The 111767-nt window shown below is 61.5% G+C and carries 112 protein-coding genes (2 of these 112 cut by a window edge); 70 read left to right on the forward strand and 42 right to left on the reverse strand.

All coding sequences use genetic code 11. From position 1 onward, the window contains the following. Positions 1–246, forward strand: the 3' end of a protein-coding gene (locus HY17_RS01765) for an aminotransferase class IV (protein WP_051599522.1). It extends 639 nt beyond the left edge of the window; 246 of the gene's 885 nt are visible here — the last part of the coding sequence; its start codon lies off the left edge, out of view; it ends in the stop codon at positions 244–246. 22 nt (positions 247–268) lie between these two features. Here the strand turns inward: HY17_RS01765 and HY17_RS01770 are convergent, their stop codons facing one another. Further along, complete coding sequence (locus HY17_RS01770) at positions 269–778, reverse strand: hypothetical protein (RefSeq protein WP_139068830.1); 510 nt, start codon at positions 776–778, stop codon at positions 269–271. A gap of 171 nt (positions 779–949) precedes the next feature. On the opposite strand from HY17_RS01770, the gene HY17_RS01775 reads away from it, so the two are divergent. Then, positions 950–2944 (forward strand): protein meaA, encoded by a 1995-nt coding sequence (locus HY17_RS01775; protein ID WP_034761579.1) that lies wholly within the window; start codon positions 950–952, stop codon positions 2942–2944. Positions 2945–2950: 6 nt separating this feature from the next. On the opposite strand, the gene HY17_RS20130 is transcribed toward HY17_RS01775, so the two are convergent. Further along, the gene (locus HY17_RS20130) at positions 2951–3538 is read right to left on the reverse strand and encodes a hypothetical protein (protein ID WP_139068829.1); all 588 of its coding nucleotides are present in this window, start codon (positions 3536–3538) and stop codon (positions 2951–2953) included. On the opposite strand from HY17_RS20130, the gene rimK reads away from it, so the two are divergent. Next, complete coding sequence (rimK, locus tag HY17_RS01785) at positions 3537–4955, forward strand: 30S ribosomal protein S6--L-glutamate ligase (protein ID WP_034761583.1); 1419 nt, start codon at positions 3537–3539, stop codon at positions 4953–4955. The two genes, HY17_RS20130 and rimK, sit on opposite strands and share 2 nt — an antisense overlap. Here the strand turns inward: rimK and HY17_RS01790 are convergent. Both HY17_RS01790 and HY17_RS01795 read right to left on the reverse strand, forming a co-directional pair. Beyond that, positions 4942–6201, reverse strand: coding sequence for a multidrug effflux MFS transporter (locus tag HY17_RS01790; protein ID WP_233348573.1), 1260 nt, complete (start codon positions 6199–6201; stop codon positions 4942–4944). The genes rimK and HY17_RS01790 overlap by 14 nt on opposite strands. 164 nt (positions 6202–6365) lie before the next feature. After that, on the reverse strand, positions 6366–6947 hold the full coding sequence (locus HY17_RS01795; RefSeq protein WP_034761587.1) for a hypothetical protein: 582 nt from the start codon (positions 6945–6947) through the stop codon (positions 6366–6368). 185 nt (positions 6948–7132) lie between these two features. Between HY17_RS01795 and HY17_RS01800 the strand changes: the two genes are divergently transcribed. Then, on the forward strand, positions 7133–8668 hold the full coding sequence (locus tag HY17_RS01800) for a PQQ-dependent sugar dehydrogenase (protein WP_175354443.1): 1536 nt from the start codon (positions 7133–7135) through the stop codon (positions 8666–8668). A gap of 80 nt (positions 8669–8748) precedes the next feature. On the opposite strand, the gene HY17_RS01805 is transcribed toward HY17_RS01800, so the two are convergent. Both HY17_RS01805 and HY17_RS01810 read right to left on the reverse strand, forming a co-directional pair. Continuing rightward, positions 8749–10179, reverse strand: a complete 1431-nt coding sequence (locus HY17_RS01805; protein ID WP_034761589.1) for an aldehyde dehydrogenase family protein — start codon at positions 10177–10179, stop codon at positions 8749–8751. A gap of 106 nt (positions 10180–10285) precedes the next feature. After that, positions 10286–12559: an NADP-dependent malic enzyme gene (locus HY17_RS01810; RefSeq protein WP_034761592.1), complete on the reverse strand. Its 2274-nt coding sequence runs from the start codon at positions 12557–12559 to the stop codon at positions 10286–10288. A gap of 167 nt (positions 12560–12726) precedes the next feature. On the opposite strand from HY17_RS01810, the gene mutS reads away from it, so the two are divergent. After that, positions 12727–15438 (forward strand): DNA mismatch repair protein MutS, encoded by a 2712-nt coding sequence (gene mutS, locus HY17_RS01815; RefSeq protein ID WP_034761595.1) that lies wholly within the window; start codon positions 12727–12729, stop codon positions 15436–15438. Positions 15439–15551: 113 nt separating this feature from the next. Here mutS and HY17_RS01820 read toward each other — a convergent pair whose 3' ends face one another. The 4 genes from HY17_RS01820 to HY17_RS01835 all read right to left on the reverse strand — a co-directional run bounded on the left by HY17_RS01820 (position 15552) and on the right by HY17_RS01835 (position 17995). Then, on the reverse strand, positions 15552–15812 hold the full coding sequence (locus HY17_RS01820) for a helix-turn-helix domain-containing protein (protein ID WP_051599524.1): 261 nt from the start codon (positions 15810–15812) through the stop codon (positions 15552–15554). A gap of 129 nt (positions 15813–15941) precedes the next feature. Continuing rightward, on the reverse strand, positions 15942–16289 hold the full coding sequence (locus HY17_RS01825; protein WP_139068858.1) for a hypothetical protein: 348 nt from the start codon (positions 16287–16289) through the stop codon (positions 15942–15944). A 28-nt stretch (positions 16290–16317) separates the two neighbouring features. Continuing rightward, positions 16318–17268, reverse strand: a complete 951-nt coding sequence (gshB, locus tag HY17_RS01830; protein WP_034761599.1) for a glutathione synthase — start codon at positions 17266–17268, stop codon at positions 16318–16320. 40 nt (positions 17269–17308) lie between these two features. Then, positions 17309–17995, reverse strand: coding sequence for a BON domain-containing protein (locus HY17_RS01835; RefSeq protein WP_034761601.1), 687 nt, complete (start codon positions 17993–17995; stop codon positions 17309–17311). Between the two features lie 184 nt (positions 17996–18179). Here HY17_RS01835 and rsfS point away from each other — a divergent pair, with 184 nt between their 5' ends. From rsfS to HY17_RS01850, 3 genes are all read left to right on the forward strand, one after another. After that, positions 18180–18587, forward strand: a complete 408-nt coding sequence (gene rsfS, locus HY17_RS01840; protein ID WP_081812917.1) for a ribosome silencing factor — start codon at positions 18180–18182, stop codon at positions 18585–18587. A 5-nt stretch (positions 18588–18592) separates the two neighbouring features. After that, a complete protein-coding gene (locus HY17_RS01845) occupies positions 18593–19057 on the forward strand; it encodes a 23S rRNA (pseudouridine(1915)-N(3))-methyltransferase RlmH (RefSeq protein ID WP_034761603.1) in 465 nt (154 codons plus the stop codon). Between the two features lie 346 nt (positions 19058–19403). Further along, positions 19404–20711 (forward strand): TAXI family TRAP transporter solute-binding subunit, encoded by a 1308-nt coding sequence (locus HY17_RS01850; RefSeq protein ID WP_051599525.1) that lies wholly within the window; start codon positions 19404–19406, stop codon positions 20709–20711. Between the two features lie 3 nt (positions 20712–20714). Here the strand turns inward: HY17_RS01850 and HY17_RS01855 are convergent, their stop codons facing one another. Beyond that, positions 20715–21446: an SDR family NAD(P)-dependent oxidoreductase gene (locus tag HY17_RS01855; RefSeq protein ID WP_034761605.1), complete on the reverse strand. Its 732-nt coding sequence runs from the start codon at positions 21444–21446 to the stop codon at positions 20715–20717. A gap of 93 nt (positions 21447–21539) precedes the next feature. Further along, the gene (gene mutM, locus HY17_RS01860) at positions 21540–22385 is read right to left on the reverse strand and encodes a bifunctional DNA-formamidopyrimidine glycosylase/DNA-(apurinic or apyrimidinic site) lyase (protein WP_034761608.1); all 846 of its coding nucleotides are present in this window, start codon (positions 22383–22385) and stop codon (positions 21540–21542) included. A 48-nt stretch (positions 22386–22433) separates the two neighbouring features. Between mutM and HY17_RS01865 the strand changes: the two genes are divergently transcribed. The 8 genes from HY17_RS01865 (at position 22434) to HY17_RS01900 (ending at position 28201) form a co-directional block, all read left to right on the forward strand. Beyond that, positions 22434–23237 (forward strand): class I SAM-dependent methyltransferase, encoded by an 804-nt coding sequence (locus tag HY17_RS01865; RefSeq protein ID WP_034762414.1) that lies wholly within the window; start codon positions 22434–22436, stop codon positions 23235–23237. Between the two features lie 8 nt (positions 23238–23245). Further along, positions 23246–24760, forward strand: a complete 1515-nt coding sequence (gene ubiB / locus HY17_RS01870; RefSeq protein ID WP_233348575.1) for a 2-polyprenylphenol 6-hydroxylase — start codon at positions 23246–23248, stop codon at positions 24758–24760. 12 nt (positions 24761–24772) lie between these two features. Further along, positions 24773–25210: a GFA family protein gene (locus HY17_RS01875; RefSeq protein WP_034761613.1), complete on the forward strand. Its 438-nt coding sequence runs from the start codon at positions 24773–24775 to the stop codon at positions 25208–25210. A gap of 66 nt (positions 25211–25276) precedes the next feature. After that, the gene (locus tag HY17_RS01880; protein WP_139068963.1) at positions 25277–25759 is read left to right on the forward strand and encodes a hypothetical protein; all 483 of its coding nucleotides are present in this window, start codon (positions 25277–25279) and stop codon (positions 25757–25759) included. An 85-nt stretch (positions 25760–25844) separates the two neighbouring features. Next, positions 25845–27089 (forward strand): bifunctional phosphopantothenoylcysteine decarboxylase/phosphopantothenate--cysteine ligase CoaBC, encoded by a 1245-nt coding sequence (coaBC, locus tag HY17_RS01885; protein WP_034761617.1) that lies wholly within the window; start codon positions 25845–25847, stop codon positions 27087–27089. Positions 27090–27141: 52 nt separating this feature from the next. Continuing rightward, positions 27142–27597, forward strand: coding sequence for a dUTP diphosphatase (dut, locus tag HY17_RS01890; RefSeq protein ID WP_034761618.1), 456 nt, complete (start codon positions 27142–27144; stop codon positions 27595–27597). A 133-nt stretch (positions 27598–27730) separates the two neighbouring features. Continuing rightward, positions 27731–27961 carry a hypothetical protein gene (locus tag HY17_RS01895; protein ID WP_034761622.1) on the forward strand — a complete coding sequence of 77 codons (231 nt, stop codon included), beginning with the start codon at positions 27731–27733 and terminating at the stop codon, positions 27959–27961. Positions 27962–28006: 45 nt separating this feature from the next. Further along, complete coding sequence (locus tag HY17_RS01900) at positions 28007–28201, forward strand: hypothetical protein (RefSeq protein WP_034761624.1); 195 nt, start codon at positions 28007–28009, stop codon at positions 28199–28201. 6 nt (positions 28202–28207) lie between these two features. On the opposite strand, the gene HY17_RS01905 is transcribed toward HY17_RS01900, so the two are convergent. Continuing rightward, entirely contained in the window at positions 28208–29095 is an 888-nt protein-coding gene (locus tag HY17_RS01905; protein WP_051599526.1) for an alpha/beta fold hydrolase, read from the reverse strand. Positions 29096–29247: 152 nt separating this feature from the next. On the opposite strand from HY17_RS01905, the gene HY17_RS19105 reads away from it, so the two are divergent. Next, on the forward strand, positions 29248–29931 hold the full coding sequence (locus HY17_RS19105; protein WP_051599527.1) for an RDD family protein: 684 nt from the start codon (positions 29248–29250) through the stop codon (positions 29929–29931). A gap of 20 nt (positions 29932–29951) precedes the next feature. Here the strand turns inward: HY17_RS19105 and HY17_RS01915 are convergent, their stop codons facing one another. Both HY17_RS01915 and HY17_RS01920 read right to left on the reverse strand, forming a co-directional pair. Continuing rightward, positions 29952–31298, reverse strand: a complete 1347-nt coding sequence (locus HY17_RS01915; protein WP_034761626.1) for an ATP-dependent RecD-like DNA helicase — start codon at positions 31296–31298, stop codon at positions 29952–29954. Between the two features lie 51 nt (positions 31299–31349). Further along, on the reverse strand, positions 31350–32123 hold the full coding sequence (locus HY17_RS01920) for a PhyR family response regulator anti-anti-sigma factor (protein ID WP_034761628.1): 774 nt from the start codon (positions 32121–32123) through the stop codon (positions 31350–31352). 75 nt (positions 32124–32198) lie between these two features. On the opposite strand from HY17_RS01920, the gene HY17_RS20135 reads away from it, so the two are divergent. Beyond that, positions 32199–32363 (forward strand): hypothetical protein, encoded by a 165-nt coding sequence (locus HY17_RS20135; protein WP_155843502.1) that lies wholly within the window; start codon positions 32199–32201, stop codon positions 32361–32363. Here HY17_RS20135 and HY17_RS01925 read toward each other — a convergent pair. Together HY17_RS01925 and HY17_RS01930 are read right to left on the reverse strand one after the other, a co-directional pair. Beyond that, positions 32347–32751: a Fur family transcriptional regulator gene (locus HY17_RS01925; protein ID WP_034761630.1), complete on the reverse strand. Its 405-nt coding sequence runs from the start codon at positions 32749–32751 to the stop codon at positions 32347–32349. The genes HY17_RS20135 and HY17_RS01925 overlap by 17 nt on opposite strands. Positions 32752–32861: 110 nt before the next feature. After that, on the reverse strand, positions 32862–33395 hold the full coding sequence (locus tag HY17_RS01930; RefSeq protein WP_034761632.1) for a GcrA family cell cycle regulator: 534 nt from the start codon (positions 33393–33395) through the stop codon (positions 32862–32864). 283 nt (positions 33396–33678) lie between these two features. Here HY17_RS01930 and HY17_RS01935 point away from each other — a divergent pair, with 283 nt between their 5' ends. Both HY17_RS01935 and HY17_RS01940 read left to right on the forward strand, forming a co-directional pair. Next, positions 33679–34542, forward strand: a complete 864-nt coding sequence (locus HY17_RS01935; RefSeq protein ID WP_051599528.1) for an ABC transporter permease — start codon at positions 33679–33681, stop codon at positions 34540–34542. A gap of 85 nt (positions 34543–34627) precedes the next feature. After that, positions 34628–35224 (forward strand): hypothetical protein, encoded by a 597-nt coding sequence (locus HY17_RS01940; RefSeq protein WP_034761634.1) that lies wholly within the window; start codon positions 34628–34630, stop codon positions 35222–35224. An 82-nt stretch (positions 35225–35306) separates the two neighbouring features. Here HY17_RS01940 and HY17_RS01945 read toward each other — a convergent pair whose 3' ends face one another. Then, on the reverse strand, positions 35307–37586 hold the full coding sequence (locus tag HY17_RS01945) for a caspase family protein (RefSeq protein WP_034761636.1): 2280 nt from the start codon (positions 37584–37586) through the stop codon (positions 35307–35309). Positions 37587–37813: 227 nt separating this feature from the next. Between HY17_RS01945 and HY17_RS01950 the strand changes: the two genes are divergently transcribed. Continuing rightward, a complete protein-coding gene (locus tag HY17_RS01950; RefSeq protein WP_233348599.1) occupies positions 37814–39154 on the forward strand; it encodes a Na+/H+ antiporter NhaC family protein in 1341 nt (446 codons plus the stop codon). A gap of 830 nt (positions 39155–39984) precedes the next feature. Then, the gene (locus HY17_RS01955; protein WP_034761642.1) at positions 39985–40599 is read left to right on the forward strand and encodes a hypothetical protein; all 615 of its coding nucleotides are present in this window, start codon (positions 39985–39987) and stop codon (positions 40597–40599) included. A gap of 408 nt (positions 40600–41007) precedes the next feature. Here HY17_RS01955 and HY17_RS01960 read toward each other — a convergent pair whose 3' ends face one another. The 3 genes from HY17_RS01960 to HY17_RS01970 form a co-directional block, all read right to left on the reverse strand. Then, positions 41008–41517 (reverse strand): hypothetical protein, encoded by a 510-nt coding sequence (locus tag HY17_RS01960; protein ID WP_034761644.1) that lies wholly within the window; start codon positions 41515–41517, stop codon positions 41008–41010. Next, a complete protein-coding gene (locus HY17_RS01965; protein WP_034761648.1) occupies positions 41514–41771 on the reverse strand; it encodes a hypothetical protein in 258 nt (85 codons plus the stop codon). The genes HY17_RS01960 and HY17_RS01965 overlap by 4 nt, the downstream gene beginning before the upstream one ends. A gap of 181 nt (positions 41772–41952) precedes the next feature. Further along, complete coding sequence (locus HY17_RS01970; protein ID WP_233348581.1) at positions 41953–42273, reverse strand: DUF6471 domain-containing protein; 321 nt, start codon at positions 42271–42273, stop codon at positions 41953–41955. Between the two features lie 56 nt (positions 42274–42329). Here HY17_RS01970 and HY17_RS01975 point away from each other — a divergent pair, with 56 nt between their 5' ends. Beyond that, positions 42330–43292 (forward strand): IS1595 family transposase, encoded by a 963-nt coding sequence (locus HY17_RS01975; protein WP_034761650.1) that lies wholly within the window; start codon positions 42330–42332, stop codon positions 43290–43292. Between the two features lie 696 nt (positions 43293–43988). After that, positions 43989–44705, forward strand: coding sequence for a hypothetical protein (locus tag HY17_RS01980; RefSeq protein WP_034761653.1), 717 nt, complete (start codon positions 43989–43991; stop codon positions 44703–44705). Here HY17_RS01980 and HY17_RS01985 read toward each other — a convergent pair. The 3 genes from HY17_RS01985 to uvrB all read right to left on the reverse strand — a co-directional run bounded on the left by HY17_RS01985 (position 44695) and on the right by uvrB (position 48684). Continuing rightward, positions 44695–45162 carry a hypothetical protein gene (locus tag HY17_RS01985; RefSeq protein ID WP_034761656.1) on the reverse strand — a complete coding sequence of 156 codons (468 nt, stop codon included), beginning with the start codon at positions 45160–45162 and terminating at the stop codon, positions 44695–44697. The genes HY17_RS01980 and HY17_RS01985 overlap by 11 nt on opposite strands. A gap of 224 nt (positions 45163–45386) precedes the next feature. Beyond that, positions 45387–46421, reverse strand: coding sequence for a hypothetical protein (locus tag HY17_RS01990; RefSeq protein ID WP_034761658.1), 1035 nt, complete (start codon positions 46419–46421; stop codon positions 45387–45389). A gap of 55 nt (positions 46422–46476) precedes the next feature. Next, positions 46477–48684 (reverse strand): excinuclease ABC subunit UvrB, encoded by a 2208-nt coding sequence (uvrB, locus tag HY17_RS01995; RefSeq protein ID WP_034761661.1) that lies wholly within the window; start codon positions 48682–48684, stop codon positions 46477–46479. Positions 48685–48824: 140 nt separating this feature from the next. Here uvrB and HY17_RS02000 point away from each other — a divergent pair, with 140 nt between their 5' ends. Both HY17_RS02000 and HY17_RS02005 read left to right on the forward strand, forming a co-directional pair. Then, positions 48825–50699, forward strand: coding sequence for a hypothetical protein (locus HY17_RS02000; RefSeq protein WP_139068865.1), 1875 nt, complete (start codon positions 48825–48827; stop codon positions 50697–50699). A gap of 108 nt (positions 50700–50807) precedes the next feature. After that, the gene (locus HY17_RS02005; protein ID WP_034761667.1) at positions 50808–51245 is read left to right on the forward strand and encodes an ester cyclase; all 438 of its coding nucleotides are present in this window, start codon (positions 50808–50810) and stop codon (positions 51243–51245) included. 20 nt (positions 51246–51265) lie between these two features. Here HY17_RS02005 and HY17_RS02010 read toward each other — a convergent pair whose 3' ends face one another. The 3 genes from HY17_RS02010 to HY17_RS20350 all read right to left on the reverse strand — a co-directional run bounded on the left by HY17_RS02010 (position 51266) and on the right by HY17_RS20350 (position 53503). After that, entirely contained in the window at positions 51266–52786 is a 1521-nt protein-coding gene (locus tag HY17_RS02010; protein WP_034761671.1) for an inorganic phosphate transporter, read from the reverse strand. A gap of 108 nt (positions 52787–52894) precedes the next feature. Beyond that, positions 52895–53329 carry a group III truncated hemoglobin gene (locus HY17_RS02015; protein WP_034761673.1) on the reverse strand — a complete coding sequence of 145 codons (435 nt, stop codon included), beginning with the start codon at positions 53327–53329 and terminating at the stop codon, positions 52895–52897. 21 nt (positions 53330–53350) lie between these two features. Continuing rightward, positions 53351–53503 (reverse strand): hypothetical protein, encoded by a 153-nt coding sequence (locus HY17_RS20350; protein WP_175354463.1) that lies wholly within the window; start codon positions 53501–53503, stop codon positions 53351–53353. Positions 53504–53648: 145 nt separating this feature from the next. On the opposite strand from HY17_RS20350, the gene HY17_RS02020 reads away from it, so the two are divergent. Beyond that, positions 53649–54854 carry an NAD(P)/FAD-dependent oxidoreductase gene (locus tag HY17_RS02020; RefSeq protein ID WP_034761675.1) on the forward strand — a complete coding sequence of 402 codons (1206 nt, stop codon included), beginning with the start codon at positions 53649–53651 and terminating at the stop codon, positions 54852–54854. On the opposite strand, the gene HY17_RS02025 is transcribed toward HY17_RS02020, so the two are convergent. After that, entirely contained in the window at positions 54847–56157 is a 1311-nt protein-coding gene (locus tag HY17_RS02025) for a cytochrome P450 (protein WP_051599530.1), read from the reverse strand. The two genes, HY17_RS02020 and HY17_RS02025, sit on opposite strands and share 8 nt — an antisense overlap. Before the next feature lie 215 nt (positions 56158–56372). Here HY17_RS02025 and HY17_RS02030 point away from each other — a divergent pair, with 215 nt between their 5' ends. From HY17_RS02030 to HY17_RS02050, 5 genes are all read left to right on the forward strand, one after another. Beyond that, positions 56373–56828 (forward strand): helix-turn-helix domain-containing protein, encoded by a 456-nt coding sequence (locus HY17_RS02030; protein ID WP_034761678.1) that lies wholly within the window; start codon positions 56373–56375, stop codon positions 56826–56828. Positions 56829–56947: 119 nt separating this feature from the next. Next, a complete protein-coding gene (locus HY17_RS02035) occupies positions 56948–57688 on the forward strand; it encodes a TVP38/TMEM64 family protein (RefSeq protein ID WP_197020209.1) in 741 nt (246 codons plus the stop codon). Between the two features lie 151 nt (positions 57689–57839). Further along, positions 57840–59375 (forward strand): 2-isopropylmalate synthase, encoded by a 1536-nt coding sequence (locus tag HY17_RS02040; protein ID WP_034761681.1) that lies wholly within the window; start codon positions 57840–57842, stop codon positions 59373–59375. Between the two features lie 79 nt (positions 59376–59454). After that, entirely contained in the window at positions 59455–60351 is an 897-nt protein-coding gene (locus tag HY17_RS02045; RefSeq protein WP_034761684.1) for a DMT family transporter, read from the forward strand. Between the two features lie 32 nt (positions 60352–60383). Then, the gene (locus HY17_RS02050) at positions 60384–61466 is read left to right on the forward strand and encodes a PLP-dependent cysteine synthase family protein (protein WP_034761687.1); all 1083 of its coding nucleotides are present in this window, start codon (positions 60384–60386) and stop codon (positions 61464–61466) included. A gap of 114 nt (positions 61467–61580) precedes the next feature. Here the strand turns inward: HY17_RS02050 and HY17_RS02055 are convergent, their stop codons facing one another. Beyond that, on the reverse strand, positions 61581–61790 hold the full coding sequence (locus HY17_RS02055) for a hypothetical protein (protein WP_034761690.1): 210 nt from the start codon (positions 61788–61790) through the stop codon (positions 61581–61583). A 719-nt stretch (positions 61791–62509) separates the two neighbouring features. On the opposite strand from HY17_RS02055, the gene HY17_RS02065 reads away from it, so the two are divergent. Both HY17_RS02065 and HY17_RS02070 read left to right on the forward strand, forming a co-directional pair. Then, entirely contained in the window at positions 62510–63976 is a 1467-nt protein-coding gene (locus HY17_RS02065; RefSeq protein WP_034761695.1) for a sigma-54 dependent transcriptional regulator, read from the forward strand. Between the two features lie 19 nt (positions 63977–63995). Beyond that, positions 63996–64559, forward strand: coding sequence for a hypothetical protein (locus HY17_RS02070; RefSeq protein ID WP_034761698.1), 564 nt, complete (start codon positions 63996–63998; stop codon positions 64557–64559). Here the strand turns inward: HY17_RS02070 and HY17_RS02075 are convergent. The 3 genes from HY17_RS02075 to HY17_RS02085 all read right to left on the reverse strand — a co-directional run bounded on the left by HY17_RS02075 (position 64546) and on the right by HY17_RS02085 (position 67865). Beyond that, positions 64546–65532 carry a GNAT family N-acetyltransferase gene (locus HY17_RS02075; RefSeq protein ID WP_034761702.1) on the reverse strand — a complete coding sequence of 329 codons (987 nt, stop codon included), beginning with the start codon at positions 65530–65532 and terminating at the stop codon, positions 64546–64548. The genes HY17_RS02070 and HY17_RS02075 overlap by 14 nt on opposite strands. An 80-nt stretch (positions 65533–65612) precedes the next feature. After that, positions 65613–66815, reverse strand: coding sequence for an MFS transporter (locus HY17_RS02080; RefSeq protein WP_034761706.1), 1203 nt, complete (start codon positions 66813–66815; stop codon positions 65613–65615). A gap of 141 nt (positions 66816–66956) precedes the next feature. After that, complete coding sequence (locus tag HY17_RS02085) at positions 66957–67865, reverse strand: hydrogen peroxide-inducible genes activator (RefSeq protein WP_034761711.1); 909 nt, start codon at positions 67863–67865, stop codon at positions 66957–66959. An 808-nt stretch (positions 67866–68673) separates the two neighbouring features. On the opposite strand from HY17_RS02085, the gene HY17_RS02090 reads away from it, so the two are divergent. The 12 genes from HY17_RS02090 (at position 68674) to HY17_RS02145 (ending at position 83039) form a co-directional block, all read left to right on the forward strand. Beyond that, positions 68674–69225, forward strand: coding sequence for a division/cell wall cluster transcriptional repressor MraZ (locus tag HY17_RS02090; protein ID WP_081812920.1), 552 nt, complete (start codon positions 68674–68676; stop codon positions 69223–69225). Next, positions 69225–70250, forward strand: coding sequence for a 16S rRNA (cytosine(1402)-N(4))-methyltransferase RsmH (gene rsmH, locus HY17_RS02095; protein ID WP_034762443.1), 1026 nt, complete (start codon positions 69225–69227; stop codon positions 70248–70250). The genes HY17_RS02090 and rsmH overlap by 1 nt, the downstream gene beginning before the upstream one ends. After that, on the forward strand, positions 70247–70576 hold the full coding sequence (locus tag HY17_RS02100) for a septum formation initiator family protein (protein WP_081812921.1): 330 nt from the start codon (positions 70247–70249) through the stop codon (positions 70574–70576). Before rsmH ends, HY17_RS02100 begins: the two co-directional genes overlap by 4 nt. Further along, positions 70573–72195, forward strand: a complete 1623-nt coding sequence (locus tag HY17_RS02105; protein WP_051599534.1) for a penicillin-binding protein 2 — start codon at positions 70573–70575, stop codon at positions 72193–72195. The genes HY17_RS02100 and HY17_RS02105 overlap by 4 nt, the downstream gene beginning before the upstream one ends. Then, positions 72192–73634 (forward strand): UDP-N-acetylmuramoyl-L-alanyl-D-glutamate--2,6-diaminopimelate ligase, encoded by a 1443-nt coding sequence (locus HY17_RS02110; RefSeq protein ID WP_051599535.1) that lies wholly within the window; start codon positions 72192–72194, stop codon positions 73632–73634. The genes HY17_RS02105 and HY17_RS02110 overlap by 4 nt, the downstream gene beginning before the upstream one ends. Continuing rightward, the gene (gene murF / locus HY17_RS02115) at positions 73631–75067 is read left to right on the forward strand and encodes a UDP-N-acetylmuramoyl-tripeptide--D-alanyl-D-alanine ligase (protein WP_034761714.1); all 1437 of its coding nucleotides are present in this window, start codon (positions 73631–73633) and stop codon (positions 75065–75067) included. The genes HY17_RS02110 and murF overlap by 4 nt, the downstream gene beginning before the upstream one ends. Further along, positions 75067–76260 (forward strand): phospho-N-acetylmuramoyl-pentapeptide-transferase, encoded by a 1194-nt coding sequence (mraY, locus tag HY17_RS02120; protein ID WP_034761717.1) that lies wholly within the window; start codon positions 75067–75069, stop codon positions 76258–76260. Before murF ends, mraY begins: the two co-directional genes overlap by 1 nt. A gap of 10 nt (positions 76261–76270) precedes the next feature. Further along, positions 76271–77686, forward strand: coding sequence for a UDP-N-acetylmuramoyl-L-alanine--D-glutamate ligase (gene murD, locus HY17_RS02125; protein WP_034761720.1), 1416 nt, complete (start codon positions 76271–76273; stop codon positions 77684–77686). Next, positions 77683–78837: a putative peptidoglycan glycosyltransferase FtsW gene (locus tag HY17_RS02130; RefSeq protein ID WP_034761723.1), complete on the forward strand. Its 1155-nt coding sequence runs from the start codon at positions 77683–77685 to the stop codon at positions 78835–78837. The genes murD and HY17_RS02130 overlap by 4 nt, the downstream gene beginning before the upstream one ends. Next, positions 78830–79942 (forward strand): undecaprenyldiphospho-muramoylpentapeptide beta-N-acetylglucosaminyltransferase, encoded by a 1113-nt coding sequence (murG, locus tag HY17_RS02135; RefSeq protein WP_034761727.1) that lies wholly within the window; start codon positions 78830–78832, stop codon positions 79940–79942. The genes HY17_RS02130 and murG overlap by 8 nt, the downstream gene beginning before the upstream one ends. A gap of 64 nt (positions 79943–80006) precedes the next feature. Then, positions 80007–81437: a UDP-N-acetylmuramate--L-alanine ligase gene (gene murC / locus HY17_RS02140; protein ID WP_034761730.1), complete on the forward strand. Its 1431-nt coding sequence runs from the start codon at positions 80007–80009 to the stop codon at positions 81435–81437. A 108-nt stretch (positions 81438–81545) separates the two neighbouring features. Then, a complete protein-coding gene (locus HY17_RS02145; protein ID WP_051599536.1) occupies positions 81546–83039 on the forward strand; it encodes an MFS transporter in 1494 nt (497 codons plus the stop codon). Positions 83040–83108: 69 nt separating this feature from the next. On the opposite strand, the gene HY17_RS02150 is transcribed toward HY17_RS02145, so the two are convergent. From HY17_RS02150 to HY17_RS02160, 3 genes are all read right to left on the reverse strand, one after another. Further along, positions 83109–83720, reverse strand: a complete 612-nt coding sequence (locus HY17_RS02150; protein ID WP_051599537.1) for a TadE/TadG family type IV pilus assembly protein — start codon at positions 83718–83720, stop codon at positions 83109–83111. A gap of 3 nt (positions 83721–83723) precedes the next feature. Then, on the reverse strand, positions 83724–84284 hold the full coding sequence (locus HY17_RS02155; protein WP_051599538.1) for a TadE/TadG family type IV pilus assembly protein: 561 nt from the start codon (positions 84282–84284) through the stop codon (positions 83724–83726). A gap of 141 nt (positions 84285–84425) precedes the next feature. Beyond that, complete coding sequence (locus HY17_RS02160) at positions 84426–84869, reverse strand: pilus assembly protein N-terminal domain-containing protein (protein WP_034761733.1); 444 nt, start codon at positions 84867–84869, stop codon at positions 84426–84428. Positions 84870–85162: 293 nt separating this feature from the next. Here HY17_RS02160 and HY17_RS02165 point away from each other — a divergent pair, with 293 nt between their 5' ends. The 9 genes from HY17_RS02165 to HY17_RS02205 all read left to right on the forward strand — a co-directional run bounded on the left by HY17_RS02165 (position 85163) and on the right by HY17_RS02205 (position 94301). Then, complete coding sequence (locus HY17_RS02165; RefSeq protein ID WP_034761736.1) at positions 85163–85318, forward strand: Flp family type IVb pilin; 156 nt, start codon at positions 85163–85165, stop codon at positions 85316–85318. Positions 85319–85473: 155 nt separating this feature from the next. Then, positions 85474–85989 carry a prepilin peptidase gene (locus tag HY17_RS02170; protein ID WP_034762462.1) on the forward strand — a complete coding sequence of 172 codons (516 nt, stop codon included), beginning with the start codon at positions 85474–85476 and terminating at the stop codon, positions 85987–85989. Between the two features lie 99 nt (positions 85990–86088). Continuing rightward, positions 86089–86931, forward strand: coding sequence for a Flp pilus assembly protein CpaB (gene cpaB / locus HY17_RS02175; protein WP_051599540.1), 843 nt, complete (start codon positions 86089–86091; stop codon positions 86929–86931). A 2-nt stretch (positions 86932–86933) separates the two neighbouring features. Then, positions 86934–88499, forward strand: coding sequence for a type II and III secretion system protein family protein (locus HY17_RS02180; protein WP_034761739.1), 1566 nt, complete (start codon positions 86934–86936; stop codon positions 88497–88499). Positions 88500–88510: 11 nt separating this feature from the next. Beyond that, complete coding sequence (locus tag HY17_RS02185; RefSeq protein ID WP_139068780.1) at positions 88511–89224, forward strand: CpaD family pilus assembly lipoprotein; 714 nt, start codon at positions 88511–88513, stop codon at positions 89222–89224. Between the two features lie 26 nt (positions 89225–89250). Beyond that, a complete protein-coding gene (locus HY17_RS02190; RefSeq protein ID WP_034761741.1) occupies positions 89251–90654 on the forward strand; it encodes an AAA family ATPase in 1404 nt (467 codons plus the stop codon). A 24-nt stretch (positions 90655–90678) separates the two neighbouring features. Next, on the forward strand, positions 90679–92175 hold the full coding sequence (locus HY17_RS02195; protein WP_034761742.1) for a CpaF family protein: 1497 nt from the start codon (positions 90679–90681) through the stop codon (positions 92173–92175). Between the two features lie 2 nt (positions 92176–92177). Then, complete coding sequence (locus HY17_RS02200) at positions 92178–93212, forward strand: type II secretion system F family protein (RefSeq protein WP_233348583.1); 1035 nt, start codon at positions 92178–92180, stop codon at positions 93210–93212. A gap of 18 nt (positions 93213–93230) precedes the next feature. Then, on the forward strand, positions 93231–94301 hold the full coding sequence (locus HY17_RS02205; RefSeq protein WP_369802162.1) for a type II secretion system F family protein: 1071 nt from the start codon (positions 93231–93233) through the stop codon (positions 94299–94301). A 29-nt stretch (positions 94302–94330) separates the two neighbouring features. Here HY17_RS02205 and HY17_RS02210 read toward each other — a convergent pair whose 3' ends face one another. Then, positions 94331–95224, reverse strand: coding sequence for a tetratricopeptide repeat protein (locus tag HY17_RS02210; protein WP_065382760.1), 894 nt, complete (start codon positions 95222–95224; stop codon positions 94331–94333). A 118-nt stretch (positions 95225–95342) separates the two neighbouring features. On the opposite strand from HY17_RS02210, the gene HY17_RS02215 reads away from it, so the two are divergent. The 5 genes from HY17_RS02215 (at position 95343) to arsC (ending at position 99080) form a co-directional block, all read left to right on the forward strand. Next, positions 95343–96704 carry a M17 family metallopeptidase gene (locus HY17_RS02215; RefSeq protein ID WP_034761747.1) on the forward strand — a complete coding sequence of 454 codons (1362 nt, stop codon included), beginning with the start codon at positions 95343–95345 and terminating at the stop codon, positions 96702–96704. 65 nt (positions 96705–96769) lie between these two features. Then, positions 96770–97105, forward strand: a complete 336-nt coding sequence (locus HY17_RS02220) for a helix-turn-helix transcriptional regulator (protein WP_034761750.1) — start codon at positions 96770–96772, stop codon at positions 97103–97105. A gap of 23 nt (positions 97106–97128) precedes the next feature. Further along, positions 97129–97614, forward strand: a complete 486-nt coding sequence (locus HY17_RS02225; protein WP_034761752.1) for an ArsI/CadI family heavy metal resistance metalloenzyme — start codon at positions 97129–97131, stop codon at positions 97612–97614. Positions 97615–97620: 6 nt separating this feature from the next. After that, on the forward strand, positions 97621–98664 hold the full coding sequence (gene arsB, locus HY17_RS02230; protein WP_034761753.1) for an ACR3 family arsenite efflux transporter: 1044 nt from the start codon (positions 97621–97623) through the stop codon (positions 98662–98664). Beyond that, a complete protein-coding gene (gene arsC, locus HY17_RS02235; protein ID WP_034761755.1) occupies positions 98661–99080 on the forward strand; it encodes an arsenate reductase (glutaredoxin) in 420 nt (139 codons plus the stop codon). The genes arsB and arsC overlap by 4 nt, the downstream gene beginning before the upstream one ends. A 3-nt stretch (positions 99081–99083) precedes the next feature. On the opposite strand, the gene HY17_RS02240 is transcribed toward arsC, so the two are convergent. Beyond that, positions 99084–99773 (reverse strand): tetratricopeptide repeat protein, encoded by a 690-nt coding sequence (locus HY17_RS02240; RefSeq protein ID WP_051599541.1) that lies wholly within the window; start codon positions 99771–99773, stop codon positions 99084–99086. Between the two features lie 61 nt (positions 99774–99834). Here HY17_RS02240 and HY17_RS02245 point away from each other — a divergent pair, with 61 nt between their 5' ends. Beyond that, positions 99835–100710, forward strand: coding sequence for an epimerase (locus HY17_RS02245; RefSeq protein WP_034761757.1), 876 nt, complete (start codon positions 99835–99837; stop codon positions 100708–100710). Positions 100711–100714: 4 nt separating this feature from the next. On the opposite strand, the gene HY17_RS02250 is transcribed toward HY17_RS02245, so the two are convergent. Both HY17_RS02250 and HY17_RS02255 read right to left on the reverse strand, forming a co-directional pair. After that, positions 100715–101059 carry an antibiotic biosynthesis monooxygenase gene (locus tag HY17_RS02250; RefSeq protein ID WP_034761759.1) on the reverse strand — a complete coding sequence of 115 codons (345 nt, stop codon included), beginning with the start codon at positions 101057–101059 and terminating at the stop codon, positions 100715–100717. Further along, on the reverse strand, positions 101056–101385 hold the full coding sequence (locus tag HY17_RS02255; protein WP_034762474.1) for an NIPSNAP family protein: 330 nt from the start codon (positions 101383–101385) through the stop codon (positions 101056–101058). Before HY17_RS02255 ends, HY17_RS02250 begins: the two co-directional genes overlap by 4 nt. A gap of 71 nt (positions 101386–101456) precedes the next feature. Here HY17_RS02255 and HY17_RS02260 point away from each other — a divergent pair, with 71 nt between their 5' ends. From HY17_RS02260 to HY17_RS02270, 3 genes are all read left to right on the forward strand, one after another. Beyond that, positions 101457–102146, forward strand: coding sequence for a helix-turn-helix transcriptional regulator (locus HY17_RS02260; protein WP_034761761.1), 690 nt, complete (start codon positions 101457–101459; stop codon positions 102144–102146). 118 nt (positions 102147–102264) lie between these two features. After that, positions 102265–102633, forward strand: coding sequence for a limonene-1,2-epoxide hydrolase family protein (locus tag HY17_RS02265; RefSeq protein ID WP_034761763.1), 369 nt, complete (start codon positions 102265–102267; stop codon positions 102631–102633). A 155-nt stretch (positions 102634–102788) separates the two neighbouring features. Continuing rightward, a complete protein-coding gene (locus HY17_RS02270; protein WP_175354415.1) occupies positions 102789–105041 on the forward strand; it encodes a TonB-dependent receptor domain-containing protein in 2253 nt (750 codons plus the stop codon). Between the two features lie 10 nt (positions 105042–105051). Here HY17_RS02270 and HY17_RS02275 read toward each other — a convergent pair whose 3' ends face one another. Then, complete coding sequence (locus HY17_RS02275; RefSeq protein WP_034762479.1) at positions 105052–105537, reverse strand: flavodoxin family protein; 486 nt, start codon at positions 105535–105537, stop codon at positions 105052–105054. 73 nt (positions 105538–105610) lie between these two features. On the opposite strand from HY17_RS02275, the gene HY17_RS02280 reads away from it, so the two are divergent. After that, entirely contained in the window at positions 105611–105817 is a 207-nt protein-coding gene (locus tag HY17_RS02280) for a hypothetical protein (RefSeq protein WP_034761765.1), read from the forward strand. A 72-nt stretch (positions 105818–105889) separates the two neighbouring features. Next, positions 105890–107005 carry an aromatic ring-hydroxylating dioxygenase subunit alpha gene (locus HY17_RS19110; RefSeq protein WP_051599543.1) on the forward strand — a complete coding sequence of 372 codons (1116 nt, stop codon included), beginning with the start codon at positions 105890–105892 and terminating at the stop codon, positions 107003–107005. A gap of 11 nt (positions 107006–107016) precedes the next feature. Here HY17_RS19110 and HY17_RS02290 read toward each other — a convergent pair whose 3' ends face one another. Continuing rightward, on the reverse strand, positions 107017–107595 hold the full coding sequence (locus tag HY17_RS02290; RefSeq protein WP_034761766.1) for an EF-hand domain-containing protein: 579 nt from the start codon (positions 107593–107595) through the stop codon (positions 107017–107019). A 67-nt stretch (positions 107596–107662) separates the two neighbouring features. Beyond that, positions 107663–108421 (reverse strand): carboxylesterase, encoded by a 759-nt coding sequence (locus HY17_RS02295; RefSeq protein WP_034761768.1) that lies wholly within the window; start codon positions 108419–108421, stop codon positions 107663–107665. Positions 108422–108494: 73 nt separating this feature from the next. Between HY17_RS02295 and HY17_RS02300 the strand changes: the two genes are divergently transcribed. The 4 genes from HY17_RS02300 to rpmI all read left to right on the forward strand — a co-directional run. Then, the gene (locus tag HY17_RS02300) at positions 108495–109637 is read left to right on the forward strand and encodes a glycosyltransferase family 4 protein (RefSeq protein WP_034761770.1); all 1143 of its coding nucleotides are present in this window, start codon (positions 108495–108497) and stop codon (positions 109635–109637) included. Between the two features lie 18 nt (positions 109638–109655). After that, positions 109656–110690 (forward strand): glycosyltransferase family 9 protein, encoded by a 1035-nt coding sequence (locus tag HY17_RS02305; protein WP_051599544.1) that lies wholly within the window; start codon positions 109656–109658, stop codon positions 110688–110690. A gap of 113 nt (positions 110691–110803) precedes the next feature. Continuing rightward, a complete protein-coding gene (infC, locus tag HY17_RS02310; RefSeq protein WP_034761771.1) occupies positions 110804–111328 on the forward strand; it encodes a translation initiation factor IF-3 in 525 nt (174 codons plus the stop codon). 261 nt (positions 111329–111589) lie between these two features. Further along, on the forward strand, positions 111590–111767 hold the 5' portion of the coding sequence (gene rpmI / locus HY17_RS02315; protein WP_034762490.1) for a 50S ribosomal protein L35. It continues 23 nt past the right edge of the window; the window shows 178 of its 201 coding nt (coding positions 1–178); the start codon lies at positions 111590–111592; its stop codon lies off the right edge, out of view.

Here is a 111767-nt window from a genome sequence, read left to right on the forward strand (position 1 = left end):
GTTGTTTCCCTGCTCGAAGGCGAAGGGTTGAAGATCGTGGAGCGCGCTTTCACGCCGGAAGAGGCCGCCGCGGCGAAGGAAGTGTTCACCACATCCTCCGGCGCAATCGTTGCGCCGGTCATCTCGCTTGACGGCAAACCGGTCGGTGATGGGAAGCCTGGCCCGGTTACACGGAGGGTCCAGCGTCTCTATTTTGAGGCAATGGGGGCCGATGTCGCCGCTGTGGCGCCATGGACGCTCGGCTGAGCCCGATCGTTCGCGCCGGGCTTTAGCGTTCGTCCGGCGAGGTAAATTCGCCTTCGATGATATCTTCTGGGCCCCCGCTGGGGCGGCCTCCCGAGTGGAACGAGGCGTTCAGCTGCGTCGAGATGATGTTCGCCTGGTCTGCGGCGAGCCGGGCGCTGGCGAGGTTCATCAGGTAAACCGCGCCGGTCGTACCCCCTGCGATCAGCAGGTCCGGCCAGCCGAACCCCCGGGCGAGCGAGGTGTCCCGGAAAAGCGCCAGGATGCCGAGCGTTATGATGAAGATACCCAGCAACAGGCCGGTACGTGCTGCGAAACCGGGCCAGAAGGCGCCGGGATCCGGCATTCTTGTTTCGCCGGCCGCGCGCAGGAAACGGATTCGCTCGATCCAGGAAACCAGCATCATTCCGCCGGCCAGCAGGAGCAGCACAAGGAAGCTTCTCTGCATGACGGCGGCGAGGGCGGCTGCGGCAGGAAATGCAACCAGTGCGGCGAGGCGGAGGCGCAGCGCCAGCTGCAGGGAGCCGGCCGACAATCCTTCTGTCGGGCCCCCTGTCGGACCGCCGGATGAAACGTGTATCATGTGATATATGTGGCCCTGCCCGCCTGCGGCCGCAAGACGCTCCATCCGGTGTCTTGTCAGTCCGGTTTCCGGAGGGCATGTTGCGCCGCAACATAAAATCCTGCGTTGGGAGGCGCATGCCCCATGGCTGACACTCAGACTTCATTCCAGCACAATCCCGACCGGCCGTGGATCTTCCGCACCTATGCCGGCCATTCGACCGCCAAGAAGTCGAATGAGCTGTACCGGATGAATCTGGGCAAGGGTCAGACGGGCCTCTCCATCGCTTTCGACCTGCCCACGCAGACGGCCTATGACGCCGACCACATCCTGGCGCGCGGCGAAGTCGGCAAGGTCGGCGTGCCGGTCAAACATCTCGGCGACATGCGCGAGCTGATGGCGGAACTGCCGCTGGAGCAGATGAACACGTCGATGACGATCAATGCACCGGCGTCCTGGATGCTGGCGCTCTATGTCGCTCTTGCCGATGAGCGCGGCGACGACCGCAAGAAGCTGCGCGGCACGACCCAGAACGACATCGTCAAGGAATACCTCTCGCGCGGCACTTATGTGTTCCCGCCCGAGCCGTCGATGAAGCTGATCTCGGACATGGTCACCTGGTGCTACACCGAGGTGCCGAAGTGGAATCCGATGAATGTCTGCTCCTACCATTTGCAGGAAGCGGGCGCGACGCCGGAACAGGAGCTCGCCTACGCGCTTGCCACGGCCATTGCCGTGCTCGATACGGTAAAAGCTGGTGGCAAAGTTCCAGAAGAAGACTTTGAAATTGTTTTCGGGCGGATCTCATTCTTCGTGAACGCAGGTGTGCGTTTCGTTACGGAACTTTGTAAAATGCGTGCCTTTGTGGAACTCTGGGAGGAGATCGGCCGGGAGCGTTATGGCGTGACCGATCCGAAAGCCCTGCTGTTCCGCTATGGCGTTCAGGTGAACTCCCTTGGTCTGACCGAGCCGCAGCCCGAGAACAATGTCTATCGTATCCTTATCGAGGCGTTGGCCGTGACGCTGTCCAAGAAGGCCCGCTGCCGCGCGCTGCAGCTGCCCGCCTGGAACGAGGCGCTTGGCCTGCCACGCCCATGGGACCAGCAATGGTCTCTGCGCCTGCAGCAGATTCTCGCTTACGAAACAGACCTCCTGGAATATGAAGACCTGTTCGACGGCAGTCATGTGATCGAAGGCAAGACGGACGAACTGAAAGAGCTCGCCCGAACGACGCTCGCGGAAATCGATGCGCGCGGCGGCGCGACGAACTCCATCGACTTCATGAAGGAAAGTCTCGTCGGCGCACATATCGAGCGCGTGAAGGCAATTGAATCCGGCGCCCTGACCGTCGTTGGCGTCAACCGCTATACCGAAACGGAAGAAAGCCCGCTCGGCGGCGGCGACGGGGCGATCCAGACGGTCGATCCGGCCGAAGAGATGATGCAGGTCCGTGAACTGACGGCCTGGCGTGCGAACCGCGACAACGCCGCTGCTGAAGCCGCACTCGCCAGCCTCAAGGCTGCTGCGCAAGAGGGGACCAATATCATGGAGCCCTCCATCACCTGCGCCAAGGCCGGTGTCACCACTGGTGAGTGGGGTGAGGCGATGCGTGAAGTGTTCGGCGAATATCGCGGGCCCACCGGCGTGGCGGTCGTCATCAATTCCGACAGCAATGAAGACACCGAAGCCGTCCGCAAGGAAGTCGACCGGGTGTCCGATGCGCTCGGCCGCCGCCTGACCTATGTGCTCGGCAAGCCGGGCCTCGACGGCCACTCCAACGGCGCCGAACAGATCGCGGCGCGTGGCCGCGAGGTCGGCATGGATGTCGTCTATGAAGGCATCCGCTTCGCGCCCAATGAAATTGCCGCGCAGGCCAAGGAAGCCAATGCCCATGTGGTCGGCCTGTCCATCCTGTCGGGCAGCCATCTTGATCTCGTCCGCGAGACGCTGGCAGAACTTCGCAAGGTCGGTCTCGACAATGTGCCGGTTGTGGTCGGCGGCATCATCCCGCCGGAAGATGCCCAGGCTCTGCGCCAGATGGGGGTTGCCCGCATCTACACGCCGAAGGACTTCAAGATCACCGGCATCATGGGCGACGTCGTCGGCATCGTTGAAAAGGCCTGGCTTGTGAAAGGCTGAGCGCTATCAGGTTCTGGTTGCTTCCAGAAAAGCCAGAGATAGCCCGACAAAGCCAATCAGGAAAAAGAGAGGGAGCGCCTCAAGGAAGAACACCTTGTGGCGAGGCCAACCGGCGGTCTGTTTGAGGACCAATGTCAGCAGACGCCCAAGTGCCAGACACATGAATAGCCAGAGCGCCATGTCAAAAAAGACAAGGCTTAATGCATCGCCGGCTCCGTGGTCGCACGCTACGCAGCGCATGAATTTCCGAAGTTCTAGGTTGAGGAGCCACAAGATGGTTCCTGCTAAGCCCGTCAGCACAAGGTAGGAGCGCCAGCTCCAGGTAAAGCATGGCGCAATCACCCAGAGAGGGAGCAGCCTTCCCATTACCTGGATGAGATCTTCCATGAAACTTCCGGCAGTTGAAGGGACGTTCGGGATGTTACTTAAGATGGAAATTTTAGGCGACAATTTGTTGAACTTCGACATTTTTCTCGACGGTCGTTCCCGGCTTTCTATCTGGTTAGAGGTGAGCCCTGTCATGTTCTTGCCGCTTGTGCTTGTCTTCAGGCAGGCATAAGCGGCGGAAAATTCTGACAGAGGCGCACTGACCATGCCCCACTCCAACCCGTTCGAGCTCGGCTGGGAAGAATGGCTGGCACTGCCAGACCTCGGCTTGCCGGCGATCAAGGCGAAGATCGACACGGGCGCGAAGACGTCCGCGCTGCATGCCAGCGTTATCGAGCCGTTTGGTCCGGTGACCAATCCGCAAGTACGGTTCCTGATCCAGCCCGACCCGAACGATCCAGCCCTGGAAGTGACCTGTTCCGCGCCCGTGGTTGACCGGCGCGAGGTAACGAGTTCCAACGGCGAGACCGAGCTGCGTTATGTGATCGAAACGGAAGTCCAGATGGGCGCCCGGCGCTGGCCCATCCAGCTGACTCTGACCAACCGCGAGAACATGATGTACCGCATGCTGTTCGGCCGCGGCGCCATGCAGCCGGACATGGTGGTCGACCCGAACGAATCCTTCCGCATGCCGGAACTCTCCTACAAGCTGTACAAGGGCCTGCCGAAGAGGAAGCCGGTGAAGCGCCCGCTTCGCATTGCGCTGCTGACGCGGGAGCCCAACAATTATTCCAGCCGCCGTCTTGTTGAGGCAGCGCGTGAACGTGGCCATGTGATCGAAATGATCGACACGGCCCGCTGCTACATGCAGATCGGCACGCTGGATCCGCAGGTGCATTACGACGGCAAGGCGCTGCCGCGATACGACGCTGTGATCCCGCGCATCGGTGCCAAGATTACCGACTATGGCATGGCCGTGCTGCGCCAGTTCTCGAACACAGGTGCGGTTTGCCTCAACGGGGCAGGGTCGATCGGCCGGTCACGCGACAAGCTTCTGGCCCAGCAGCTGCTCGCCCGGGCGAAGATCGCCATGCCGGTGACAGCCTTTGCGCATAGCCCGAAGGATACGAAAGACCTGATCGGCCTCGTGGATGGGGCACCGGTCGTGTTGAAACTGCTGACCTCAACACAAGGACGCGGCGTGGTTCTGGCCGAAACGCGCAAGGCGGCCGAGAGCCTCGTGGATGCATTCCGCGGGCTTGATGCGGACTTCCTGGTTCAGGAATTCGTGGAAGAGGCCGCCGGGGCGGATGTGCGCGCCTTCGTGATCGGTAACAAGGTCGTCGGCGCCATGAAACGTCAGGCACAGAAGGGGGAGTTCCGCTCCAACCTGCACCGCGGTGGAACGGCATCCAGCATTCGTCTGACGGCGGAGGAACGGGAAACCGCTCGCGCAGCAGCGAAAGTGCTGGGGCTGAGCGTGGCGGGCGTCGACCTGCTGCAGACCAAGGACGGGCCGAAAGTGCTGGAGGTCAATTCCTCTCCCGGCCTCGAAGGTATCGAGAATGCCACCGGCAAGGACATTGCCGACAAGATCATCGAACACCTGGAGCGTCAGGTGCGTCCTCTGTCCAGCGACCGGGAAAACGTCACGCGCAGCAACCGCCGGATCAACGTGAACTGAACAGCTTGCCCTTCTCGGTGATCAGGATGATCGTGAGGGAAGAGAGGCCGAGGCAGACAAAGCCGAGCATCAACGGGATCGTGGAGCCATTGTACTGGCTGCCGATCAGCATGCCGATCAGGCTGGAGACGGTCGTCGTGGCAAATCCATATGCAGCGGACGCCGTCCCGGCGATGGAGCCCAGCGGTTCCATGGCGAGCGCCGAGAAGTTCGAGCCCAGCAGGCCGAAGCAGGCGAATGTCAGGATGAACAGCGGATAGAACCAGAGAAGGTTCTCGCCCATGAAAAAGGTGATCGCTGCAGACAGGGCCGACAGCCCGGTGAACAGGAACAGGGCTGAATGGCTAATCCGGCGCATGCCGATCTTCTCGACCAGTCTCGAGTTGGCGAAGTTGGCCACGGCCAGCATGGCGGCGATTCCAGAGAACCAGACAACGAAGTCCTGACCGCGGCCAAAGACTTCCCGGAAGACCTGTTCAGACGTTGCGATGAAAGAGAAGAGCGCGCCGAACACGATACCGGACGCGCACATGTATCCGAATGTGACCGGCGTGCGGATCACTTGTGCATAGGCACCGAGTGCATTGCCAAGGTTCAGCGGCCGGCGGTTTTCAGTCGGCAGCGTTTCCGGCAGGCGGGCCCATGTCCAGCCAAGCATGCCAAGTCCGAACACGACCAACGCGCCGAAGATCCACTCCCAAGGCGCTACCAGGAGAATGGCTTGTCCGACGGCCGGGGCGATGATCGGGATGATCATGAAAATGGTCATCACCAGCGACATGAAACGGGCCATCTGCCGTCCGGCGAAAAGGTCACGGACGATAGAGACAGCCACCAGCCGGGCACCGGACGAGAACACGCCCTGCACAAAGCGTGCGGCCAACAGGGCATGGAACTCCCGCAGTGTGATGCACAGCGATGCCATGACGATGTAGCCGATGAGGCTGACAAAGAGCGGGCCGCGGCGCCCGAACCGGTCGGTGATCGGCCCCCAAAGGATTTGGGGCGCTCCAAAACCGAGGATGTAGGAGAAGATGATGAGTTGCTGGCGGTTGTCGCTCTCGACGCCTTCAGCCGTCAGGCCGACGGCATGCGCGATCTCGTTCAGGGCCGGCAGCATGATGTCGATGGCCAGCGCGTTCAGCGCCATCAGTCCGGCGACCATGACAACCATTTCCATCTGCCCCGGAACTTTCCGGTCGGGCAGTGTTTCGGGCGTCGGTGCCATTGTTTCAGTATCGGGCACCGCGTGCGCCTTTCGAGCCAGTGAGTTTCTGGGAAAGGCTATCTGGACCCGTCAGGCCATCATTACCAGAGCTGCCGGCGGAAAACTGTCAGACGGGCCTGCGCCTGCTCCGAATGGCGGGGCGGGTTACCCGAATTCTGACGGTGTGAAATCCAGAGACCAGATCAGGGTTGCGGGCGCACGATGCTGCCGGAAAGGTTCATGATAACCTGGTCTGCATCGAAATAGGCCGCGTCATCAGGCTTTGGCCCTTTGCCCATCAGGATCTCCGCCGAAGCAATGTAGCGCGTCGACTCCCTGTATTCAGCCGAGCCCCAATAAGGGTCGTAATAGCCCCAGCGCGGCCAGAACGGATCCGGATAATAGGGCCGGGCGCGGTAGTAGGCCGCGCTCGGCCCGTAATAATAATAGTCGAGATAAAAGTGATCATAGAACGGCGAGTAGGGTCCGCCGCCTGTCGGCACCAGCCGGCTTTTCGCGTCCGTATCCCGGTGCACGACCCGGAAATGATCATACCCGTTCAGTTTGGTCAGCTCTGCTGCGCGGTAGAGCAGGTAGGTTTCCACCGTCTTGCGGTCTGTCAGGCTGTTGCCGGCAAACTGGACGCGGAACCGGTTGTTCTCGATCTGCTGTTCGGAATAGCCGCGGCTGGAGGAGTCGATGGCCGCCTGGTAGGGCGTCGCGGTCGCGCAGGCACCAAGCAGGGCAAGTGCTGCAATCGCAGCAGGAAGAACAAGTTTCCGCATCTGGGAGTACCTCCGGCGCACAGTCGTTTGAGTGTATTATATGGATCGTTGTAGCTGAACGCCAGTTGAACCATGTCGCAGCCGGCCGCTGACGGCATGAAGATATTGTTATGTTTGACCTCTTGTCTGGTCTGCCGGGCCTGCTCGTATACGCTTCGCGAATTACGCGGAGGCGCTGTATGCGGTTGAGTGATGCAGTCACAAAATGGATCACCGGGACATGTCTTCTCGGCCTGGCTGCTTGTGGAGGCGGTGGCAGCAGCAATGGTACCGCGCCTCCGGTCAACCAGCCGCCGGTCTTTTCGAGCGCGACAAGCGTCAGTGTCGCCGAAAACACGAGCGGGACATTTTACACCGTCAGTGCGTCTGATCCGGATGGTGGCGCGGTGACGCTGAGCGTCGTGTCTGGCGGGGATGAGGGGGCATTCACCATCGACTTGGAGGCGCGGACGATCGCTTTCGCCTCTCCCCCCGATTTCGAAGCGCCACTCGATGCGAATCTGGACAACACTTATGGACTGACCCTGGAAGCACGCGACGCGGGCGGGTTGACCGCACGGCTCAGTCTAACCGTGACGGTGACGGATCTGACGGAAGGACTTGCCCTGCAGCGCACCGGATCCGGTTTTTCTGCCCCGCTGTTCGTTATCCAGTTGCCCGGCACCGAGCAGCTTGTCGTGCTGGAAAAGGGCGGACTGGCGCGCCTGCTCAATCGGCAGAACGGCACAATTAGGAGCGTACCATTTCTGGATGTGTCCGGATCGATATCCACCGATGGAGAGCGGGGCCTTCTGGGACTGACATTCTCGCCGGATTTCGCGACTGACCGGACTTTCTACGTGAATGTCACCAACCCGGCGGGAGATACGGAAATCCGCCGTTACCAGACTTATACAACCTCACCAGGGCAGGCGGATCCAACGACAGAAGAATTGGTCCTGACAATTCCGCAGGAAGGGAACAACCACAATGGTGGTTGGCTGGATTTCGGCCCGGACGGCCTGCTCTATGTTGCCATGGGCGATGGTGGAGGAGCAGGCGATCCGCTTGAGCGGGCGCAGGACCCTGACTTCCTGCTCGGAAAGCTGCTGCGGATTGATGTGACCTCGGATGATTTTCCAGCCGATCCCGACCGCAATTACGCAATACCTGCCGGGAATGCGTATCCGGGCGGAGCGGGCGGGCGGCCTGAAATCTACGCGCTTGGCCTGCGCAATCCCTTCCGATGCAGTTTCGATGCGGCGTCCGGAGACCTGTTCATCGCCGATGTCGGCCAGGGCGTCGTCGAGGAGATCGACCGGATCGGCACGAACGAAGCCGGCGTCAATTTCGGCTGGGACAATCTCGAAGGAACGGAGATCTACGAAGGCCCGGACGATCCGTCCTTCCGAGACCCTGTCGCTCAATACTTCCATGGATCTGCTGCGAACCAGGGCAATTCGATCACGGGTGGATATGTCTATCGCGGAAGCATCGCGGCCATTCGGGATCACTATGTCTTCGCAGATTTCGTCAACAGCAATGTCTGGTCGATCCCGGAAGCAGATCTTGTGAATGGCTCAACAGTCGCCGTGACAGCCGGGATGCGCCTCAATGACCAGCTGGTTCCGGATCAGGGAAGCCTCTCAAATGTGTCGAGTTTCGGAGAGGATGCGGACGGTAATCTTTATATTGTCTCGTACGGGAGTGGAGACATCTTCCGATTTGTCAGTATGCCCTGATAATCGATGACGATGAAATCAGCACATAATAAAAGGGCGGCCCCGCGAGGCCGCCCTTTCGAATTCAGGAGCTGGCTGGATCAGGCGGCCTTGTAGCCGATCACTGCCTTGACCTCGAGGAATTCCTCAAAGCCTTCCTCGCCCCACTCGCGGCCATTGCCGGACTGGCCGTAGCCACCGAACGGCGCCGTGAAATCAGGGCGTGCGCCATTGACCTGGATCTGGCCAGCGCGGATGCGATTGGCGACCTTGTTGGCTTCATCTTCAGGGCCCTGCACATAACCAGCCAGGCCATAGACCGTGTCGTTCGCCATTTCGATGGCGTCTTCAACGTCCTCGTAGGGCAGGATGCAGAGCACCGGTCCGAAGATTTCCTCGCGAGCGATCGTCATGTCGTTAGTGACGTTGGCGAAGACGGTCGGGCGGGCGAAGTAGCCCTTGTTGAAGCCTTCCGGACGTCCCGGGCCACCGGCGACCAGCGTTGCGCCTTCTTCGATGCCCTTCTGAATGAGGTCCTGTACCTTCTGGTACTGGTTGCCATTCGAGATCGGGCCGATGGCACCAGGAGTTGCTTCCGCCGGCATCATAACCTTCACGGACTCAGCGGTCGCTTTGGCGATTGCGATCGCTTCGTCCTGCTGGTCCTTCTGGACGAACATCCGGGACGGGGCGTTACAGGACTGACCGGAATTGGTCATCATCTGGATGACACCGCCGGAGACAGCCTTCTGCAGGTCTGCGCTCGGCAGGACGATGTTCGGGCTCTTGCCGCCCAGTTCCTGCGCAACGCGCTTCACGGTCGGTGCTGCGGCCTGTGCCACGAGCACGCCCGCGCGGGTGGAGCCGGTGAAGGACATCATGTCGACATCCGGATGCGCGGACAGCGTTGCGCCGACGCCCGGGCCGTCACCGTTCACGAGATTGAACACGCCTTTCGGCACGCCGGCCTCATGGATGATTTCAGTCAGGATCATGGCGTCGATCGGGGCGATTTCAGACGGCTTCAGCACCATGGTGCAGCCTGCGGCGATGGCCGGGGCCACTTTGCAGGCGATCTGATTGATCGGCCAGTTCCACGGCGTGATGAAGCCGCAAACACCGATGGGTTCTTTGCGCAAAAGGGTCGTGCCCTTCACTTCTTCCCATTTGTAGTTCCGCAGGATCGCGGCGGTCGTTGCGAAGTGACCCATGCCGGACGGCACCTGGGCTGCATTGGCCAGCCACATCGGCGCGCCCATTTCGGTGGAAACGGCTTCAGCCAATTCCGGCAGACGGGCCTGAATGCCTGCTGCGATCTTGTCGAGCAGCTCGGCGCGGTATTCCACGGTCGTCTGCGAGAAGGCCGGGAAGGCTGCCTTGGCGGCGGCCACGGCCTTGTCGACGTCTGCCTTCGAGCCGAGCGAAATGACGGCAAAGTTTTCCTCGGTTGCCGGGTTCTCGACTTCGAGCGTCTTCGGTGTCACGGGATCGACCCATTCACCATTGATGTAGAATTTCAGATACTCTTTCATGCCGCTCGGGCCTCCCTCCAAAGGTGTCAGACTATAATAAGTATAGGGGCAGGACCCGCGACCCGCGAGTCCTTACCCGACGATATGTCCGCTTTGTCATCGGCGATTAGCCGTGAACATTGTCCACATCATAGGCGGCAATCGTGGCGAGGTTCACGATATCCCCGACCGTCGCGCCCAGCGAGGCGATCTGCACCGGCTTTTCGAGGCCAAGCAGCATCGGGCCGATCACGGTAGCGCGGCTCATCGATTCCAGAAGCTTAGTCGAAATCGATGCGGCGTGAATGGCTGGCATCACCAGAACATTGGCCGGACCGCTGAGACGCGAGAACGGATACAGCATCCAGTGGTTCGGATTCAGCGCGACGTCCGCTGACATGTCGCCCTCATACTCGAAGTCAATGCCATCCATCTTGTCGAGAATGGCGACAGCCTCACGGACTTTCTCACCCCGTTCGCCCATCGGGTTGCCGAAGGTGGAATAGGACAGGAAGGCGACCCGCGGGATAAAGCCGACCGATTGAACGGCGCGCGCTGCCTCAATGGCGATGTCGGCAAGCTCCGGCCCGCCCGGCAGTTCGGTTACGCTGGTGTCCGCGATGAACACCGTCTTGCCGCGGTTGATCACCATCGACATGCCAATAACGGCCTGGCCCGGGATCGGGTCCAGCACCATCTGGGCGTCTTTCAGGGCAACATCATAGTTGCGGGTGACGCCTGTAACCATGCCGTCGGCATCGCCATTCTTCAGCATGCAGGAGCCGAATATGTTGCGGTCGTTGTTGACGAGGCGCTGCACGTCCCGCTTGAGGTAGCCCTCGCGCTGAACGCGGGCATACAGCATGTCCGTGTAGACTGGGTTATTGTCCGACAGGCGGGCATTGATGATTTCCAGCGATCCGGCCGGAACGCCCATCATTTCCATCGTCTGCTCAACCTGGGCTTCGCGGCCGATCAGGATCGGATGACCGAGGCCCTGATTCTTGAAGCTGTAGGCCGCGCGGACGACCGCCGGTTCTTCACCTTCCGCGAACACGATCCGCCGTTGTACTTCCTTGCAGCGCGCCTGCACGCCTTCGAGGAAGGCGGCGGCCGGATCGGAGCGGCGCTTCAACTGGGCACGGTAGGCATCCATGTCCGCGATGGGTTTGCGGGCAACGCCGGTGTCCATGGCGGCCTGCGCCACGAAGGGCGGGACGTGCGAGATGAGGCGCGGATCGAACGGAGAGGGGATGATATACTCCCGTCCGAAAGAGGGGCGTGAGCCGTGATAGGCGGCCGCCACTTCATCCGGCACGTCTTCACGAGCGAGTTCCGCCAAAGCGTAAGCGGCGGCGACCTTCATCTCTTCATTGATGCTGCGTGCCCGGACATCGAGCGCGCCGCGGAAGATGTAGGGGAAGCCGAGGACGTTGTTCACCTGGTTGGGATAGTCCGACCGGCCCGTCGCGATGATGGCATCATCACGGACGGTCTTGATCTCTTCCGGTGTGATTTCCGGGTCCGGATTGGCCATGGCAAAGATGATCGGGTTCGGCGCCATTTTCTTGACCATGTCCGCCGTCACGGCGCCCTTGATCGACAGGCCGAGGAAAATGTCCGCGCCTTCCATGGCTTCGGTCAGCGTCCGCTTGGTCGTCTTCACGGCGAAGGCGGATTTGAACTGGTCCATCCGTTCGGTGCGGCCTTCATAGACCACGCCCGTCGAGTCGCACATCAGGATGTTTTCCGCCTTCACGCCAAGATGGCGGATGAGGCCAGCGCAGGAGAGGCCTGCGGCGCCTGCACCGGAGACGGCGACTTTCACGTCTTTCAGGTCACGGCCTGTGATATGGCAGGCATTGATGATGCCCGCTGCGGCAATGATGGCCGTGCCGTGCTGGTCGTCATGGAAGACCGGAATGTCCAACTCTTCGCGCAGGCGGCTCTCAATGACGAAACAGTCCGGAGATCCGATGTCTTCCAGATTGATGCCACCCCATGTGTCGCCAATGTTGCGAACAGTCCGAATGAAATCTTCCGCATCCTTCGTATTCACTTCGACATCGATACTGTCGATATCGGCGAAGCGCTTGAACAGGACGGACTTGCCTTCCATCACCGGCTTCGAGGCCATCGGGCCAAGATCGCCAAGGCCGAGAATGGCGGTGCCGTTTGAGATCACGGCGACCATGTTGCCCTTTGACGTATAGTCATAGGCCTTGTCTTCATCCTCTGCGATGGCAAGCACGGGAACGGCCACGCCCGGGCTGTATGCCAGCGACAGGTCCCGCTGGGTCCCCATGGGCTTGGTCGGCGCCATGGAAATCTTGCCGGCGGTCGGCTTGGAATGGAAATCAAGGGCTTCCTGATCGGTGAAGCTGGGGCGCTTTGACGTCATGACTTGGGGTCTGTTCTACGGGTCTGTTTCGGTTCTCGATTGGGGCCGGACCCTAGGCCGCACCGGGGAGGCTGCCAACTGCCTAAATGACCGAAAAGCATGCGATTTCAGCAAGGCTGGCCAGATGCTTTGCGAATCCCCTGGCAAACGGCTAGCGTCCGCGCGACATGGCTGACACTGCAACCTCCTCTCCTGCGAGCAAGACTTCTGCGCCGACCCCGTTCATGGCGCAATATCTTTCCATTAAAGCGCAGCAACCCGATGCGCTTTTGTTTTTTCGCATGGGAGATTTCTACGAACTGTTCTTCGACGATGCCGTAGACGCTGCGCGCATCCTCGACATCACGCTCACCTCGCGCGGGGAACATGAGGGCAAGCCCATCCCGATGGCCGGGGTGCCTTATCATGCGGCCGAAGGATATCTTGCCCGTCTGATCAAGGCCGGATGCCGTGTGGCGGTGTGCGAACAGACCGAAAGTCCGGCCGAAGCGAAGAAGCGCGGCTCCAAGGCGATCGTGAACCGGGAGATTGTGCGGATCGTCACGCCTGGCACCCTGACGGAGGAGGCATTGCTGCCCGCCCGACAGGGACAGGCGCTGGCCGCCATTGCTTTGGGGGCAGGGGGAACAGAAGCGGCGATCGCCGTTTGCGACGTGTCGACAGGCACATTCGACGTCGCGGCGGTCGACCCGCCTGCACTCGCCGACATGTTGATGGCCTGGCCGCTGTCGGAATTGCTGGCAGCCGACGCCGACAGCGGCAAACCGCCGATCATTTCGGCGACCGCGGCGTCTGCTGCACCGGTCACGTGGCGGCCCGCGCGGGCGGCGACGCACAAGACCGGGGAGGCGCTCCTGAAGGAAGCCTTCGATATCGCCGCCATCGATGCGCTCGGGGACTTCAGCCGTACCGAGCTTTCCGCCATCGGCCTGCTGCTCGACTATGTGAAGCTGACACAGGCAGGCAGCGAGATCCGCCTCGATCCGCCGCGCCGGCCCGATCCATCCGGGCATCTGTCGATTGATCCGGCAACCCGGGCCAGCCTCGAGATCGACCGGGCCATGAATGGCGGACGTGACGGATCCCTCCTTGGTACGATCGACCGGACGGTTACCGCGCCCGGCGCGCGCCTTCTGGCGGCCCGCCTCGCACGGCCTTCACTCGACAAGGCGGAGATCGAGGCCCGTCTCGATGCTGCGGCTTGGTTCGTGGACGACACATCTGCGCTTGAGGATCTAAGGGCCCGGTTGCGCCAGGCCCCGGACCTGGAGCGTGCCCGGACGCGTCTCAATCTTGGCCGAGGCGGCCCACGCGACCTGCTTGCCATTGCCAATGCGCTGCAGGCGGCAAGCGAAGGGGCGGGTCTTCTGAAACAATCCGGCGCATTGCCGGACCAGCTGGCGCGTGCCTGCGAACAGCTGGACCTGTCAGGCCAGCCTGGCCTTGCGGGACTTGCAGGGGATATGGCGCGTGCCATCAAGGAAAGTCCGCCAACTCTCGCACGAGATGGCGGGTTCGTTGCAACCGGATGGGACAAGGCACTGGACGATGTACGGGCGTTGCGGGACGACAGCCGCAAGATCATTGCGGAGATGCAGGCGCGCTATGCCAGCGACACCGGTATTTCTGCATTGAAAGTCAAGTTCAACAATGTGCTCGGCTATTTTGTCGACGTGCCGGCCAAGCACGGCGACACATTGATGACGCCCCCCTGGTCGGAGACCTTCATTCACCGGCAGACGCTTGCCGGGAATGTCCGCTTTTCGACCAGCGAACTGGCGGACCTTGCCGGACGGATCTCGCGTGCGGAGGAAGAGGCCAAGGCGCGGGAACTGGCGATCTTTGATGAGCTGTCAACGCGCGTGTCAGCGGCCAGTGCTGAATTGTCCGCGAGTGCCGGGGCGATTGCCAGACTGGATGTGGCCGCTGCGACGGCAGCCTGGGCTCTGGAAGCAGAGGCTGTCCGTCCACGGATTGAAGAAGCGCCCGTCTTCGAAGCAGATGCCCTGCGCCACCCAGTTGTCGAAGCCGCGCTCAAAAAGGAGGGGCAGGGCTTTACCGCCAATGCCCTGACGCTTGATGCGCATGGTGGAGACGCGCCGCGCCTCCTGCTGGTGACCGGGCCGAACATGGCCGGCAAGTCCACCTATCTGCGCCAGTCGGCGCTTGCAGTGATCCTGGCGCAGGCTGGTTTGTTCGTCCCGGCGCGCAGCATCCGGGTCGGTCTCGCGGACCGTGTTTTCTCCCGTGTGGGTGCGTCCGACGATCTGGCGCGCGGACGGTCCACCTTCATGGTGGAGATGGTCGAGACCGCCGCGATCCTGACCCAGGCGACCAGCCGCAGCTTTGTCATCCTCGACGAGGTCGGCCGGGGCACGTCGACCTGGGACGGGCTGGCCATCGCCTGGGCGGCGGTCGAACATCTGCACTCGACCAATGGCTGCCGGGCCCTGTTTGCCACGCACTATCATGAGCTGACGGGACTTGCAGATGATTTGGCCGGCGCGGCCAATGCGTCTTTGCGGGCCCGTGAATGGAAGAACGATCTGGTCTTCCTGCATGAAGTGCAGCCGGGGCCTGCCGACAGGTCTTACGGGGTCCAGGTTGCGCGTCTTGCGGGCCTGCCGAAAAAGGCGGTGACGCGCGCCGCGCAGATCCTGAAGCGTCTCGAAACCGATCCTTCATCGGCCGAAACCCTGCCGCTGTTTGCAGCGTCGCCTCTGAGTGTCGAAGAGGAGGAGGCAGACGCGCCTGCGCCGTCCGGAGCTGGCGACCGGCTCGCGAGCCTGCTGGAAGACATCGATCCGGATTCCCTGACACCCCGGGAGGCATTGGACCTGGTTTACAGGCTGAAGGACGAAGCGAGGAACGAGGACTGAGGCCTGGCTTGATCGCTCAAGAGCTTCGAGAATGTGGATTGCGGCGCGCAGGGACTGGTCGTTTTCGATCCGGTCGATCAGCCGTTTGCCGTCTCGGCGCAGGCCCATGATCTTCAGGTCCCTCTCGGCTTTTCCGGATGCAGGAAGTTCAATGACAAAAGTTCGTAGAAAAAGTCGATCGGCTTGTTGAAGGCCATCGCCACATCCCTCAGGCGTCCCGCAGAGAGACGGCTCTGACCGGCCTCGTATTTCTGGATCTGCTGGAATGTGATCCCCAACAGGGAGGAAAGCGCTTCCTGGGTCAGGCCGAGTTCCCGCCGGGCCTGTCTCACTTTCTGGTACTGGATGTCGCAATCGAATTGGTATGCAAACACCGAACCAAATTCAATCTGCGCGTGTAATTTTTAGAAACCCAGCCTCAGAACCTGTAGCAGAAATGGAAAACCGCAGGCGGCTGCCTGCGGCTTGATCCGGAAATCATCGTCGGTTTCGCGTCGTTGCGATCAGTTCGGGTCGAGGCGGATGATGTCGTCTTCCTCACTCGCGGCAAACGCGTCGTCTTCGCCGGCGAAGACGGGACCGGGAACATCCTTGTTGAAATCAACGGACCCCAGCTGATCGGATCCGATGAGCCGGGGCTCGCTGGATGTGCCGCCAAGGTTCAGGTTCAGCGTGCCGCCGGAAACGGAGGTTTCCTGGACCGATCCGGGCAGGGAAAGGTTCAACGTGCCCGCTGGCTCCTGCACAGCGACCGTGTCAGTTGTTTCCGGAGAGGCCTTTGAATTCGATTCCGAACAGGCGACACCAGCGAAAGCAGCTGAAGCAACGGCGAGGACGGTCATAAGTTTCATATTCATGTCCCTGATCTTGTCCCTGAGACTAGCGGCCTGCAAGCCTCTCCTGCACAGAGTCCCAGAAAATGGCAGGGATATCAATGCCGCTTAATTTCTTGATGGCCTGAACGCCTGTGGGGGACGTGACGTTAATCTCGGTCAGCCGTCCGCCGATGACATCGATACCGGTCAGAACCAGGCCGCGCTTGCGCAGTTCCGGGCCAATGGCGTCACAGATCCGCTTGTCGGCGTCGCTGAGATCGGATTTTTCGGCCGTTCCGCCAACGACAAGGTTTGAGCGCACCTGACCGGATTTCGGGCGCCGGTTCAGCGCGCCGACGGCCTTGCCATCGACCAGCATGATTCGCTTGTCGCCCTCGCTGACCGCCGGAAGGAAGGCCTGCACCATGACGGGCTCGCGGGATTTCGAGAAAAACAGCTCAAGCAGGGAGTCGAGATTGGAATCGTCTTCTTTCAGCCGGAATACGCCGGCACCGCCATGTCCGTAGATCGGCTTGACGATGATGTCCTTGTAGCGCTCCCGGAAATCCTCGATTGCCGCCGGGTCGCGGCTGACCAGTGTCGGCGGCATCAGGTCCGGGAACATGAGCGGCAGAATCTTTTCCGGGCTGGAGCGCACACCAGCCGGATCGTTCAGCACCAGCGTCTCGCCACTGATCAGCTCCAGCATGTGACAGGCGGTGATGTAGGAAAGGTCGAACGGCGGATCCTGACGCATCAGCACGACGTCGACGTCCTTTGCGAGGTCGAGCGTCACCGCTTCGCCGAAGACGCCTGGGGCACCCGGAACCCGCTGGACTTTTGCCGGCCGCACCCGCGCCGTCACGCGTGTGCCTTCCAGGCTCATATCCTGCGGACCGTAGACAAAAAGCTCCATGCCACGGGCCTGCGCCGTCTCGGCCAGGGCAAAAGATGTGTCGCCATCGATTTTGACGTGCTCAAGCGGATCCATCTGGATCGCGACGCGAAGACTCATTGGGCGCTCCCGGTTGCAGGAACGCGAGCAGGGCGTCCCGTCAGTAACTTGCGCCGAGCAGCTCGGCGTCCGACCCATATGAGGTATCAGGGGCGTTTTGGTAAGAGGTCGGCTGGCCCTGCAGTTCCGGTTCCGGCGCATGGACCTCCGGTTCGAGCAGGCGGACATAGGATACGACCTGCTTTACCCCCGCAACCACACTTGCCTCCTCGGCGGCTTTTTTCAGCTCTTTTGCCGAACGCGCGGTCCCCATGAGATAGACAATGCCGTCATAGGTCTCGATGTTGAAATTGAGGCTCTTGACCGTTTTGGAGCCGATCAGCCGCGCCCGGACACGGCCGGTGATGACCTCGTCAGAGACATTGGCGATGAAGCCGCCCGGCGGTTCGATCTTGATCTCGTTTGCCACGTCTTTCGTGAGGGCGGCGCTCCATGCGATGCCTTCCGCCTTGACCCGGTCTTCCGGAAAATTCACCCGGCCGCTCAGCAGGACGAGGCCGTTTGCAACCTCGACATCCACCTCGGAGAATTTCTCGGTGTTTTCAGACAGGAGTTTCGCCTTGATCTGGTTGGACACGTTCGCGTCATCCAGTGCCTGGCCCATCGTCTTGTCCTGCGCCGCCGTGAGTCCGACAGCGCCCGCCGTTCCCACCGCTGCGACCACACAACCGCCCAGCGGCAGCAGGAGTGTCAGGGACAGGGCGAGAGCGGGAAGGGGGGATTTCATAGGCAACTCCGGAACGTTCGGGCGACGGTAGCGGCTTCTACTCGCAGCTTGGGGCGAAATTCTGGCAAGATGGCCGGTTGCATCCCGGAGGCTGCAGTCAGCGCATCAGTGACAGACAATACGGGTTTCTTCTGGTTGTGAAGCGCCCCGCGTGATAATATGTGAGGATGAGTAACCAGAAGGAATGAAAACCCTGACTTCCAGCGCTCCGCGGCTCCAGGCCGCAAAGCAGGCCACCATCGAGGATATCCGTGCCGTGGCCGAGTCTCTCGCAAAGTCCCTTGAAGACGATAAGGCTGAAGATCTTCTCTTCATCGACCTTCAGGGCAAATCCTCGCTTGCCGATTTCATGATCATCGCGTCCGGCCGTTCCGGTCGCCACGTGGCTGCGCTTGCCGATCACATTTCACAGGAAGCGAAGAAACTCACCGGCCGTCCGGCGAGCGTCGAAGGCATGCCGAATGCAGACTGGGTCCTGATCGATACAGGGGATGTGATCGTCCACCTGTTCCGGCCTGAAGTCCGGGAGTTCTATAATCTGGAAAAGATCTGGGCATCAGATTCAGCCCACATGCGCAGCAAGGCCAACTAGGCGCCATGCGCCTGACTTTCCTGGTGGTCGGCAAGATGAAGTCCGGCCCGGAACGCGAGCTTGTTGACGAATACGTCAAGCGCGCCCGGCCTGTGGCGCGTGGATTGGGCTTCCGGGGCATCGAAGAAGTCGAAGTCGCCAGTGGCGGCGGACTGGATGCCGAAGCCGAACGCCTCCTCGAAAAAATTCCGGCAGGCGCGCGTGTTCTGCGCCTTGATGAGTTCGGGCCAGCCATGGGCTCAACCGATTTTGCCGGGAAACTCGCAACCTGGCGGGATCAGGGCACGCCGGACCTGGTTTTCCTGATTGGTGGGGCTGAGGGTTATGGCGATGCGGTGCGCAAATCCGCGCCGGTCACGCTGGCATTCGGGCCTCAGACCTGGCCGCACCGTTTCGTACGGGCGATGCTGGCCGAGCAGGTTTACCGGGCGATGTCGATTCTTGCGGGAACGCCTTATCACAAGGCCTGACCGCCTATGGGCGGCGAGGTCGTTCAGCCGGCGTAAAGCGAGGGCTGCGGAGCGAACGCCATAACGAACAGCACGCCCGCCAGCGCTGCAAATGTTGCAAGCGTGACCCATCTTGAAAGGGCGGTCTGGGCGTTCATTCTTGGCATCCTTCTGGCCGGTTTCCTTACCCGTCCCGATATGGGGACGGTGTCTCTTGATGAACACTTTCCAAACGGAATGGGTTCCATGCGCGGCTTGAATAAGGCAATTTCCGGGCCAGCGATGACACCTCGTTCATCTTGTTGATCCCACCCCGTTCCCGGCCTAGACCAGAAATCGACATCAAGCCGGTGCGGGAGACGAAGCAATGTCAGGTTGGCGGGATTTCCTGAAAGTGTACTGGCCGCTGATTGCGGTGGCCGCCGTGGGCCTTATCGCCGCCATGATGCTGATGGACCCGGCGCCCCCGAAAAAGATCCGCTTTGCGGCCGGCTCGCCCGGCGGCGCCTATCATGCGTTTGCCGAGCGGTATCAGCGCCTGCTGCAGGAGCAGGGGGTGCAGGTCGATCTCGTCGACACGGCAGGATCCATCGAAAATCTTCGGCTCCTAGACGATGGCGATGTGGACGTCGCCCTGGTTCAGGGCGGGCTTGCCTCACGGCAGGATCGTGAAGTGCTGCACTCGCTGGGCGGCCTGTTTCCGGAGCCGTTCTGGGTCTTCGTGCGCGCTGGCAATGGCATCAACGCGTTCGGGGACCTGCGCGGCTATCGCTTTGCGATCGGGCCGGCCGGATCGGGCACGCGTTCCCTCGCATTGTCCCTGCAATCGGAATTTGGTGGTACCTGGCCAGCCAGTGCGCAGCTGACCCTGGCGGGTAGCGAAGCGGCCGATGCGTTGCGTGCCGGCACGGTGGATGCGGTGGCTTTCGCAGCATCGGTCGAGGCGCCTTATGTGCAGGACATGCTGCGCGACCCGGCCGTGGAATTGCTGCCGTTCGAACGGGCGCCGGCGCTGGCACGGCGGCAGGACGCCCTTTCTGCGGTCACACTGCTGCGCGGCGTCGTCGATATTGGTGCCGACATTCCGTCGGCGGACGTGCCGCTGGTCGCTCCGGTTGCTCAGCTCGCTATCCGCAAAGATGTGCATCCGGCCATCGAAGCGTTGCTGATCGATTCCGCGATGGCCATTCATGGGGATGGTTCCCTGTTGTCAGCGGCTGGCACCTGGCCGGACCCCGATGCGACGGACCTGCCGGTCTCCAGCCAGGCCCGGCGGTATTACAGGGATGGCCCGTCTTTCCTGCGGCGGTATTTCTCGTTCGATGTTGCCAACTTCCTCGACCGGGCCTGGGTGCTCGCCATCCCGCTGCTGACCCTGTTGTTCCCGCTCGTTCGTGCAGCGCCGCCGATCTATCGCTGGCGCGTGCGGCGGAAAATCTATGTCTGGTACAAGGACATCCGGGAACTTGAATCCCGAGGGCGGGCTTCGCCAACCCCGGAAGAGCGGGCGCAGATCGTCAAGGAATTGCAGGAGCTGCAGGAAGAGATCGGTGCGGTGGACGTGCCGCTGTCCTATACCGACGACCTCTACCGCCTGCGCAGCCATGTCGAGTTCGTCAAACAGCTGGTGATGAACCCGAAAGGCTCTGTTTCGGCGCCAGCTCTCGGCGCTTAGGGCTTACCAAGTTTCGCACCAGGGCCTGAGATCCAGTTCGTGCGTCCAGGCAGAGCGATGCTGCTGGTGCAGCCAGACATAGTTCTTTGCAATCTCGTCCGGGATGAGCAGTCCGTCCCGCGCGCGCCGTTCAGCGGCGTCCGGCAGCATGTCCCGGATGAAAGCTGAATCGATGGCGCCATCGATCACGACATGGGCCACATGGATGCCCTTCGGGCCTAGCTCCCGCGCCATCGACTGGGCAAGCGCCCGGAGCGCGTGCTTGGCACCGGCAAAGGCCGAGAAGCCGGCGCCGCCCCGCATCGCGGCCGTGGCGCCGGTGAAAATGATCGTGCCCCGCGCTCGTGGGCTCATGACGCGGGCAGCTTCGCGTCCAGTGAGGAAGCCGGCAAAGGCCGCCATCTCCCAGACCTTGTGGTAGACGCGGCTGGTCGTGTCGGTGACCGGGAAGTGGACGTTCGCGCCGATATTGAAAACGCAGGCTTCGATGGGGCCCACTTCCGCCTCCACCTGGTCGAACAGGGCGACGGTTTCGTCTTCGCTGCGGGCATCAACGCCGAAGGCGCGGGCCTTGCCGCCTTCGGCCTCAATCGATCCGACCAGTGCATCGAGATCGGAGAGGTTGCGGGGGCGGCGGGTGACACAGGCCGTCAGGCCTTCGCGCGCGAAGGCTTTGGCAATTGCGCCGCCGGTCGCATCGCCCGCCCCAATGATCAGAGCTGCACCGTTTGCCATGCCGAAAGCCTCCTCCAGTGTTTTGCAAACGCTCGCCGATCAAAGTGAGTTTGTAAAGAGAACTCACTCTTCAGCTGGGCTGAACCTGAGCGGTTAGCGCTGGCAGGACGGGCAGTAGAAGGTCGAACGGCCTGACTGGACGAGGCGTTTGATCGTAGTGCCGCAGGCCGGGCAGGGCTGGCCCTCGCGGTCATAGACAGCGAAGCGGTGCTGGAAATAGCCGAGCTCCCCGCTGGCGCTGGCGAAATCCGAGATGGAGGAACCGCCCGCCTCGATGGCCTCGGCGATGACATCATTGATGGCCGGGGCAAGCCGCGCGGCGCGCTGGCCGGGGATGCTTTGCGACAGGCGTTTCGGCGAGATCTTTGCCCGCCACAGCGCCTCGCAAACATAAATGTTTCCAAGGCCAGCGATGACCGACTGGTCCAGCAGGGCGGCCTTGATCGGGGCCTTCTTGTCCTTCAGGGCGGTGTCGAGATAGGCGGCGGAGAAATGATTGCTCAGCGGCTCCGGACCCATGGCCATTAACCGTGGATAAGCCTGAAATTGCTCGGCAGGCCAGAGCTCCATGAAGCCGAACCGGCGGGGGTCGTTATAGGTGACTATGTCATGACTATCGAGGACCATAACGACATGATCATGGGCCGGATCTGTGCCCGTTTCGTGCTTATAACGGGCTGTCGCATGACCACTCACCGTGAAGCGTCCGGTCATGCCGAGATGCATCACCAGAACCTCGCCGGAAGAGAGCTCCACCGTCAGGAATTTCGCCCGACGCCCGAGGCGCACAACCTTCTGCCCAGACACCCGTTCGGCGAAGCGGTCGGGGAAGGGGAAGCGCAGGTCTGCCCGGTTCTGGGTCAGCGACACGATCGTGCGGCCCTCCATGACGGGGGCGAGGCCGCGGCGAACTGTCTCGACTTCAGGTAATTCAGGCATGGTTATGGCATATAGCCTAGGCAGTACGGGGTAACTATGGTGGCGCGCATGTCTGCTGAACCTGAAACAGAGCGCCCGGACGGCGAACGCAAGGTCTCCTTCGGATTCGAAGAGGTGACCGAAAGCGAGAAGGTGGCGCGCGTCAAAGGCGTGTTCCGTTCCGTCGCGTCGCGCTACGACCTGATGAACGACCTCATGTCCGCCGGCGTGCACCGACTGTGGAAGCATGATGCGATGAACCGCGTGAACCCGCAGCCGGGTGAGCGTCACCTGGATGTGGCGGGCGGCACGGGCGAGCTGGCCCGGGCCTTCCTGGAACTCGCTGACAAGGCCGGCAAACGGCGCGGCATCGACAAGCCGGCGACCGCCATCGTGTCAGACATCAATGACGCCATGCTGGAAGCGGGCAAGGCGCGTGCCGACAATGCGAAATGGGAAGGCCGACTGGACTGGGTCTGCGCCGATGGCCAGAACCTTCCATGGGCGGACAACAGCTTTGACGTGGTCACCGTGTCTTTCGGTATTCGCAACTTTGCCGACCGGGTGGCCGGCCTGAAGGAATTCCGCCGCGTGCTGAAGCCGGGCGGCCGTCTCGCCGTGCTGGAATTCAGCCACATGACGGCGCCGGCCCTGCAGGCGGCGTATGACAAATACAGCTTCAATGTGATCCCGCAGCTGGGCAGCCTCGTCGCGGGCGACAAGGAAAGCTACCAGTATCTCGTGGAGTCGATCCGGAAGTTCCCCGATCAGGAGACCTTCCGTACCGAGATCGAAGGGGCGGGGTTCTCGAACGTGTCCGTCACGAATTATTCGGGCGGCATCGCAGCCCTGCACTTCGGCTGGGCCGTCTGACGATGGGGATGATCGGGGATTACCGCCGCCTGATGCGGGCCGGGGTGGCGCTGGCGCGGCATGACGTGATCCTGCCGGCGGACTACCAGTCGCGCCTGCCGATGGCGGCGCGCATTGCCGGCGGTACGCTGCGTCTGGTCACGGGCGGGGCTCGCGGACGTCCGGGTCAGCGTCTGGCGCGTGCACTTGAAGGATTGGGCCCGGCCTATATCAAGCTTGGCCAGTTCCTCGCCACGCGGCCGGACGTGTTCGGTACCGAAGTCACTTCCGATCTCGACCATCTGAAAGACAAACTACCGCCTTTCTCCATGAAAGCGGCCCGCGCGGCGCTCGTGGCGGAATTTGGCGCTGCAGAAGCAGACCGTCTGTTTGCAGACCTTTCAGAACCCGTGGCTGCCGCTTCATTGGCGCAGGTGCACCGGATGGACCTGCCCGATGGCGCACGGGCCGTGAAGATCCTGCGCCCGAAGATCGAGGAACAGCTGTCAAAAGAACTGTCGGCCATGAAGCGGGCCGCGCGCACCATCGAAGGGGTCTCCGCCGAGAGCCGCCGCCTGAAGCCGGTCGCCTTCACCGAAACCATCGCCACCGCCATGATGCGCGAGACCGACCTTCGCCTTGAAGCAGGCGGGGCCGACGAGATGCGCGCGCTCAGCGAGAAGAATGGCTATTTCCAGGTTCCGAAAATCGACTGGGACCGGACAGGCCGCCGTGTGCTGACCATGGACTGGGTGGAAGGCAAGTCATTGACTGACCCCACCGCGCTCGACCGGCCGGATATCGACCGCAAGACGCTGGCGAACGACATCACCCGCGGTTTCCTGACCAATGCGATCGAGCATGGTGTCTTCCATGCCGACATGCACGAAGGCAATCTCATCCTGACGCCGGACGGGAAGATCGCCCTCATCGATTTTGGCATTATTGGCCGGATCGGCATGACCGAGCGGCGCTTCCTGGCGGAGATCCTGTGGGGCTTCCTGAAGCGCGATTATGTCCGCGTCGCGGAAGTCCATTTCGAGGCTGGCTACGTTCCGGCGTCCCAATCGGTGGGTGAGTTCGCGCAGGCGCTGCGCACCATTGGTGAGCCGATCCATGGCAAACCGGCCGAGGAAGTCTCCATGGGCCGGGTGCTGCTGCAGCTGTTCGACTACACCCACACATTCGGCATGGCGCTGCGCCCGGAACTTGTCCTGCTGCAGAAGACGATGGTGCAGGTGGAAGGTGTCGCGCGCGCCATCGACCCGGCGCACAATATCTGGAACGCCTCCGAACCCGTCGTTGAAAGCTGGATCCGCCGCAGCTTCGGCCCGCAGGGCGCCGCGAAGCTCATCTCGGACAATGTTCGTGAGGTGACGAATCGACTGAAACGCCTGCCGGAAGTAATGGACCGGTTCGAAGCCTTCATGGAGCATGAGCTGGAAGAGGCGCCCGCGCCGCCGAAGAAGCCGTTTGCGCCCTGGTGGGGCTGGTTCGGGCTTGTCGTGGCGCTTGCCGGTCTGGCAGTATGGGCCCTCAAATAGGAGGGCCAATCTATGGCGCACACCGGTGGATGCCAGTGCGGTCGCGTACGCTACGAAATGGATGTGCTGGAGCAGGCCCATGCCTGCCATTGCCGCATGTGCCAGAAGGCGACCGGCGGCTTGTTTGCCGTGCTCGTCGGTGCGCCCAAAGACAAGATCCGCTGGACAGCCACGCCGCCTGAAGAATTTCAGAGTTCGAACCTCGCGCGGCGCGCCTTCTGCAAGGCCTGCGGCACACCGCTTGGCTTCACCTATGAACTGCCCGATGCGCGCCAATATGTGACCATCGGTAGCCTGGACCATCCGGAGAATGCGCCGATCCAGCACCAGTTTGGCCTCGAGTCGAAAGTCCCGTTCGTGTCCTTCTGCGAGGATGTGCCGGGCGAGCGCACCGGCGATACGCCAGCCATAAGTGAATTTCTCGCGGGTATGACGTCCAACCAGGCGTGAACTCTCCTTAATGGAGTAAAGTGTTAACGCGCCTTAAGCATCGCCCTAGACTGGCAGCAGCTCCCGATGAAAGGACCTGCCATGAAGGGCTTCATTGCCTACGCACTGCTTGGCGTTTTGCTGGCTTCGCCGGTTGCGGCCCAGATTGCTGGGTCTGGAAAGCGCACACCTGAGGCAGAAGCGCAGCTGGCGAAGATCCGGAAAGTGCCGCCAAAGCCGACCGCAACGTCTCGCGCCGAACCGAAGCTGAGCGGCGCGCCACATGGCGGAAAACGCACGAGTCCCGTTGTGATCGTGGATGTCCGCGCCGCAAAAGGACTGGCCGCAACTTCCGGGGTTCGTGTTTTCCGGGGCAGCCGCGTTTCGCTGGTGAGGCCGGGTGTTCGCCAGCTGGCGAAGGCACCGGCAATCGGCAAGCGGCGCAGCCAGATGAAGCTGGTCCGCGTTGGCGCAAGCCCCCGCACCACTTTCACCGCCTATGGGATCGACCTCGCCGAACGGCATGAGGAAATGCCGGTTCGCCCGCCGACGATCCGTGTGAATCCTTAACGCACACTGTGTTTTCACGCGAATTTCATGGCGGTCGCGCAAGGATTCTGGGTTAAGAGAGACCTGAAAAGACGACCCGGGACCTATGAGCGACAAACGCATCCTCCTGATCATTGGCGGCGGCATCGCCGCCTATAAAAGCCTCGAGCTGATCCGAGAGCTCGGCCGGCGCGGCATTGCCTGCCGTTGCATTCTGACCTCCGGCGGATCGCAATTCGTGACGCCGCTGTCTGTATCTGCCCTGTCCGGCGAGAAGGTTTTCACCGAACTTTTCGATTTGGATGACGAGGCCGAGATGGGCCATATCCAGCTGTCACGCTCGGCCGACCTCGTCGTCGTCTGCCCGGCAACGGCGGACCTGATGGCGAAGGCCGTGCATGGCCACGCCAATGACCTTGCCTCCACCACGTTGCTCGCCACCGACACGCCGGTGCTGATGGTGCCGGCCATGAATGTCCGTATGTGGCAGCACGCAGCGACCGTGCGGAACGTCGCCCAGCTCCGTGCCGACGGGGTCTCCGTGATGGAGCCCGACGAGGGCGCGATGGCGTGCGGCGAGTTCGGCCCTGGCCGCCTGCCGCAGGTCCCGGCGATCGTGGCCGAGATCGAACGCCAGCTGGAAGGCCAGACAGAGGGCAAGGGAGGTGGCCTGCTGGAGGGCACCCATTGCGTGGTCACCGCCGGCCCGACGCGCGAACCGCTGGATCCGGTCCGCTTCCTGTCGAACCATTCTTCCGGCCGGCAGGGTTATGCCATTGCCGGGGCGCTTGCGGCCGAAGGCGCGCGCGTGACACTTGTCTCCGGGCCGGTCGCGATTGAGCCGCCGCGCGGTGTGGGCCTCGTAAAGGTCGAGACAGCACGCCAGATGCTGAAGGCTGTCGAAGAGGCGCTGCCGGCAGACGTGTTTGTTTCCGTCGCCGCTGTGGCCGACTGGCGCCCAGCCCGCGCCGCCACGAAGAAGCTGAAGATCAAGGGCGCCGGCAGTGCGACGCCCTCCATGGAACTCGCCGAGAACCCGGACATCCTTCGCACTATCTCGAACAAGCGTAAGCACCGCCCGGCGCTGGTCGTCGGCTTTGCCGCCGAGACCAATGATGTCGAAGAGCATGCCGCCGCCAAGCTGAAGCGGAAGGGCTGTGACTGGATCGTCGCCAATGACGTCTCCGGCGATGTCATGGGCGGCACGGAAAACGAGATCGCGCTTGTCACCCGCGACGGTGTCGACCGCTGGCCTCGCATGGGCAAGGACGAGGTCGCCCGCCGCCTCGCGCAGAAGATCGCGGACGCCCTCGATGGTTCCGATGACGATGTGAGATTGGCTGCCGAATAGCGGCGTCTCTGCCTGCTTGACTTGGCCTGCCGACTCCCGCACCGCTGCGGGCATGAACGAGGTTAATGTCGCGGTCCTGCCGCTCCCGCATTTCGAAGGGCTCCAGCTGCCCACCTATGAAACCGCCGGCTCCGCCGGAATGGATGTGCGTGCCGCCGTTCCGGCAGGGGAACCGATGGTATTGGCCCCGGGTGAACGGGCCATGGTGCCGACCGGTCTCTGCGTGGCGATCCCGCAAGGCTATGAGATTCAGGTGCGCCCGCGCTCCGGCCTCGCGGCCAAGCACGGCCTCACCTGCCTCAATACGCCCGGCACGATCGACAGCGATTATCGCGGTGAGATCAAGGTGATCCTCATAAATCTCGGCCAGGACGCCTTCACCATCCAGCGCGGTGAACGTATCGCCCAGCTGGTGCTTGCCCCGGTGACCCGCCTTGCCTGGCAGGCGGTCGACAGTCTCGACGAGACCGAGCGGGGCGCCGGGGGCTTCGGCTCTACAGGGCGATAGGATCTGGCCGCTAGGGTCTCGGCGCTCGCTTCCAGGCGATCCTTCCCGTTTTTCCGTTTTCATGCGATTTTCCTTGAACCGGTGTTCAGGGATCACCATATATCGTTTGTCGATATGAAGGAGGACGGGGTTTATGGATCCGTTTCAGATGGTTGTCGTCATCGTGGCGATTGTTTTCGGGACGAAAGCCTGGCGTGACCACATGCGCTTCAAGGAAATGCGGGCCAATGAGCGGGCCTCCGATGCCGATTTCGACCGGATGACGCAGGAAGTCGCTCGCCTGAAGGAACGTGTTCGCGTGCTCGAACAGATCGTCACCGATGGTGACAAGCGTCTCAGCGAGGAGATTTCCCGGCTCGCATGAGCCCGTTTTGCCGTCCCGTCCACCCCCTGAACAGGAGACAAGATAATGCCCTTGCTGTATCCTTTTGTAGTCTTCCTCCTGTTGCTGATCCTGGCCACACTGATCCGAGGGCCCGAGCGTCCGAAGGCGTCCAGCCAGAAGGATGAGGAGCTCTCCCGGCTGCGCGACCGCGTGGAGGTTCTTGAGCGTGCCGTACTGGATCAGGACCGCGACCTGCGCCGGAAATTCGACGGTCTTTGATCCCCGCTATTCCGGCAGGGCCGCCAGCCAGTCCGTGATCGCGCTTGCAAGTTCGCCTGGTACTTCCGGCAACAGCGCGTGGCCAGCTCCATCGATCCGGACAGCCGTGACCTGGTCCCCCAGTTCCGCTTCCAGCAGGTCAATCGTATCGGCCGGTGGGGCGATCGAATCCTGCAACCCGGTGATGACCAGCATTGGCTTGCCGCCTGCCTCCCACCAGAGCGGAGACTCCACAGAACGGGTTGCCGCGCCCTGCAAGCGGGCCGTTTCCATGTGCCAGCCACGCAGCCAGTAATCCGGAATGTCGTTACCCTCGGCGAAGAATCCGTAGCGGACTGCTTCCCGGTGTTCTTGCGGCGTCAGGCGCGGATCGAAGCTCTGCATCAGGGCGGTGTTTGCCTTTTCCGGTATCGGCTTCAGCCCGCCGGCGGCCAGCAGGATGACACCGCGCACCTGATCCGGGTGCCGCGTGGCGACGGCACGGGCAAGCCGGTTGCCGAAGGCGTGGCCCAGCACAACAACAGGCGCGTCCCGCGTTTCCAGATAGATGGCGGCATCATCGGCCAGGTCGAACAGGCTGGGGGCCTCAACGGATGCCTGTGTTCCGTTAATTGCCGGGGCTTCGAACAGCGTGACGCTGTATCCGGCGCCCGTAAGATGCTGCGCAAGTTCGTTGAAATCGCTGGCTTCGCGTCCGGCGCTGGCGAACATGACGACCTCCGGTCCTGTGCCGGAGCGATAGGCTTTCAGCCGCGTCGACCCCTCCTCATATCTCCAGGTATCGCCGATCGGGGCGCGGGCGATATCACCGGGGGCATAAGGAGAAGGGGACATACAGGCGCTCACAAGGCTGGCGAGAAGAAACAGGGGCAGGGCGAAAAGGGATCTCATCATGTTTTGTCTTTCGGCGCTAACAGGCGGGGCAAAGTCTCGCTGAAAGCCTTGTCAGGCAAGGTGCTTAACGCGGTCCGAAAAATTCGATCTGCCGCTTTTGGCAAACCTCCAGAAGATTGTGGTTCTATCAACCCAAGAGAGAGGAAAATACCGTGACGACGCAGAAACCGGTCTTCGGGAAGAAAACGTCCGCGCAGACGCGCCGGGCGGCCCCGCGCCCTGCTGCGTCTCAGGCGCTTTCTGAAAAGGCCGAAGCCTTCCTGCAGCGGGAACGCGAAGCGGCAGGTGAAAAAATCCACGATGCGGATGGTGCCTCTTCTTCCTCTGCAAACAGCGGTGTATCCGGGGGCAAACCCGTTTGGGGACGCCGCGTCTTCGCGCGGATTTTCGATGAACTACTGGTCTGGGGGCTGCTCTTCCTGATGTTCCACGAGGACATTGGCCGGCAGCTTTCCGTTTATATCGAAGCGCCGATGGGTAGTGCCCAGGAGGATGCGGCGGGTGTCGGCCTGATCGGATACGCCCTGATCTGGGCTCTCATAGAATGCGCTTACAATATCGCGATGGAAGCGTCCCGCCTTCAGGCGACGCTTGGCAAGTTGTTGGTCGGAGCGGTCGTGACAGACCGCGATGGCGGCAAGCCCAGCCTTCGCGCCGTGGTCATGCGCAATTCGCTCGGGCGGTTTGCGGTCAACCTCATTCCGTTCAATGCCGGTTACCTTATGGGCCTGTTCAAAAAAGACCGCCGGTGTGTGCACGACATGATAGCCGGCACGATGGTGCGCAAGCGGGTACCTGTGGCGGCGTCTGCCGGATACAGCGAAGTGTTTGCCTGAACTGATCGCGGGTCAGACCATCAGATCAGCACGCTGTCATCCTTGGAGAATTTCGCGAGCAGATAGGCGTCCGTATCCTCGATCGTATCGAGTTTTCCGAAGGCAAATGCCTCCCGGTCAAAAACCAGGTCGCGCGGGCGGAGCGGCCGGCTGATCTCGAGCCCCTCCAGCGTGCGTGCGCGGGAAAAGGCAACATAGGTCTGTCCGTGTGCGAACATGCCATGGTCGAAATCGATATAGACCTTGTCCAGCGTCAGGCCCTGCGCCTTGTGGATCGTGACGGCATAGGCGAGCCGCAATGGCATCTGCTTGAATGTGCCGACGACTTCGCGCTTCACCTTCTTTGTTTCAGGGTCGAGTTCGTAGCGGTACTTCTCCCAGGCTGCCGGCTCAATCTCGTAGGCATGTCCGTCAATGTCGACGATCACGCTTTTGCTGGTGAAGCCGGCGACCACCGCGAGGGAACCGTTGACCCATCGCCCTTCCGGGTCGTTGCGGATCAGCATGACCCGCGCGCCTTCTTTCAGCTCCAGTTCGGCTTCTGTGGGATAGGCCTTTTCGTCAAATTGCCCCTGAACATCGGCAAAGAAGGGGTGAGGCTTTCCGGGCAAGCCTTCCAGGCGCGCCTGGTTGATGCGGAAGGCATTCGCATTGTTGGGCGTCAGGACAACATGAGTTTCCGAGGCGTCCACGGCGGACCGGCTGGAGACGATACTTTGCAGGATCGCTTCGTCTGCCGGTGTGACTCGGCCCGTACGGAGCGCCCCGAGCAGGGCGAGGAAGCGCGGGTCTTCCTGACGGAACACATGTTTCAGCGCCAGCAGTGCAAACTCGGCCTCTCTGAAGGCGTCGCAATTGAAGAAATACTGCCCGCCATGGCGTTCCTTCAGGATCGGCGCCTCCTGACCGGAAACGACTGGCGGCAACTGATGGAGATCGCCTGACAGGATCATCCGTACGCCGCCGAAAGGGCGTTTGGAGGCGCGGTTCAGCTTCAGTGACTTGTCGATGGCGTCCAGCATGTCTGACCGGACCATCGAAATCTCGTCGATGATCATCGTGTCGATCGCCTTGATCAGGCGGGTCGAGCGCAGGCGCCTGATATCGGCCGGCTCGATCAGGCGTGGCGGGAATTTGAAGAAGGAATGGATCGTCTGCCCGCCCGCATTCATCGCGGCGACGCCCGTGGGCGCGAGGACGACTGCGCTGTCGCCCGCCTGGGCGAGGAATTTCCGCAGCATCGTGGTTTTACCGGTACCAGCCCGCCCGGTCAGGAACAGATTCCCCTGCGCGCCTGCGCCGCTGGCGACCCAGCGCGCCGGCGCGGCGTAGAGGTTGTCAGGAGTATCTTTTGCGGGGCCAGACATGCTCCGGACTTAGCGGTCTTTGCCGGGGAAGGCGAGGCCTGCCGGGCGCCGCTAGTGCGGTTCTTCCAGATAGGCCGCCATGACCGCCTGTTCGACCATGGCGCGGACCTGGCGGGGCAGGAACGGTTTCGGGATCAGGAAGGCCGGTTCGGAATTTTCTCCGGTCAACAGGCGCTTGGGGAAAGCGGTGATGAAGATCACCGGAATCGGTCGTGGCAAGCTTGCCTGGATCTCGGCCACGGCTTCCGCACCTGAGGATCCGTCCGCCAGGGCGATATCCGCCAGGATCAGGCCGAACTTGCCCGACGCCGCCAGTTCCACTGCCTGCTTGTGGGTTGTGGCGATGCCCAGCACGGAATGCCCCGCTTCCAGGACGATACCCGCCAGCATTTCGGCGATCAGGATTTCGTCCTCGATGACCAGCGCGGTCGTGGCCAGGGCCGACTGCAGGGACGTTTCCGCATTGGTGAGGGCTTCCTCCACAAAGCTGGTCGAGGTGCAAAGGATTTCGGCGGTTTCAAAAATGCTGAAACCTTCGACCGCCGTCAGCATCACGGCGCGGCGTTCGTCCGTTGTCATGGTGCGCAGGATCTTGGCGACTTCCTGATTGAGCTTGCCCTTGGACAGCTCATCCATGATCGTTTCATCGAGTGCCCGGAACAGATCCTTGCGCTGGGCAATGGTCTTTCCCTGACCAAGCATAACGAGCATCTTTGTTTCGAGCATGGTTTCAACAGCCGCATCGCCTGCGCTTCTGGTCCCGAGAAGGGCCCGTGCGTAGCGACGCAAATATGGCAGTTCACCCGAGATCAGATCAGCCAGCAATGAAGGTTCCCCCGAACCAGTTTTTCAACCGAGAATCACATACTACACAGGGACGCTTTCAAGTAAAACATACCCATGACTACCATCATGTTTGGCCTGTTGTTTGTGCAGCAGGCTCGAGCACTTCAACTCACCAAGCGTAGCACGCTTCCTGCAGCGGATCACTTGTTCATTCCTGAAGTGCCGCGCCACAATAATGTGGCTCGCTTGGATTTAAAAAAAGTCAGCGGATACGGATGACGATATCGTAGCCGGCAATGGTCCTGCCATTGGGGGCAACCGGCAGGGTTTCCAGCGCCAGCTGGCCGTCCGGAATGTCCGTCAGCTCGCCGGTCCGCTCATCCAGGAAATGATGATGCGGATGTGTGTAGGTATCGAAGACGATATTGTCCTGCCCGGTGCCGCGGACCATGCGCAGCGCGCCGGCATCTGCCAGGCTGTGCAGCGTATTGTAGATGGTGGCGAGGGCGACAGGTTCGCCTTGCTGGCTCACCTCTTCAGCCAGCCATTCGGCCGTGACGTGACGGTTCTTGCCATCTGAAAACAGGATGCGCGCGATCGCCTGCCGCGGGCGTGTGGCGCGCAGGCCCAGTTTTTCCAGATAAGAGGCGGCGTTGAATTCCGTCATGGGGGCAAATTAGTTCCCGGGTGGCGCTCCTGCAAGCTGGTGTCACAGCATGAAAAAAGCCCCCGGAAATCATCCGGGGGCTTTCCGTTCACCGTCGCGGCCGGGGCTGATCAGCCTGCGATGCGGCGGACGTAATCGTATTCGCCCCGTTTGGAGTCCCGCTTGCGGGCGGGCTGGAAGGCGACTTTTGCGTGTTCGGCGCAGTAAGGCCCGCAGTCGGCCTTGCGGCCACAGAAAGCAAATTTCGGATCCGCCGGGTCGCCGATCGGCCATTTGCACATGGAATCCCGGAGCGTCAGGATCGTGGCCGGCTCGCCATCAGCCATGGTCAGCGGCGGCAGCGGCGCCAGCGGTTCCTGGCGTTCGATCACAGTGCGCGGTGCCTCTACGGGCCGTTCCGGCACCTGCGGTGTGGGCACCTTGACCGAACCGTCCGGCATCACGCGGGGTTTCGGACGCGCCAGGCGCGGCGGGCGCTTGACCGGGCGGGACGGTGTCGCGCGGCCGGACAGGCCAAGGCGGTGCACCTTGCCGATCACGGCATTGCGGGTCACGCCGCCAAGTTGCTTTGCGATCTGGGAGGCCGAATGGCCTTCAGCCCAGAGTTTCTTTAGCGCACTTACGCGTTCGTCAGTCCAGGACATGTATTCACCTTCCTGCTTGGTACAGACCCGACACCCAGGTCCGTCAGCCCCTATATGTTGAGATGGCAGTTACGCGCCACCCCGCTCAGCACCTATATATCGTATCCATGGCGAAACGAAACACAACATGCGGGACGGCCTTTCCACAGGCTTTCTACATATTGTGGTTAAAAACTTGCCGCCTGTGGAATTCCGCTCACCGGGAGACCCTGATGGCTGGGCTCAGAAAAACTCCGTAAATCGGGCCTCGCACAGGGGCGTGATTGCGCCTACATAGGTCGCCATGACTTCGACCGACTCCTCCGCCGCACCGGCGCCCGCACCGGCCCTATCCACATCAGCCAGCCGTAATGTCCGCCAGTATGGGGCGGTCAACGGGCTTGGCCTGTGGACGCTTTTCAAACGAGAAGTGGGCAGATTTATGAAGGTGTGGATGCAGACCATCCTGGCACCTGTCGTCACGACGCTCCTCTTCATGACCGTGTTCAAGCTGGCCTTCGGTGACAGGGGGAATTTGACCGGCGACTTTGAGGGGCTGAATTACAATGATTTCCTGGCCCCCGGCCTGATCGTCATGGCGATCCTGCAGAACGCCTTCCAGAATACGAGTTCCAGCCTGGTGCAGGCCAAGTTCAATTCCACCTATGTCGATTTCCTGATGCCGCCGCTGTCTCCGCTGGAGCTGACGGCCGGATTTCTTGGCGGGGCCATCGTCCGCGGACTGCTTGTGGCGCTCATTTCCGGTATCGGAATCCAGTTGAGTGGCCTCGCCAACCTGTCGGTGGCGCATGTCTGGCCGATCCTCTGGTTCAGCATGACATCTGCCATTGTTCTGGGCGGCCTTGGCGCCATTGGAGGCATCTGGGCCGACAAGTTTGACCATCTTTCTGCTGTCACGAACTTCGTGATCGTACCGCTGACCTTCCTGTCCGGCACCTTCTACGACATCAAGGTGATGACGCCGCCATTCCAGCTGATGGCCCACCTCGATCCCTTCTTCTATATGATTGACGGGTTCCGTTATGGTTTCCTGGGGGTTTCCAACTCCTCGATCTGGACGGGCGTGACCTATACCGGGATCCTGTCTGCGATCTCCGTTCTGGCGGTCTGGTGGCTGTTCCGGTCGGGTTACAAGCTCAAAGCCTGAGACTCGCCTTATCCGCGAGTGAGGTTGACCCCACAGCTTTCGAAAGCCCAAAGTCCGCCCGAGCCGGACAGAACGGAGGCCTCGAATGGCTAGAACAGGACTTTTCGCCGCCGTGGCGCTCGCAGCTGGTGTGGCTGCCTGCCAGGGTATTCCGAAGGAACAGACGGTCGCGCAATACTGCGCCGTGCCGGACCATCAGGACGAAGGCGTCTGCAAGCTGAAGGTCGAAATCGACGGGCAATCCGTGGCCCTCGCTGACACCGACATGCGTCTGTCAGAAGCGCGCAATGTCGCCGATGGCGCGGCCTCCGCTGCCGCTGAAGCGAAAGAGCTGGCTGCTGCCGCCATGGCGCGCGCGGAAGAGGCGGCCAACAAGACGGACGAAGTCGTCTGCGAAACCCGCACCATCCAGAATTCCGCCATCGGCACCTGCCGTCCGGGCTTCACGCTGACCAGCTGTACCCAGACGCGCTACACCTATCGTGCCGGCGGCATGTCGATCATGCGCGAAATCAACGACCAGCAGTGCCGCTTCAACAGCAAGGTGCTGGAGATGCAGGTGCGTTGCTGTGCGGCGGCCAGCTCCGGCGTGACACCAGAAGATACGCTGATCAAGGGCACGCCCGATCCGATCCCGGCACCGGAAGAGCCGGCGAAGGAAGAGTCGCCGCTGCGTTACTGATCGCTGCGCCCAGGGGGCTGGGACTGACAGCGGAAACCGCCTGCGCCTTAGGGGGAGCAGGCGGTTTCTTTATTTCGGAGCCTCATTCTGCAGGTTGGAAGTAGAAGTCGCCGCCCGTCGTCAGGTCGATATAGTTCGGATGCTGCTGTTCATTGGTCCGCCGCGCGACCGCATCCTGCACACGCTTGAACAGGACGTTTGCCGGCACGCCGGCCGCGGGCAGACGCTGGGCCAGTTCTTCTGAATAGGCGCCATCGTCGGCAGCGGTCTTTCCGGGCTCGGTCGCATAAGCCTGGAACACGCCGGTCGACCAGGTGACAGGCCGGTAGCTGCGCAGCATGCCGCGGCTTTCGTCATCCATCACCGTCCTGCAGGCATCGAACACGATGAAGCTGGTCGAGGCGACGGTGGTCGAAACGATGTTGAAGATCTGTTCGAAGCTCACTGCGCCATCTTGGATCTCCGCCGTGCTCGCGCCCGGCAGATCGACAGGAAGGACATAGTTCGTCCCGTCAACATTCACGCCGTGCCCGGAATAATAGAAGAAGGTTGCCGGATGGGCGCCGGACTGTTTGCGGGCGAGGGACTTGCGGCCCACTTCACGCATCGCGCTGAGGGTCTGGCTGCGGCTGGCGTCGCGGCAGCGCTGAACGCTGAAGCCCGTTTCGGCGAGTGCTTCGGCAATCCGGTCACCATCTGCATGGGTCACCGCGAGGCGGCTGATCGGCGGATTGTAGGCAAGGTTGGATAGGACCATGGCGAACCGGTCCGGATTGCTGCCTTCGGTAAAGGTGCATCCGGCCTCGGCCGATACAGACATTGCCTCCGGTGTGCCATTATTCGTCGGGGCGACCAGCGTGCTCGCCATGATGGACGTGTCACGCGTCGCGGGCGGCGGATCGTCTTCCAGCAGGTCGTCGATCGTGGAGATATCGACATCCAGCCAGATCGTTTTCACGGACCGGTCGAACCGTTCGCCATCGATCTCCAGGCTCTGGGACAGGTTGTATTGAAGGTAGCCGGAACCATCCTCCTTCGGAACAACCCGCCATCTCCAGACGGTCGGTGCATCCGGCAGGACAGCCTGTTCTTTCGGGGTCATCGGGCGGATATCGAACTCGTCGTCGCCCTCCAGCGTCGCGGACATGATCTTCGATGCCTTCACCGTATCGAACTCGATGGCGAAGGGGGTTTCCGTGCTGCCCGGGGCAAGGCCTGTGCCGAGCGTGCTGGTCAGCATCGTATCAGCGGCTTCCACGGAAATATTCTGCGTCAGCGGCTGGATGGCGATTTCGAGGAAGTAAGCCTGGTCGACGACCATTTCGTTCGGGGCCTGATGCGCGACGCGCCCGGAATTGAAATTCCCTGCACCCGCCTCGACCAGCTTGCTGAGCGGCTCCGTCCAGAGGCCGCAGTCGCCGAAGTACATATAATTTTCCTCGGTGACCACGCTGTCCATGTTCCAGACGCACAGCCGCGCATCCGGCATGCCCAGCTCCAGACGTTCCATACCGCCGCTTACTTGAACGGCGATCCGTCTCAACGTGGCGGTCAGGTCGCCCCCGACCGGAATGCTGGCGGTCTTCAGTTCGCTGTTCATGCCGATATTGTCATAGAGCTCACAGATCAGGCTGATCGTGTCCGGATCTTCCAGCTCGGCCTGGCATTGTGAATAAGCATCGGGCCCGGCAGCCGCAGCCGGCATATCATTCATCGCTTCGTAGAAGAGCGCTTCCAGCTGTTCCGGTGTGGCATTGGGCGGCACGTCATAACCGTAGGCGCGTAGCATGTCTGCGAAGGCATTGTATTCGACGGCTTTTTCTGCCTCCAGTGGCGGATATGCGGGATCGCCTGGCGCGCCATATTCCTCGTAATAGGGAGCATAATCCCGGTCGCCGGGATATCCGTACCCATCGCCGCTGTTGCCTCCTGAAGATGAGGCGACAGGGCTGGACGGTTCACCAGGGTCGATCCCGAAATAGCGGAACACATTATCCGTTTTCTCGTACGCAACGCCGTGCGCCATCAGATAGGCGCGGACCACTTCACGATTGGCCGGATTGAACGGGTCGACACCACTCGACTGCATCACCGCATACAGCTCTTCAGGCGGGTACCCGGCGACCGTCTCCGTCACAATCGGCGGCGGAGGCGGCGGCGGAGGAGGCGGAGGAGGAGGCGGCGGAGGAGGTGGTGGAGGGGGCGGAGGCGCTTCCGGCGGGAACATCCAGTGCCAGGCCGCCACCAGCCAGTTTTCGCTCGCGCCGTCATCGGTGCCGGTCTGGGAATTGGGCGAGCTGGCGCAGGCTGCTGCGAGAACCAGCGCGCTCGCGGCCAGCAATGCCCTGAAACGGCGTGTCATCCCGTTCTCCTCCCTCCAGGAAACTGGAGAAAGTTAAGCATAAGCGCGTCCGCGCCGCCAGCAGAACCGGGCCAGCCGCCAATGCCCGTTAAACATGCGAACGGGTTGTGCAGCCCTTTCAGCAGGCCGGGGCTATTGCCAGCGGTTGCAGGTCTGGGCGAGGGTGCGGTGTGGAAGGCTGAATCGGAAAGGGGCGCGCCCTGGAAATCCTGACCCTGTTGCCGCCGGTGCTGGCAATTCTCGTCGCCGCCGTGTCGCGGAATGTCTATGTCGCGCTCGGGCTTGGCCTGGTCGCGTCAGAAACCCTGATCGCGGGCGGCAATCCGGTGCTCGGCTCGCTGATGTCCGCCGAGCGCTCCGTGCAGGTTCTGACCGATGCGGGCAATGCGCGGGTGCTGGTTTTTTGTTTGCTGATCGGCGCGTTGATTGTGTTCATGCGGGAATCCGGCGGCGTCGATGCCACGGTCGGCCTGCTGGACCGCAAGGGCCTGACCTCCACGCCGCGACGCGCAGGGCTCGCTCCAGCAATCGCCGGTACGCTGGTCTTCGTGGAGACCAATGTCAGCCTGCTCAGCTCCGGCGTTCTGGGGCGGCGCCTGTTCGACACCCATGGCCTGTCCCGTGAGCGCCTCGCCTATGTCATCGACTCCACGTCCGCGCCCGTGTCGGCCCTGATCCTGCTGAACGGCTGGGGTGCCTACGTGCTGACGCTGGTGCAGCCCTACTATGGCGAGCAGAGCCTCGGTGTCGTCGCGGGCACGGTGATGTGGAACGCCTATGCGCTGCTGACGCTGGCGGGCGTGTTCCTGACCGTCACGCTGAACCGCACTTTCGGCCCCATGCGCATTGCAGATCTTGAGGCGCGGCCGGGCGCGGCGGAGCTGGAAACGGTGGACCATACGCCGGCCAATCGGGCGGTTCATATGTGGCTGCCTTTGCTGGTGATGGTTGCAGGGTCCATCGGGTTCATGGCGTGGACGGGGAAGGGCAACATGCTGGCCGGGAGCGGCAGCCTGTCGATCCTGTGGGGCGTGTGCGTGGCGATCGCGCTGGCCGCTATGATGCTGTGGGCCGGTAAGGTTTTCACCGGCGCGGAGATCCAGGAACGCTTCTTCCGCGGCATCGGCGAGATGGTGCCGCCGGTGACCGTTTTGCTGCTGGCCATTGCCTTCGGGGCGAGTCTGAAAGCGCTGGGCACGGGCACCTACATGGCTGGAATCGTTTCGGATTACCTGCCGGCGGCGATGGTGCCGATGGCGGTGTTCATTGTTGCGGGCGTGACCGCGTTCATGACCGGGACGAGCTGGGGGACGTTCGGGATCATGGTGCCGATCGCGATGCCGGTGGCGCAGGCGGTGGGTTTTCCGCCGGAGCTGATGCTGGCGGCGGTGATCGGGGGCGGCGTCTTCGGCGACCATTGCTCGCCCATCTCCGACACGACCGTCATCGCAAGTCTTGCTGCAGGATGCGACCATGTCCGCCATGTTGCGACGCAGCTGCCCTATGCCGTGGCGGCGGGCGCGATCACCTCGGTGATCTACCTTTTCGCGGGCCTCGCGCTCAGCTGATCCGTACACACAGCAAGGCCAGAACAGAAACCGGAACAGAAAAAGGCGCCCTCCCGGAGGAGGACGCCTTTCCTGGTGTTTCGAATCGGACTACCGAGACACTGTGCTAGCACTCGTTGTCGGTCTTCTTCCACACCGAGGCAGAGTCTGGTCCGCTTGCACGGGCCTTCATCTTACCCCTGTCGGACCCGGCCGGTCGCCTGCTCGTCTTGGGAACGGGCTGGCGCCCATGGCCGTCGTCCGCGGCTCCGCAGCATCCCGGGCGATGCCTCACGTCACCTGTACGCCGCTGATATCCTTCAGGTTATTCTCCAAGTTGCCTTGGCGGATTTCCATCCGTGCTTCAGCTTTGCCACCATGCTTCGGATCGCGCTCCGGTCATGGCCTACAGCCTTTCCTTGCGGGGTCTAGCTCCCCTCCGGAATACGCCGCCTGCTTTGTCCCTTCATCCCGCCGGGCCCTTTGCGCCGCTGCTCTCACAGCCTTGCTCCTGACCCGGATTGATCCGGGGGCGACGTGCTCTGCCTCCGTCCGTTGGCGGGTCTGCTCCCGCCGGGTTTCGTTGGCTTAACGAAACGATCTCACCAAAATTCGCCTGAGTCGAGTCCTTGTCAAAAATTTTTCATGCTTGACGGGAAGAATTCCACAGGTTCTGGATCGTCTGTGAAATTGTTGCACTGCACACGGATCATGCCCCTGAAAAAGGGGGGGTGGATAACCCGCCCCAAAACACCATGAAGAACGCCATGAATACACCGTGTATACACCATGTATGGCGCCCACCTGGCACCTGAATTCGCCAGATAGGCCCCCGTGACAGTCTCTGCGCCATGACAGAGCACCAGGACAACAGACCGAAAAAGACGCGCTATCGCCGCCCGAAAGCAGAGCTTGACGCCTTGCGCGGCGAGAGCCTCGCCAGCATCCGGGCGCGCCTTCAGATACCGGAGTCGACCCTCACCGGCTGGGCCCGGCAGGACGGCTACCGCCAGCAGGATCTGAAAGCCCGCGCCGAGGCAGAAGCCCAGAAAGACGCCGAAGCCGCGCGCGGGGAGGGGGCGGGCGAGATCGAAGCCATCCGCCAGCAGGCGGGCGAGCTGTGGGCGATGTGTGAGGAGATGCAGGACCGGCCCACCACCGGCGCCCGGCGGCAGGTGGACCTCGCCCGCGTCCTCTCCTTTGGCCGCGCCGGCACGGGCGAGATGGAGCGGTTCCGCAATCGGGCTGCCGTGATTGTACGCCAGAAAGGCCTCGAACGGGTGATGGCAACTGCCCGGCGCATCAATGAGGAGGCCGGAGCCGCCCGCACCGCCCGCGAAGCCGCAGGCTTGCCGCCACTGCCCCCGCCAGAGCCCAAGCCCTGGTCAAAGGAAGAGGCCGACGCCTTCTACGCAGAACTCCGCGAAAAGGGCGGCATCATGGAGCAGGCTCACCATATTTGGTGATCTATAAATGACGCCAGATCAAGGATGTTTTCAGAAGCCAAGACCTCGAGCCTGCGCTTTAGGGAGTCAGCAGGCCCGGTCAGTTGGTTCTCAGCAATCCGGAAACGTATTTTGACTTCTGCATGAGTGAGGAAGTTGACAAATGTAACCGTTACGTCCCGATCTTCCAGATCTACACTGACTGAATCGAACGCCCATAATTGTTGCCTCACCCTAACCCTCCCAAAATGGGAAAGTTTCTATAAATATTCACCTGTCAGGGGAATCATCAAAGGGTAATACACAGGGCTGCCGGAGCTAAAAGCACAGCCAAGACGCCAGCCCGCACCCACCATGGCGGATCGGGTGGGGTATAGTCCGGTTCCGAGTTCCATCCCACGGGCGACCCCGATGCGGTCTTGCCATGGTTCAGACGTGCTTGGCGGTCCCGACATAGGCGAAGAAACGCTCCTCCAAAGCCATCTTGGCGACCTTGAAGCTCCCAGCAGCCAGCGAGAATATGATCGTGACTGGGATCATCTCGATCATAAGGAACAGCGAGGCGATCGGGTTAGAGCCGAGCACGCAGGCGACGTTGAGGTCCAGGAACCGTTGACCGAGCGGGTGGGCACGCAACTTCCGGTAAGCCGGTGTGTAGCTGAGCCCATTTGCGCCAATGATTTTCGAGAGTCCAAAATACACCGTAATTGGGACAACCATCACTACCAGCACAATCGGCAGGTGCCATTTGAAGGCATCGTCTAGCAGGTCGTTGATGATTTCGGCCTGCTCTTCGTCAACCGTCTCATCTTCCAGCAGCTCGCGACCGAGATCCGCGAACTCCATGCGGACAGGGCGCATAGCGCGGTGCCACAACAATTGTGCGACCGGAACCAGCATCAACACGGCCAGCAGGATGTAACCTATGGTGTCAGTCATCTACGTTTTTTCCCAGCACGGGGACCTTTCCTCGGACGACGCCGTTTGTCAAATTCGATCTGATCGACTTTGTCCACAGCATCGTGGCAGATGTATGAGATAAGGATGAAAACCACACTTGCTACCACACCTAGTGCGGGGTTCCGCTTCAAGAATCCGTTAACCGCATCCCACTGGCCACAAACCGTGAGGAAGACGATTGTCCCACCAAAATAGGTGAAATAGCTCAAAAGAGCCTTGTTCCAGGCACTCATACCGCGCGCATCCTCCCTGCGGAGAACGGTTGTGTCGCAGATTCGACAACTATTTCAAGGTCTACCAGCGGTTGACGTTACCGTAACCTCGGAACCGCTGGAGCAGCCGAATTTTCAACTCGCACATGTTGTGTTCTGACGATCCGAAAGCACAATATATCGTGCCACCAACGCTGCGGGATTATGCAAGAGGCGGAAGGTTCAGCGCTTCGCGGCACTGCAGCAGGAAGGCGGCAGAAAATCCACCGCGGCTGATCTTATTCTCTAAGCCGCGCGCACTTATCTCTATACCCATGGCATTCAGCTTTTCCGCCAATGCTTCGTAGTCATTCTCGGTTTCTTTGAGCATTGCGCGAAGCAGATCTTTTGCGCGCTTTTCATACTCGACGTTTATTTCGAGCGACTTCCGCGCCTCCGGCTTCGGAGGCGGGCTGGCCTTCAGCTTTGACTTAACGGGCAAGTGCACCTCCAAACAAATCACCATATTCGGTGAAAATAACACTTGACTTGATAGGCGTCCACCCTCATACATAAATCACCAAATATGGTGATTAAGAGATGGCCCAACACTTCCTTCATTCCCCCGCCGCAAAGACACTCTCACTGGCGAAAGTCCTGCGTATGCCGGACCAGGAAGCGGAAACCTCATTCCGCATGATCCGCTGGGCCGATACGGACGGGGAGCCCGTTTGCCCTGAGTGTGGTTGCCTCGAACACTACAATCTGAAGAGCCGCCCTGTCTGGAAGTGCAAGGGTTGCGCAAAGCAGTTCAGCCTGACCAGCGGCACGATTTTCCACAGCCGCAAGCTGAGCGTTCGTGACATTCTTGGCGCAATCGCAATATTCGTGAACGGAGCAAAGGGTTATTCCGCCCTGCAACTGTCCCGTGACTTGTGCGTCGATTACAAGACCGCCTTTGTCCTTCTGCACAAGTGCCGCGAGGCAATAGGGCTGGCCCGTGAGGCGGGGGCGCTCAGCGGTGATGTGGAAGTCGATGGTGCTTACTTCGGCGGCTATGTGAAGCCTGCCAACAATCGTGCAGACCGCAAGGACCGCCGCAAGAAGATCCACCAGTCAGGAAAGCGCCAGGTTGTGGTTGCGCTTCGCCAGCGCGAAGGCCGGACCCTTACTTTCATCGCTCAGAATGAAGCTGAAGGCGTCACACACGCCCGCGCCAACGTCGCCGCAGGCGCCACCATTCACGCGGACGAAGCCGCACATTGGGACAAGCTGGCTGCTCACTTCCCGATAAAGCGGATCAACCACCAGCAGGCCTATTCGATGGACGGCGCTTGCACCAATCAGGCTGAGAGCTTCTTCAGCCGTGTCCGCCGCGCCGAGATTGGCGTTCATCACCACATCGCAGGCCGTTACCTCAACGCCTACGCGACGGAACTGGCATGGCGCGAGGACGCCCGCCGCGTCTCTAATGGCAATCAGTTCGCAATGCTGGTCAGCGCCGCAACCATTGCACCGAAGTCTACTCAGTGGTGTGGGTACTGGCAAAATCGGCGGGCATGAAGCCCGCCGATCCCGATTGCCTATGCGGCAGCCTGCAGAAACTGCCGTCCCTGCTCAGTGATCGCCAGCCCATCAGGAACTGGCTTAAGGAAGCCCTTGCAAATGAAGTTGCTGGGCACCTGCCGGTGACTGTTGATGTTCCTCACGCGTTGCTCCCAGCGCAGTTCAGAAGGCCGCGTAGAAGACGGTTCACAGTCGTTTGCAGAAAGATTGACAGTCTCGGGCAACCGCGTGAGAAGCTGTCGATAGGTGGCAGCGCCTGATGGCCGTGAAGCCAGAAGGCGCATGGTCGCGAGCGCCAAGTCGCGCTCTGATGTGTAAGGTTTCATTAGAAAACCCTTGCCATAAGGGGGCAAGGGTGATTCAATCCACCCTTGCCGGTTAATGGTACTAGCTAATAGCCCGCATTAAGACCGCGCCTTCCTAGGGGTGCGGTCTTCGTCGTTTTAGGCCCGTCGCGCGCTGCGTAGCGTCACACGCTAGGGCTAATCCCGTATCGTCATTCACGCCTCCTTTCTGCGCCGCGATTCGCGCCGCATGATGATTAACGGCAACTTCGAAACAGGAGTCAACACCTTTTCCGCCTCGTGCGAGGTGACCAGCCCTCTCCGGGCAAGTTTTTGCTTGCAAATACCAAGCAATGATGGGATTTTTAAAAACTTGCTTATAAAGCAATATTTTTAAGTGGAGAAGCTTATGCCCCGTCCAAGAAGTCCGTCGTATCCAAATTTCTCATTAGAACAGGCACTTAGCCGTATCGAGAAGGCCTACGAACAAGACAGAACCAACACTCTGGATAGAGAAACCCTCGCCAATCACATTGGCTACAGCGGAATTAGTGGAGCTTCGGACAAGGCCATTGCTACATTGTTCCAATACGGCCTGATTGAAAAAGTCAGTAAAGGCGAAGTGCAGGTTTCCAGGCTCGCAGTGGACTGCCTTTATCCGGACCCGGACGAAGGGAATGCTGCCGCCCTGCAAGAAGCGGCATTTAATCCAGAGCTTTTCGCGCACCTAAAGGAGAGGTTCCCTGACAGGCCGTCTGAGAGTGCGCTTAAATCCTATCTGAAGAGAGAAGGATTTGTGGAGCGTGCAATCAATCCTGCTGTGTCTGCCTACTTGGAAACTTGCTCATTTTTAGAGCTAAAGAATGCTTACGAAAGCGCTGGAGCGTTGAAGCCAGAGGCGCCAATATCGTCTCAATCAACAAGAACAGAGGCGCAACAACCCATGCAGACAGCAGTCCCTACGCCTGCCCAGAATTTCTCAGGTCCGTCCTACACGTTTGCAGATGGACGTGTGGTTCTATCGGGCACGATCCGCAACCGGCAAGATGCCGAACAACTCGAAACGTTCATTAAGGCCGTTATGCCCATGCTGACAGAAGAAAGCTCGGACAAGACTAAGGATTAGCGATTCGCCAAAGCTTATAAGGCCCATACGCCCCGTGATCCGTGGTTTGCCCCGCGCACTCCACCAGATCCTGCTTTAGCGCGTCTTTTATTGCGGAACTGACGCTGCTTCGGACTTTGTTGATGGTTTTTAGGTCTTCGCCCATACCGCATTCTCGCGCCCAAAGCTCGGCAAGTTGGCGCGAGGTCAGAGGCTCGGAGGCATCGCGCAAGGTCGCCAGGAGAAAGCGCTTTATACCGGTTCGGCGAGGCGGCTTCCTCTTATCTGCAAATTCCCTAGCGGCTTCTGTCTCTGCGGACGGATCAAACAGCGTGATGACCGCTGCAATCTGATCAATCCCGGCGCTCAGGCGTTTAATTTCATCTTTGTGCCACTCGCGGAGCTGGGTAAGCTCTTTATGCTTGGCAACGAGACCAGCAACAGTATTTGGGCGGTCGTATTCAGTTTCGTGCGTCATGAATTGAAATCACCATAAAAGGTGAATCAAATCAAGTCACCAAATATGGTGAGCCTGCTCCATGATGCCGGAAAAGGGCTGCACCCGAGACTATTGGAGCGAGCTGCTCGAAATCAGGCAGAGGGAAAGGGAAGAGGGGGGAATACCTGTAAGGTGGGTGTACCTGCTCCGCCTTAATCCTTCTTGCTCTTGTTGTGCGCAGATCCAATAAACGACATGTTGTGCTAGCGTAGGCCTCTGATTTTCGATCGGGCTCTTATAGAGTTGGTCGTAAGTCGAAATGATGGATCAACACTATCGAATATTTTGCAAAAAGGTCGCGCGTTGATATCGGAAAATAATAGTTGAATGTTTTGGTTCATGACCGCTTTCATTCGATCTACGACCTTCGGCTGAAGAGACCGAAACCAGCTTGGTTGAAAATAGAAATTTTCGCTGTGCTCTAGGCCTAGTTGGAACACAAATTCATGAAGTGCCGACTTAGCGTGTTTAAATCTATTCAGTACCGGCACTATAATTTTCTGACTTTCTTCCAGCCAGATCAAGAAAAACCGGCTACCGACTGTCGAAGGTATCACTGCTAAAGCGGCCCCCTCTGTCGAAGTTTCTGCGTCTGGGTCAACATCATGATACTGAGGAAAGAATCGAAAGTTTACTGCTGCTAGGTATGAGAATGGAAGGTGATCTGAAAATTGTACCGAGGCGAATTTTATTCGTGAGTAGTCGGATTTTTCAATCATTCCCCGAATTTCAACTAAGAATGCATGAATGTCTTTCAGGCCAAGCAATGTTCCATATTCCATTGCTTGCTTCTCGATGCTGGGTTGAACATTTTCATCGTATATTTCGTAAGAGCTGAATACCGCTAGGTTTTGAGTCTTCTTGAAAAGTTCCTGAGCAGTCGCTCTAAAAAGATAAAGCGCCATGTTTTCCTGCGTTGTTTGAAATGTGTCGGAATCGATTTCCCTAAAAATGAGATTGTCGTGCTTCTGGCAAAAGCCCTTGAAGCAAGAAGCCAGCCGTAAGGTGATGGGGCGCTCTTCGAGAAAGCCGGTCTCACTTTTAGACGCCATATTCATTCCAAACCTAATCACCTCACTGTTCTCAGAGATTAGGCGCAAACTGGTCGAAGATATGGAGTGAGAATTGATAGCCTTCTCATCGCATTCATCGAAGAGTGAAAGAATGCAAAGAGAATCTTCTTGGAAAGATTTGATCACACGTTTGTAGTGGTCACTCAGTTCGAAGATATTTTTCATCGGCTATAAAAGCGTCGGCAATTCGGTATTTTTCCAATGGGAATTTAATTTGGGTCTAGATTAGCCCCAATTCTTCCTCCCGTAGCCGCTTCACCTCGTCCCGCAAGCGGGCCGCTTCTTCGAACTCAAGGTTCGCGGCGGCTTCGCGCATCTGCTTTTCGAGGTCGGCGACCACAGCCTTGAGATTGTGACCGCTTTCGCCTGCAAGTGGCAAGGCTTTTTCTTCGGCGACGGCGCGGGTGCGGCCGCGGCCGCGGGTCTTGTCCTTGCCCCGGCCGCGGCCTTTTGCCGAGACGTCCTTCTTCTCGCCGAGCTCGCTGAGGATGTCGGTGACGTCGCGCCGGATCGTGGTCGGCGTGATGCCGTGTTCCTCATTATAGGCCATCTGCTTGGCGCGGCGGCGGTCCGTCTCGTTCATGGCGCGCTGCATGGAGCCGGTCACCTTGTCCGCATAGAGAACAACGCGCGCCTCGGCGTTGCGCGCCGCGCGGCCGATGGTCTGCACGAGACTGGTCTCCGAGCGCAGGAAGCCCTCCTTGTCCGCATCGAGGATACCGACAAAGCCGCACTCCGGAATGTCGAGCCCCTCGCGCAGCAAATTGATGCCGACCAGCACGTCGAACACGCCGAGGCGCAGGTCGCGGATGATCTCGATCCGCTCGATCGTGTCGACGTCGGAGTGCATGTAGCGCACGCGCACGCCGTTCTCGTGCAGGAAGTCCGTCAGGTCTTCCGCCATCTTCTTGGTCAGCGTCGTGATGAGGGAGCGCATGCCGCGCGCGGCCACGGCCTTCACCTCGGCCATGACATCGTCGACCTGGTTGGCGCCGCCCGTCGAGACGGGGCGGACTTCGACCGGCGGGTCGAGCAAGCCGGTGGGGCGGATGACCTGTTCGGTGAACACGCCGCCGGTGCGCTCCAGCTCCCATGGGCCGGGGGTGGCGGAGACGTGCACCGTCTGCGGGCGCATGGCGTCCCATTCCTCGAATTTCAGCGGCCGGTTGTCCATGCAGGAGGGCAGGCGGAAGCCGTATTCGGCCAGCGTCGACTTGCGGCTGAAGTCGCCTTTGAACATGGCGCCGATCTGGGGGATCGTCTGGTGGCTCTCATCGGCGAAGACGAGGGCATTGTCGGGCAGGTATTCAAACATGGTCGGCGGCGGCTCGCCCGGCTTGCGGCCGGTGAGGTAGCGGGAATAGTTCTCGATGCCGTTGCAGCTGCCCGTGGCGGCCAGCATCTCGATGTCATACTGCACGCGCTGTTCGATGCGCTGGGCCTCCAGCAGTTTCCCGTGCTTCTGGAAGTGCGCGATGGTGGATTTCAGCTCCGCCTTGATCTGCTCGATGGCCTGGTTGAGCGTCGGGCGCGGCGTCACATAGTGGCTGTTGGCGTAGATCTTGATGGCGGGCAGTTTCTGCTGCGTGCGGCCGGTGAGGGGGTCGAACTCGGTGATGCTTTCCAGCTCGTCGCCGAAGAAGGAAAGCTTCCAGGCGCGGTCCTCATAGTGGGCGGGGAAGATGTCCATCACGTCGCCCTTGATGCGGAAGGAGCCGCGGACGAAGTTGATGTCGTTGCGCACATACTGGTTCGCCACGAGGCGCTCTGCCACGGCGCGCGGGTCGATGCGCTGGCCTTCCTCCAGCTTGAACGTCATCGAGGTATAGGTCTCGACTGAGCCGATGCCGTAGATGCACGACACCGAGGCGACGATAATCACGTCGTCGCGCTCCAGGATCGCGCGGGTGGCCGAGTGGCGCATCCGGTCGATCGCCTCGTTGATGGAGGATTCCTTCTCGATATAGAGGTCCGACCGCGGCACATAGGCCTCCGGCTGGTAGTAGTCGTAGTAGGAAACGAAATACTCCACCGCATTGTCGGGGAAGAAGGATTTGAACTCGCCGTAAAGCTGTGCGGCGAGCGTCTTGTTCGGCGCGAGGATCAGGGCCGGGCGCTGGGTCGCTTCGATGATCTTGGCCATGGTGAAGGTCTTGCCCGTGCCCGTCGCGCCGAGGAGGACCTGGTCGCGCTCGCCGGCCTGGATGCCCTCGACGAGTTCCGGAATGGCCGTGCGCTGGTCGCCCGCCGGCTCATAGGGGGAGGCGACGCGCAGCGGCCGGGAATCGTCGACGCTGACCCAGTTGCGGTCCGGCCGGTGGGGTGTCCAGTTGTCCGACGGCAGCGCCCCCGCCGCATCACGCGCGAAGCCATCCGCCCCGAAGATCGCCGGGGCTTCCGAAACACCTTTGGAGGGAGACCGAGCCATGCCGTCAGATATGGAGCGGGGGAGGAGGGCTGTCTAGGGTGTTCTTGTTGTGTTCGAAGTCGTTCAACCAAAGATAAATTCGACTGCTTGATCCACTGGTTAACAGATGGTTAATGAAGTGTGCTGGGGGGAGGTCTGGCATGGTCGAAAACGAGTTCTCAAGCAATGGGGGCTGGTTACCTCCGCTGAGCGAACACCAATCGCGACAAGAAACTCGTTATCTTCCTCCTGAATTATGCCTGTCTGCGTTACTCTCTATCACGTCCGCATTCTGCTTATCGGTCTGGGCCGGGTATCAGTTTGAACCAGGTATTCCCGAGACTTCATTGATTTTGGGGGCCCTCTTCGTTGCAACAATGGCCTTGCTGGGTTGCTTCAGGGGATTTGCAACTATTGCGGAAGAAGATGGGCGGCTACCCAATCGCATGAACGGTTTGCCGACACACGATCACATCACAGGCCTTGGTGCGGCAGTGGTCCTTCTTATTACGGTATTTGTGTTTAGCGCGGGTTATGCGGGGCAAAAACTATACGGTCACTTTGTAGTTCCCGAATGGGTTGGGCAGACCATTGTTGTCGGGCTGTTCGTTGCGTTTGCCTTGTTCATGTTGTTTTCCCGTTTATTGAACTTTGGCCTGATCAGTTCCTCAGTGGGGCTGCTAAGGAGACTGCTCAGCCCCCTCGACCCTTTGGGTCGTTTGTTAAGTCGCGTTGATGCTTGGCTGGTGTTTATCGTTGCGCCGACGGCGGGCGCGACACTCCGTACGGTACCTTTCAGGTATTTTGTGCTGCTTTCGCACATTGTGCTCGCTTCCTGGTTTGCGTGGTTTGGGCCTGCTCCGTTTGGCCTCGCAGGTACAGCTTGGGCTATTTTGGTAGTTGTTGCAGTAAATCGAAGGTGGTCTTGGATCGAGACAGAAAGAGCCAAAACCCTGAATGAGCCAGACCGACAATCTCTAAACAGTATAGAGTTGGATGAGGACCTGCGTGATGAGGCGATCTGGAGCATACTGCTCCTTATGCTGATATTGCCAATTGGAATGCGCCAGTTTGAACTCATGTTTCCGGGTGCTTCAGTTTTTCAAATAGAAAACGGCGCTATTAACCGACTCGATGCTTGGACGGGTTTTTTTGGGGTTGAGCTTCTGAAGGCGCTTCCGTTTCTTGATTGGGCGGACATATATCAAGCTCAAGGGCAGACTCGAGTTTCGATTGGTTCAGCTGTTTCCATGCATGTGTTGCTGCTGGCCCGTGCCATGATTGATCTCGTGTTCCTAAGTGCGTTGGTTCAGGCGATTGCTATATCAGTTTCATTGTCTAGGAATCGGCGGGACTTCTTGGCTGAGAGACCAGGCATTGACCGTTTGGACGAGAGGATAGAGCAGGCGGAACTTACTAAACTGGCCTATTTGCAAAATGGTGAGTTCAAGTTCAGACCCGAGATTCAAAACTTCCTACATTACAATACTAAGCGCTTAAGCATTCTTCGTTCCCGAGCAAAGGAAGGTTCCCGACTGCTGGCAGTCATTGTGGAGATATTCCGTATTTCTCAAAAGCGATACTATCCGCCAATTGAACAGTTGCTCGAGGTGACGGCGAGAAAGAAAGTCAATCAAGGTGAACTCAATTCCGTACTCACGGAGCTTGAAGAGTATGGCGACTTCGATCTGCAATCATTGATGATTGCCAGGCGACAGCTGAACTGGAAGGCGGGTGTAGAAGCGGAACGACAGAGATTGGTTGGAATTATCCTGCGAAAAACTGATCTAACGCCGGAGCGTGAGAAAGAGCTGGCTGATATTCTTATCGGAGACCAAGCAGACAGTTTAAACTCTATTCGCGTTATGGTGGTTCAAACCTTAGCCCAAAATGCCCAGCGCAATCCGGATAACATTTTGTATTTGAGCGACGCTCGTGACAGCGATCGATCAAAAATCGTGCGGGACAAAGTAAAACGAGCAATGCAACAATTCGGTTTGGTTGCCGTTCCTCAAGTTCATCAGCAAGTCGGCTAACTTGCTGAAAATTGCGGATCATCATTTCAGTAAAACTGACGCATTCTGATGTGGTGGCGCATGGTTGATAGCCCACAGCATTTTCGAAAAACCACAAGAGGAAACGCCATGACCCCACTCACCGAAGCCCGTATCGCGAATGTCCGCAATCATATGGCGCTGGAGGTTACGCATGATTGGGATGCGGTGATCGCGACGTTTGAGCATCCGCGGTACGAGATGCATGGCGGCGGGCAGGTGTTCGATGGGGAGGCGGCGGTGCGGCGCTATTTCGAACTGTCGCGCACACCGTTCCCGGACCAGGACAATGAGATCATCTCCATCGCGGCGGACGAGGACAAGGACACGGTGCTGGTCGAGTTCTGGCTGACCGGCACGCATACCGGGCCGCTGCGCGTGGGCGACAAGACAATCGAGCCGACAGGGCGGAGCTTTCGGGTACGGATGGCGGCAACGTTCGAGTTCGCGCCGGGCAGCGACCGCATCATCTGCGAGCGGCCCTATTTCGATCAGGGCGCGGTGCTGCGGGCTCTGGATCTCGCCTGATTGGATCTGGCCTGAAGGCCTCAGACCACGCCGAACAGGTTTTCCAGTGCGAAGAAGATGCCGGCGGCGAGCACGGCGGAGGCCGGAACGGTGATCAGCCAGGCGGCGACGACCGTGTTCACATGCGCGCGGCGCACAAGCTTGCGGGCGGCCTTGCGGCGCTGGACGCCGGCATATTGCGTCTTCGCCGCGTTTGGCGACACGGTGTGGATGTAGCGCAGGCGTGTCTTCGAGTTCGCGGTGAACCATTCCCGGAAGAAGCCGACGCCGAACACAGCGCCCACGGCGATGTGCGTGGAGGAGACCGGCAGGCCCAGCCAGCTGGCGATGATGACGGTGACGGCGGCGGCGAGCGCGACGCAGTAGGCGCGCATCGGGTTCAGCTTGGTGATGGACTCGCCGACCATGCGGATCAGTTTCGGCCCGAACAGGACGAGGCCGAAGGAGATGCCTGCCGCGCCGATCAGCATGACCCAGAGCGGGATGTGGACCTTGGAGGCAACCTCGCCCGCCTCGACCGCGTGCACGATGGCGGCCAGCGGGCCAATGGCGTTGGCCACGTCGTTGGCGCCATGCGCGAAGGAGAGCAGGGCGGCGGAGAAGATCAGCGGCCACACGAAGAGCTCGCGCAGCGACTGGTTACGGTTGGCCATGCCGCGCGACTGGCGCCTGATCAGCGGATGCGTGATGATCCAGGCGACAATGGCGACGCCGAGGCCGATGAGGAGGGCCGTGGACAGGCTGATATGATCGAACCAGGGAAGGTGCTTCAGGCCCTTGAGCGACATATAGGTGCCAAAGGCGCCGGCCATGATCGAGATCAGAACAGGCACCCAGCGGCGCGCGGCGGCGATCTTGTCTTCGCGGTAGATGATGAAAATCTTGATGAAGGCCAGCACGCCGGCCGCGATGATGCCGCCGAGGACGGGCGAGACGACCCAGCTGGCGGCGATGGAGGCCATGGTGGGCCAGTGCACCGCGCCGAAGCCGGCCGCGGCAATGCCGGCGCCCATCACGCCGCCGACGACGGCATGGGTGGTCGAGACCGGCGCGTTCAGTACGGTGGCGAGGTTCACCCACAGGGCCGAGGAGATGAGGGCGGCCATCATCAGCCAGACGAAGGTCTCGGTCGTTGGCACGGTGGAGGGGTCGATGATGCCCTTGGAAATCGTGGAGACCACGTCCCCGCCGGCCAGCAGGGCGCCGGCGCTTTCGCAGATCGCCGCAATGACCAGCGCGCCGCCAATGGTCAGCGCCTTGGAGCCGACGGCCGGGCCGACATTGTTGGCCACGTCATTGGCGCCGATGTTGAGCGCCATATAGCCGCCGATGGCGGCCGCTGCGATGATCAGGAGGCCATTGTCCTGTCCGCCGAGCAGGGCGCCGCCGATGACGACGATGGCGGCCAGGAACAGGAAGGCGAGACCGGGGGCGACAACACTGCGGGCGGTGGCCTGAACGGCGGCCTCTGCCCTGCCGAGTTTGACAAGGTCCTTGTCCAGGGTTTCCTTGACGAGTTTCGGATCCTTGCCGTCAGCCATGAGAGCCCCTTCGCTAGCAGGCGTTGGGCTGCATCAGCCGCAAGCCGCCGGAATTTTCAACCGGATTCGAAAATTCAGGCTGTAGATGTCATAAGACTGTCACGAAACTCATGAGTTCAGCGCGAAGATCATGGCCTGAAAGTTCCGTCCAATCATGTTTGCCCGGTCGTAGAAGAAGTCCGCCGCGGCGGGATTCGGCATCAGCTCGTCCACGGTCTGGCGGAACAGGCCCAGCCAGCGCGCGAAATGCGCCTCGCTGATGCGGCCGGACAGGCGCAAGTGCGGCGGCATGGGGCGGCCATTATAGCGCCGCGTGCCGAGCGCAATGGCCGACCAGAAATCCTTCAGCTTCGCCAGGTGCGGGTCCCAGTCATCCCCCAGCGCCGACTGGAAAATGGGGCCGAGCAAATCATCTTCCCGCACGCGGGCATAGAATGTGTCTACCAGCCGCGAGACCAGCGCCTCGTCAATGCCAAGAGCGGCAGCATTCCGCTCCATCGCAGCCTGTCGTTCTTCGCCCGAGCGGCGGATGGCGTCGGTCATGGTCTGCGGTCTAATCCTGCTCTAATCCTTTGGGGGCTCGACCGGCGGCGGCGTCACCGGCGCGCTGAACGCCTTGCGCACGACCCAAGCGGTGATGCCCACCATGATCACGACCAGGCAGCCAAACCCGATCAGGGCATAGATTGCCAGATTGTCGACCGTCAGATTCCCCATAACCGCCTCCTGCACGGTAGCCTCTTGTGCCGCGCAGGGTCGGGCCTGACCTCTGAAAAATCAATACGTAACCTTACCGAGGGGCCGGATGTGCCACCGCTGCGGCCGCTTGCGCGGGCAGGCCGTCCTGCGGCATAGGCCCGGCATGTCTCCGGCCCAGCCCCTCTCATATGATGCGATCGTGCTCGGCGCCGGGGCGGCGGGCCTGTTCTGCGCGGCGCGCATGGGGCAGGCGGGCCAGTGCGTCGTCGTGCTGGACCATGCGGCCAGGCCTGCGGAGAAAGTGCGCATCTCCGGCGGTGGGCGGTGCAACTTCACCAATCTCGAAACTGTGGCGAACCGTTTCATCAGCAAGAACCCGCATTTCGCGAAGTCGGCGCTTGCCCGCTATACGCCGTGGGATTTTACCAGCCTGATGGCCGCCCACGGCCTGACCTGGCACGAGAAGACGCTTGGGCAATTATTCTGCGACCAGAAATCCGGCGCGATCATCCAGATGCTGCTGGACGAGCTGGCCGCCGGGCAGGGGGAATTGCGCCTCGATACGTCGATCCATTCGGTGACGCATGCCGATGGCCGCTTCCGGGTGGAGACCTCCGGCGGCGAGTACACCGCGCCGAAACTGGTCGTGGCGACGGGTGGGCTTTCCATTCCGAAGATGGGCGCGACAGGCCTTGCCTATGACATCGCTCGCCGGTTCGGGCACGAGATCGTGCCGACACGGGCGGCACTCGTGCCTTTCGTGTTCACCGGCGCGGACCATGAAGACTTTGCGTCCATCTCCGGCGTCGCCTGCGACGTGCGCGCGGCGGCGGGCGGGGCGGCCTTCGAGGAAGCGATGCTGTTCACCCACCGGGGCCTTTCCGGCCCGGCGATCCTGCAGGTGTCCTCCTATTGGCATCCCGGAGAGGCGGTGATGCTAACCCTGCTGCCAGGCACTGACATTGCGGGCCAGTTGAAAGAGATAAAACGCGACCGGCCGATGCAGGCGCTCGCCACTGCGCTTGAAGGCTTCTTCGCGAAACGCCTCGCCGATCTCATCCTGCGCCGTCAGGGTCTCGACCCCGCGGCGCGGCTGGCCGACCTCTCACACGCCGTGCTGGACGATCTTGCAGGCGTGCTCACCAGCTGGCAGGTGCGCCCGGCGGGCACGGAAGGCTACCGCACGGCAGAGGTGACCGCCGGCGGCGTCGATACCGCCGGGCTCTCTTCCCGCACCATGGAAAGCCGCCAAGTACCGGGCCTCCACTTCATCGGCGAATGCGTCGACGTGACCGGCTGGCTCGGCGGCTACAATTTCCAATGGGCCTGGGCGAGCGCCGCTGCCGCTGCCGCTGAACGCCCTAGCTGAGCTTGTAGCGGATCGGCAGGCTTTTCAGGCCGGAAACGAAATTCGCCCGCGTGCTTTGCGGCTCGCCCGCCAGCTCGATGGATTCGAGGCGCGGCAGCAGCTCGTTCAGCAGGGCCTTGATCTCCATCCGCGCAAGGTGCATGCCGAGACAGACATGGACGCCATAGCCGAAGGCGACCTGTTTCTTCACGTCCCGGTCAACCCGGAATTCGAACGGATCCTCGAAGACTTCCTCGTCGCGGTTGCCTGACCAGTAGAAGAGGGCGAGCCCGTCGCCTTTCTTGATTGTCTTGCCACGAAGTGTGTAGTCCTCCGTCGCCGTGCGCATGAAATGCTTCACCGGTGTCGTCCAGCGGATCATTTCCTCGATAGCATTCGGTAGCAGCGAAAGGTCGTTCTTGAGCTTCGCCAGCTGGTCCGGGCGTTTGATCAGTTCCAGCATGCCGCCGGAGACGGTAGAGCTGGTCGTGTCATGCCCGGCGGTGGCGACGATGATATAATAGGACATCGCTTCGCGATCGCCGATCGGCTGGCCGTCGATCTGGCCATTGGCGATGACGGTGGAGACATCATCGCGCGGATTGGCGCGGCGGTCTTCGGTGATGGCGCCGAAATACTTGAACAGTTCCTGCGCCGTTTTCAGAAGGTCGACGCCCTCGTCGCTGGTAACGGTCTGGCCGGTCTCCGACTTGTTTTCGCTTTCACCGGCCACATCCGGATCGCTGGGGCCAAAGATTTCCTGCGTCATCTTCAGCATGAATTTTTCATCAGACCTCGGAACGCCGAGGATCTCCATGATCACGCGCAGCGGATACCAGAGGGCGACCTCCTTCACGAAGTCACACTCGCCGCCGAGGCTGGCCATGTGGTCGACATGTTCCTTGGCGATCTCGGCGATACGGCCTTCCAGCTTGCGGAGGTTCGGCGGCATGAACCAGGCCTGCGTCAGGGCGCGCAGCTTCATGTGTACCGGATCGTCGAGGTCGACGAGCGTGCGGAAGAGGTGGGTGTCGCCGGTCATCGACATGATCCATTCCTCACCCGCTTTCGGGCTCAGATAGGTGCGGTCATGATTGATGAAGATCTTGTTGTTCTTCTCGACCTCGAGAATGTCGGCATGTTTGGTGACCGACCAGAACGGGCGGAAGCCGTCGGGCTCGGTCCAGTGCAGCGGGTCGTCCTGTCTCAGCTTGGTATAGACGTCATGGATTTCCCAGCTGGCATAAAGGTCCGGATGGACGATCTCATCGTCCAGCGTTTCGCGCTTGAAGCCCGGAAAAACGGTTTGCGTTCCGTCGGCCATGAATTCCTCCCTGTTTTCTTCGAAGGTGAAGACGTCAGCTCTATGCCGTCAAGCCATGCCGCCCGGTAATTCGCCCCGGTTTGCCGCTGTTTACGTGGGTTGGCGGGGGTGTGGCGGCCCTCTGGCGGGCGCGTGACGCCGTGATGGCGTGGCTGACAGGGGAATTTCCCGCTCTTTCTGGTGGACGGAAGCGAACCTTGTTAAGGGAGGTCATCATGCAGTTTCACGCAGATGCAGCCAAGATCAGACGATGGCGCGAGGAGCGTCATTGGTCACAGGAACACCTGGCAGATCTCGCCGGGATCGGCCTGCGCACAATCCAGAGGATCGAGCGGGGCGAGAAAGCCTCCCGCGAGTCGCTGATGGCGCTGGCGGCGGCCTTCAATGTCGATGTCATGGCGCTGACGGTGGATGCCCAGTCGGAAGCCCGCGCCCAGTCACGGCAGAAGGTCGCCCGGAAAGGCGCGGCGCTGCGGCTGTCCTTCTGGATCAGTCTGGCGAGCTATCTGTTCGGAATGGTCCTTTTCACCGGCATCAATATCGGCACGGGCAGCTATGTGATGATGTGGGCCATGATCTGGTGGACGGTCGGGACAGCCGGTCACGGCCTCGCTGTGGTCCTTTATGAACTGGTCACCCGGCACAAGGCCCTGATGAGCGCAGCCGAATAAGTTCAGGCTGTGCACGGCAGGAGGCAGGGCTGCCGCAATCCGGACACCAGTTTTGCCGCCTGTTGCTGCTTGACGTTGGGGCGGTGGCGGATCACATCGCATTCACCATGAAAGAGCCGTTGCCTGCCACTTCTCCTGAGGACACGCCAGCACGCCGGGCCATGCTGCTCGGCGGTGTGCTTCTGGCCGTTGTGCTGCTGGTCTTCGGCCTCGGAAAACTGGGCATCCTGCCGAGCGGGGAGGCGATGACGGCCTGGATGGACGGCATGGCCGACAGCCCCTGGGGCCTGCCGGCGCTGATCCTTGTCTTCTGCGTCGCTGCCTTTCTGGGCGTGCCGCAATTCGCGCTGATCGCTGCCGCCGTGGCCGTGTTCGGCCCCTGGGCCGGGGCGGGCTATTCCTGGATCGCGACCATGGCATCGGGCGCGCTGACCTTTTATGTCGGGCGTCTGACGGGCGAGCAGGCTTTCCGCCGCTATGCCGGCAAGACAGCGAACCGGCTGGCGGGCTTTATCGGGCGCAATGCCTTTGTCGCCAGCGCCGTGGTGCGTAACGTGCCGACCGGGCCGCTGCTGCTGGTCAACATGGCGTTCGGCGTCAGCCATGCGCGCTTCCTGCCTTACTGGGCCGGCATGGGGCTGGGCAGCCTTCCGAAGATCCTGCTGATCGCCTTTGCAGGCCGCAGCCTGCTGGCCGCGCTGCAGGGAAATCCGGTCACCGCAATCCTGACGGCGCTGGCGGCGGTTGCCGTTTATGCGGGCATTGCCCTCTGGGTGCGCCAAAGGGTGCGAAGATCGGGGCAATCTGTTGCCCTGATCGGTTCAGGCGCGGTTGACAATTCGGGCGATCTGCCGGAATAACCGCACCATGCGCAAGAATTTGCCCCTACTCCTGCTTCTTACCGGCCCCTGGCCGGTGCCGACTGCTCCGCACTAAGTCCGGGGCAGGCGCACGGTCAGGGGATTTTCAGCCGAACCTTTTCCGATATTCCCCAGATCCAGGCAGCCTGCCATGACCAAGCCAGAACATATCCGCATCTTCGACACCACCTTGCGTGACGGCGAACAATCGCCGGGCGCGTCCATGACCCATGGCGAGAAACTCGAACTCGCCGCCCTGATGGAAGACATGGGCGTCGACGTGATCGAAGCCGGTTTCCCCGCCGCCTCGGAAGGCGACTTTGCCTCCGTCAGCGAGATTGCCCGCCGCTCGAAAGAGGCCATCATCTGCGGCCTGTCCCGCTCGACCGAGAAGGACATCGAACGCTGCGGCGAAGCCGTACGCCACGCGGCGCGCCCGCGCATCCACACGTTCATCTCCACCAGCCCTGTGCACATGAAGCACAAGCTGCAGATGGGCCCGAACGCCGTGCTCGAAGCCGTTGGCCGCTCTGTCAGCCAGGCCCGCAATTTGGTCGACGATGTCGAGTGGAGCGCAGAGGATGCGACCCGCACCGAATTCGACTTCCTATGCAAATGTATCGACGTCGCCATCCAGAGCGGCGCGACCACGATCAATATTCCGGACACGGTTGGCTATTCCCACCCGGACGAATATGGCCGCCTTTTCAAGCGCCTGATCGAGAATGTCGCCAATTCGGACAAAGTGATCTGGTCGGCGCACTGCCACAATGACCTCGGCCTCGCCGTCGCCAATTCCATCAGCGCCGTCGCCAATGGCGCCCGCCAGGTGGAATGCGCGATCAACGGCCTCGGCGAGCGCGCCGGCAATGCCGCGCTGGAAGAAGTCGTCATGGCGCTGCGCGTCCGTCAGGACACGCTGCCCTACACAACCAATGTGAAGAGCGAGTACCTCTCGCGTGCCTCCGCCATGCTGAGCCGCATCACGGGCTTCCCGGTGCAGTACAACAAGGCCATCGTCGGCAAGAACGCCTTCGCGCACGAAAGCGGCATCCACCAGGATGGCATGCTGAAGAATTCCGAAACCTACGAGATCATGAAGCCGGAAGATGTCGGCGTCGCCAAGACGTCCTTGGTGATGGGCAAGCTGTCCGGCCGCCACGCCTTCCGCGACAAGCTGGAATCGCTGGGCTACGTGCTGGAGCAGGACGCGCTGAACGACGCCTTCAAGCGCTTCAAGGCGCTGGCCGACAAGAAGAAGCATGTCTTCGATGACGACATCGTGGCCCTGGTCGACGATCAGCTGGCGGAAGATGGCGAGCGCGCCATGTTCAAGCGCCTGCGCGTCGTGGCCGGCACCGAAGGCCCGCAAACGGCCGAGATCGACCTCGTCATGGATGGTGAAGACAAGTTCGCCATCGCCCGCGGCAACGGCCCGGTCGATGCGGTCTTCAACGCGATCCGTTCGCTGATCCCGCATACCGGCAAGCTGGACCTCTATCAGGTGCATGCCGTGACCGGTGGCACGGATGCGCAGGCGACCGTGTCTGTGCGCCTGAACGATGCCGATGGCTTCATGGCCACCGGCCGGGCGTCCGACCCGGATACGCTGGTCGCGAGTGCGAAGGCCTATCTCCACGCGGTCAACAAGCTGGAAAACCGCAAGGCAAAACGCCAGGCGGCCTGATCATCCTTTGAAAACAGCGCTTTTCTCCTGTGCATCGCGCGCGGGAGAGAGGTCGGCTGTGTGCTGACGAGACCGCTTCATGGAACTCTGGATCCCGGTCACCCTTGCGGCGGCTTTCTCCCAGAATTTGCGCAATGCGCTGCAGAAGACGCTGAAAGGCCGCCTTAGCACATGGGGGGCGACGGCCAGCCGGTTTGTCTTCGCGGCGCCGCTGGCCGTGCTGTTCTTCTTCACGCTTCGCGGCGTGACCGGGCAGGGCGTCGGCGTGCCGCCGGGCAGCTTCTATGTCTGGGGCATGGTCGGCGGCCTCGCGCAGATCATTGCGACGGGCCTGCTGATCCATCTGTTCTCGTACACGAACTTTGCGGTCGCCACGGCCTTCACCAAGACAGAGCCCCTGCAGACGGCCGTGTTCGGCATCGTCCTTCTGGGAGACCGGCTGACAGGCGGGGCTGCCATCGCCATCCTGATCAGCCTGCTGGGCGTGATCCTCGTCTCCATGCCGGGCGGTGAGGGAAAGGCGCGTTTCCGGATCGACAGCAAAGTCTGGATCGGCGTGCTGTCCGGCGGACTGTTCGGTCTCTCCGCGGTCGCCTATCGCGGAGCATCGCTTTCGCTGCCGGAAGGCGGCGTGGTGCTGCGGGCGTCGGCTGCGCTCGCCTTCGTGACCGTGTTCCAGGCCATCGCGATTTCAGGCTGGCTGATCTGGCGGGAGCGCGGGCAGGTGGCCCATCTCGTTCGGGCCTGGCGCGTGGCCTCGCTGGTGGGCATCACCGGCATGCTCGGCTCCCTCGCCTGGTTCACGGCGTTCACGCTTGAAAATGCAGCCCATGTGCGGGCCGTGGGGCAGGTGGAGGTGATCTTCACGCTGGCCATCTCGATCCTCTTCTTTCGTGAGAAAGTCACGCCGAGAGAGATCGCAGGTGTGTTGCTTGTGGCTGCCGGTGTTGTCGCGCTGGTGCTTCTGGCGCATTGAGGGCGACGATGTCTGGAATAGAGGAGGCTGGCATGGCGGAAGGCTGTTCAGTGCCCATCATGGATCGCGCCTGGGTGCGCGAGGCGGTGCAGAAGATCAATGCGGACTTCAACCGTTCTGCCGACACGCACCTGATCAAGGTGGACCTGCCGGCATTCCCGGACCAGACGCTCTACCTGAAGGACGAGTCCATCCACCCATCCGGCAGCCTGAAGCACCGGCTGGCGCGGTCGCTCTATCTCTATGGCCTCTGCAACGGGCATATCGGGCCGGACACGGTGATCGTGGAATGCTCCTCCGGGTCGACGGCCGTGTCGGAGGCCTATTTTGCGCGCCTGCTCGGCCTGCGCTTCATCGCCGTGATGCCGAAGGGGACCGCACCTTCGAAGATCGAGAAGATCACCTTTTATGGCGGGGAGCCGCACGAGGTGGAGCCTGGCGATATCTATGCCGAGGCCGAGCGGCTGGCTTGCGAGGCCGGTGGCCATTTCATGGACCAGTTCACCTTTGCCGAACGGGTGACTGACTGGCGGGGCAACAACTCCATCGCCGACAGTCTGTTTGCGCAGCTTGCGCTGGAAGATCATGCGATCCCCGACTGGGTGGTCATGAGCGCTGGCACGGGCGGCACCTCTGCCACGATCGGGCGCTATATCCGTTACCGCTGTGATCTTGCCGCAAAGACGCAGCTTTGCGTGGCCGATCCGGAAAATTCGGTTTTCTACGATCATTACCGCACAGGTGATCCGTCCCTGCGGATCAAGACGAAGTCACGGATCGAGGGTATCGGGCGTCCACGCGTCGAAGCCTCCTTCCAGCCGCGCGTCATCGACCGGATGATGCAGGTGCCGGATGCCGCCTCCATTGCGACGATCCACTGGCTGGAAAAGGTGCTGGGCCGCAAATGCGGCGGGTCGACCGGAACGAATGTCTGGGCGGCGCTGCACCTGATGGATGAGATGCGGGCGGCTGGTCAGCCGGGCTCTGTGGCAACGCTGATCTGCGATGGCGGCGAGCGCTATCTGGACACTTGCTACAATCCGGACTGGATCGCGCGGGAAGGCCTGATGCTTGCCTCGCACACGCAATGGCTGGCGGAGACGACCGGCGCCTGAACGCTTGTTCTGCTCCAAAAGGCGACGGTCAGGTCATAACCTTCCTGGGCCGAAACGGGTCAGTTTTGCGTGTGAATCTGAGACATTGCCTTCGAAAAGAAGCGGAAAAAGCGCTTAGCTTTCCTCGTCGTCGGACTTTTCAGCCCGCCGTGTCTCTTCGTCCCGAATGCGGGCGATCAGGGCTTCGAATTTTTCGGGAACGGGTTCCTGAAGCAGGGCTTCGAAGGTTTTCTGCAGGGCAGAATTCAGGGCCTGAGAGGCGCCGACCGGGATTTCCTTCGGCGCACTTTCGGGCTGGTCCTTGTCCTGAGAATTGTCCTTCATGAGATCGTTTCCCGAGATGCCAATTCTACCGCGTCCCTTATGGTCATATCGACCGCGATGAATATCAGGCGGTCCGGTGATCGCAACCGTAATTTGCGTAACTTTTGCGCTCGGAGCGGGGCGGCAATTGGCGGGTGTCGAAAATTCAGAGAGTCGCACGCGCTTGGGAATGACCAATATTGCAATAAATACTACGCATTGGGACTTTTTTCCGTGCGCCTGACGCGTGGCCCGGTCTAAAGATTACATTTGTAGAATTCTCGATTTATCTTCCGAGAATTATGCGTCCAATCGGCGAAATCGGGGCTTGGATCGTCGAGAAGTGGCATTCTTCATGCCGAATCCGAATCTGTCTTCCGGCCAGCCGGGCCGTCGGAATCCGGGTCTGTGTTTCGCACATAAAGCCCTCGGCCGAGCCGTCCCGGAATGGTCCGGTGGGCTGAAGACCGGTGCTCGGTTCTGATTTCAATAGGCTACGGCGGCCAGTGGTCAGTCCTGACCAAGTCCGCCTGCGGCACATGTGACGCGCATACGATTCAACATGCGGAATCGAAACCGCCGGATACGGCAAATTTCATCTATTCCTTCAACCGTAACTCCATCCCCCTGTGTCAGAACGGGCCGTAACGATGTGGCACGCCCAATGTGCCGGATTGAACAACCGACCATGCCTGAGCGGGCGCAAAGACCTGCCTGGCAACCAATAGGGTGATGAAAACATGGCAAAGACGGTCCTCGTTATCGATGACGATCCGACGCAACGCCGCCTGCTTCAGGCGGCTGTGGAAAAGGCGGGCTTTGCCTGCCGCACGGCGCCGGATGGCGAAGCTGGCATTGCGCTGGCTGCGGACCCGAAGGATGGCATTGATGTCGTCCTCCTGGACCTGACCATGCCGGGCCTGTCCGGGATGGAAACGCTGGAGCGTCTGGCCGCCAAACGGCAGGACCTGCCGGTGATCATGCTGACCGCAACCAGCGGCATCGACACGATTGTCCAGTCCATGCGCGGCGGCGCCGTCGACTTTATCGTGAAGCCGGCCAATCCGGAACGCGTGGTTGTCAGCATCCGGAACGCCCTGAAGATGCAGTCGCTGACCGGCGAAGTGAAACGCCTCGCCCGCAAGGCGGAAGGCGGTATGGCGTTTGATGACATGATCGCGTCGGCTGCGCCGATGCGTCAGGTGATCCGCCTGGCCGAGCGCGCTGCAGTCTCTGACATTCCGGTCCTCATCCTCGGTGAAAGCGGTGTGGGTAAGGAAGTTGTTGCCCGTTGTATCCAGGGTGCCTCGACCCGCGTCGGCAAGCCGTTTGTGACCGTGAACTGCGGGGCCATTCCGGAAAACCTGGTCGAGTCGATCCTGTTCGGTCACGAGAAGGGCGCCTTTACCGGTGCTGTCTCCAAAGCGCTCGGCAAGTTTGTCGAGGCCGATGGCGGCACGCTCTTCCTGGATGAAGTCGGCGAACTGCCGCTGGACGCGCAGGTGAAACTGCTGCGTGCGCTGCAGGAAGGCGAAGTCGATGCCGTCGGCTCACGCCGTCCGACAAAGGTCGATGTGCGGATTATCTCCGCCACCAACCGCGACCTGTCCCAGCAAGTGGCCGAGGGCACATTCCGCGAAGACCTGTTTTACCGCCTCAACGTGTTCCCGATCGACATGCCGAGCCTTCGCGAACGCCGCGACGACATTCCGGCGCTGGTCGATCACTTCATCGCCCGCTTCAATGCGAGCGAAGGCACGAAAGTGTCCGGTGTTTCTGACGACACGATGAAAATGCTCTATGCCTTCGACTGGCCGGGCAACGTCCGTCAGCTGGAGAACGCTGTCTTCCGCGCCGTGGTCCTCTGCGATGGCGACAAGCTGCGTCCGCAGGACTTCCCGCAGATTTCCGGTCAGATGCCGGACATCGCCAGCTTGCCTGCGGCCCCGGCCGTAACCTCAGCCGAAGCGGCCGTTCCGGCTGCCCCCGGTGTGGAGGCTGTTGGTGAAGGCCCGGTCTCCATCATGGATTCCGATGGCGAGATGCGCGCCCTGCAGGACATCGAACGCGACATCCTTCAGTATGCCATCGATTATTATCAGGGCCATATGAGCGAAGTGTCCCGCCGTCTCGGCATCGGCCGTTCGACGCTTTACCGCAAGGTGCGCGAATACGATCTCGACATGCACGAGCGTGAAGCGAGCTGAGCGACCCGCGGGGGCTGATATGAAAGTGCGTCCGGCCAAGTCCTGGCTGAAACGTCTGGGTATCGGGGTGGTCTTGGCCGTCCTCGTGATCTGGGCCGGATACACGGCGCTCTCAAATGCTTTCTATCATGGCCGCATGCCGGAGCATGCGGGAGTCGGGCGTATCCTGTACAAACGAGTCGAATCCTTCGGGTTCGGACCAGGAGGAAATGAGACCGGTCTGGTCATATTCCGGATGAACGCACACGCGGTGAAGCGCCTTCAGTCCGATCCGGATGCCTTCTTCCAGAAGGTCTCTGAATCTGGAAGCGGCAGGTGCCACCGCTTCAGAAGCTGGACCGAAACGCCATTCGTCCCGGAACAGCGATGGGGTGAGGCAAGCCGTTCGGTAGAGCCGGGATCGCCTGCGACCATCGAAGAGATCACAAACCAATACGGCTTTGGTATCAGGTTTAATGCTAGGTATGTCCGTATGTTGAACGACTCTTTTGCTCGGCCAGGCAGCTATCTCGGCAGCGGCGGGTGCGGCAGCGTGGTGCTGATGCCGGAGCAACGAGCAGCCGCCTACATTATTGTGGGCTGACCCCTGGCGGTCTCGACAGGTCGAATGACATCGCCACATCGCAGCGTGCATAGCGTTTGCCGTAGCGTTCCATGATGTCGGCATTATGGACGAAGCCGGCCTTCTCATAGAGATGAATGGCAGCTGCGCACTTCTTGTTGGTGAGCAGGAACAGGTCGCCGATGGGCAGTTGCCGGGCGCGCTCGATTGTCCGTTGCAGGAGGAATTCTCCGGCCTTCAGGCCGCGCGCGCTGGTGCGGACCCCCATCTTGGTCAGTTCGAACGTATCGCCCTCCACCGGCATCAGGGCACAGGTGCCGATGATGCCGAGGCCCGCCGCTTCGATGAACAGGATATCGCCGCCCCGGTCGATGATCATCTCGCGCGGATGCTCGATGATCTCGATGTCCTTTTCCTCCAGCGTGAACATGTCCTCCACCCATTCGCGGGTGATGGCGTCAAAGTCGGGGGCGAGGCGGTCGTCATAATTGACCAGCCTGAGCGCCGGGCCTGCGCCCTCATCCAGGATACGGTCGTGCAGCGAGCGTTCCTGCAGCGCCGCTTCGACCCGGCCGATCTGGGTCAGGAAGTCGGCATCGGGGCCTTCGCAGAGGCGCTGGGCCGCGCGGCGCACCTGGGGCCAGAGATCGCGTTTCAGCGCGTTGACCAGGGTTTCGCCCTCTGGCGTCAGGCGGATCTGCTTCTGCCGGCTGTCACCTTCAACGGGCGAGACCGTGGTGAGCCCCATCTTCTGCAGGGCGTTGTGGATGCGGGTGACGGCAGGCTGGCTGATGCCGACGGCCTCTACCGCTTCGCTGACACTGAGCGGGCCGTAGGTGGAGAGTGCCGCCAGAAGCGGGAAATGCGTGCCCTGAATGGGCAGGCCCCGGTCGGCGAACACTTTCGTTGCGTCGGCCTGCATCCGCTCTGCCAGCCGCTTCAGCCGGCTGCCGAGCGCCAGCGGTCCCATTTCAGCCAGAACGTCTCGTGTCATGCCCAGTCTCCTGATTCACAGGATATATAACTTGTTATGTGATTGGGATTGTCAACCGGTTTTCGGTGATGTGGCCGCGCTCAGGCGTCTTCGTCGATCGAGCTGGCCACTGTGGCGGGCGTCGGCCGTGTGACGGCTGCGACGGCGAGGCCCGCGCCTGCGGCCAGCACCATCAGCCAGTAGATGTGTGTCTGCGCGCTCGCGCCGCCGGGGGCGAGGGCATCATAGGCAAGGCCGGACAGGAAAGTGGACAACGCGAGGATCGGCCCGAACACGAGCGCGCCGTTCACGGCATAGGCCAGCGGCAGGCGCTCGTCCGGCAATGCCTGCTGAAGGAAGCGCATCGTGGCCAGGTGCGTCAACGCGAATGAGGCTGCGTGCAGCGTCTGGAACAGGGCTGCGGCCATGACCGGCAGGACGAATCCCGCCGCTGTCCAGCGGATCATGGCGCCGAGCCCGCCCAGCCAGAGCAGGCCAACCGCGCTGAAGCCTCGCAGGAGCCGCCCGGAGAGCAGCAGGAGCGCGATCTCTGTCACCACGCCGACCGCCCAGAGCACGCCGATGCTGGAGCCGGAAATGCCCTGCGATACCCAGATCACGGACGAGAACGCGTAATAGACGCCATGGCTTGCCTGGATCAGTGCTGCGGCCAGGATGAAGGCGAAGAGCGCGGGTAGACGGTAAAGCGAGAAGCCCTCGGCAAATGTGCTGAGAATGGTGCGCTTCGGCAGAACCTTCCGCGCACCCTCCCGCGTGAACAGCGGCGCGATTGTCGCCAACAGGGCCGCGATGATGAGATAGGTGAGGATACCATCCGGTCCGAAGGCCGAGAGGACGGCGCCGCCCGCCAGGTTGGAAACCACGAAAGCGAGCGAGGCGATGGCGCGGCCCTGCCCGTAATCTGGCCGGGCATTCCGTGTGCCGTAGATCAGCACCGCTTCGAACAGCGGCCCGGAGACGTTGGTCGCACTATAGATGGCGACGCAGACAAGGAAGGCGGCTGCCTGCGGCACGTCTGGGAAGAGCAGCGCGTATCCGGCGAGGCAGACGGCCATTGTGCCCGCCAGTGTGGCGCGAAGCCCGTGCGACTGCGCCCGGCCTGCGGCGAGCGGTCCGGCGAAGATGCGGATCAGTGCGGCGAGCGTGCCTGCCCCGGCGATTTCCGCGCCCGACATGCCACCGGCCTTCTCCATCCAGACCGGCAGGTAAGGCAGGTTCGCGCCCAGTACGAGATTGACGGCGCCGGCCGAAAGCGAGGCCAGCCAGGCATCGTTCAGGCGCATGCGTCAGGCCTGCTGGCGGGAAACGGGCCGGTTTGCATTTGGGGGTCCGTAAGCTGTGTTGAGAACGGAATCCGCACTAGCCCGGTTATGGCGGCCGGGATAGCGGAAATTGACCGTGTCCGGAAAAATCCTCAGCAGCTCTCAAACACCGGTAGCGGTGAGCTGTTCCTTGATGACTTCGCCCACTTTCCTCGCATCGGCTTCCCGTGGGCTGCCGGCCCGCCAGGCGATGCCGATCCGGCGTCCGATGACCGGGCGCACAAACTCGCGCACGGCAACATCGCTGCCGACATTCAGCCCGTGATCCACCGCCAGCCTGGGCAGGAGCGAGACGCCGAGCCCGCCGGCGATCATGTTGACCAGCGTACCGAGCGAGGTCGCGGCCACCTGGTCCTTCCGGGCGCCTGTCCGCATGCGGCAGATGGAGAGGGCATGGTCGCGCAGGCAGTGGCCGTCTTCCAGCAGCAGCAAGTTCTCGTCCGCCAGGTCTTCCGGGGCGAGCCCGTTCTTCTTCGCCAGCGGGTGATTGGCCGGGGCGGCAAACAGGAACTCGTCGTCCAGCAGCGTCATGGTCTCGATGCCGGGCGTATCCCAGGGCAGCGCGATCAGGGCGGCGTCCAGCGTACGGGTGCGCAGCTGGTCGATCAGGCGTCCGGTCTTGTCCTCATGCAGGTAGAGTTTCAGGTCCGGATAGGCCGTGTTCAGGGCTCGCACGGTCTGCGGCAGCACGAAAGGGGCGATGGTGGGGATGGCGCCGAGGTGGAAGGGGCCCGTCAGCAGGGCGCCGGCGCTCTGCACCGCCTGCACGAGCGCATGGGCATCGTTCAGCAGCGCCGAGGCGCGGGCGAGGGCGATCTCGCCGGCATGGGTGAGGCTGGCGCCGCGGGCCTCTCGCTCGGCCAGCTTGACGCCCAGCAGGTCTTCCAGTTCGCGAATTCCGGCAGACAGCGTTGGCTGGGTGACATGGCAGGCTTCGGCTGCGCGGGAAAAGGATCCCGTCTCGCCGAGCGCGACCAGGAACTGCAACTGGCGGAGTGTCGGGATAATCATAGGTTCGATCTATGGCCTAACGACAATCCATCAAAATTTCTTTTTGTCGCAGGGAAAAATTCCCAAAACCCTGAAACCCGAAAATACCCAGCAAAAACAATTAATTGACTTGTTTTTTTCGCTGCGTGATGGTTCGGAAAATCAGCCCTGGGTGACTTTGAGAGGAAAAAACTTCAGCCGAGGCGAGAAAAATTGGAACCATTTGGCGCCGCCAGACATATTGCTCATGAACCGTTCGGGGCGGGTTATCTCAACTCCCCACCCAAGACCCTCGTTTCGAACGGCGAAAATGGCCCGGCAAGCCGGAACAAAGCGTCCGCCACCCATCAGGGCGCTCGGCACCGTCCCCCTCCCAAGCCAGATGGCTTGTCGGGCCTGATTTCCTCACTCTCCGGACTTCAGCATGGTCTTAACGGATCTTGAGCGACCCGTATGCGGCGACCGGGTGTCTCAAGAAAACCACCTGATTGCTTCGGCGGCGTACAAGTCGAATCCCAGTGCCTGGTAAGTGAAACCAAGTTTCTGCGAGATGATTTCTGGATGGCTGCGCAAACCGCAGGCTTCAAATGTTAAAAACTCAGTAACTTTTAATCTGGCTGTGGATAACCGAGTCTGTTTCGGCATCGAGCTGATTCAAAAAGGAAATTCGGTTCCTGCCCATGTCGGCCCACCCGTTTGTTCCGGTTTGTTCATGGTTGGATCGCTTGGTGTTCCTGTGCGGGGCTGTTGTGGATATTTCGATTCACGTGTCTCGCCCATTGAGGCCCATGTCTGCCCATGATACTCCAAATTAAGACATGGTTTACCCATGCGGGGTTTAGGCAAACGAAGATCGGGCTGGCGGGTGTTTGTATCCACCTATGAAAGTGCAATTGACGCAAAAGGGCGGGTGTCCATCCCGGCTCCCTTTCGCGCTGCGCTTGGCGGTGGAAACCGGATATTCCTGTGGCCTGCCCTCGACGGATCCGGTTGCCTGGAAGGCGGCGGCGAAGCCCTGATGGCCATGTACCGCGCGACGCTGACCCGCCTGCCCCCGCAATCCCCGGTCCGCAAGGCGCTCGTGTCCTCGATCATCGCCGGCTCGGCCGACCTGAAGATGGACGATACCGGCCGCATCAAGCTGACCGATGAGCTGATCGCGGCAGCCGGTCTCGACGGCCGTGTGAAGTTCGCCGGCAATATCGACAGCTTCCAGATCTGGAACCCCGAAAAGCACGCCGCATTTACCGCGGCCATGTCCGAAACCGCTGCGAAACCGGAGACGCTCGAGGCGCTGGGCCAGGCCTATAATGAGGTGCTGCGCCAGCACGAAATGGGCCTCTATCCCGACCTGAAACTCGTTGAGGGAGGGGATGGATGATGACCACCAAACCCCGGCCCGAAACCGCCGCTTCCGGGCACAAGCCCGTCATGCTCGATGAGGTGCTCGCTGCCCTCGACCTCAAGGACAGCGACCGCGTTGTCGATGGCACATTCGGCGGTGGCGGCTATACGCGTGCCATCCTGACGGCGGCGAAGTGCTCCGTCTTTGCGATCGACCGCGACCTCGACGCCATCATGCGGGCCGAGGCCCTCGCCGCCCAGACCGACCGCATCACCCCACTGCTGGGCCGTTTTGGCGAAATGGATGCGCTGGTCGAGGCGACCGGATGCGATCAGGTCGATGCCGTTGTGCTGGATATCGGTGTGTCCAGCTTCCAGATCGATGAGGGTCATCGCGGCTTTTCCTTCAACAAGGACGGCCCGCTGGACATGCGCATGGGCGCTGCAGGTCCCACCGCTGCGGATGTCGTGAACCACATGGCCGAAGGCGATCTCGCCAATGTCATCTTCCGCCTCGGTGAAGAGAAGCAGGCGCGCCGGATTGCCCGCCAGATCGTCCAGCGCCGCAAGGAAAAACTGTTCGAGACCACGCTGGACCTCGCCGAAACGGTCGAGACCGCTGTGGGCGGCCGGAAAGGCAGCCGGATCCACCCTGCCACGCTGACCTTCCAGGCGATCCGCATGTATGTGAACGACGAGCTGGGCGAGCTGGCCCGGGCGCTGGTGGCGGCCGAACGGCTGTTGAAGCCCGGCGGGCGTTTGGTGATCGTCACCTTCCATTCGCTGGAAGACCGGATGGTGAAACAATGGCTGCGCGACCGGTCCGGCAAGAATACCGGCGGATCCCGCCACATGCCGCTGATGGCCAAAGGCCCGGAACCGACTTTCGAACTGCGCCCAAACAAGGCGATCCTGCCCCAGGATAAGGAAGTGGAAGGCAATCCGCGTGCACGATCTGCAAAATTGCGGGCGGCGATCCGGACCGAAGCGCCTGCAATCGACGAAGAAGCGGATGATGGCATGAACCTGCCCCCGCTTTCGCAACTGGAGGACGTGTCATGAGCCGCCGCGCATTCATTCTGGGTCTCGTCATTGTCGGATTGCTGGTGTTCAGCCTCTACCGGGCGAAATACGGCGCCAAGGATACGGCGGCCGAACTCATGGCCGTGGAAGCCCAGATCGAGGACGCCCGCCACGAAAAGGCGCTGCTGGAAACCGAGCTTTCCCATATGAGCCGCCGCGAGTGGATCGAGGAATACGCCCGCAACGAGCTGGGCATGGCGCCGCCACGCCCGGAGCAGATGGCCAATGAGCGTGATCTGGATGCGCTGGTCGGTCTTCCGGTCGATCCCGCCAGGGATGCCGCTTCTGTGGAGGCGCCTGAATGACGGAAGCGTCGCGCCACCGGACACGGCTGGTCGGCCTCGGCCTCAGCGCGTTGTTTGTGGTGCTGGCCGGCAAGGCCGGCTACCTGGCGCTGGCGCCTGACCGCGATTCCGGCACGCTGGCCATGCGGGCTGGCGAACAGGTCAAACGGGCCGACATTGTCGACCGGAACGGTGAGCAGCTCGCGACGTCCGTCACCGTCTACTCGCTGGTCGCCAATCCGCAGCTGATCTGGGATCCGCGCGAAGTGGCAACCCGCATCGCCGGTGTCCTGCCCGACATCGATGCCGACAGCCTGACGAGCCGCCTGTCCGACCAGTCGCGGGAATTTGTCTGGGTGAAGCGCGGCCTGACCCCGCGCCAGCGCCAGACCGTGTTCGACCTCGGCCTCGAAGGCCTCTGGTTCAAGGAAGAGATCAGCCGGGCCTATCCGCGCGGGACGCTCGCCGGCCATGTGCTGGGCTTCGTGAACGTTGACGGCGTTGGCGCCGGCGGGGTCGAGTTCAGCCAGAATGACCGTCTCACCGCAGGCGGGGAACCGCTGCGCCTGACCATCGACAATGGCGTTCAGGCGGCGGTCGAGGCAGAGCTTGCCGCTTCGGCGGCGGCTGACGGGTTCGAAGGGGCGGCGGTCATCCTGATGGAGGCGCGTACCGGCGAAGTCCGCGCCATGGCCAGCTGGCCGCCTTTCAATCCGAACCGCTCGTCCGACATCGCCATCGACGATCCGTCCCGCATGAACCGGGCGACGGGCGCGCTTTATGAGCTCGGCTCTGTCTTCAAGCCGCTGACTGTGGCAGCGGCCCTCGAAGCCGGGGCGATCCGTCCGACCGACATATTTGATGTCCACGATCCGATCGAGATGCGCGGCTATACGATTTCGGACCTGCACCCCATCGGTACACGTGCAAATGTCACGACGATCATCGCCGAAAGCTCGAATATAGGCACTGTGCACATCAACCAGAAGCTCGGCCCGCGCCGCCAGCAGGATTTCCTGAAAACCGCTGGCCTGCTTGATCGCTCGCCCGTCGAACTCGCTGGCAGCGCCGCGCCGATCCTGCCCGAGCGCATGGACGACCTGACCGCGGCGACGATGGCCTATGGTCACGGCATCGCCGTGACGCCTATGGCATTCCTGTCCGCCTTCGCTGCCTTCGCCAATGGCGGGGAGCGTGTGGCGCCGACCCTGATCGTCGATGAGGCCCGCAAGTCGAAACCGGTGCGCGTGATGTCGGCCATCACGGCAGACCTCGTGAACGCGATGATGCGCGAAGCGGTGCTGACCGGAACGGGCAAGAATGCCGAAGTGGCAGGCTACCGCGTTGCAGGGAAGACCGGCACGGCGGAGAAGCCTGTGCCGGGCGGCTATGATGACGGGCGCAATATCTCCAGCTTTGCGGCGATATTTCCCTATGACAGCCCGCAGTATGCCTTGATTGTGACACTGGATGATCCCAAAGCCGGACCGGGAGGCTCTGTGGCTTCCCAGAATGCGGCGCCGACCGCAGGTCGCATCATAGAACGTGTCGCGCCGCTGCTCGGCATCGCCCCACGCTTTGAAGATTTCCGTCCTGCAGGAGACGCGTACCGCTCCGGAGATGAGAGGACTTCGCTGTGACCTGTAAACTGAAAGACCTGTTCCCTGATGCGCCGAATGGCGACACCGTCATCACCGGGATGACGGCGGACAGCCGTAACGTGAAACCGGGCTATCTGTTCGCGGCCCTGAAGGGCAGCGTCACCGACGGGCGCCGGTTCATTCCGGACGCGATCGAGAAGGGCGCCGTGGCGATCCTCTCCGGCGATGCGGCCGATGAGGTGTCCGTCACCCATATCGTCGATGACGAACCGCGCCGGGCGCTCGCGCTGGCCGCGAAGCGTTTCTACAATTCCCAGCCGGGCACCGTGGTGGCGGTCACCGGCACGAACGGCAAATCCTCCACCGTGGATTTCTGCCGCCAGATCTGGGCGCAAGCCGGGATAAAGTCCGCCTCCATGGGCACGCTGGGCGCCATCGGCCCCGAAGGTCATATCGATGTCGGCCACACGACGCCCGATCCGGTGACCATTCACGAAACGCTCGCCGAACTGACACGGCAGGGCGTCACCCATTGCGCGATGGAGGCCTCCAGCCACGGCCTGGAACAGCACCGCCTCGACGGGGTGGACCTCTCCGCCGTCGCCTTCCTGAACTTCACGCAGGACCATCTCGATTACCATTCGACGATGGAGGAATACCTCTCCGCCAAGCTGCGCCTGTTCCGTGAGCTTGGCCGGCCGGGTGTGCCCGCCATCGTCAATGCCGATTCCGAACAGTGCAATGATTTCGAAGCCGCTGCCCTCGGCAATCTCATGCCGATCGTGTCCTTCGGCTGGCGCGGGGAGGACCTCTGGATCGACGAGATCATGCCGCGCGCCACAGGGCAGATCCTGCATCTCTATTGGCGTGACGTGGAACAGAAGCCGCTGGAACTGCCGCTGATCGGTGAGTTCCAGGCGCTGAACGCGCTGGCCGCCGCCGCGATCTGCCTGTCGCTGGGCATGGAGTTCGACCAGGTCGCCGATGGCCTGACCCATCTGGAACCGGTCAAAGGCCGGATGGAGTTCATCGGCAAGACCGAATCCGGGGCCGCTGTCTTTGTCGATTATGCGCATACGCCGGACGGCCTGGACGTGCTGCTGCGCGCCGTACGCCCGCACACGGCCGGTGACCTGAAAGTCATCTTCGGCTGTGGCGGCGACCGCGACGCGCGCAAGCGTCCCCTCATGGGCGAGATCGCCGCCCGGCAGGCCGACGATGTGATCGTGACGGACGACAATCCGCGGACGGAAGACGCCGCTGAAATCCGCAAGCAGGTTCTGGTCGGTTGCCCGGACGCCCGCGAGATCGGCGATCGCGGCGAAGCCATCCGCACCGTTATCGCAGAGCTGAAAAAAGGCGACACGCTCGTCATTGCCGGCAAGGGTCACGAGACTGGCCAAATCATCGGCAAGGAAATCCATCCCTTCTCCGATCAGGATACGGCGCGTGAAGCGCTGGGAGCGGTGCGTGCATGACGAAACCGCTCTGGACCTCCGACGACATCACCCTTGCCACCGGCGGCATTGCGACTGCGCCCTTTACGGTGACGGGTACTGTGTCGATCGACACAAGGTCCCTGCAGCCGGGGGATCTGTTCGTTGCGCTGAAGGACCAGCGCGACGGGCATGACTTCGTCGAGGCCGCTTTCGAGGCCGGTGCCGCCGGGGCGCTCGTCTCCCGCAAGAAGGGAGAGGGGCCGCAGGTCGTCGCCGATGACACGCTGACAGCGCTGGAGCAGCTGGGCGTCGCAGCCCGGGCCCGCTGCGCTGCGCACCGCACGGCGATCACCGGCTCGGCCGGCAAGACCAGCGTCAAGGAAATGCTGGCGCGGATCTACCGCGCGCTTGGCCCGGCGCACTGGAGCCAGAAAAGTTTCAACAATCACTGGGGCGTCCCGCTGACGCTGGCCCGCATGCCGGAAGAGACTGAGCGTGCCGTCTTTGAAATCGGCATGTCGACCCCCGGCGAGATCGCCCCGCGCAGCCGCATGGTCCGTCCGCATACGGGGATCATCACCTGTATCGCCGGAGCGCACCTGGAGGGCCTTGGCAGCCTCGAAGCCGTCGCACGCGAGAAAGCCGATATCTTTGAAGGCCTTGAGGCAGGCGGCACCTTCATCCTGCCGTCGGACGACACCTTCTTCGAATATCTGGCAGACCGGGCACGGTCGCTGTGCCCGACCGGGAACATGGAATCCTTCGGCCGCGGGCCGGATGCGACCGCGCGCGTCGTCGGCTATGAAACCGACGGTGTGACCAGCCGTATTCAGGTCGATGTGGTCGGCAAGCCGGTGCTGGTGAGGCTGGAAGCGGTTGGTGAACATTGGGCAATGAATGTCGCTGCTGCGCTGCTGGCAGCGACGCAAACCGGTGCGGCAGTCAATGACTGCGCCGAGGCGCTTTCGGGCTATGCCCCGCCGGCCGGACGCGGCACGGCCGAGCGCCTCGCCCTGCCCGGCGGCGGCAGTTTCCTGATGATCGATGACGCCTACAACGCCAATCCGGGCTCCATGCGAGCTGCACTTTCCTCATTGAAACAACGCGGTGCAGGCAGGCGGCTGGTCGCGCTGGGTGAGATGCTGGAAATCGGCGATACGTCGGATGCGGAACATGCGGGCCTGGCCGGACCGGTCGTGGAGACCGGCGCGGCGGGCGTGTTCCTGGCAGGGGACAAAATGACTCATCTGGCCGAGGCGCTGCCGACAGACCTGCAAAAGGTGTGGGCGCCAAAGGCCGACGAACTTCTTAATGCACTGGAAAATGCACTTCGGGATGGCGACGTGGTCTTGATCAAAGGCTCGAATGCATCCGGGATGGGACGACTAGCAGACCGTTTGCGCCAATGGAGTGCAACGGCAGACATGGGCAAGATGGCAAGCGGCACAGAAGGTGCTGCAGGGGTTAGTTGATGCTGTACGAATGGCTGGCCGCTGACAGCGGTATCCTGAACGTTCTCAACTATATTACTTTCCGCACAGGCGCGGCCGTGGTCACGGCGTTCCTGGTGACGGTGATATTTGGCGACACCATCATCAATTTCCTGCGCGCCCGCCAGGGCAAGGGCCAGCCCATTCGCGACCTGTCGCTGGAACAGCAGCTGGAAAAGCGCGGTACACCGACCATGGGCGGCTTCCTGATCTGGCTCGGCCTGGTCGTCGGCGTCCTGCTCTGGGCGAACCTGAATAATCCTTACATCTGGGTCACCCTGTTCGTGACCCTGTCCTACGCAATCCTCGGCTTCCTCGATGACTATGCCAAGGTGACCAAGCAGACCGATGCTGGTGTTTCCGCCAAGGTGCGCTTGCTGGCCGGTTTCGGCATTGCCGCCGTGGCCTGTGCGTTCATCATGGGCCTGCACGGCGCGCACACGCCCGAAGGCCATGCTGAATGGGGCGCGCTGAACGGCCTGGCCGAGCAGATTGCTGCCTTCGCGCCGCAAACCAGCGTGACGCCGGCTGATCCGGATTTCTCCGGCGGTGTCGCGGTGCCCTTCGTCAACAACTACTTCCTGCCGCTCGGCATGTTCTTCATCCTGTTCGGGATGATCGTCGTGGTCGGCAGTGCCAATGCAGTGAACTTCACCGATGGCCTCGATGGCCTCGCCATTGTGCCGATGACGTTCGCCGCAGCCGCGTATGCGATGATCGCCTACCTGACCGGTAACTTCGTCTTCGCCGAATATCTCGGTATCCAGTTCGCGCCGGGCGCAGGGGAGCTGGCCGTGCTGCTGGGCGCCATGATGGGCGCAGGCATGGGGTTCCTCTGGTACAATGCCTATCCGGCGAAAGTCTTCATGGGTGATACCGGCTCGCTCGGCCTCGGCGGCATGCTGGGCGTCGTGGCCGTGGCGACCAAGCATGAGTTCGCGCTCGTTGTGATCGGCGGCCTGTTCGTGATCGAGGCGCTGTCCGTGATCATGCAGGTCATCTGGTTCAAGCTGACCCGACGCCTGACCGGCGAAGGCAAGCGCATCTTCCTGATGGCGCCGCTGCACCACCATTTCCAGAAGAAGAACTGGCCGGAGACCCGGGTCGTCGTCCGCTTCTGGATCCTGTCCGTCCTGTTCGCCCTTGCGGGCCTTGCAACCCTGAAGCTGAGGTGAGCGAGCGCGCATGATCCCGATCACGGAATACGCAGGAAGGGATGTTGCGGTGTTCGGCCTTGGCCGCACCGGCCTTTCCGCTGCCAAGGCCCTGAAGGCCGGCGGCGCGCGTGTTCATGCGTGGGATGACAATGAAGACACCCGCCGTAAGGCGGAAGCCGCGGGCCTGACCCTGTCAGACATCAACAAGCGCGACTGGCAGACCTTTGCCGCGCTCGTCCTGTCACCGGGCATTCCCTACAAATTCCCACAGCCGCACCGCATCGTGCGCATGGCAGAAATGACCGGCGTGCCGATCGTCGGGGACATGGAACTCTTCGCCCGCGCCGTGCAGAGCCTGCCGGAACGCGGCCGCCCGAAGATTGTCGGCATCACCGGCACGAACGGCAAGTCGACGACGACGGCCCTGATCGGGCATATCCTGAAGCAGGCTGGCCGCGACGCGCGGATCGGCGGGAACATCGGCACCGGCGTGCTGGACCTGGCGGCCCTGCATGCCAATGCGATCTATGTGCTGGAACTCAGCTCCTACCAGTTGGACCTGGTGAAGAGCCTGCACTGCGATGTGGCTGTCCTGCTGAATATCAGCCCGGACCATCTGGACCGCCATGGCGGCATGGAAGGCTATCAGGCTGCCAAGATGCGGATCTTCCAGAACCAGACCGAGCGGGACACTGCCGTGGTCGGGTTCGATGATGTGGTCACCCAGTCCATTGCCATCGGCCTCGCGGCGCGCGGGCCGGCCCGTGTGGTGCAGGTCTCCTCCAGTTATGCGCTCGGCCGCGGTGTAAGCGCCGTGGACGGACGGCTCTACGATTCCAACAGCGGCAATGCCGTCTTCGTTGGCAACCTCGCCGAATGCGCCGCACTGCCGGGCAAGCACAATCACCAGAACGCCGTCGCGGCCTATGCGGCCTGCCGGGCCCTCGGCCTTGATCCGCAGACCATCATGGAAGGTCTCAGAACCTTCCCGGGTCTTGCGCACCGCATGGAACGCGTCGGCGAGATCGAAGGCGTGCGCTTCATCAACGACTCCAAGGCCACGAATGCGCAGGCCGCCGAGCAGGCGCTGAAGTCTTACGACAATATTTACTGGATTGCCGGCGGCGTGCCCAAAGCTGACGGCATCGGCCCGCTGACGCCTTACTTCCCGCGCATCAACAAGGCCTATCTGATCGGCGAGGCGGAAGAGGCGTTTGCCTCCACGCTGAAGGGAAAGGTGGCCACCCAAGGCTGCGGAACCCTTGAAAATGCCGTTCAGGCTGCCTTCCGCGATGCCAGAAACGCCGGAATCGACCATCCGGTCATTCTTCTTTCACCAGCCTGTGCGAGCTTTGACCAGTTCCGCGATTTTGAGCACCGGGGCGATACGTTCCGGTCGATCGTGGAGGCGATGATGCCCACAGAGCTGAGGGAATTGGCTTGAGCTACACGGCCACAGCGCCATTTCTTGCCCGGTCTGACACGTCCTGGTTCATGGAATGGCGGCGAACAGTAGATTGGGGCCTGCTAGCAGGGTCCTTTTTCCTGATGGCGATCGGCCTTCTGATGTCGCTCGCGGCTGGCCCGAGCGCGGCGGCGCGCATCGGCTATGACAACCCCTATTTCTTCCCCATGCGCCAGTCGCTGTTTGCGGCGGCGGGCGTCATCCTGTTGCTCGGCACCAGCATGCTGGACCGGGCCTGGGCGCGGCGCTTCGCGGCCGTGCTGCTGCTGGGCTGTATCGGTCTGATGGTCTATATCCTGGTCGGCGGCGGACATGAGGCCAAAGGCGCGCATCGCTGGATCCGGGTCGCCGGATTCTCGCTGCAGCCGTCCGAAGCGGCCAAGCCCGCACTGATCGTCATGTCTGGCTGGCTGCTGGCGCAGCGCGAACTCTATCCGAACCGGATCTGGGAAACTGTCGCGTTCATCTTCTTCGCGGTCACGGTCGGCCTGTTCCTGCTGCAGCCGGATGTCGGCCAGTCTTTCCTGCTGACCGTTGCCTTTATCGTCACTTTCTTTGTCAGCGGCCTGCCCTGGCGCTGGGGCGCGGCCTTTGCCGGCGGCGGTGTCGCGCTCGGCGGTATGCTTTATGCGCTGCTGCCGCACGTGCGCGACCGGATCCGCGGCTTTGCCAATGTCCAGCATGGCGACCATTCGCAGATCGACCGCGCGGCCGAAGCCATCGGGCGCGGCGGCCTGTTCGGTGTCGGCCCGGGGGAGGGCCTGGTCAAGGCGCACCTTCCTGATGCGCATACGGACTTTATCTTCGCGGTCATGGCGGAAGAGTTCGGCCTTGTCGCCGCGATCGTGCTGCTGGCGGCTTTCGCGCTCATGCTCCTGCGCGGCTTCCGGGCGTCGGCACGGGTGGAAGATGGATATGCCCGGGCGGCAAGTGCCGGACTTTTCACGCTTTTTGGTCTTCAGGCTGCCATAAACCTGGCAGTAAATCTGGCCCTGATCCCGCCGAAAGGGATGACACTGCCATTTGTCTCCTATGGCGGCTCGTCCATGCTCGGCACGGCATTGACTCTGGGCCTTGCGCTGGCACTTGTGCGCGGACAAGGTACGCGCACAAGGGGCCGGTATGGCTGACGATACGAACGGAAAACTGGGCGGAAAACTGGTCATCATCGCGGCAGGCGGGACCGGCGGGCACATGTTCCCGGCGCGCGCCTTTGCCGACGAGATGCGTAAACGGGGCTGGCGCGTTGGCCTGATCTCCGACAGCCGCGGTCTCCATTATGCCAGCGATTTCCCGGCAGAATGGAAGGAAGAGGTGTTCGCCGCCTCCCCGAACTTCCGCAAGCCATGGACCCTGCCGGGCGCTTTCCTGAAGATCCAGGCCGGCATTGGGATGGCCAAGCGGATCATGAAGGAAAAGAAGCCGGCGCTCGTCGCAGGCTTTGGCGGCTATCCGGCGTTTCCGGCTTTGGCTGCGGCGAAGGCGCGCAAAGTGCCGATCCTGATCCACGAACAGAATTCCGTGCTTGGACGGGTGAACCGCAACATGGCACCAAATGCTGCTGTCATCGCCAGCGGGTTCGACCGGCTGGACCGACTGCCGAAGGGCAAGCCGCACAAGGCGGTCGGCAATCCTGTCCGCGCCCCGATCCTCGCCGTAAGGGACCAGCCCTATCCGTCCACAGATGACAAGCTGACCATTCTTGTCACCGGCGGCAGCCAGGGCTCGCAGATCATCGGCGAGAGTGTTCCGCTGGCGATTGCCAATCACATCCCCGCGCCGCTGCGTGCCCGCCTGAAAGTAGTCCAGCAGGTGCGCGCCGAACAGCTGGAGAAGGTGAAAGACATCTACGACAAGGTCATGGTCGAGGCCGAGCTGGCACCGTTCTTCTCCGACATGCCGGAGAAACTTGCGGCCGCCCATCTTGTGATCGCGCGCAGCGGCGCAGGGACGGTCAGCGAACTCGCCGTTGTCGGCCGCCCCTCGATCCTGATCCCGCTGGCCATCGCCATGGATGACCATCAGGCCGCCAATGCCGAAGCCCTGACGGATGTGGGCGCGGCTGACATGATCCTCGAGGCGAACCTTTATCCTGCATTGCTGGGCGAGTTGATCGCGGCACGCCTGTCCGATGTGGACGAACTGAAACAACGCGCCGAAGTGGCGAAGAAATCGGCCAAGGTGAATGCGGCAGGAGATCTTGCCGACCTCGCCGAAGCCGTGGCCCTGCACTGAGGTCTCGACCGGCACCCCGACTTGGCGCAGCATGACACACACCAGACTCCGGAGACCTTAGAACATGGCTTCCCCAACACCTTTTGATCTTGGCCCGGCTCATATCGTTGGCATTGGCGGTATCGGGATGTCCGGCATCGCCGATGTGATGATCACGATGGGTTATGATGTGCAGGGGTCCGACATCAAGGATTCCGACAACATTGAGCGCCTGCGCCAGCGCGGGGCGAAGGTCTTCATCGGGCACAAGGCGGACAACGTCAAAGGCGCCGGGACGGTGATCATTTCGTCCGCCATCAAGGGCGACAATCCGGAAGTCGCCGCGGCGCGCGCCGCCGGTATCCCGGTCGTGCGCCGGGCCAACATGCTGGCTGAAATCACGCGCCTCAAATACACGGTTTGCGTTGCGGGCACCCATGGCAAGACGACGACAACGTCCATGGTGGCGGCCCTGCTGGACGGGTCCGGGATCGACCCGACCGTCATCAATGGCGGCATCATCCACGCCTATGGTTCGAACTACAAGGCGGGCGAAAGCGACTGGATGGTCGTGGAAAGCGACGAAAGCGACGGGACGTTCACGAAACTGCACCCTACCTGCGCCATTGTCACGAACATCGATCCGGAACACATGGACCATTACGGTTCCATGGAGAAACTTCGCGAGGCATTCGATGTCTTTGTCGAAAACCTTCCCTTCTACGGGTTTGCCGTTCTGTGTACCGACCACCCGGAAGTGCAGGCGCTCGCCGCACGGGTGACGGACCGTCGCCGTATCACCTATGGCTTCAACCGGCAGGCTGATATCCGCGCCGTGAATCTGGAAACCGACCTGGCCGGCGCGCACTTTGATGTCGCGCTGCGCCGCCCCGGATCGGCCATGCCGCGCATGATCGAAGGTCTGACCCTGCCCATGGCGGGCGAGCACAATGTGCAGAACTCCCTCGCGGCAATTGCCGTGGCGCTGGAACTCGGTGCGACGGACGAGCAGATCCGGAACGCCCTGATCAGTTTCGGCGGCGTGAAGCGCCGGTTTACATCGGTGGGGGAGTGGACCCCGGTTGCCGGCGAAGCGCCGGTCCGCATCATCGACGACTACGGCCACCACCCGGTGGAGATCACCGCCGTGCTGAAAGCCGCCCGGGCCATGCAGGGACAGGGGCAAATCATCGCCGTTTGCCAGCCGCACCGTTACACCCGCCTGCGGGACCTGTTCGAAGAATTCTCACGATGTTTTGACCAGGCGGACGAAGTGCTTGTCGCGCCAGTCTATGAGGCGGGCGAAAGCCCGATCGAAGGCTATGACGCTGAATCGCTCGTCGCATCCATCCGGCGGCATGGCCACCGGTCGGTGTCGCTGCTGGATTCGCTGGAGAATTTGCCCGGCGTGATCCGGTCGCAAGCAGGGCCCGGCACCATGGTCGTTTGCCTCGGCGCGGGCGACATTACCCGCTATGCCGGAGACCTTGCCTCCAAGCTGGAAACCACAAGCTGACCTCGCGGCAGGTGCCGCAGACTGACTCTTCCCCTTTGCCTTGCAATGTCGCAGGCTGGACGAAACCGCCCGGCAAGAGGCGACTATTGGCCAAGGGAGTGAAACTAAATGAGCGACACGCAGGTTGTCGGACCGGTGCTGGCTGTGCCCGAATCCGAGACGGAGCGCGCTGACGGCGGGCCGTTCGGGATCAAGGGACTGGCCTGGGCGATCTTCGAAGGCGCGCGCAATCCCTATTACAACCTGATCGTCATTTATGTTTTTGCGCCCTATTTCGCAAAAGAGATGGCCGGGGGCGGTGAGCATGGTCTCAGCCTTTCCGGCCTGACGGTTACGATTGCAGGCATCGCAACAGCCCTGACGGCGCCTTTCCTGGGAGTCATCGCTGACAAGGCGGGCCGGCGGAAGCCGCCGATCGCCTTCTTCATGGCGCTCATGTTCGTCTGCTCGTTCAGCCTTTGGTGGGCGCGCCCGGAAGGCCCGCTGACCATGTGGCCGACCATGGCCGTCCTCGCGGTGGCCTATTGCTGCTACGGCTACTCGGAAGTGCTGCACAATGCGATGCTGCCGAATGCGGGCCGGCCAAGCGCCTTGCCCTATATCTCCGGCCTGGGCCTTTCGCTAGGCAACATTCTGAGCGTCGGGATTCTTGTCTTCTTCCTGTTCGGCCTGTTGCTGCCCGGATCGGGATTGCCATTTGCACCGGCAGAACAGGTGATCAAGCTGGACCGGGAGACCTTTGCGCCGGAACGGTTCGCCGGGCCGTTTGTCGCGGTCTGGATGGCCGTGCTGCTGATCCCGTTCTTCATCTTCATGCCGGACGGTATCAAGGGTGGCCAGAGCACAACCTGGAAACAGGCGGCGGCGGACGTATTTCGCGGTGAAGACCGCCATTCCGGGAATGCACAGAACCTGATTGAGCGTGGGAAGGTGCTGTTTGGCTACCTGAAAGGCCTGTTCAAGGAGCACCCGCAGACCATGCGGTTCCTGATCGCCCGCACCATCTATGCCGATGCGATGTCAGCGCTGCTGACGCTTGGCGCGGTCTATGCCGGCACCTTCCTCGGCTGGACCGGCGTCGAAATCCTGTTCTTTGGGATCACAGGCGTTCTTTTCGGGGCAGTCGGCGGCTTTGTGGGCGGTTATCTGGACCGCCTTCTTGGACCGAAGCTGGCGCTTGTCTGGGAGATTTCCGCGCTGGTGATCCTGCTGCTCGCGCAGCTCTCGATCACGCCGGACGCGCTGTTCTTCGGCTTGCTACCGGCCAACACGCCCATCTGGGACAGCCCGTTCTTCAGCACGCTGTCTGACATCACCTATTTCCTGTTCGTGATCCCGGTTGCAATCGCCGTGGTCGCGTCGATTTCATCGAGCCGGTACATGCTGGTGCATATTGCCCCGCGCGACCGGATCGGAGAATTCTTCGGCCTCTATGCCATCGCCGGGACAGTGACGGTGTGGATGGGCCCCGGTATCGTCAGCCTGCTCACCTGGGTGACCGGCAATCAGCGGATCGGCATGGGCGGTATCGGGTTCATGTTCCTGGCCGGATTGATCATCCTCTGGAAAGTCCACGCGCCGAAACGTGGTTTTGAAGACTGATCCCATAAAGGAAGGCCGGCCTCCTGAGAGGCCAGCCTTCCGGTAAATGCTCCTGGGAGAGGAGTTGGATCAGCTGGTGGGGCCGAACGGGTTCGTACCTGAACCGGACGATGTCACACGGGCGATTTCAGACACGCGCCGCGGACGCAGGTAGAATTTGTCGCTGATCGTCTTCGAGGTCGTAATGATGTAGCCGATGTCGCTCTCATACGGATAGCTGACTTCGGCCATGATGATTGAGCCGGGGGAGGGCATGATCCCGGTAGGCAGGGTTACCGTCGTGCCTTTCGTATACGGCGTCATGTTGTGAGCGTCGGACCAGGCCACTTTCGGATTGCCGTCGCCATTGTCGACAATGCTTGAGATACGCATCTCGGCCGTGGTTGCGTCATACGGCTCCATCAGGACTTTTGCCGCTGCAAACATTTCCGCCATGTCGGCATCCGTCACGGTCGTGAGACGGGCGGTCAGGTCACCAAGGCTAGCGCTGGTCTGGGTGACCCGGCGGTCGGCTTCCATCAGGAAATTGAGTTCGATGGCGCCGAGATAGAGCATGATCAGCAGGGGCGAGATCAGAGCGAACTCGACCGCAGAAATGCCCCGCTCATTGTAACGAAGCCCGCGGATGCCGCGCCAGTTCAGACGAGGGTTGAGCCGCGAAAGAAGGGTACGTTTGGCCATGGATCAGTCTCCGAATGGCTCGTTGCGGAAGACGGTCGTGGCCGAAATCAGGTGCTTGCCATTGGCCATGTTTGCCAGAGGGGCAGACAGGACCGGCGTCACCAGACCCCACTCATAATAGACGCGCACAGCCACGATTTCATTGGCGCCACCTGGCTGGAAGTCAAAGTCGCTGTCATCGAAATTACCATCCGAATCGAGCGGGGATCCCAAATTGGCGGCGCTGAAGCTGGTGAGCCGCTTCACGTCGATGTGCAGGCTCGCATCGCATCCCATCAGGCCGAACATCTCGTCACAGACGGAGTTCTGGAATTCGACTTTGGAAAACCCGGCTTCTTGCGCCTGGCCGGTCCGGATCTCACGAGAGGCGTCCGACACGGCATGTTCCAGTACGGTCGACATGATGAAGATCAGGCAGATCTCCATCAGGCCGAAAATGATGAAAAAGAAAGGCGCAGCGATCAGGGCGAATTCCACCGCCGTCTGGCCACGGCGTTCAGTCGCCCACTCTGCAAGCTTGCGCTGCAGTCTGGATGTCAGAAATCCCGCATTCGGCGAACGCATCCCAAACCCCTCTCTCAGAGTCGCTCAGTCTTCTGGCTACCAGATCTGGGTTTGCGGCCCGTTTCAGAGATCGTACAAATTTCAAGGAATTCCCGACGTAAAGCCGGAGACGACCGTGGCGACCCGGATTTAGGCGCCAGATCAGTCGGCGTTTGTCAGGGCCTGCATACCCATCTGCTGCTGCATCAGATCATCGAAATGCTGGACGTTGTCGCCCGGGCTGATGATAGAGCGGCAGGACGGGGCACAGTCATAAGTGAAATTCGACCCGTTACGATTCACGGTGACGAGATTTGACGTATTGGCTGTGACAACGACTTCGGTATTCAGGATCTGGTTCCCCGAACGGTCGAACACCATCAGATTGGTGGTGCCGAATGTCTTGCCGGTGATAAAGATCAGATGTTCGTCATGAACGGCAACGTCTGCAATGTTCCGGTTACCGAGTACAACACTTGCTGCCGTCCCCTTCATTTTGAGCGGGACAGTCTTGTTGGTTTCGACGGTCAAAGGTCCCGCAATTGCCGGGAGCACCATCAGGCTGGCGGCCAGGCCGAATGCGCAAGTCCGTGCGAAAGTTTTCATGTCTGGTCACTCCGGGAATGATTTCGTGCAATTTGTCTGAAGAAAGTTTCACGAGTGCTAACTGCCTAAAAGCTCGCTTTTCCGGATGAGCTATGTATATAAAGAATCCAAGTAAGGCCGCAGGGGCCGAACCTGTCCGCACCCGGATTCAGGTAGTAAACAAATCCCTGTAACCCCTTCATGGAATTTCTGTTTCTCTCAACTCGATGTGAACAATAATCGCGTAGAGTTCGAACTGTTCCGGCAGACAAATGAGAACCGGGGCGCGAACAAATGCATGATGGGAGTTTCCAATGTTTGCACGTTTTCTGAAAGACGAGTCGGGTGCTACGGCTATCGAATACGGCCTTATCGCCGCTCTGATCGCTGTTGCCATCATCGGTGGTGTTACGGCTCTTGGTACGAACGCTAACGCCAAGTTCCAGGAAGTCGCTACTGCGATGTCCTAATCGTAGTTCTCAGAACTACTGATTACCTAGAAGAGGCCGCCGGGTTTTCCCGGCGGTCTTTTTCTTTGGCCAATGGCCCGGGATCCAGTGATCAGCATTCCTTAGGATTTAGGGGGCAGGGTCCGGCGCAGTCCTTTCTGATGGGGAGTGCGGACATGATTCTGGTCATTCTTGGCGGGCTATTCCTCGCCCTCTGCCTTTTTGCGGCACTTCACGATGTGAACAGTTTGACGATTCCGAACTGGCTGAATCTGGTGCTTGCTGGCCTGTTCATTCCCGCGGCAGCATTTTCCGGCCTCCCCATGGAAATTATTTTCGGACACGTGCTGGCCGGCCTGGCAGCTTTTGTGATTGCTTTCGGCCTGTTTGCGTTCCGCATTTTTGGGGGAGGGGATGCGAAAATGATCCCGGCCGTCATGCTTTGGGTCGGGCCTTCAGCGTCCTTGCAGTTCATTTTTGCGATGGCGCTTGTCGGCGGTCTCTGTGCAATGATCATTGTGCTTGTGCGGAACACGATACCGGCGGCCGTTGTGCCGGGGCCGATCCGCGCTCCGTTTGAAGAAAAAGCCGGCGTTCCTTACGGTGTGGCCATCGCGGCGGGGGCCTTCTTCGCCAGCCCAGCGTCTCCAATTCTTTCCCAAACGTTAAGATCAGCCGGAGTAATCGGTTAACGTTGCTTTAGGCGTGCTGTGGGAATCTGACTCGTGGATGGGGATGAGCGCTGACCGGCCAGAGTCCCTGTGTATCGTAATTTAGGGGAGTTACACTCCATGTCACCGATGCGTCTCATTATCCTGATTGGCGCGGCCGCTGCGGCCATAGCGGCAGCGTTTCTCGTCCGGGGGCTGACCCAGCCGCAGACCGTGACGCAGACCGTTACTGAGCAGCAGACCGTGTTGCAGACGAGAGAAGTCTCCGAGACTCACGTTCTCGTCGCGAAGCGCGACCTGATGGTTGGTGACCTTCTGTCACCCGATGATTTTGAATGGGCGCCATGGCCCGAGAAAAACGTCGTGGATGGTTACAAGACGGAAGAAGCTGACGCTGACGCAATCGCAGAACTGTCGGGAAGCGTCGTGCGCATTCCAATCTATGCAGAAGAGCCTGTCCTTCCGCAAAAGCTGGTCATGAAGGGCGAGACCGGCTTCATGGCCGCGCTGCTGTCGCCCGGTATGCGGGCCATCTCCGTGGAGATCTCGACCGAATCGGCGTCCGGCGGCTTCATCCTTCCGGATGACCGGGTGGATGTGATCCTGACCTATCAGGCGCAGGTCGCCATGGCTGAAGCGGTTCTGGACCGCCCTGTGACTGAAACCATTCTCCAGAATGTCCGGGTGCTGGCAATCGACCAGGTCTTTTACCAGGGCGAATCCGAATCGGCCTCCCAGATCGGCAATACAGCCACACTGGAAGTGAAGCCGGACGAAGCGGAACTGATCGCCCATTCGCAGCGTCTCGGCACGTTGTCGCTGTCGCTGCGGCCGTGGTCGGATGCAGGTGACACAGGGTCGCGGGGCGCAAGGACTGACCTCCTGCGCGGCGGCGGTACGCCCGGAAACGGCATCACAATTTATCGCAATGGCCAGGCAGCGTCCGGCCTTGGGGGTAGCTGAGCATGAAGGCCTTCCAGAAAGCCAGAACGGCAGCTGTAATTGCCTTGTCGCTCGCGATAGGGCCGGCGGCTTTGGCGGGACCAAATACATTCGGGACCCAGATCACCCAACCGGGTGAATCCGCGGTCAGCGAGCAAGTGACACTCGGGCTGAACAAGTCGACAATCATCGACCTGAGCGCGCCTGCAGCAGATGTCGTGATCACGAATCCGGAGATTGCCGACGCCATTGTGCAGACGTCGCAGCGGATCATCTTCCGGGGCATGGATTACGGGCAGACCAATGCCTTTGTTTTTGACCGCCAGGGCAACCAGCTTCTCAATCTCGAAATCAATGTCGAGATGGATATGGCCAGCATCCAGCAGATGATTGCCCGCCATGTGCCGGGTGCCCGGGTCAAGGTTGAAGGCCTGAACGGTAATGTGGTGATTACCGGAACCACGGACAGCCTGTCCGAATCCGACGCTGTGGAACGTCTTGTCGAAGCCTATCTGGGCAGCGGTGAGGAAGAAGAGACCAAAGTCATCAACATGATCGACATTGCGGCGAAGGACCAGGTGCTCCTGGAAGTCCGCGTTGTCGAGATGCAGCGCAATGCGATCAAGCAGCTTGGGATCAATCTGAGCGGGGCACCGACCTTCGGTGACCTCGGCAATCTGGTCGAGCGCCAGCTGTTCGTTGGCAACAATCCGCCCGTGAATGCTGATACGACCGCGCTCTTCCCGGGGCTGCCGTTCGACGTCTCCTCGAAAGTCGGTTCGAGCCTGGGCTATCCGCTTCAGGGACGCTCCTTGGGCGGCTTCTCCGGCCGTGCTACGTACAGCAATTATGTTGGCCAGGACCTCCAGTCGAGCGTCGGTGTTGAACTGAATGCGCTGGAGCGTATTGGCATCGTCAAAACACTGGCCGAACCGAATATTGTCGCCATGTCTGGCGAGAGTGCGAAATTCCTTGCTGGCGGTGAATTCCCTGTACCGGTCGGTCAGGACCAGAATGGCCGGATTACGGTCGAGTTCAAGCCTTACGGCGTCGGTCTCGGCTTTACGCCGGTCGTCTTGTCGGAAGGCCGTATCTCCCTGAAGATCTCGACGGAAGTTTCCGAGCTGAGCTCCGAGGGCGCCTTCCAGGGCGAGAGCACCACGATTGTCGACGCTCAGGGCAACACCACCTCCTATGAAGGTGTGACCCTGCCGGCGCTCTCTGTCCGCCGGGCCGAGTCGGTGATTGAGCTGCCGTCTGGTGGCTCGATGATGATGGCGGGTCTGATCCAGTCGCAGTCGCGTCAGAGCCTCGACCAGATTCCTGGCCTCAAGAAGTTGCCGATCCTGGGCGCGCTGTTCCAGTCCCGCGACTTCATCCAGGAGGAGACCGAACTCGTCGTGATCGTGACGCCTTATCTGGTCGACCCGACCAAGAAGGACCAGCTTCGTACGCCAGCTGACGGTTATGCAAACGCTTCGGACGCGAAGACGATCTTCTTCGGGAAGCTGAATGAACAATATGGCCGCAACGGTGAACCCGTATCGGCATCCGACTATCGTGCCCCTGTGGGCTTTATCGAGGAATAGGGGACCAGAAGGTGACCAGGATCCTGAAACCCACCGCCACTTTGATTGTTGCCGGCATTGGCATGGCAGCGCTGAGCGCTTGCTCCAGCGTGGCCCCATCGAATGTACCTGCCGCCTATCTGCAGGGAACCGCGCTGGACCGGAATGCCATCCGCGTTGAGAAGAAGACTGAATTCCTGGAGATTGCGATCCACCCGCAAGCATCGGAAGTCAGCCTCGCAGACAAGGCTGCGATTTCGAACTTCGTTTCGGCGTACCGGGATCATGGCCATGGCCTGCTGATCATGTCCTTGCCAGCCTCATCCGCCAATCCGCAGCTCGCTGTTGCGGCGGTCGCCGAGGCCCGCGCGATCGCCTACGAGAATGGCGTTCAGTATGAAGAGATCGAGGGAACGCATCATGGCGAAGATTCCCTCGTGTCCGAACCGATGATCCTGGCGTTCCAGGCCTACGATGCGATTGCGCCAGATTGTCCTTCTCAGGCGACGATCGACTATTCGGACATCAGTTCAAACAATGAACGGGCGACGCTCGGTTGCTCTATCCGTGCGAACCTCGCAGTGATGATCGCCGATCCGGCCGACCTTCTCGGAAGCCGGCCGCTGGACAGCGCCGATCCGGTTCGCCGCAGCGTTATTCTTGAGAAATTCCGTAAGGGGGAATCGACGGCTTCCACGCGCGGCAGCGATGAATCCGGCACCGTCTCCCAAGCCGTTTCGAACTAGAGCGTAAGACAAGGAATAAACAAGCCATGTCCAGTGAAAAGCCGCTCCACGAATCCGATTTCGAATCCGACTTCGAAGACGTCTTCGCAGATGATCCATTGGCGGATCTGGCCCTGCCGAAAGAGGAGCCGGTGGCCGAAGAGATGGAAGAGTCTTCGGTAATGGTCGATCTGGATACGCCGCAGCGTGAAGTCGAGTTTGACCAACCGGTCTTTTCTGCGCCTGAGGATGGCCTGGGGGGAGATTCCGTCCTGCCCGCCATTTCGATCCAGGTCTTCTACGAGCGCGATGAAACCCGCCTGTTGATGGAAGTTTGCTCCCGTGACCGGCGCATGGGCCGCGCCACGATCGAGGCGCACCCGGGCGGCATTTCCGCGGCGACCGAATATATGCGCGTAAACCCGACGCCAAACCTGCTCATCATCGAGTCGTCTGCCCGTTCGGCCCAGCTTCTGTCCGAGATCGATCAGCTGGCAGAACATTGCGACGAAACAGTCAAGGTGATGGTTGTCGGCGCGATCAACGATATCGCCCTGTATCGCCAACTGGTTGCCCGCGGCGTCAGCGAGTACGTTGTCCCGCCATTCCAGCCCCTGCAGATTCTCCGGACCATCTCTGGTCTCTTCGCTGATCCGGATGCGCCATTTGTCGGCAAACAGATTTCCGTGGTTGGTGCGAAAGGTGGGGTCGGGGCCTCGACAATTGCCCACAACCTGGCTTGGGCCATGGCAGAGAACACCAAGGTCAATACGACACTGGTCGATCTTGATCTGTCATTCGGGACCACGGCGCTGGATTTCAATCAGGAGCCGGCGCAGACGATCGCCGACGCCTTGCTCCAGCCGGAACGGGCAGATGATGCCGTGATCGAGCGTCTGCTTGCCAAGGCAAGTGACCGGCTCTCCCTGTTTACGGCGCCTGCCTCGATCGGCCAGATCATGGACATCCCGGATGAGTCCTACATCTCTGTGATCGAAGTCGTCCGCCGGAACGTGCCATTCCTGGTTCTGGACCTTCCGCATGTGTGGAGCCGCTGGGTGCAGCGCACGCTCGTTGCGTCCGATGAAGTGATCATCGTCTGCCAGCCGGATCTCGCATCCCTGCGCAACGGCAAGAACTATATCGACCAGTTGAAGGCAGCGCGTCCCAACGACAACCCGCCGCGTCTCGTCATAAACATGTCGGGTGTGCCGAAGCGGCCGGAAATTCCGGTGAAAGACTTCGGCGCCGCGATTGGCGTTGAGCCGGAAGTGATCCTGCCGTTCGAACCGGAATTGTTCGGCACCGCGGCAAACAACGGACAAATGATTTCCGAGACAGACGGGGCATCTCGCTCCGCTCAGGCAATCGACCATATGGCTTCGCTGCTTACCGGGCGCTCGGTTGCGGCGCAGCAGAAATCCATCTTCAAGAAACTGTTGGGCAAGTAAGGCCTGACAAGGCGGGACATACGAATGGCATTCGGGAAACGTTCACCTTCTGCGACACCGACAGCGGCACCGGCCTCTGCGCCGGCGCCGAAGGCTGCACCTGCGCCAGCCGCACCGCGTCCGGAGGCCGCAAAAGCGGCAGCACCAAAACCTGTTGCGGTGAAGGGCGCGCCCAAGGCGCCGTCTCCGCCAGCCCCGGCACCGCCGGAGCCGAAGCAGGAAAAGGTCCGCCAGGTTTCACAGCAGTCTGAACAGTACTACGCAACGAAGACCACAATCTTCAATGCGCTGATCGACACGATCGACCTGTCTCAGCTGGCGCAGCTCGATTCCGAAAGCGCGCGGGAAGAGATCCGCGACATTGTCGTCGAGATCATCTCCATCAAGAATGTGGTGATGTCCCTGTCGGAGCAGGAGCAGCTGCTCGACGACATCTGTAACGACGTTCTCGGATATGGACCTCTGGAGCCGCTTCTGGCGCGCGACGACATTGCCGATATCATGGTCAATGGTGCCGATACGACTTATATCGAGGTCAACGGCAAGATTGAACGAACCAATATCCGCTTCCGCGACAATGCCCAGCTGATGAACATCTGTCAGCGGATTGTGAGCCAGGTTGGCCGCCGCGTTGACGATTCCTCACCCATTTGTGACGCGCGACTTCTTGATGGCTCTCGTGTGAACGTGATTGCGCCGCCACTGGCGATTGACGGGCCGACCCTGACAATTCGTAAGTTCAAAAAGGACAAGCTGCGCCTTCAGGACCTTGTGAATTTTGGCTCCATCAGTGAGCCGGGTGCTGAGCTTCTCCGGATCATCGGACATTCGCGGTGTAATATCCTGATCTCCGGCGGTACGGGTTCGGGTAAGACAACCCTGCTGAACTGCTTGACCGGGTTCATTGAACCGGGCGAGCGCGTCATCACCTGCGAAGACTCCGCGGAACTCCAGCTCCAGCAGCCGCATGTCGTGCGGCTCGAGACACGTCCGCCGAACATCGAAGGCTCCGGTGAGATCACCATGCGGGATCTCGTGAAGAACTGTCTGCGTATGCGTCCGGAACGGATCATCGTGGGCGAGGTGCGTGGCCCGGAGGCGTTTGACCTTCTCCAGGCCATGAACACCGGCCACGATGGCTCGATGGGAACGCTGCACGCCAACAGCCCGCGCGAAGCACTCAGCCGTGTGGAATCCATGATCACGATGGGTGGTTTCTCTCTGCCGGCAAAGACAATCCGGGAGATGATCGTCGGCTCGATCGATGTCGTCGTCCAGGCATCGCGTCTTCGTGACGGTTCGCGCCGTATCATGAACGTCACCGAGGTTCTGGGTCTCGAAGGAGATACGATCGTCCTGCAGGATGTCCTGAAATATGAAATTGAGGGCGAGGACGAGAACGGCCGTGTCGTAGGCAAGCATCGCGGCACCGGTATTGGCCGTCCGCGGTTCTGGGACCGTGCTTCTTATTACAATCTTGAGCGCGAACTCGCAGCCGCCCTTGATGAGCTGGGAGGCTGACGATGGACGGAAACATGATGACCATCGCAATTGCCGGTCTGGCATTTGTGGCCATCGCGGGCCTCGGATTTGCTTTTTCGGGCGGTGACAAGGAAGCGGCGAGAAAGCGTGCGCGTGCCATCGGCGCCGGCGCGACTGTGGCGGGGAAGGGCCGGGCCGGAAAGGTCATGGACGAATCGGCGAAGCGTCGCGCCAAGACGCAGGAGATGCTGGACTCGCTGCGCAAGCAGGGGCAGGCGCGCCGGAAAAGCAGCGGCGCTCAGACGATCAAGGACAAGCTCGTGCAAGCGGGCCTTGATGTCCCGCTCTCCGCATTCTGGATGTTCTCCATCCTTTTGGGGGGCGTTTGCGGTGCGCTGGTCTTCCTGTCGGGATTCGAAGGCCTGACCATTTCCGGCATTGCCTTGCGCAGCCGCCCAGCTCTCGTGGCAGGCGCGTTCTTTGGCGGGGCATTTGGTTTGCCGCGCTTTTTCCTGAACTTCATGATCAAAGGCCGCCACAAGAAGATGATCAACCAGTTCGCCGATGCGCTGGATGTGATCGTGCGCGGTGTGAAATCCGGTCTGCCGTTGAATGAATGTATACGGATCATCGCCAAGGAGAGCCCGGAACCGCTGCGGACCGAATTCGGCACACTTGCGGACAATCTGGCCATGGGGGCAGGGACCGAACGGTCTCTGAACATGTTCTACAAGCGCGTCCCATTGCAGGAAGTGAACTTCTTCATGATCGTGCTGCTGATTCAGGCCAAGGCGGGCGGTAACCTTTCCGAAGCGCTCGGCAACCTGTCGAGCGTGATCCGGTCGCGTAAAATGATGCGCGAGAAGATCAAGGCGATGTCGTCCGAAGCGAAAGCATCGGCCATGATCATTGGTTCTCTACCCTTTGCGGTCGGCCTGCTCGTCTTCATGACTACACCCGATTACATCATGGAACTGTTCCGGACCGAGACGGGGCACGTCGTTCTGGCGACGGGATCGACACTGATGTTTACCGGCATCATGACGATGAAGAAGATGATCAACTTCGATATCTAGGCAGGCACAGTGTACGAGATCATCCTTTCCCTGACGAAGCCTGAAGCCCTGGCATCCCTGTTGGTCGCGGTGGCCGTGTTCGGCACCATGGTGACCATGTTTATGCCCTATCTGCAGGGCAACAAGCTGGAAACGCGGCTCAAATCCGTTTCGATGCAGCGGGAAAAACTGCGTAAGCAAAACCGGGCTGCGCTTGAGAACAAAAAAGGCCTGCGCCGGAAAGATGACTCGACCATCGGCGAGATTTCTTCCCGCCTGAACCTCGCCAAGGCACTGGAAGATCCGAACCTTCAGGACACGTTGAACAAGGCCGGCATGCGGGGCCCGGGCCCTGTCTCCGCATTCTATTTTGCGCGGATGACGCTGCCCTTCGTGGGGATGCTGGTCGTCTTCGTCTATGTCTTCTTCATCAATGATTTCGGTTTCCAGCCGATGATGAAGTACGGCTCCCTCCTTTTCGGGGCTGCGGCAGGTTTCTATGCGCCAAACCTGTATGTCTCCAATCTGGCCCAGAAACGCCAGAAATCCATCATGCGCGCCTTTCCCGATGCGCTCGACATGCTGCTGATCTGTGTCGAAGCCGGCATGTCGATCGAGCTTGGCTTTCATAAGGTCAGCCAGGAAATCGGCTCTGCGTCTCCGGAGCTGGCTGAGGAATTCGGCCTGACGGTTGCAGAACTGTCCTATCTGCCAGAGCGCCGTCAAGCTTATGAAAACCTGGCGAAACGTACGGGTCACGAAGGCGTCAAGGCTGTCTGTATGGCGCTTGGCCAGGCCGAACGCTACGGTACGCCGCTGGGCGATGCGCTGCGTGTGATGGCCAAGGAAAACCGTGAGATGCGGATGTCGGAGGCTGAGAAGAAGGCCGCGGCACTTCCGGCCAAGCTGACCGTGCCGATGATTGTCTTCTTCCTGCCGGTCCTGTTCCTCGTCGTGCTTGGCCCGGCCTACATCAAATTCCAGAAGATGCAGTCGAAGAATGACGCAGTTCCGGCCGTCACGACGGAGCAACGCACGAATGACCGCCGCTCGGATGCGGGCGGCCTGATCGGGATCGACCCGCGCATTGAAGTCAGCGTCCTGGCCTGATCAGCCGGAGAAATTCAGAGACGGATGTTTCAGCCGCCCGTGCGGCGTAACCTCAGGCCCGTCGCTTCGGCCGGTGGCGCGTCAGCCTCCGGCGCCTGTGCCGCGGCCTGCGCCGAGGCTTTTTCCTGAAGCGCCTCCAGATCACGGCCCGGCTTGATCATTTCCTTCAGGAGTTCGACATTCTGCTCGACCACGGCGTCCGGCGCATAACCGGCGCTCGTCTTCTGCATCTCCTCGAACCGGCCCTGAAGACCCAGCACCAGTGCGAGGTTTTCGCGGATACGAACATCGCCCGGTGCGACATCAGCAGCCTGGCGCAGCTTGGCTTCAGCACCGGTCAGATCGCCAGTCAGTGCGAGGGAGAGCCCGTAATTGGCCAGCGTTGAGGCGCGTGCCGGCTCGATCGCCAGCGCTTTTTCGTAGGCGACCTGCGCGCCTTTGTGATTTTCCAGCTGGTCCATGGCGGTTCCAAGCGCGGCCCAGGCGTCTGCCCGGTCAGGCTGAGCGACGGCGACCTGCTCGAATGCCCGCGCAGCGCCCAACTGGTTGCCATTGGCGGCCAGCGCCCGGCCCAGCGGCATCAGGATGCGCGGCTCGTTCGGATGGATGACCAGCACTTCGGACAGGACCTCCACCGCCCGTTCCGTGGAGCCGATGCCACGCAAGGCGTCAGCGAAGGTCAGGGCGTTGTCCAGGTTTTCGGCATCCTTGGCATATTCCTTCGACCAGAAATTCGCCTTGGTCAGCGGGTCCGAATTATTGGCCGCTTCGATTTCCTCTGGGGTTGCCGGCTTCATTGCCTCAGCCATGGCGGCCTGCAGCTCTGCCGCCGCTTTGGCATCCGGATCAGGCGTCGAGGCGCAGGCCGAGATACCGGCCAGGGCGACAGCAAGTGCAGCCAGTGAGGTTTTGGCTCTGGACATGGGACCGCTCCGGGTTTGAATCAGGATCATTCCCGCGTGAGTCTGGACCTGTGGGCGTCAAGGATGGGTTAACGCCAGCGCAGACTCCATTAACACTTGCCCGTACGAGGCCATTTTCATGCACAAGAGTTTCACCACCGGTGCCGACGGGGCGGTCAGCGTCTGGCTGTACACCGCTGATGCCTTCAAATCCCTGGAGAACGATCCGTTCCCTTCCGCCCGTGCGATTGCAACGGCGCAGGCGTTCAAGGGCGGGGCAGGGCAGATGGTGCTGGTGCCGAGCCCGGAAGGTGGCCTTGCGCATGTTCTGGGCGGTATCGGCGACGGAAAGGATGCGCTGGCAGTCGCCGCTCTTTCGGGCAAGCTGCCGGAAGGGGTCTATGAGATCGCGGCAGATGGCGGCCTGTCCATGGCGTCCATTGCGGCTGGCTGGGCGGACGGGGCCTACAGGTTCGAGCGGTATCTGAAAGAAAAGTCCTGCCCGCCGCAGCTCGTGATCCCCGAGGGCGATGCGGGTGAGGCGCTGTCGGCGGAAGCAGATTCCATCGCCTTGTTGCGGGATCTCGTGAACACTCCGGCCGGCGACATGACCCCGGCGGGTATTCAGCAGACCGTCGAAAAGCTGGCGGAGGAATTCGGCGCGAAGCTGACCGCGATTGTTGGCGACGCCCTGCTGGAACAGAACTACCCCATGGTTCACGCCGTTGGCCGCGCGGCCAAGGCGGCGCCGCGCTTCCTGGAACTGGAATGGGGCGATGCGTCGAAGCCGAAGCTCGCGCTTGTCGGCAAGGGGGTAACCTTCGATTCCGGCGGTCTCGATATCAAGCCGGGCAGCGGCATGCGGATCATGAAGAAAGACATGGGCGGTTCCGCCCATGTCATCGCGCTGGCCCGCCTCGTCATGGCGACAAAATTGCCGGTGCATTTGAAGCTGTACGTGCCGACGGTTGAAAACGCGATCAGCGGCGATGCGTTCCGGCCAGGCGATATCCTGTCGTCCCGCAAGGGCCTGACGGTCGAGATCGACAATACGGATGCCGAGGGCCGGCTGATCCTGGCGGATGCGCTGGCGCGGGCCTCCGAAGGGGAGCCTGATCTGCTGATCGACTTTGCGACGCTCACCGGTGCGGCCCGTGTCGCGCTCGGGGCGGATCTCGCGCCGGTCTACTCCGATGACGAGCAACTGGTCGCCGATATCCTTGAGGGTTCAGCACAATCCGGCGATCCGGTCTGGCGCATGCCGCTTTGGGACCCCTACATGTCGGAACTGAAGAGTCCGATTGCGGACCTCGTGAACTCCGGCAGCAGTTTCGGCGGTTCGATCACGGCCGGCCTGTTCCTGAAACAGTTCGTGGATGCGAAAAGCTGGGCCCATTTCGATGTCTGGGCATGGCGCAAAACCAAATATGGCCGCCCGGAAGGGGCCGCCGCCTGCGGCCTGCGGGCGGTCTGGGCGATGCTGCAGAAACGCTACCGTTAGATTTTCGGAGACAGGGGTTTCGAAAAGCGTGTTGACTCATTCCATATTTCCACGATACTGGAAATATGGAATCGAAAAACGCCCTCTCCAAACTCTCCGCCCTGGCTCAGGAAAACCGTCTGGCCGTGTTCCGCCTTCTGGTGAGGGCCGGGCATGATGGCTTACCAGCAGGGGAGATTGCGGCAGCGCTAGACGTGCCGCCGAATACGCTTTCGGCTCAGCTCAACATTCTTTCGAATGCGAACCTGATCGAAGGCAAACGCCAGGGGCGATCCATCATCTATACCGCCAATTATGACGCCATCAGTGGGCTGATCGTGTTCCTGATGGAAGATTGCTGTCAGGGCCGTGAAGAAGTGTGCAGCCCCGTTATGGCGGCGGCCCAATCTGCCTGCTGCTGACCTGTCCCAGGAAAGGAAACTCCATGAAACGCCTGCATGTCCACATCGCTGTCGATGACCTCCAGCGTTCGATCGATTTCTACTCGACCCTGTTCGATGCGCCGCCGAGTGTGCGCAAGGACGACTACGCCAAATGGATGCTGGACGATCCGCATGTGAACCTCGCTATCAGCGCCCGCGGCGCAGCACCCGGCGTGGAGCATCTGGGCATTCAGGCCGAAGATTCGGGTGAGCTCGCGGAAGTCTATGACCGCCTGAAGCGCGCTGACGCCCCGGTTCTGGAAGAGGGGGAGACGGTCTGCTGCTATGCCCAATCAGAGAAGAGCTGGATCGCCGATCCGGCAGGCGTGCCGTGGGAAGTGTTCCACACAACCGGAGACAGCGCCGTTTATGGGGGCGGCCCGGAACTGAATGACGGGCGGCTGGCTACAACACCGACCGGCATGGCGGTGGAGCGGCCCTGCTGCGCACCGGCCATCGCTGAACCGAAAAGCGCTGGCTGCTGCTGACGCAATATGGGGGCGTTCGAGAAATACTTGTCGGTCTGGGTCGGTCTCTGCATCCTTGCAGGGATCGGCCTGGGGGCCGTCGTGCCAGGTGCATTCTCCGCACTGGCGGCGCTGGAATATGCCAACGTCAATTTTGCCGTTGCCGTCCTGATCTGGGCGATGGTCTGGCCCATGATGATCGGAATCGATTTCTCGGCCATGCGCCGGGTTGGCGAGCGGCCGAAGGGGCTGATCATCACGCTGGTGGTGAACTGGCTGATCAAGCCGTTCACCATGGCGCTTCTAGGCGTGCTCTTCTTTCGGCATGTCTTTGCCGGGTTTATTCCCGAGGCAGATGCCGAAGGCTATATCGCCGGCCTGATCCTGCTGGGCGCGGCGCCATGCACAGCCATGGTGTTTGTCTGGTCCCAACTTACCCGTGGCGACCCGAACTACACATTGGTGCAGGTCAGCGTGAACGACGCAATCATGGTGTTCGCCTTCGCCCCGATCGTGGCCTTCCTGCTGGGCGTGACGGAGATCAGCGTGCCTTGGGAAACGCTGCTCCTGTCGGTAGCGCTTTATGTCGTCATTCCATTGATCGCCGGAATCCTCACGCGCAACGCGTTGGCCCGGAAGGGCGGAGAAGCGGCTGTGACGGATTTCACCCACAGGATCAAGCCGCTCTCCGTGATCGGATTGCTGGCGACGGTTGTCCTGTTGTTCGGCTTTCAGAGCGGGACGATCCTGGCGCAGCCCCTGATCATCGCATTGATCGCCGTGCCGATCCTGATCCAGTCCTATGGCATCTTCGCGCTGGCCTATGCCGCCGCATGGGCCTGGAAAGTGCCGCACCGGATCGCGGCGCCTTGCGCCCTGATCGGAACGTCCAATTTCTTTGAACTGGCGGTCGCCGTCGCGATCAGCCTGTTCGGCCTGAACTCCGGTGCCGCGCTGGCCACGGTGGTCGGCGTGCTGGTCGAGGTGCCGGTGATGTTGTCGCTGGTCGCTTTCGCCAATCGCACCCGATCAGCTTTTGTCAGCTCAGAAGAGGAGGTTGCGGCACCATGATTGTCATTCATCACAATCCCGATTGCGGCACGTCCCGGAACGTTCTGGCCATCATTAAGGCCAGCGGCGAGAAGCCCACCGTGATCGAATACCTGAAAGAAGGCTGGACCCGCTCGCAGCTGCTCGGGCTCTTCGCGGCGGCTGGCCTGACGCCACGCACGGCTCTCCGGGAAACGAAATCCCCGGCAAGAGAGCTGGGACTTTTAGAGCCCGGAGTGGGTGATGAGGCGATCCTTGAGGCGATGCTGGAACATCCTGTCCTCGTGAACCGGCCCATCGTGTGCAGCCCGAAAGGCGTGCGCCTGTGCCGGCCGAGCGAGGTGGTGCTGGACCTGTTGGAATCCCTGCCGCCGGGCCCGTTCTACAAGGAAGACGGCGCGCTTCTGATTGACGAAAACGGCCAGCGTGTGGGCTGAGGCCTAGTCGGTTTCCAGACGCTCGATCGGGCCGCCGGCATCGGCCTGCAGGCGCAGGGCCTCGCGCACCTGGCCGCGCAAGACGAGCGTGTTGATGTCTTCCGGGTCTGCTTCCATCGCCGCGTTCACGTCCAGCATGGCCTTGTCCGGCTCGCCTTTGGCGAGCCAGGCGGCGCCGCGCATCTGGTAGGCCTCGGCATGGTCAGGCACGCGCATCAGCACGGCGTCGAGATCTTCGATGGCTTTGTCATAATTCTCCAGCAGGATGTGTGCCGAGGCCCGGTCCAGCAGCAGCTCCGGCGCGTCGGGCGCGATCTTCAGCGCGCCGTCGAAGGCCTGCAGGGCGGAGTCCGGATCCTCGGCTTCGATCCACGCGTTTCCGGCTTGTGAGAGATAGGCCGCGCGCTGTTCCAGCGTGCCGCCATCCGTTGAATTTGCGAGGTTTTTCAGCCGCTCGGCGCCTTCTGCCTGATGGCCGAGGGCGATCAGCGCCATGGCCGTACACTGGCGTGCGCCGGGGCGGTTGCCCTGGTAGAGCCAGGCGAGGCCGTCTTCATAGGCGTCGTCCGGATCGGTCTCGATCTTGGCGAGGCAGGCCTCCAGCCGGGCCTGTTCCTCAGCGGCGATACGTTCGCCAGCCGACGTGGTCTGCAGGAAGGCGAGCGACACGGCGGCCAGGGTGAGAAGGGGCATGGATCGGACACTCCGGAACCTGTAACAAACCTCATAGATACAAAGGGATCAGGCGAGGCAAATGACAGTTCAGCCATCTCTGCTTTTTGTCGCCGGGCTTGGCTATAGTGCCACACACCTGGCGCGGATGTGGCCGGGCCCTGTGGCCGGCACGGTGCGCAGCGAGGCGAAGGCGGCGGCGCTGCGGGCAGACGGCATCGACGCCCGCGTCTGGGATGGCGAGAGCCCGCTTCAGTTGCCCGAAAAGGCATGCCTTCTGGTGACGATCCCGCCCGATGCACATGGCTGCCCCGTGCTGCGCCATGTGCATACCGGACCAGGCCATGATCATGCCGGACTGAGCGATGACCTCTCCGTCACCTATTTGTCCACAACCGGTGTCTATGGCGACCTTGCCGGCGGCTGGGCGTTCGAGTGGAGCAAGCCTAACCCGCAGAGCCGCCGCGCCAAGGCCCGCGCCCGCGCCGAGGATCAGTGGCGCGAGGCCACAAAAGGCCGCGCCAGCCTCGTGCGCCTACCGGGCATCTATGGCCCCGGCCGCTGTGCCTTCGACCGGCTGAGGGAGGGCACAGCCCGGCGCATTGTGAAGCCGGGGCAGGTCTTCTCCCGCGTGCATGTGGACGATATTGCGAGCGGCCTCTTGGCCTTGCACCAGCGCCCGGAGGCGGCCGCGCGGGCAGGCGGCGTACTCCATCTTTGCGACGACGAGCCCGCCCCGCCGCAGGACGTGATCGCACACGCCGCCCAATTGCTCGGAATGGACCCACCGCCGGACGTGCCCTTCGAGGACGCAGACCTCAGCCCCATGGCCCGCAGCTTCTATGCCGAGTGCAAACGCATCTCCAACGCCTGCACCAAGGCCGCCCTCAACTGGCGCCCGAAATACCCCACCTACCGCGAAGGCCTGGCGGCGATCCTGGCGGCGGAGGGGCACTGACGTATCAGCCATGTGTTTCGCGGCTATCGTCCGGGGCGCTTGTCCGGTGTGTCAGCCCATAGTCGCGAACAACTTCGGCGACGCACAATCGATAGTCCCGGAACAGATCGTTCCGCCCACGTGCCTGCGCGCTTCGATGTGGAGGCAGGTTGCGCCAGGCCTGCACTGCCGCTTCGTTGCGCCAGAATGACAGGGACAGGTATTTGCCCGGCGTCGTGAGGCTTTCGAACCGCTCGATGGAGAGGAAGCCGTCAACCCCATCCAGCAGGGGGCGCAGCGCGGCAGCGGTTTCAAAATAGGCATCCGCCTTACCGGGCAGAGGTTCCAGCTCGAACAGGACAGCAATCATGGCAGGATAAGCTCCGCATGCGGCGCTGAGGCGAGTTTCAGGAGAATGCGGTCTTCCTTGCGTATGAAGCGTTCGCGCTTTGCGAACTCATAATTCTCAAGGCCAATCGGGTCCGCTGCGAGACGCTGCTTGTAGGCTTCATAGTCCGCAAGCGAGGGCAGGGAGTAAACGCCATAGGCCGTGGTGGCAGAGCCTTCATGCGGCGCGAAATAGCCGATCAGGTCGGCGCCGCAGCGTGGAATGGCCTGACCCCATCGGCGGGCATAATGTTCGAATGCTTCTTTTTGGAATGGATCGATTTCGTATCGGATGAAACAGGTGATCATGTCGGGCTCCTTTTTGCCGTTCCCCGACATAGCGGATTGCGCCGCATCAATGGTTCGGTTACCGTCGAACCATGAAAGACGGCCCGGACATTTCCCGCATTGCCGCCCTGATTGGCGACCCGGCGCGCAGCAACATGTTGCTGAGCCTGATGGATGGACGCGCCCTGACCGCAAGCGAGCTTGCCGAGGCGGGCGGTATCACCAAACAGACGGCGAGTTCACATCTCGGGAAACTCATGGATGGTGGGCTGCTCGCAAGGGAAGTGCAGGGCCGCCATCACTATTACCGGCTGCAGGATGGTGATGTGGCCCACGCGATAGAAGCCCTTCTGCATGTGGCGGAGCGTGGCCCCGGCAAGCGGACACGCACAGGACCGGCCGACCCTGAGCTGCGCAAGGCGCGGATCTGCTATGATCATCTCGCCGGCGAACTCGGTGTGCGATTGTTCGATACGATGAAACGGGGGGGTGGCTTGAATGAACGGGGAGGGCAGTTTGCCTTGACTGAGAGCGGCTGGGGCATGCTTGGGAAAATCGGAATTGCAGAGGCGGATTTCGGAAATTCCCGGCGGCCCATGTGCCGGTCATGCCTCGACTGGAGCATGCGGCGCCATCATTTGGCTGGTCAGGCAGGCGCTGCAATCCTGACACAGATCATGGATCTTGGCTGGGCACAGCGACGCCCGGGCACGCGCATCATCGCTTTCACGAAGCCAGGAGAGGCATCGTTTGAGCGTTGGTTGAAAACGGCGAAGTGCTGATGCCACTTGATCTTCCGCCTGGCGAGGGCGGCCTCGGCCATCTCGCGGGCTATCGGTGCGGGCGTGATATACGATCAAGCGTTCGGCCATTTCGCCGGCAAAAAGAGGGAGAAACGCCATGAGCAATGAAGAGGTGATCCGGGATTTTATTGCGGCCTGGTCGCGGCTGAATGTGGACGAGCTGGTGAGCTTCTTTGCCGAGGACGGCATCTATCACAACATGCCGACGGGCCCGGTGCAGGGGCATGCGGCGCTGCGCAAGTTTATCGGTGGCTTCATCAATGGCTGGAGCGAGACGACTTGGGATGTCCTCACGCTGATGTCCGCCGGGGACAAGGTGGTCGCCGAACGCCTCGACCGCACCGTCGCGCATGGCAAGCAGATCGACCTGCCCTGTTGCGGTGTTTTCGAGCTGAAGGACGGCAAGATCGCCGTCTGGCGCGACTATTTCGACCTCGCCACCTACATGAAACCGCTGGGCGGGTGATCGCGCCCACCTTGCTTTGACGTTCTGGCCCTGGCGGATGGCTGGGGGTAAGCAGGACTCTGCGCTGTTTTTGCAAATAGGTCGCACTTGCATTCTCAAACTGTCTCCAATAAACAGCCGCGACCTGAATAGAAAATATGCGGAGCGAGGGCAGCGTGAGCGGTTACAAGAGCGGTTTCCTGATGGCATCGGTGGCGGTGCTGGCACTTTCGGCCGGGGCAGAGGCGCCGGAAGTGACGGAGGGGGACGACCCCTATCGCCTGTTGTCGACGGTTGTTGTGACCGGCTCGTCCGAGGCGGCGCTGGAAGTTGCCGGCTCGGTCTCGTTTCTGACCGATGCCGATCTGTCGGTGCAGGCGCAGAGCGATGTGCTGCGCATCCTGCGCGCCGTGCCGGGCGTGAACATCCAGGAAGAGGACGGCTATGGCCTGCGCCCGAATATCGGCCTGCGCGGGTCGGGCTCTGACCGCTCCTCGCGTGTCGCGCTGATGGAAGACGGCGTGCCGATCTCGCCGGCGCCTTATGCCTCGCCGTCGGCCTACTACTTCCCCACCATCGCTCGGATGAGCGCCATCGAAGTGACCAAGGGCCCGGCGGCGATCCTCTACGGCCCCCGCACCACGGGCGGGGCGATCAACATGTTCTCGACGCCCGTGCCGGATGCTCCGTCCGGCCACGGGCAGGTGATGTTCGGCACGAATGACCGCCAGCGCGCGCACCTCTGGTTGGGCGGCAAGGGGGATGCGGCGGCCGGCTGGCAGCTGGGCGGCCTCGTCGAAGTGTTCACCGACGAGACGGACGGCTTCAAGCGGCTGGACAATGGCGGCCCGACCGGCTTCGACGCGGACGACCTGGTCGTGAAGCTCGGCGCCTACAAGACCGAAGGGGCCATGCCGCAAAGCGTGGAGCTGAAATACCAGACGCGGGAAGAGATTTCGAACGAGACCTATCTCGGCCTGACGCTGGACGATTTCCGGGCCGATCCTTACCGGCGCTATAATGCGAGCACGGACGACCAGTTCAATGGCGAGAACGAGCTCTACCAGCTGACTCACCGGATTGACCTGTCGCCGGAGCTCAGCCTGACGACGATCGCCTATCATCACGACTTCGCCCGCAACTGGTACAAACTGCAGGGCATCAATGCAGACGGCAATGGCGCAAGCGGCGACGTCTCGATCTCCAGCGTGCTGGCAGACCCGGTGACCTATGCGGCCGAGTATGATCTGGCTGTGGGCACTACAAGCCTCGATAATTCCATCGTCTACCGCGCCAACCGGCGCGCCTATTACAGCGAGGGTGTCCAGTCCGTCCTCAACTGGAAGACGGCCTTTGCCGGGATTGACCACGAACTGACCATCGGCGCCCGTGTTCATCAAGACGAGGAAGACCGGTTCCAGGAGGAAGACGCCTATCGCCTTGAGGGCGGGCGGCTGGTGCTGACCACGGCAGGCGCCGCGGGCAGCCAGGCGAACCGTATCTCATCCGGCGAGGCGCTGGCCATCTTCGTGCAGGACAAGTTCACTGTCGGGCGGCTGTCGGTCACGGGCGGCGCGCGGTTCGAGGACTACGAACTGACGCGCGAAGACTATTCGACCAGCGACCCCACCCGCGCTGCCGGGCCAACACAGGTGAGAGAACTGTCCGATACGGTGGTCGTGCCTGGCCTCAGCGCGCTCTACCAGATCAGTGAGACAACGACGCTGCTGGCCGGTGTGCATCGCGGCTTCGCCATTGCGAGCCCCGGCACGACGGACGCCGATGTCGAGGAGAGCGTCAACTGGGAGTTCGGCGGACGCTATTCGCGCGGCGAGTTCGAACTGGAAGCAATTGCCTATTTCAACGACTATTCGAACCTGCTCGGCACGTGCACGGCTTCGTCCGGCGGCGGCTGTACGGTGGGCGACCAGTTCAATGGCGGCGAAGTGGACGTGCAGGGTCTGGAAGTGACCGCCAGCTGGGATGCCGGATCTGCTCTGAATACGGACCTCTCCATTCCGCTGAACCTCGTCTACACGCTGACCGATGCCGAATTCCAGACGAGCTTCGAAAGCGACTACGAGCCCTGGGGCGATGTCGTTGTCGGGGACGAGCTGCCTTACATCGCCGACCAGCAGCTGACCCTCAGCGCGGGCCTGGAAACGGACCGCTGGGGCGCGAGCCTCTCCGGTAATTATGTCTCCGATGCACGGGCGCGTGCCGGGCAGGGGAGCATTCCGGAACGCGAACTGATCGAAGCGCGCTGGGTGGCTGACATGGCCGTCTGGGTGGACCTGACCGACCGCATCCGCGTGCGGGCCAAGGCCGAGAACCTGTTCGACGAGGTCTATGTCGCTTCGATCGACCCGGCAGGCCTTCGCCCCGGCAAGCCGTTCGAATTCCTGATGGGCGTCGAGGTGTCGTTCTGAGGCGAAAGTCTCAGAATACTCCCATCTTGATCCCCGCGCCGAGCGCGGCGCCGAGTTCGCGGCATTTTTCCAGCTTCGATTCCGGGATGGTCTTCTCCGCGAGGATCTCCTCCGGAGTCTGAGCGCTGGTGTTGACGATGAGGGGCGGCTGCACGTCACGGAGGCGCCAGCCTTTGGCGATGCGGGCCGCCTGACGGGCAGCGCCTTCGCCGTCAGAACCCGCGCAGATCATCAGGGCGTAGGGGCGGCCCTCGATTTGTCCGAGCACGGGGTAATAGCAGCGGTCGAAGAATTCCTTCATCGCGCCGGAGAGCGCGGCGAGGTTTTCCGGCCCGGCGAAGAGATAGCCATCGGCGGCCAGCAGGTCTTCCGGCATCGCATCTTCTGCGCGCATCAGCACGGCGTCGGCTTCTTCTTGTGCAGCTGCGAAGGCGGCCTCGGCCATCTGGCGCGTACCACCGGTGCGGGAATGATAAACGATCAATAATTTGGACATCTCGCCGCCCATGTTAGACTTCGCCCCAGGAAAGGACACAAGAATCCTTTCCATAAAAAATTGGAGGACACCCATGGCGACCCCGATCGAAATCGAGATCGAAGGCAAGACTTACAAAGGCAGCTATGACACCGATGGCCACCTGCTGACGACGCGCTATCGCATGCAGGCGATGACGGACGAAGTGCGCACCACCGCGCCCGCCATCGCCGCGCGTGGCATGCTGGCCCGGCTCGTCAGGCTGGAGCATCGGGACGAGGACGGTGCCGCGACGCACTGATTTCTCCGGATTTCCGTTAGAACTTGATGCCAGAAAACTTGACGCATGCGTCATCTTTTATGAGGGTGGCGCATGACTCAGGAATTTCTCTCCCCCGCCGACGTCGCTGCGAGCCGCAGGCCGCTGGCCGAAGCCCGTACCCTGCCGCCCGCCGCTTATACGGATGCGGGGCTCTGGCATGTCGAGAAGGCCCGTGTTCTGGCACGCAGCTGGCTGCCGCTGGCGCGGGTGGATCAGGTGCCGGGGGCGGGGGACTATCTCTCCGCCGAACTCGCGGGCGAGCCGGTGATGGTGGTGCGCGGGGAGGATGGCGCCGTGCGTGTGCTGTCGCGTGTTTGCCGCCACCGGGCCGCGCTGGTGGCCAATGGGCAGGGCTGCCGCAAGCTGTTCACCTGCCCCTACCATGCCTGGTCCTATGACACGAAAGGCAGCCTCGTCCGCGCGCCATTGATGGAAGGCGCGGAGGGGTTCGACCCTGCAGACCACGGCCTGCGCGAGATTCGCTCCGAAATCTGGGAAGGTTTCGTCATGGCGACGCTGGACGCCGACGCGCCGGCCTTCGCGCCGCAGGTCAGCGGCTTTACGGGTTATTTCGCGAACTACAATCTCGGCGGGTTCGTGGTGGCGCGGACGCTGGACTATGCCCATGGCTGGAACTGGAAGGTGCTCGCCGAGAATTTCATGGAGGCCTACCACCACATCGCCACGCACTCCAAGACGCTGGAGCCGGGATACCACGCCCGCGACTCGCAGGTGCCGGATACGGACCAGCCCTGGTCCATCCTGCACATGCCGGCCGCCGACCGGGACGCGCCACAGCCGCCTGTGCCGGGCCTTGAAGACTGGCAGTTGCGCGACCTGATCGCCGCCATCGCCTTTCCCGGCCTGATGCTGGCCGTGCAGGGACCGTTCATGGCCTGGTACCAGATGACCCCGATGGCCGAAGACCAGTTGGACCTGAAGATCCACCTCTGCTTCCCGGACTGGATGCGGGGCATGGAGGATTACGATGCGATCGTGGACGGGGCCGAGGCTTCCATCCGGGGCGTGCACGAGGAAGACATCGCCGCGAACGACCTTGTCTGGGCTGGCCTCAACGCGCCGCTGTCCCGCGCCGGGCCGCTGTCGCCGCTGGAGAAGTCGATCTGGCAGATGAATCAGTGGTGGCTGGACCGCATGGGTGCCTGACACAGGCCTGATCAGCGTGGCGGGCGGCCACCACCTCCACCGGGCGGGCGTCCGCCACCCGGCATGCCGGCGCCACCGCCTTGTGAGCGAAGCGGCACATCCATCAGCATTTCGGCTCGGGTCAGCAGCCCGTCATGGTCGCGGTCCAGATGGTCGAACTCGTCAGTCAGGCGGGTGCGGAATTCCTCTTCGCTGACCTGTCCATCAAGGTTCACGTCGAAGGCGATGTGATTGGGCAGGGCTTCCGGATTGCCGAGCGCGGTCTCGGCCCAGTCCGACATGGCAACTGCCGGAACGGTGCCGCGTGCGCTGACAGGAAGGTGCGCCCACTCCGCCGAGATGCCAGCCGTCAGTTCAGCCGGGCCAATGGCATAGTCGTGGCCGGTGTCCATGCCAGTGAAGAGGAGTGCGATGGGCCGGGCGACCTGTCCGCCATTCAGGCTTGTCGCCTGTCCGCCGGGGCTGCCGCCGCCGGGCGGACCACCGGGCTGGCCGCCGCGTGGGGGTGGGCGTGAGGTGCAGGCCGCGATCAGGAGAATGCTGACAAGGGTGCAGGTGACAGACAAAGCTGCCGGGCGGGGTTCGAACATGAGAGAAGGCCTTCCTGCCGGTTGTTATCCCGGCTGGAACGGCCCCACTCAGCCAATCCGTCGGCGCTTACTGATTTGTAATGCCTGCAATTTCTGCACAGGTCGCCAGCAGGCGGGCAATGTCCTGATCGCGGGAGAGTCGGTGGTCGCCATCCTTGATCAGGGTGAAGACGAGATCTTTCGAACTCATCGCCTCAACCAGCCGGAAGGCGTGGCGCCATGGCACGTCCGGGTCTTCGGCGCCCTGCAGGATGCGCACGGGGCATTCGAGGTCGATGGTCTCGTCGAGGAGCTGCCAGCCCCGGCCATCTTCAATCAGCGCCTTCGTGATGGGGTAGGGGTCGCCATAGTCTGATGGGCGCAGGGTCAGCCCGTGCTCCATGATCTCTTCCTGCTGGCGGGGCGTGAATTCCGGCCACATCAGCTTTTCGGTGAAATCCGGCGCGGGCGCGATCAGCACCATGCCGGCCAGTCGCTCGCGCCGGGCGAGGCCGGAGAGTAGCGCCATCCAGCCGCCCATGCTGGAGCCGACCAGGACCAGCGGCCCGTCTGTCAGCGCGTCGATCGCGTCCAGCGCATCTTCGCGCCACCGGGAAATCGTGCCGTCTTCGAACGCGCCGCCTGATTCGCCGTGGCCGGAATAGTCGAAGGCGAGAAAGCCGTGGCCGGTCTCTTTTGCCCATTTTTCCACGCACATGACCTTCGAGCCGGTGATGTCGGACTTGAACCCGCACAGCCACACATAGGTGAGATCGCTGCGGGCAGGGGCGAAACGGCGATAGGCCAGCTGTCTGCCGTGAGGAGAGATGAAATGTTCGGTTGTCATAGTCTGTCCGTTCCGCCATCTCTCTCGCCTGTCAAGCGAATGGGTGGCACGCGACTTGGAACCTCTCCCCGATATGACCGGAAAGACGATCCTGCAGGTCGCCCCCGAACTTTCAGCAGGCGGCGTGGAGCGCACCGTTCTGGAAGTGACCGAAGCCATCGTTGAGGCGGGCGGCCGGGCACTGCTGGCCAGCCGCGGCGGTCGCCTGGAAGGCGAATTCGAAAAGCTCGGTGGCGAGCTGTTCCGCATGGACGCCAAATCCAAGAACCCGCTGGTGCTGAAGGCCAATGAAGGCAAGCTGAAGCGGATCATCCGGAATGAGGGCGTAAACCTTGTCCATGCCCGGTCCCGCGCGCCGGCGTGGAGTGCCTATGCCGCCGCAAAAGCGATGGGCGTGCCCTTCGTGACCACCTATCATGGCGCCTATTCGGGCGAAGAAGGCCTCAAGCGGAAGTACAACTCCGTGATGGCCAAGGGCGAGCTGGTGATCGCCAATTCCCAGTGGATTGCCGAACACGTGCAGCGTGTACATGGCGTGCCGCTGGAAAAGATTGTGACCATACCCCGCGGGGTGGATCTCGAAGCGTTCTATCCCGGCGCTGTAACACCGGCGCGGATCGATGCTGTCCGCGCCCGCTGGGGTCTCAAAGACGACAAGCGCCTGACCCTGTTCCTGCCGGGGCGGCTGACGGAGTGGAAAGGCCAGCTTCTGGCCATTGAGGCGCTGGGCCTGCTGGCGCCAGAGGAGCGGGAAGGGCTGGTGCTCGTCCTGGCGGGGGATGCGCAGGGACGCGATGCCTATGAGGGCCGGATCTATGACACGATCCGCCGCCTGCAGCTGGACGGGCAGGTTCTGGTCGTCGGCCATGAGACCGATATGCCGGCAGCTTACCTTGCCAGCGACATCGTGATGGCACCGTCGACGCGGCCGGAAGCCTTTGGGCGTGTGGCGGCGGAAGCCTCGGCCATGGCGCGGCCGGTGATCGTGTCGGACCATGGCGGCGGGCGCGAAACCGTGCTGGACGGAGAAACCGGCGCGCGCTTCCAGCCGGGCGATGCCGCGGCCCTTGCGGGCGCGATCCGGGCGCTTCTGGCGGTCGGAAAGACAGCCCGCGGCGGTATGGGCAAGGCCGGGCAGGCACATGTCCGCAGCCATTTCTCCAAGCGGGGGCTTCAGATGGCTACCCTCGGCGTCTATAAGCGCCTGATCGGTTAGGGGACCGACGAGGTAGGCATGGCAAAAACCGCAAAGCTCGCCAGCCCGGTCAATCCGGGGGCTGGCGCCAAGGAAGTTCTGGTCATCAAGCTGAGCGCGCTCGGCGACTTCGTGCTGGCGCTCGGTGCCATGAAAGCCGTGCGCGAGTTCCACCCTTCCGCCCGGATCACGCTGCTGACGACGCCGCCTTTTGAGGATTTCGCCAGCCATTGCCCATATTTCGACCGGATCGAGACCGATGGCCGCCCGCCCACGATGAAGGCAACGACCGCGCTGCTGAACCGGATCCGCAAGTCGAAATACGACATCATCTATGACTTCCAGACCTCCGGCCGGACAAAGAACTATTTCACGGCGCTGAGCCGCACGGGCAAGGCGCCGCTCTGGTCCGGCCATCATGAGAAGGCGGCCTTCTTCCACGACAATCCGGACCGGGCGACCATGCACTCGATCGATCGGCTGGCCGAGCAGCTGGCCGTGGCAGGCGTCGCGCCGGACGGACGCTGGAACCGCCAGAACTTCCCGAAGCCGGACCTCAGCTGGGTGCGCCCGAAACTGCGCGATGCCCCGCGCCTTCAGCCGGCCTATTTCGGGCTGGAACAGCCCTATATGCTGCTGATTCCGGGGGCCTCCGAGCACCGGGAAGCCAAGCGCTGGCCGGTGGAACGGTTCGCCGAACTGGCCAAACGGATCGCCGACGCAGGCGTGACCCCGGCCATTATCGGCGGCAAGGCCGAGGGCAAGATCGCGCAGGACATTCTGAAGCTCGAGAAGCGGGCAAAGAGCCTCGTGACCCGGACGGACCTGTTCCAGATCGTGACCCTGGCCGAGAAAGCTGCCTTCGTCGTCGGCAACGATACCGGCCCGATGCACATGGCCGCGATTGCCGGCGCGCCGGGGGTTGCCCTGTTTGCCACCAATGAAAGCAATCCCGACCACGCAGCGCCGCGCGGGGCCCGTTCGCCGATCATCAATTCGGCACCGACGCTCGCGGAATTGGAAGTCGACACTGTCTGGCGGTCAATTCTGGCGCTGGGTGTGCTTCCCACTTGACCGCACCGCAAATTTTGCCGAGTGCGCTTTTCCTTGAATATGCCCGCAACCACAGGCATATTCAGGCATCCTGAGAACAGCCACAAAGGAGATCGGCTATAGCTCGCAGACCAATGAATGAAGCGCCCCAGAAGGATAAGGGACCGCGCACCAATGACGACATCAAGGCCGCAAAGGTCCTGTTGATCGACGAACACGGTGAGAAACAGGGAGTGATGCCGCTGGCAGCCGCTCTTGATGCTGCGCGCGAAGCCAGCATGGATCTCGTCGAAGTTTCGCCGAACCAGGAAGTGCCCGTCGTCAAGATTCTCGACTATGGCAAGCTGCGTTTCGAAGAGCGGAAGAAGAAAGCCGCTGCGAAGAAGAAGCAGAAGAATTCCGAACTCAAAGAAATCAAGATGCGCCCGAACATCGACACGCATGACTATGAAGTCAAAGCGAAGGCGATGACGCGTTTCTTTGAAGCTGGGGACAAGGTGAAGGTAACCCTTCGCTTCCGCGGCCGGGAAATGGCGCACCAGCATCTCGGCATGGAATTGCTGAACCGGGTGAAGGAAGACTTCGACGAAATGGCGAAGGTGGAGCTGGAGCCGAAGCTCGAAGGCCGCCAGATGACCATGGTCCTCTCACCACGCTGAACACCATGAAGAATCCCATATAGGGACCATGTATACACCATGAAGAGCCGGCCGGGGCGGACCCTGCCGGCTCTTTCCGTTCCAGGGCGGCACGGCAGGGCATTTTCAAGTGCATTATCAGCCGCTTTCGCCCCTTGATTCCATTTCCCCAATCCGCCATAAGCCGCCTCTTCCGAGTGGTGCAGGCGAACGGCATGCCCTCCACTCATGACAGACCGGGCCGCCCGGAAGGGTGCGAGCTCCACCAAAAAGGAGAATGAAATGCCGAAGATGAAGACCAAGAAGGCCGCTGCAAAGCGCTTCAAGATCACCGCATCGGGCAAGCTGAAGCACGGCGTCGCTGGCAAGCGTCACCGCCTGATCAGCCACAATGCAAAGTACATCCGCCAGAACCGCGGCACGTCCGTCGGTGCCAAGGCTGATGAAGCCCGTGTGAAAA

The organism is Hyphomonas sp. CY54-11-8 (assembly GCF_000682735.1).
In the GTDB taxonomy this organism is placed as follows: Bacteria; Pseudomonadota; Alphaproteobacteria; order Caulobacterales; family Hyphomonadaceae; genus Hyphomonas.

Bases quoted from the DNA above. Each gene is read 5' to 3' on its own strand.
- HY17_RS01775 (WP_034761579.1), top strand. From the start codon at position 950: ATGGCTGACACTCAGACTTCATTCCAGCACAATCCCGACCGGCCGTGG.
- rimK (WP_034761583.1), top strand. From the start codon at position 3,537: ATGCCCCACTCCAACCCGTTCGAGCTCGGCTGGGAAGAATGGCTGGCA.
- HY17_RS20130 (WP_139068829.1), bottom strand. From the start codon at position 3,538: ATGGTCAGTGCGCCTCTGTCAGAATTTTCCGCCGCTTATGCCTGCCTG.
- HY17_RS01795 (WP_034761587.1), bottom strand. From the start codon at position 6,947: ATGCGGAAACTTGTTCTTCCTGCTGCGATTGCAGCACTTGCCCTGCTT.
- HY17_RS01805 (WP_034761589.1), bottom strand. From the start codon at position 10,179: ATGAAAGAGTATCTGAAATTCTACATCAATGGTGAATGGGTCGATCCC.
- HY17_RS01810 (WP_034761592.1), bottom strand. From the start codon at position 12,559: ATGACGTCAAAGCGCCCCAGCTTCACCGATCAGGAAGCCCTTGATTTC.
- mutS (WP_034761595.1), top strand. From the start codon at position 12,727: ATGGCTGACACTGCAACCTCCTCTCCTGCGAGCAAGACTTCTGCGCCG.
- HY17_RS01825 (WP_139068858.1), bottom strand. From the start codon at position 16,289: ATGAAACTTATGACCGTCCTCGCCGTTGCTTCAGCTGCTTTCGCTGGT.
- gshB (WP_034761599.1), bottom strand. From the start codon at position 17,268: ATGAGTCTTCGCGTCGCGATCCAGATGGATCCGCTTGAGCACGTCAAA.
- HY17_RS01835 (WP_034761601.1), bottom strand. From the start codon at position 17,995: ATGAAATCCCCCCTTCCCGCTCTCGCCCTGTCCCTGACACTCCTGCTG.
- rsfS (WP_081812917.1), top strand. From the start codon at position 18,180: ATGAAAACCCTGACTTCCAGCGCTCCGCGGCTCCAGGCCGCAAAGCAG.
- HY17_RS01845 (WP_034761603.1), top strand. From the start codon at position 18,593: ATGCGCCTGACTTTCCTGGTGGTCGGCAAGATGAAGTCCGGCCCGGAA.
- HY17_RS01850 (WP_051599525.1), top strand. From the start codon at position 19,404: ATGTCAGGTTGGCGGGATTTCCTGAAAGTGTACTGGCCGCTGATTGCG.
- HY17_RS01855 (WP_034761605.1), bottom strand. From the start codon at position 21,446: ATGGCAAACGGTGCAGCTCTGATCATTGGGGCGGGCGATGCGACCGGC.
- mutM (WP_034761608.1), bottom strand. From the start codon at position 22,385: ATGCCTGAATTACCTGAAGTCGAGACAGTTCGCCGCGGCCTCGCCCCC.
- HY17_RS01865 (WP_034762414.1), top strand. From the start codon at position 22,434: ATGTCTGCTGAACCTGAAACAGAGCGCCCGGACGGCGAACGCAAGGTC.
- ubiB (WP_233348575.1), top strand. From the start codon at position 23,246: ATGATCGGGGATTACCGCCGCCTGATGCGGGCCGGGGTGGCGCTGGCG.
- HY17_RS01875 (WP_034761613.1), top strand. From the start codon at position 24,773: ATGGCGCACACCGGTGGATGCCAGTGCGGTCGCGTACGCTACGAAATG.
- HY17_RS01880 (WP_139068963.1), top strand. From the start codon at position 25,277: ATGAAAGGACCTGCCATGAAGGGCTTCATTGCCTACGCACTGCTTGGC.
- coaBC (WP_034761617.1), top strand. From the start codon at position 25,845: ATGAGCGACAAACGCATCCTCCTGATCATTGGCGGCGGCATCGCCGCC.
- dut (WP_034761618.1), top strand. From the start codon at position 27,142: ATGAACGAGGTTAATGTCGCGGTCCTGCCGCTCCCGCATTTCGAAGGG.
- HY17_RS01895 (WP_034761622.1), top strand. From the start codon at position 27,731: ATGGATCCGTTTCAGATGGTTGTCGTCATCGTGGCGATTGTTTTCGGG.
- HY17_RS01900 (WP_034761624.1), top strand. From the start codon at position 28,007: ATGCCCTTGCTGTATCCTTTTGTAGTCTTCCTCCTGTTGCTGATCCTG.
- HY17_RS01905 (WP_051599526.1), bottom strand. From the start codon at position 29,095: ATGATGAGATCCCTTTTCGCCCTGCCCCTGTTTCTTCTCGCCAGCCTT.
- HY17_RS01915 (WP_034761626.1), bottom strand. From the start codon at position 31,298: ATGTCTGGCCCCGCAAAAGATACTCCTGACAACCTCTACGCCGCGCCG.
- HY17_RS20135 (WP_155843502.1), top strand. From the start codon at position 32,199: ATGACTACCATCATGTTTGGCCTGTTGTTTGTGCAGCAGGCTCGAGCA.
- HY17_RS01925 (WP_034761630.1), bottom strand. From the start codon at position 32,751: ATGACGGAATTCAACGCCGCCTCTTATCTGGAAAAACTGGGCCTGCGC.
- HY17_RS01930 (WP_034761632.1), bottom strand. From the start codon at position 33,395: ATGTCCTGGACTGACGAACGCGTAAGTGCGCTAAAGAAACTCTGGGCT.
- HY17_RS01935 (WP_051599528.1), top strand. From the start codon at position 33,679: ATGACTTCGACCGACTCCTCCGCCGCACCGGCGCCCGCACCGGCCCTA.
- HY17_RS01940 (WP_034761634.1), top strand. From the start codon at position 34,628: ATGGCTAGAACAGGACTTTTCGCCGCCGTGGCGCTCGCAGCTGGTGTG.
- HY17_RS01945 (WP_034761636.1), bottom strand. From the start codon at position 37,586: ATGACACGCCGTTTCAGGGCATTGCTGGCCGCGAGCGCGCTGGTTCTC.
- HY17_RS01955 (WP_034761642.1), top strand. From the start codon at position 39,985: ATGACAGAGCACCAGGACAACAGACCGAAAAAGACGCGCTATCGCCGC.
- HY17_RS01960 (WP_034761644.1), bottom strand. From the start codon at position 41,517: ATGACTGACACCATAGGTTACATCCTGCTGGCCGTGTTGATGCTGGTT.
- HY17_RS01965 (WP_034761648.1), bottom strand. From the start codon at position 41,771: ATGAGTGCCTGGAACAAGGCTCTTTTGAGCTATTTCACCTATTTTGGT.
- HY17_RS01975 (WP_034761650.1), top strand. From the start codon at position 42,330: ATGGCCCAACACTTCCTTCATTCCCCCGCCGCAAAGACACTCTCACTG.
- HY17_RS01980 (WP_034761653.1), top strand. From the start codon at position 43,989: ATGCCCCGTCCAAGAAGTCCGTCGTATCCAAATTTCTCATTAGAACAG.
- HY17_RS01985 (WP_034761656.1), bottom strand. From the start codon at position 45,162: ATGACGCACGAAACTGAATACGACCGCCCAAATACTGTTGCTGGTCTC.
- HY17_RS01990 (WP_034761658.1), bottom strand. From the start codon at position 46,421: ATGAAAAATATCTTCGAACTGAGTGACCACTACAAACGTGTGATCAAA.
- uvrB (WP_034761661.1), bottom strand. From the start codon at position 48,684: ATGGCTCGGTCTCCCTCCAAAGGTGTTTCGGAAGCCCCGGCGATCTTC.
- HY17_RS02000 (WP_139068865.1), top strand. From the start codon at position 48,825: ATGGTCGAAAACGAGTTCTCAAGCAATGGGGGCTGGTTACCTCCGCTG.
- HY17_RS02005 (WP_034761667.1), top strand. From the start codon at position 50,808: ATGACCCCACTCACCGAAGCCCGTATCGCGAATGTCCGCAATCATATG.
- HY17_RS02010 (WP_034761671.1), bottom strand. From the start codon at position 52,786: ATGGCTGACGGCAAGGATCCGAAACTCGTCAAGGAAACCCTGGACAAG.
- HY17_RS02015 (WP_034761673.1), bottom strand. From the start codon at position 53,329: ATGACCGACGCCATCCGCCGCTCGGGCGAAGAACGACAGGCTGCGATG.
- HY17_RS20350 (WP_175354463.1), bottom strand. From the start codon at position 53,503: ATGGGGAATCTGACGGTCGACAATCTGGCAATCTATGCCCTGATCGGG.
- HY17_RS02020 (WP_034761675.1), top strand. From the start codon at position 53,649: ATGTCTCCGGCCCAGCCCCTCTCATATGATGCGATCGTGCTCGGCGCC.
- HY17_RS02025 (WP_051599530.1), bottom strand. From the start codon at position 56,157: ATGGCCGACGGAACGCAAACCGTTTTTCCGGGCTTCAAGCGCGAAACG.
- HY17_RS02030 (WP_034761678.1), top strand. From the start codon at position 56,373: ATGCAGTTTCACGCAGATGCAGCCAAGATCAGACGATGGCGCGAGGAG.
- HY17_RS02040 (WP_034761681.1), top strand. From the start codon at position 57,840: ATGACCAAGCCAGAACATATCCGCATCTTCGACACCACCTTGCGTGAC.
- HY17_RS02045 (WP_034761684.1), top strand. From the start codon at position 59,455: ATGGAACTCTGGATCCCGGTCACCCTTGCGGCGGCTTTCTCCCAGAAT.
- HY17_RS02050 (WP_034761687.1), top strand. From the start codon at position 60,384: ATGGCGGAAGGCTGTTCAGTGCCCATCATGGATCGCGCCTGGGTGCGC.
- HY17_RS02055 (WP_034761690.1), bottom strand. From the start codon at position 61,790: ATGAAGGACAATTCTCAGGACAAGGACCAGCCCGAAAGTGCGCCGAAG.
- HY17_RS02065 (WP_034761695.1), top strand. From the start codon at position 62,510: ATGGCAAAGACGGTCCTCGTTATCGATGACGATCCGACGCAACGCCGC.
- HY17_RS02070 (WP_034761698.1), top strand. From the start codon at position 63,996: ATGAAAGTGCGTCCGGCCAAGTCCTGGCTGAAACGTCTGGGTATCGGG.
- HY17_RS02075 (WP_034761702.1), bottom strand. From the start codon at position 65,532: ATGACACGAGACGTTCTGGCTGAAATGGGACCGCTGGCGCTCGGCAGC.
- HY17_RS02080 (WP_034761706.1), bottom strand. From the start codon at position 66,815: ATGCGCCTGAACGATGCCTGGCTGGCCTCGCTTTCGGCCGGCGCCGTC.
- HY17_RS02085 (WP_034761711.1), bottom strand. From the start codon at position 67,865: ATGATTATCCCGACACTCCGCCAGTTGCAGTTCCTGGTCGCGCTCGGC.
- HY17_RS02090 (WP_081812920.1), top strand. From the start codon at position 68,674: ATGCGGGGTTTAGGCAAACGAAGATCGGGCTGGCGGGTGTTTGTATCC.
- rsmH (WP_034762443.1), top strand. From the start codon at position 69,225: ATGACCACCAAACCCCGGCCCGAAACCGCCGCTTCCGGGCACAAGCCC.
- HY17_RS02100 (WP_081812921.1), top strand. From the start codon at position 70,247: ATGAGCCGCCGCGCATTCATTCTGGGTCTCGTCATTGTCGGATTGCTG.
- HY17_RS02105 (WP_051599534.1), top strand. From the start codon at position 70,573: ATGACGGAAGCGTCGCGCCACCGGACACGGCTGGTCGGCCTCGGCCTC.
- murF (WP_034761714.1), top strand. From the start codon at position 73,631: ATGACGAAACCGCTCTGGACCTCCGACGACATCACCCTTGCCACCGGC.
- mraY (WP_034761717.1), top strand. From the start codon at position 75,067: ATGCTGTACGAATGGCTGGCCGCTGACAGCGGTATCCTGAACGTTCTC.
- murD (WP_034761720.1), top strand. From the start codon at position 76,271: ATGATCCCGATCACGGAATACGCAGGAAGGGATGTTGCGGTGTTCGGC.
- murG (WP_034761727.1), top strand. From the start codon at position 78,830: ATGGCTGACGATACGAACGGAAAACTGGGCGGAAAACTGGTCATCATC.
- murC (WP_034761730.1), top strand. From the start codon at position 80,007: ATGGCTTCCCCAACACCTTTTGATCTTGGCCCGGCTCATATCGTTGGC.
- HY17_RS02145 (WP_051599536.1), top strand. From the start codon at position 81,546: ATGAGCGACACGCAGGTTGTCGGACCGGTGCTGGCTGTGCCCGAATCC.
- HY17_RS02150 (WP_051599537.1), bottom strand. From the start codon at position 83,720: ATGGCCAAACGTACCCTTCTTTCGCGGCTCAACCCTCGTCTGAACTGG.
- HY17_RS02155 (WP_051599538.1), bottom strand. From the start codon at position 84,284: ATGCGTTCGCCGAATGCGGGATTTCTGACATCCAGACTGCAGCGCAAG.
- HY17_RS02160 (WP_034761733.1), bottom strand. From the start codon at position 84,869: ATGAAAACTTTCGCACGGACTTGCGCATTCGGCCTGGCCGCCAGCCTG.
- HY17_RS02165 (WP_034761736.1), top strand. From the start codon at position 85,163: ATGTTTGCACGTTTTCTGAAAGACGAGTCGGGTGCTACGGCTATCGAA.
- HY17_RS02170 (WP_034762462.1), top strand. From the start codon at position 85,474: ATGATTCTGGTCATTCTTGGCGGGCTATTCCTCGCCCTCTGCCTTTTT.
- cpaB (WP_051599540.1), top strand. From the start codon at position 86,089: ATGTCACCGATGCGTCTCATTATCCTGATTGGCGCGGCCGCTGCGGCC.
- HY17_RS02180 (WP_034761739.1), top strand. From the start codon at position 86,934: ATGAAGGCCTTCCAGAAAGCCAGAACGGCAGCTGTAATTGCCTTGTCG.
- HY17_RS02190 (WP_034761741.1), top strand. From the start codon at position 89,251: ATGTCCAGTGAAAAGCCGCTCCACGAATCCGATTTCGAATCCGACTTC.
- HY17_RS02195 (WP_034761742.1), top strand. From the start codon at position 90,679: ATGGCATTCGGGAAACGTTCACCTTCTGCGACACCGACAGCGGCACCG.
- HY17_RS02200 (WP_233348583.1), top strand. From the start codon at position 92,178: ATGGACGGAAACATGATGACCATCGCAATTGCCGGTCTGGCATTTGTG.
- HY17_RS02210 (WP_065382760.1), bottom strand. From the start codon at position 95,224: ATGTCCAGAGCCAAAACCTCACTGGCTGCACTTGCTGTCGCCCTGGCC.
- HY17_RS02215 (WP_034761747.1), top strand. From the start codon at position 95,343: ATGCACAAGAGTTTCACCACCGGTGCCGACGGGGCGGTCAGCGTCTGG.
- HY17_RS02220 (WP_034761750.1), top strand. From the start codon at position 96,770: ATGGAATCGAAAAACGCCCTCTCCAAACTCTCCGCCCTGGCTCAGGAA.
- HY17_RS02225 (WP_034761752.1), top strand. From the start codon at position 97,129: ATGAAACGCCTGCATGTCCACATCGCTGTCGATGACCTCCAGCGTTCG.
- arsB (WP_034761753.1), top strand. From the start codon at position 97,621: ATGGGGGCGTTCGAGAAATACTTGTCGGTCTGGGTCGGTCTCTGCATC.
- arsC (WP_034761755.1), top strand. From the start codon at position 98,661: ATGATTGTCATTCATCACAATCCCGATTGCGGCACGTCCCGGAACGTT.
- HY17_RS02240 (WP_051599541.1), bottom strand. From the start codon at position 99,773: ATGCCCCTTCTCACCCTGGCCGCCGTGTCGCTCGCCTTCCTGCAGACC.
- HY17_RS02245 (WP_034761757.1), top strand. From the start codon at position 99,835: ATGACAGTTCAGCCATCTCTGCTTTTTGTCGCCGGGCTTGGCTATAGT.
- HY17_RS02250 (WP_034761759.1), bottom strand. From the start codon at position 101,059: ATGATTGCTGTCCTGTTCGAGCTGGAACCTCTGCCCGGTAAGGCGGAT.
- HY17_RS02255 (WP_034762474.1), bottom strand. From the start codon at position 101,385: ATGATCACCTGTTTCATCCGATACGAAATCGATCCATTCCAAAAAGAA.
- HY17_RS02260 (WP_034761761.1), top strand. From the start codon at position 101,457: ATGAAAGACGGCCCGGACATTTCCCGCATTGCCGCCCTGATTGGCGAC.
- HY17_RS02265 (WP_034761763.1), top strand. From the start codon at position 102,265: ATGAGCAATGAAGAGGTGATCCGGGATTTTATTGCGGCCTGGTCGCGG.
- HY17_RS02275 (WP_034762479.1), bottom strand. From the start codon at position 105,537: ATGTCCAAATTATTGATCGTTTATCATTCCCGCACCGGTGGTACGCGC.
- HY17_RS02280 (WP_034761765.1), top strand. From the start codon at position 105,611: ATGGCGACCCCGATCGAAATCGAGATCGAAGGCAAGACTTACAAAGGC.
- HY17_RS19110 (WP_051599543.1), top strand. From the start codon at position 105,890: ATGACTCAGGAATTTCTCTCCCCCGCCGACGTCGCTGCGAGCCGCAGG.
- HY17_RS02290 (WP_034761766.1), bottom strand. From the start codon at position 107,595: ATGTTCGAACCCCGCCCGGCAGCTTTGTCTGTCACCTGCACCCTTGTC.
- HY17_RS02295 (WP_034761768.1), bottom strand. From the start codon at position 108,421: ATGACAACCGAACATTTCATCTCTCCTCACGGCAGACAGCTGGCCTAT.
- HY17_RS02300 (WP_034761770.1), top strand. From the start codon at position 108,495: ATGACCGGAAAGACGATCCTGCAGGTCGCCCCCGAACTTTCAGCAGGC.
- HY17_RS02305 (WP_051599544.1), top strand. From the start codon at position 109,656: ATGGCAAAAACCGCAAAGCTCGCCAGCCCGGTCAATCCGGGGGCTGGC.
- infC (WP_034761771.1), top strand. From the start codon at position 110,804: ATGAATGAAGCGCCCCAGAAGGATAAGGGACCGCGCACCAATGACGAC.